We start from the raw sequence: 114025 nt of genomic DNA on the forward strand, positions 1-114025 counted from the left end.
ATACCCCTAAGTAATTGCGGAACACCGTCGACCGGGTGCTGAATCAGGTGGTTTTGCCAAACCCGATCGGAGGATGGGATGAGACGAATACTTGTGGCCATCGCCGGGGGTGTGCTGATCACCTCGTTCGCCGCGACGCCCGTCGTGGCGGCACCGCAACAGAGCCCGAAGTCCGTCTCCTACAACGAGAAACTCCGCTGCGACGAAGGCAGCCCGCTGTGCGCGGAACCGGTCGACTCGATCGGCCGGGACGGCTCCTACACCGGACACGACGAGCCGTCCACGGTATTCTATTCGAACAAAACGGGCGCCGGCACCAACGCGCAATATCAACTCACCATTCCCAAAGACCCCATCATTCCACCAAAACAGGACGGAACCGGCGGAACATTCAACTTCCAGAACCGGATCGCTTTCTGGTTCGGTATCGCACTGTGTGACAACCAGTCGGCACCCGAGTTCACGCACGCCCCTTGTGTCGCGGGCAGTGACCGGAACATCTCCGACAATCCCGACCCGACCAAGCCGGACTACGTCGGCCGGCACCCCGGCGGCGCGTTCATGGAGCTGCAGTTCTACCCGCCCGGCTGGGCGCCGTTCCAGAACGGGATCAGCTGCGACGCCCGGAAGTGGTGCGCGGCCATGGCGATCTTCAGCTTCAACCGGGACATGAACGCCGGCGTCGACAACAACGCCGCGTGTGTCGCCGCGGTCGGCCTCGAACCGGCGAACTTCGCGTTCATCACCAAGGACGGCAAGCCGCAGGCCCCGGCGGCGCCGCTGAGCCAGACCACCGCCAGCTTCACCCCGGACCCGGCCCACGACCTGTTCATGAACGCCGGCGACCGGATCGCGATCTCCATCCACGACACCCCGGCCGGCCTGGTCACCGCCCTGAACGACCACTCCACCGGCCAGTCCGGGTTCATGACGGCGAGCGTCGCCAACGGCTTCGCGCAAGTCAACTTCCAGCCGACCGCGACAACCTGCTCGCAGAGCCCGTACGCGTTCCACCCGATGTACGCCACGTCCAGCGAACACACCCGCGTTCCCTGGGCCGCGCACTCCTACAACGTGTCCTTCTCCGACGAGATCGGTCACTTCGAGTACTGCGCCAACATCGCCAACGGCACGTGCACCAGCGACCCCACCGACCCCGGCTCACCGGACGCGGACGACGTGGGCTGCCACACCCCGGCCGAGTCGCTGCGGATCAAGATCGGCGGCTGCACCGGCTCGGACGCCGACTTCGACGGCCCGTCCTACCTGGCCGACTGGCCGGGCTCGAACCCCAACCCGTTCCTGGACCGGCTGCTGCACCCGCGTTCGGTCGAGTTCACCAGCCCGACCTTCAACGGCGGCCGGAACTACGACAGGGTCGCCTTCGAGGCGGACATGCCGCGCATCGAAGCCGCGGACTTCGGCGGCAAGTGCGACCGGACGACCGGCACGAACTGCGTGAACCCACCCCCGGGCGCGGCCTTCTACCCGCTGTTCAGCATCCGTGACAACAACGACCTCCAGGGTGGCGGGAACGACGGCTGCGTCTGGCAGCTCGGCGGCACCCACATCCCCGGCACCACCAACACCTTCGGCGGCACGACCACCGCGGAGTTCGGCCCACTGCTGTTCCTCGACTACCCGGCAGCGGGCTTCAAACCGAACCACATCACCAACGACTTCCGCCGCGTGATCCCGAACCCCTGCCGCCGCTAGCCCCCGGAGGTAGGTAGGTCTTCAAGACCCCCATCCACAGGGTTGGCGGGTCTTGAAGACCTCACAACCCGGCTGGGTCAGGACTCGTTGAGGATCTTCTTCACCGCTGCCCTGGCCTTGCGGTCCATGTCCGCGATCGCGGCACGGCGCTCGGCCTTGGCCTCGTAGTCGGCGAGCCGGTCCCGCACCACGCGGGCCGGCGAGCCGACCGCGATCGCGTAGTCCGGGATGTCGCCGCGGACCACTGAGTGGGCGCCGAGCACGCAGCCGCGGCCGATGCGGGTGCCGCGCAGCACGGACACCTTGGTGCCGATCCACGTGTCCGGTCCGATCCGGACCGGTGCCTTCACGATGCCCTGGTCCTTGATGGGCACGTGGATGTCCTCGGTGACGTGGTCGAAGTCGCAGATGTACACCCAGTCGGCGACCAGCGAGGCGTCGCCGAACTCGATGTCCAGGTAGCAGTTCACCACGTTCATCCGGCCGAACACGGCCTTGTCGCCGATCCGCAGCGAGCCCTCGTGGCAGCGGATGGCGTTGCCGTCGCCGATGTGCACCCAGCGGCCGATCTCCAGCCGGCCGAAGCCGGGCCGGCAGTGGATCTCCACGTTCTTGCCGAGGAAGACCATGCCACGCAGGACGATGTGCGGGTGGGCCAGCCGGAACCTCAGCAGCCGCCAGTACCGGACCAGGTACCAGGGCGTGTACGCGCGGTTGCGCAGCACCCACCGCAGCGAGTCCACGGTCAGGAAGCGGGCCTGGTTGGGGTCCTTGCGGGCGCGCCACCAGCCGCGCGCCCGAGCCGCCACCGGCGAGCCCCACATCGAAGTCATGGACAGACCGTAAAGGATCGCGGCGGCCGGGATTTCGCGCGGCGACGTGTTCTTCCCAGCGGAGCCGCCAGACAGCCGCGTCTCTTTTTGTTGGCAGTCGGGTGAGAACAGTTGTGTTAGCCAGCGTTCACTTGGCAACCTGGGCAGGTGGACACAGGCCAGGACAGTTTTTGGGGGCGACTCGGCCCGGCCGAACGCAAGGCGATCGAGTCGCTCGCCACGCGTCGAGGCTACCGGCCGGGTGACTTTCTCTGCCACGAGGGCGACGAGACCAACCACGTGATCATCGTGCTGTCCGGCAGCGTTCGGGTGCTCAGCCACAGCATCGACGACCGGGCGGTGGTGATCGGCGTGCGCACGCCCGGGGACATCATCGGCGAGCAGGCGGCGCTGGACAACCGCCCGCGGTCGGCCACCCTGCAGGCAGTGGACGAGGTCGAAGTGATCACGTTGACCGGCAGCAGGTTCGCGAACCTGTGCCAGTCGCACGCGCGGCTGTCGTGGGCGTTGCTCGGGGTGTTCAGCGGGCGGCTGCGGGACATGGGGCGGCAGCGCACCGAGTACGGCGGCGGCAGCGCAAGCCGGCGGGTCTTCGCCCAGCTCGCGGAAATGGCGGTGCAGTCGCGGTCGGGTCACACCAACGGATCCGGGTCGGCCATCGAGATCCGGCACCGGTCGACCCAGCAGCAGCTCGCCGCCAACGCGGCCACTTCCCGCGAGTCCTACGCCCGCGCGCTGCGGGACTTGCGCGAGCGTGGCATCATCAGCACCGGCCGCGGCTGGATCCTCATCCACCGGCCTGACGAATTGCAGCGCCTCGCGCGCTAGATCGCCGCTTCTGTGTCACGTGACACAGACTCCGCGCGCCACCGAGAGTTTCATCATTCGTGACGAAACCCCAAGGAGGCGCCCCACATGGAACCTTTTGTCACCACACAGGATCCTCGTCGGTGGAATCGCGGCTTCTTCGCGGCTTGCATCGCCATCCCGTTCACGCTGATGCAGATCTGGGCGGTCACCGTCGTGCTCACCACGGCGAACATGGAAGGCGCCGCCGGGTTCGCGTTCCTGCTCGCGGTCGGGGGATCGGCCGTCGCCGTGCTGGACGGCTGGCGGTGGGCATGGCGGTTGGGACGCGACTCGGCGGATCAGGCGGCGATCACGGTCAGGTAGACGCACGGGACTGCCGGCCCGAGGGGGGCCGGCAGTCCCGCTACCCCCGGTCAGGAAGAACCTGCGCCGACGCTCGATCAGGCAAGCAGATCTTCGGCATTTTGTTGCGACTCACAACATAACGACAGGTTCGGGCGGGAGCTACCGCCGATCAGTTGGTTCGTTCCGCATCGCACAACAGCGCGGTCGGTGTGCTGCCGATCCGGGTGAGGACGACGGTGGCCGTCGCCGGACCGCGCAGCCTCAGTCTGGGCCTCAGTGTGTTGGGGTCCACGTCAAGGCCCCGGACCAGAATCTCCAGCTTGCCCACCCCGCGCCGGGCGAGCGCCTGCTTCAGGGCCTTTTCGGTGTAACGGCCGTGTTCGAGCACACGGAAGGCACGTATCCCCGGCGGTGGGGTGTCACCCGTCAGGTACGCGATCCGTGGATCGAGCTGGGCCAGGCCGTGTCTGGCCGCGTAGTGGCGGACCAGGCCGGCCCGTACGACCGCGCCGTCCGGATCTATCACCCACCCGGACGGCGCGGTCACCGGACAGTCGTCCGATTCGGCATCCGTGATCGTCCACCCGCCAGGAGTGGACGCCAGGACGCTGGCCCGCCGACGAACCCCGGGCGTGGCCAGCGTCCCGGTCCACAGGCACGCCTCCCGGACCTGCCCGGTCAGCGACACCAGCTCGATCTCGCCGGCCCACGGCACGTCCGCCGGGTCGATCCCGGGCGCGCACTTCACCGCCATGTCCCGGCCGGCGTAGACGTCCGCCAGCTCGTCCAGCGGCGGCATGAAGTCCCTGGGCTGCCAGCGCCGCCGGCCGCTGGCGTCCCGACGGGCCGGGTCCGCCAGAACCGCGGTGTTCCGGGTCACCGGCCGAAGCGCGTTCGCCCGGATGACGGGCAGCCCGGTGTTGTGCCGGGCCATGGCCACCCGGACCGAATCCAGGTCCGAGCCGACCGCGAGCCGGGCTGTGTACGACGTATACATCAGGTCGACGCCGACCGAGCACGTGACGTCGTGGACGTCCCGGCCGGCGAACCGGTCGGCCCGGTGCCGGGCCACCGCCGCCGGAGTCGCCTGTTGCAGACTGTCGTCGGTGAACAGCCACCGCTCCGGGTCGTCCACTTTGGACGCGGCTTTTCGGCGCAGCAGCACGGTTTCCAGCAACACAGGCGCGCGGTCACCGGCGAGGCGGCGAGCGGTGTCGACGTCGGCGAGGTAACTCGCGGACGTCAACGCCAACTCGTCGACGGCGGCCAACGCCTCGATCCCCGCCGGTGCGGTCAGGAAGGCGACGTCGGCCAGAGTGAAGCGATAGCTCAAGGTTTGGTGCCGGTGATCATCACGTTGTAGAACAGCTCGCGGGGCGCGACCTTGCGCAGCACGTTCTCGTCCACCCAGGACAGTCGCTGCCACGCCCGGTAGGCGAACATCCGCCAGCCCCAGGTCAGCTTCTCCTGGGGCACAGCGGCTTCGAACGTCCGGACCGGCCAGCCGAACAACGCGGCCGCCAACTCCTCGGTCTTCGCCGCCACCTCGGCGGCTCCGGCGTCGCGCGCCATCCGCTCCAGTTCGGTCGGGTCGAACGTGTGCAGGTCCACCACGGCCTCAAGAGCCGCCGCGCGCGACGACTCGTCCAATTCGGACTGTGGGCGACGCCACGACTGCAACGCCGGCAGTTTGGTGATGTTCGTGGTGAGCCACCAGACCGCGCGGCCGAGGCGGCGGGCGTAGTAGTCGCCGATCTTGGTCGGCTCACCGGCGAACACGAACCGGCCGCCGGGCTTGAGCACCCGCAGCACCTCACGGAACGCGGCCGGCAGGTCCGGGATGTGGTGCAGCACCGCGTGCCCGACGACCAGGTCGAAACTGTCGTCGTCGTACGGGATCCGCTCGGCGTCCGCGACCCGGCCGTCCACGTCCAGCCCGAGTCCCTCGGCGTTGCGCAGGGCCACCTCGACCATGCCGGGCGAGAGGTCCGTGACCGAGCCCTTCTTGATCACGCCGCCCTGCATCAGGTTCAGCAGGAAGAAACCCGTGCCACAGCCCAGTTCCATCGCGGTCTCGTACGGCCAGCCGGTCTCCCCGGCGATCGCCTTGAACCGGCCGGTGGCGTAGTCGATGCAGCGCTCGTCGTAGGAGATCGACCACTTCTCGTCGTACGTACCGGCTTCCCAGTCGTGGTACAGCACGTTGGCGAGCTTCGGGTCCTGCCAGGCCGCTTCGACCTCGTCGGCGGTCGCGTGCGGGTTCGGAGCCGGATCACTTGCCATTGAACACCGCTTTCCCAGGGCCGCTCTCGATGAAGGACGCCATCCCGGTGGCCCGGTCCTCGGTGGCGAACAGGCCGGCGAACAGCTGGGTCTCCAGCCGCAGCCCGGCCTTGAGGTCACCGTCCAGCCCGCCGTCGATCGCCGCCTTGGCGGCGGCCAGCGCGCGGGCGGCGCCGCCGGTGAACTGGCTCGCCCACTTGCGGGCGGCCTCGTACACGTCGTCCGGTGCGACGACCTCGTCCACCATGCCGATCGCCAACGCCTCTTCGGCGCCCACGAACCGTCCTGTGTAGACAACGTCCTTGGTGCGGCTCGGCCCGATCAGCCGGGTGAGGCGTTGCGTGCCGCCGGCGCCGGGGATGACACCGAGGAGGATCTCCGGCTGGCCGACCTTCACGTTGTCGCCGGCGATCCGCCGGTCGCAGCACAACGCCAGCTCGTAGCCGCCGCCGAGGGCGTACCCGGTGATCGCGGCGACCGTCGGCTTGGCCAGCTCGGCCACGACCGTCAGCGACCCGGACAGCTCGGGCGCGTAGTCGGCGATGTCCGCGTAGTCCATCTTCGCGAACTCCTTGATGTCCGCGCCGGCCGCGAACACCTTCGGCCCGCCGTAGACGATCACGGCCTTGACGTCGTCGCGTTCGCCCGCCTCCACCGCGGCCTCCCGCAGCTCGCGCTGCAACTGTCGGTTCAAGGCGTTCATCGGCGGCCGGTCCAGCCGGATGGTGCCGATCCCGTCCGCTACCTCAAGCCTGACGAACTCACCCACAGTTTGTCCTCCTCGTACCGGTCGGAACGGACGTTACTCTCCAGTAGCCCGACGGGCGAAGTAGCGGTCCCCGGACCGCTCCAACACCAGCTGCTGACCGAACGTCGCGGACAGGTTCTCGCTGGTCAGGACGTCCTCAAGGAGGCCCTGCGCGACCACTTCCCCGCCCTTGAGCAACATCAGGTGGGTGAACCCGGGCGGGATCTCCTCCACGTGGTGGGTGACCAGGACGGTGGCCGGCGCGTCCGGATCCATGGCCAGCTCGGTCAGCCGCGCCACCAGATCCTCCCGCCCACCGAGGTCCAACCCGGCCGCCGGCTCGTCCAGCAATAACAACTCGGGATCGGTCATCAACGCCCGCGCGATCAACACCCGCTTGCGCTCCCCCTCGGACAACGTCCCGAACAACCGGTCCGCGAACTGCCCCACCCCCAGCGCGGCAAGGAGTTCGTGGCCCCGGCCGGTGTCCAGCGACTCGTACTCCTCACGCCACCGGCCCATCACCGCATAGCCGGCACTGACCACAACGTCCAACACCTTCTCGTCCGGCGGCACCCGCGCCGCGGTCGCGGCCGAACAGAACCCGATCCTGGGCCGCAACTCGAACACATCGACCCGCCCCAGCGTCTCGCCAAGCAGCTGGACCGTCCCGTTCGACGGATGCAGCTCAGCGGCGGCCATCCGCAGCAAAGTGGTCTTCCCGGCGCCGTTCCCGCCGAGGATCACCCACCGCTCATCCAGCTCGACACCCCAGTTCACGCCGGTGAGCAGCTTGTTCCCGCCGCGGCGAACGCCGACGTCGGTCATGTGCACAACGAGGTCGTCGAAGTCAGTCGGCTCAGCCACGTGCCTCATTCTGTCGTCAGCCCCCGCGGCCACCCCCAACCGGGTGGTCGCTCTACGGAAGCAACGCCTGAACGTCGACCGTGAGTGCCACCGGAGCCGCCACCGAGAGGGTGTCGGCGGTCTCCACGACGAGCTTGTACACCTCGCCGACCAGCTCAAAGACACTGATCGTGACCGGGCGTTCGGGGTCCACGATCCAGTAGTTCTCGATACCTGCCCTGGCGTACTCGGTGAACTTGTGCATGCGATCGATCACCTGCGAGCCCGGTGACATGATCTCGATCGCCAACAGCACATCCTTCGCGGTGATGCGGGCTGGGTTGTCCTCTCCTGCCGCATCGGGAGCGATCAGAAGATCCGGCCTCCGAACAGTCGGCCGGCCTGACCCGAACAGAATGACCTCGTAGTCCTGCGTCAGGCACAGATCGCCGGGAAGCTGCGGGTCCAGTTGAAGAACCAGCCGTTTGGCGGCCTTCTGGTGATCCCATACCGGGCTAGGTGACACCTGCAACATCCCATCAACGAGCTCATGTCGCTCGTGGGTGTCCTCGGGGAGGGCATCCCACTCAGCGAGGGACAGCAGGTGATCACGCCCATACACCGCACTACTCATCTCGTGTGTACCTCCGGCTGGAACCTGACGCCCTTGATTGTCTCATGTCACTCGGCGCCCAGTCGGGCTCGCGAGTCTCGAATCGCATTACGCGAACAGCGCTTGAACATCCACGGTGAGTGGCACCTGCGCGGTGACCGACAGCGTGCCGGAGGTCTCGACGACGAGCTTGTACTCTCTGCCGACCAGCTCGAAGGCGCTGATCGTGGCCGGTTGTTCGAGGTCCACGATCCAGTAGTTCTCGATACCCGCCTCGGCGTACTCGGCGAGCTTGAGAACGCGGTCGATCCGCCGTGTGCCCGGCGCGGTGATCTCGATCGCCAGGACCACGTCCCGGGCAGCGAGGCGGACCGGCCTCTGCCTGAGCACGGCTTCCGGGATCACCGCGATGTCCGGGACCCGGACCGTCGCGGGGAAGTCTTCGAACACCACGATCTCCACCGCAGGCAGCGGAGTCAGCTCCGGCAAGAGCTGGTCATGCAGCTGAACGAGCAGTTCAGTCAGCACCCACTGATGGCCTGCAGGTGGATGCGGCGCGACCACCAACACGCCCTCGGCCAGTTCGAATCGACGGCTGTTGTCCTCGGGCAACGCCTCCCACTCGGCCAGGGTCAGCAGGTGATCGGGCCATGGCCCCTCGATACTCATCTCGTGTGTCTCCGGCTGGTCGGCAACTCTTCATCCAGCTATCGGCGCCAAGGGGCGCCAACTTAACAGCCGTGTTCCCGCCGCTACATCAGCCCTTAACGGCCACAGATTGTGGTCCGTTCGGTTGGGTTTGCGCATCGGGCCGGCCGGAGTGTCGGTGATCCTTGCGAAGATGGAGCGGTGCCTGCCTCACCTCGTGACTATCCGCTGATCCGCGCCGGTGGCCCGTTCCCGCTGGGCTCGTACCCCGAGTGGGGCGGCGTGCGGTTCGCGGTGGCGTCCGCCGTGGCCGACGCCGTCGAAGTCTGCCTGATCAGCGAGGACGGCACCGAGCGCCGGATCGAGCTGGCCGAGCACACGTTCGGCATCTGGCACGGGATCGTCCCGGGTGTCACGCCGGGCCAGCGGTACGGCTACCGGGTGCACGGGCCGTACGACCCGGCGCGCGGGGTGCGGTGCAACCCCGCGAAGCTGCTGGTCGACCCGTACGCGCGGCGGATCAGCGGGGACGTGACGAGCATCGCGGACACCCTCGACTACGTCGGCGACCTGATGGACGGCATTCCGTCGCGGGTGGACTCGTTGGGGAGCGTGCCGTTGTCGGTGGTGACGTCGCCGGGTGGCGCGGACACGGGCACGAAACCGGAAGTCCCGTTCGAGGAGACGGTGGTTTACGAGCTGCATGTGCGCGGCTTCACGAAGACGCATCCGGACGTGCCGGCCCGGCTGCGCGGCACGTACCTGGGGTTGGCGCATCCCGTGGTGGTCGAGCACCTGGTGCGGCTCGGGGTGACCGCGGTCGAGCTGCTGCCGATCCACACGATCAGCTCGGAGCCGGGGTTGCGCGACCGGGGTCGGCAGAACTACTGGGGCTATTCGACCCTCGGGTTCTTCGCGCCGCACGCCGGCTACGCCAGCGAGCCCGGCCGGGAGATCGAGGAGTTCCGCACGATGGTGGCGGCGCTGCACGCGGTCGGCATCGAGGTCATCCTGGACGTCGTCTACAACCACACCTGCGAGGGCGGCGCGGGCGGGCCGACGCTGTCGTTCCGCGGCCTGGACGCGCCGGCGTACTACGTGCTCGGTCCGAACGGGTACGACAACGACCTGACCGGCTGCGGCAACACGCTGAACGGCGGTTCGCCGACCGTGGTCCGGATGGTCACGGACTCGCTCCGGTACTTCGCCGGCGAGCTGGGGGTCGACGGGTTCCGGTTCGACCTGACGTCCGCGCTCGGCCGGCCGAACGGCGGTTCGTTCGACCCCAACTCCGCGCTGCTGACAGCCATCGTGTCCGACCCGGTGCTGGCGCGGTGCAAGCTGATCGCCGAGCCGTGGGACGCGACCGGCGAGGGCTACCGCGTCGGCGGCTTTGGTCCACAATGGACGGAATGGAACGGCCGCTACCGGGACACGGTCCGGGACTTCTGGCGGGGCGCGGTCGGCGTCCGGGACCTGGCGTACCGGCTGTCGGGGTCGTCGGACCTGTTCGCGATGAACCGGCGGCGGCCGTGGGCGTCGGTCAACTTCGTGACCGCGCACGACGGGTTCACGTTACGGGACCTGGTGTCGTACAACGACAAGCACAACAACGCCAACGGCGAGGAAGGCCGCGACGGCACGGACGACAACCGGTCGTGGAACTGCGGCGCCGAGGGCGAGACGGACGACAAGGAGATCCTCGACCTGCGGGCCCGGCAGGCGCGCAACCTGGTCGCCACCCTCCTGCTGTCCACCGGGACGCCGATGCTGGTCGCAGGCGACGAGCGGTGGCGCACCCAGGGCGGCAACAACAACGCGTACTGCGTCGACGACGAGACATCATGGCTGGACTGGGCGCAGGACGAGAACGCGTCGGACATGACCACCTTCGTGCGGCACGTGATCAGCTTGCGCACCAGGGCGCCCGCGTTGCGCCAGCCGCACTTCTTCGACGGCCGCCCGACCCGTTCGGGCGAACCCGACCTGGTGTGGTTCCGGCCGGACGGGTGCCCGATGTCCGACGAGAACTGGTTCGACGACAGCGCGCGGTCGCTCGGCATGTGGATCGACGGCTCGGAGTCGCTGTCCCGTACCCGCGACGGCGAACTGGTGTCCGACGACTCATGGCTGATGCTGCTGCACGCCGGTGCGGACCCGGCCGAGTTCACCCTGCCCGCGGAACGCTACGGCGACGACTACGAGCCGGTGCTGGACAGCAACTCCCCGGACGGCAAACCCACCGAGCCGGAGCCGCTCGAGCCCGGCGAGACCGTGCTGATGCCGGCCAGGTCACTACTGCTCCTGCGGGCTCGCCGCTGACCGGTTCCAGCAAGTGAGAGCGACTTTTCGCGGTCGCATGGCCATGTCACCATAAGGTGGTGACCCGGTCGCCGCTTCTCTGGCAGGACCGCACCCTTGACCAGGCGAAGGTCAAGTTGTGCGGGTGTATCGCCACGCGGCACGGGTAACCACACCTCTCCTGTGCCGCGTGTCCGGTCATCGACACCCGCACATCACCCAGGAGAGACCTGAAGATGACTGCGCCCGTCTCCGACGTCGAACTGCACCCGGCGATCACCGACCCGCTGCTGCCCGACCTGCTGTTCCCGTCCCGCCTGCTGTGGTCGCCGCGCGAACTGCGCGACCTGACGTCCACAGTGGCGTCCGAGTTGACCACGTCACTGCTCGGGGTGTTGGACTACACCTCACCGCAACGCTGGTGGGCCCGGCTGGCGTTGACCGAGGGCGTCGAACTGTGGCTGCTGTCCTGGCTGCCCGGCCAACGCACCGAACCACACGACCACGGCGGCGCCTCCGGTTCGTTCACCGTGCTCACCGGGACACTCGCCGAGTTCTACCGCTACCCCGGCGGTCCGATCCGCAGCCAGTCCCACTCGGTCGGCTCGGCCGTCGGCTTCGGCGCCGGCCGCGCCCACCAGGTGCTGAACCTGTCGAAGGGCAACGCGGCCAGCGTGCACGCCTACTCACCGCCCCTTGTGCCCACCCGCGAATATGGCAGCCTGGCGGAGATCCCGGCCGAGATCCCGCCACTGCCGGCCCACCGGTCCCTGGCGGACCTGCGAAAGGAACCCGTGGAGCCGTGAGCGCCATCGACACCGTACTGGCCGAAGCCCGAGCCGACCTTGACCGCGTCTCCCCCTCAGCCGACCTGCTGGACTCGCCGGACACCCTGATCGTCGACATCCGCCCGGCCCACAACCGCGAAGCCGACGGCGAGATCCCCGGCTCGGTCGTGATCGAGCGGATAGTCCTGGAGTGGCGCCTCGACCCAGCGGGCGACCACCGGATCCCCGGCTTCGACGAGAACACCCGTGTGGTCGTGATGTGCAACGAGGGCTACTCCTCCAGCCTGGCCGCCCGCGACCTGCGCGCCCTCGGCCTGCACCGGGCCACCGACCTGATCGGCGGCTTCCGCGGCTGGCGATCCGCCGGCCTCCCCACCCGCCCCGGCGCCTCAACACCGGTGACATAGCGCTCAATACCGCCCGCATGATGACCCAGAGTCGCCATTGGCTACGCTCGGCGCATGCGTGTGGGAGTCTACGTAGATGGCTACAACTTGTACTACGGAGGGCGAAAGCAGTGCGGTCGAGGCACAGCGGGCTGGCGATGGCTGGACTTGCGGGCATTGGCGACCGCGCTTGTAGCGGAGCAAGGGCACATCTGGCCAGGCGCCCAGGTCGACCGGGTCGTGTACTGCACGGCAAGGATCAACTCGACCTTCAACGCCGGCGGAGCTCTTGATCAGAACGTATATCTGGACGCACTGTGCGCGGCGAACAGTGTGGACCACATCGAGTTCGGCAACTACATCAGCAAGGTGATCGCCCGCCCGCTGGCGATTGCGAACCGGAGGAACAGGCCGGTGCTGACCACCCCGGCATGGCCGATAATCGTGCAACAGCAGGACGTGCCGATACCGGATGCGACATTCATCGCCTCTGTCGCCACATGGGAAGAAAAGGGCTCCGACGTCAACGTCGCTTCACATCTGCTTGTTGATGTAGTGTCTGGCGCAGTGGACGCAGCCCTGGTCATCAGCAATGACAGTGACCTGAAGATGCCAGTGCGTGAAGTCCGTGAACGAGTCCCCCTTGGCGTCGTCAATCCCGGCGGCGGCTACACGGCACGAGCCTTGTCGGGAGATTCCACCGATGGCGTCGGGCGCCACTGGTGGCGAGCGCTGCGCGCGGCTGACTTCCGCGCGCGCCAATTGCCTGATCCAGTCGAGAAGTACAGGAAGCCGTTCGACTGGTGAACGCGGCTGGGAAGTTGCGCGGACAGCCAGGTCCTGCCGTACTCGTGGGCCGGGTCTCGGCTCGCCCGTGTTCCGAGTTGCGGCGGCGGCCACCGGTCGACTAGAGTTCTTCTCACCCCCCCGGTCCACATGTGGGCCGGGTTTTTTCATGCCCATCCACGACTGCCGGGGCCGCGGTGATCACCGAGGGTCTTCGTTGGCTACGCTCTGGCAGTGCGTGACGGTGGGAGTCCTGAGCAGCTCATGCTGTTCGCCGACCTTCGGCGGGAGTGGACGGCCGGGGTGCGGGGCGGGATGCCGGCGTTGAGTCCGGCCGCGGAGGAGTTGTTCCACGAGTTGGGGCGGCTCGGGCAGGGGCTGGAGCGGGGTGAGCTTTCGCCGCCGCAGGCGAGTTTATGGGCCGTGTTGCTGCGTTATTAGGTTTTCCTGGGTTTCGACGGTGGGCATCATCTGGTCATGTGGATTCGGACCGCGCGTGGGGTGCGGCTGGCCGGTGAGCTTCACGGTGACGGGGATTCGGTCATTGTCATGGCGCACGGGTTCTGTTCGGACCGGCGTTCGCGGGGGCGTTTCGATCGGTTGGCCAAGGACTTCACGGGGCTGGGGTTCTCGGTTCTCACCTTCGACTTCAGTGGGTGTGGGGAAAGCGAACCGGATGTCGTCACGGTCGCGAACGAAGTCGAGGACCTGCGGGCCGTGATCGGCCATGTCAGGGCTCGGGGGTTTCGGCGGGTCGCGTTGCACGGGCACAGTTTGGGTGGGTCTGTTTGCCTTGCCGCTTATGACAAGGACATTCGGACCATGGTCCTGTCCGGGGCCGCCACAGGCCCGATGCGTTACACCTGGAGTGAGTATTACTCGGCGGAGCAACTGCGGGAGTTGGACGAAACCGGGTTCATGCGGGACGGCAAGCACCTGCTGAGCCGACAGACGTTAGAGGACTTCGAGGAACGGGACCAGGAACGGCTGCTGGGACCGGTTGAGTGCCCGTTGCTGCTCATTCACGGGGACGGCGACGAGGAGGAGCGGGAACTGCTCGACCGGTCGCGGCAGGCGACGCTGCCCGAAGGGTCACGGCTGGCGGTCGTCGCCGGTGCCGGCCACAGTTTCACCGGGTACATGGATGAGCTGAGCGCGCTGGCTTGTGCCTGGTACCAACGACATTTGCGGTGAGGTTGCGGGGGCGGCGGATCCTGCAGCCATGTGGATTCGTACGCCGAGGGGGCCAGGGTTGGCCGCTGAGCTGCGGAAGGCACGCGGCGAAGCGATCGTTGTCATGGCGCACGGGTTCTGCGACAACCGGCACTCGTTCGGGCGGTTCGACCAACTCGCCGACGGGTTCGCCGCGGCCGGGTACGACGTGCTCACGTTCGACTTCAGCGGATGCGGGCAGAGCGACCCGGATGTCATCACGGTCGCCAACGAGGTCGAAGACCTCACCGCCATCCTCGGTCACGTCCGGGAACTCGGCTACCGCCGGATCGGCCTGTACGGGCACAGTCTCGGCGGGACGATCAGCCTGAAGGCCTACGACGGCACCCCGGAGACGATCGTCCTCACCGGCACCCCGACCGACGCCATCAACTACGACTGGCGGGCGTACTACGGCGAGCGCCGCTACCAGCGACTGCAGGACGAGGGCGTGCTGCGGATCGGGCCGTGGACGCTGACCCACCAGTCACTGCGGGACTTCGAGGAGTTCGACCAGCACGCGCTCCTCAGCCAGGTGAAATGTCCGGTTCTGCTGGTGCACGGCGGTGACTGGGAGGAACGGTCACTGGCCCGGATTTCCCAAAAGGGCATGCCGTTGCTGCCCGCCGGATCACGCATGGAGATCCTCGAAGACGCAGCTCACAGCTTCAAGGACGACATTCCGCGGCTGCTGGCGACGGCCGTCAACTGGTACGCCGAACACATGCCGCTGCCCTGATGGACACCCCGGCGGACATGGGGCATCCGGCAACAGATACGTAACGTCTCTATCTCGTGCGGACTGTTTCACCGGCCCTCTGGTCGACCACTGCGGTGACCGTCACCGTGGTGGCCGTGGAGCGAGCCGACGTCCTGTCCGCCCTGATCGGACTCGTCGCCACCCTGGTCGTCCTGAAGGTCGGTGTGGTTGTCGGCGCGCTGGCGCTGAGGGTGCCGGTGCACAAGATCGTGGTCGGTATCGGACCGCGCCTGTTCGAGTTACGCAAGCTCGTGGTCCGGGTGCTGCCCGTGACACTCAACATCGAGGTCCTGCCGACACGGCCGCGGTACGTGGGCGCGGCGATCACGTCCGCCCTGTTCGGCTTGGCGGCGGTCGCCGTGATGGCCACGAGCAGCCAGGCCATGGCCGTCGGCGGCGCCGCGGCACTGGTGCAGGCACTCGTACGGTTCCCCCGGCCCAGGGCCGCGCAGCCTGGCGCGCTGGCCGTGTTCGACCTGGTCCAGGCCGGGAAGTTGGATGAGGCGGAACGGCTCGTCGGCCGCCTGAACGGCGAGAACCCGAGGCTCAGGACCTTGCGGGCGGCTCGCGTGCTCGTCCTGGAGGCTCGCGGCCGGTACAGCGAGGCCCTCACCCTCGCCATCGGAATGTCCGACGACGAAGACGACGCCGCGACGACCATGGCCGCGGTCGCCGGCCTCACCGGCGCCGCCGTCGAAGCCGGACAGCTGGAGGCGTCGCAGGGCCTGCCGGTCGCGGCCCGCGCCCTCAACGAAGCCATCGAACTCGGCAAACCCAGCCACATGATGGACGGTGTCCGGGCGTTGCTCGCACTGCTCGCCGGCGACCCGCAACTGGCCGTCCGGCTGGCCAGGTTGGCGTGCCAGAACAACGACGACTCGTTAGGACGCGCCGACGACCTGGCCACGCTCGCCCGCGCGTACATGGCGGCCGGGGACAACTCGGCGGCCCGCCGTGCGTTGGCGCAGGCGGAGCGACTCGTGCCGTGGTGGCCACGCGTCGCCCTCACCCGTCGCCGGCTCGACCTCGCCTAGTTGGCCAGAATCACCCGGCCCAGCTCAGCCGTGGACGCCAGCAGGTCGTGCTTGGGCAGTACCCGGACGGTGTAGCCGAGCGCGCCCGCGTGCGGCAACGCCAGCGAAGCCACATACGTGCCGTCGGTGTCAGGGGACATCGTCACCGTGACGACGTCCAGCAGGTCGTCGGTGTCGCCGACCCGGCCAACCACTGCCTGCACCTCGACGTCCGACGGTTGCAGACCGGCCAGCTCCACCGATGCCCTGGCCTGGACCTGCTCGCCGATCACCGGGGTCTTGCCGACCGGCAGCGTCAGCTCGCTGTCGGACACCCGCACGTGGTACCACGCGGCCTCCAGCCGGTTGCGGTACGCCGCGAGGTCCTTGGCCTGTTGGAAACCGTCCACCGAGGCCCGCGCGGCGGACGTCGCGGCCGGCGCGTAGTGCGACTCGACGTACTCACGGACCATCCGGGTGGCCTGCACCTTCGGACCCAGCGACGCCAGGGTGTGCCGGACCAGCTCCATCCAGCGGGTCGGGACGCCGTCGTCGCCGCGGTCGTAGTACGTCGGCGCGACCTGGGAGGCGATCAGGTCGTACAGCGCCGAGGCCTCCAGGTCGTCGCGGCGCACCGGGTCGTTCACGCCGTCGGCGGTCGGGATCGCCCAGCCGTTGCGGCCGTCGTACATCTCGTCCCACCAACCGTCCCGGATGGACAGGTTGAGGCCGCCGTTGAGCGCGGCCTTCATGCCGGACGTGCCGCAGGCCTCCAGCGGGCGCATCGGGTTGTTCAGCCAGACGTCACAGCCCCAGTAGAGGTACCGGGCCATGGACATGTCGTAGTCCGGCAGGAACACGATCCGCCCGCGCACCTCGGGGTCGTCGGCGAACCGGACGATCTGCTGGATCAGCGCCTTGCCGCCGTCGTCGGCCGGGTGCGATTTGCCGGCCACGACCAGCTGCACCGGCCGGTCCGGGTCGAGCAGCAGGGCCCTGAGGCGGTCCGGGTCGCGCAGCATCAACGTGAGCCGCTTGTACGTGGGCACCCGCCGGGCGAACCCGATCGTCAGCACGTCCGGGTCGAACACCGAGTCGGTCCACGACAGCTCCAAAGCGGACGCGCCACGCTGCAACCACGCGTCCCGCACCCGCCGCCGGACCTCACGGACCAGCCGGTCCCGCAGGCCGCAGCGCAGTTCCCAGAGCAGCGAGTCGGTCACCGGCTGGAAGCCGATCAGGCCGGCCTCGCTGTCCACTTCGGACTCGCCGAGCAGCTTGGAGATCTCCCGGGCCGCCCACGTCGGGCCGTGCACGCCGTTGGTGACCGACCGGATCGGCACCTCGTGGCTGTCGAACCCGGGCCACAGGCCGCCGAACATGGACCGGCTGACCTCGCCGTGCAGTTTGGACACGCCGTTGGCGCGTTGGGCCAGCCGCAGGCCCATGTGGGCCATGTTGAACATGCCGGCGTTCTGCTCGGCGCCCAGCGCGAGCACCCGCTGCACCTCCAGGCCGGGCAGCAGGGCGCCGGAGCCGAAGTAGTGGTGGACCAGGTCCACCGGGAAGCGGTCGATGCCGGCGGGCACGGGTGTGTGCGTGGTGAACACGGTCCCGGCGCGGACCGCGGACAGCGACTGGTCGAAGTCCAGGCCCTCGGCCGCCATCAGTTCACGCACCCGCTCCAGGCCCAGGAACCCGGCGTGGCCCTCGTTGGTGTGGAACACCTCGGGCTGCGGGTGGCCGGTCAGCTCGCAGTACGTCCGTACCGCGCGGACGCCGCCGATGCCGGCCAGGATCTCCTGGCGGATGCGGTGGTCCTGGTCGCCGCCGTACAGCCGGTCGGTGACGCTGCGCAGGTCCTCGTCGTTCTCGTCCACGTCCGAGTCGAGCAGCAGCAGCGGCACCCGGCCGACGTTGGCCTTCCAGATCCGGGCCCGCAGGATCCGGCCGCCCGGCATGGCCACGTGCACCAGCAGCGGCGCACCGGACGGCTCGGTCAACGGCTCCAACGGCAGGCCGCGCGGGTCGATCACCGGGTAGTGCTCGACCTGCCAGCCCTCGGCCGACAGCGACTGCCGGAAGTAGCCCGACCGGTACAGCAGGCCCACCCCGATCAGCGGAACCCCCAGGTCGGACGCTGCTTTCAGGTGGTCCCCGGCGAGTACGCCGAGGCCGCCGGAGTAGTTCGGCAGGGCCTCGGTGACCCCGAACTCCATCGAGAAGTACGCGATCGACTTCGGCAGCCGCGGCGCGGCCGGGTCACCGGCGGCGCGGTTGGCCAGCTCATCGGCCCGCCGCTGGTACCAGCGGTCGGTGGTGAGGTAGCGCTTGAGGTCGTCCGAGATGGCCCGGACCCTGGTCATGAAGTCCTCGTCGGCCGCGAGCAGGCGCAGTCGCTCCGCCGGGGCCTGCTCGAGCATGCGCAGCGGGTCCCCGCCCAGGTCCTCCCACGCCTGCGGGTCCACCATGGCGAACAGGTCCTGGGTCGGCGGATGCCAGGTCCAGCGCAGGTTGTTGGCCAGCGTGCCCAGGTCGGCGAGTGACTCCGGCAGGCCGGCGCGAACGGCGAATCGACGTACGGCTTTCACCCGAGGCACCTTACTTACCGGGATACGGAAGCTTCGAGCCCCCGGCCGACACTGGAAATTCATTGTCCCGATGCCCAGGTTGACGGATACAAACAACGGCATGAAGCACTCGAGTCCGCGGTTCGCCGCCATCGCCGAGCAGGGCACGATCCTGCGCGTGCAGGTCGGCTCCGGGCTGCACGGAACCGCGATCCAAGGCCAGGACGACCGCGACGAGATGGGGATCTGCGTCGAGCCCGCGGACTATGTGATCGGTCTCAGCCGCTTCGAGCAGTACATCTACCGGACGCAGCCGGAGGGTGTCCGATCCGGACCCGGCGACCTCGACCTGATCGTGTACTCGTTGCGGAAATGGCTTCGCCTTGCGCTGCAAGGGAACCCCACGGTTCTGCTGCCGCTGTTCGTGCCGGAGTCGGAGATCGTCACGATCAACGATCTCGGCCGGGAGCTGCGGGCCCGTCCGGAGCTGATCCTGTCCCGGGTGGCCGGCCGGCGGTTCATCGGCTACCTGCGGTCCCAGCGGGCCGGCATGCTCGGCGAGCGGCGGCACACCAACCGACCGGAGCTGATCGAGAAGTACGGCTTCGACGCCAAGTACGCGATGCACATGGTCCGGCTCGGCGTCCAGGGGGTCGAGCTGCTGGAGACCGGGAGGATCACGTTGCCGATCCCGGAGCCGTGGCTGGGCTGGCTGCGTGAGCTACGGCAGGGCCGGCACACCAAGGACGAGGCGCTGGCCGCCGCGGACGAGCTGGAGGCGAGGCTGGAGAAGCTGCTGACGTCGTCCCCGCTGCCTGAGCGACCGGACCACGACCGGGCGAACGCCTGGCTGGTCGAGACGTACCAGCAAGCCTGGGCGGCCAGTTGACGCGGCGGTAGCACCAACTGCAGGAACGGAATTAACGGCCCCGTTCTGTTTAAGATGCGCGGACACGGCAAACTAATGGGCAGACCCCGGAAACGAGGAGAGCCTGTGAGCGGTCGCCTGGGCATCGACGACGTCTCACCCACTGTCGACTGTGGCCGGTATCCGGTCAAAGCCGTTGTGGGCGAACATGTTCCGATCCAGGCGACGGTGTGGCGGGAAGGGCACGACAGTGTCGCCGCCACCGTCGCCTGGCGGGGCCCGACCGACCGCGCGGCGCGGCAGACCCGGATGGCGCCGCATCCGGTGGAGCCGGACATCTTCACCTCGGTGATCGTCCCGGACACCGACGGGTTGTGGACGTACCGGGTGGACGCCTGGAGCGACCCGTGGTCCACCTGGCGGCACGCCGTGGAGGTGAAGGCCGCCGCCGGGCAGTCGGCGCACGAACTGGCCAACGACCTGGAGAGTGGCGCCCGGCTGCTGGAACGCGTCTCCCGGCGGCCCAACCGCAACGGCGAAAAACGGTTGCTGGCCTCGGCCGCGGCCGCGTTGCGGGACACCGGCCGGCTGCTGCCCGCCCGCATCGGCGAGGCGCTGTCGGACACCGTGCACCACATCATGACCGAGCATCCCGTGCGGGAACTGGTCACCCGAGGCAAAACCGTCCGCGTGCTCGTCGACCGCAAGCGCGCGCTGTTCGGCTCGTGGTACGAGTTCTTCCCGAGGTCCACCGGTGGCGTCGACGAGTCGGGCAAGCCGGTGCACGGCACGTTCCACACCGCCACCAAGGAGCTGGACCGGGTCGCGTCGATGGGCTTCGACGTGGTCTACCTGCCGCCGATCCACCCGATCGGCCGGGTGAACCGCAAAGGCCCCAACAACAGCGTGGTCTCGGAGCCGGCGGACGTCGGCTCGGTGTGGGCGATCGGCTCGGCCGAGGGCGGCCACGACGCCATCCACCCGGACCTGGGCACCCTGGCCGACTTCAAGGACTTCGTCGCCCGTACCAACGAGCTGGGCATGGAAGTGGCCCTCGACCTGGCGTTGCAGTGCGCGCCGGACCACCCGTGGGTGACCGAGCACCCGGAGTGGTTCACCACCCGGCCGGACGGCACGGTCGCGTACGCGGAGAACCCGCCCAAGCGCTACCAGGACATCTACCCGCTGAACTTCGACAACGACCCGTCCGGGCTGTACGAGGAGGTGCTGCGGGTCGTCACGCACTGGATCGACCAGGGCGTCCGGATCTTCCGGGTGGACAACCCGCACACCAAGCCGCCGGACTTCTGGTACTGGCTGATCACCCAGGTCAAGGCCAGCCACCCGGACGTGCTGTTCCTGTCCGAGGCGTTCACCCGGCCGGCCCGGCTCTACGGCCTCGCCCGGCTCGGGTTCACCCAGTCGTACACGTACTTCACCTGGCGCACCGGCAAGCAGGAGCTGATCGACTTCGGCGTCCAGCAGGTCGAGCACTGCCACGAGGCGCGGCCGAACCTGTTCGTGAACACTCCGGACATCCTGCACGAGTCGTTGCAGCAGGGCGGGCCGGGCGTGTTCGCCCTGCGGGCCGCGCTGGCCGCCACGATGTCACCCACCTGGGGGGTCTACTCCGGTTACGAGCTGTACGAGCACCAGCCCGTGCGCCAGGGCAGCGAGGAGTACCTGGACTCGGAGAAGTACCAGCTGCGGCCCCGGGACTTCGACCTGGCGCTGGCCGAGGGCCGGTCGCTGGAGCCGTGGCTGCGCCGGCTCAACCAGATCCGGCGGGCCCACCCGGCCCTGCAGCAACTGCGCACCCTGCACTTCCACCACGTCGACAACGCCGGGATGCTGGCTTACTCCAAAGTGGACCCGGCCACCGGGGACGCGGTGATCGTCGTGGTCAACATCGACCCGTACGGCGCCGAGGAGGGCACGGTCTGGCTGGACCTGCCCGAGCTGGGCCTGCAGTGGCACGACCGGTTCACCGCGCACGACGAGGTCACCGGGGAGCGGTGGGACTGGGGCCAGGCCAACTTCGTCCGACTGGAACCGTGGCACGCGGTCGCGCACATCATCTCGGTGGAAAGGTAACGGACATATCGATCAACGCGCGGAACGCATGCCCCAAAGGGCAGCCGAAGATGCGTTATGGACAACACGGTACGACCGTGACCTGACCAGGGGTTGAGGCATTATCCTTTTCCCGTGGTCGCACCCGTACCCTTCACCGGCAACGTCCGGGACATGTGCAACGAGAACGGCTTCCAGTGGGAGTTCACCTGCAACCGGTGCAGCAATGGCTTCCAGTCGCCGTTCGAGCAGAACGTCTCCGCGCGCGGCAAAGGCGTCCTGCGGATGGCCGGCGAGTGGTTCGGCGGCGCGGTCGAGAAGTTCTCGTCCGGCGTGGAGGACTTCAACCGCTACGGCTGGATGGGCGGTGAGGGCAGCGCGACCAAGGACCGGCACTTCGCCAAGGCCGTCGAGGCGGTCTCGCCGCTGTTCCGGCAGTGCCGTGGCTGCGGCTCCTGGGTCTGCGGCCAGTTCTGCTGGAACAACGACGTCGGCCAGTGCCAGCAGTGTTCGCCGCTGGTCGCCGAGGAGATCGCGAAGGCCCAGTCCCAGGCGCAGCGCTGGCAGTTCCAGGACAAGGCCATGCAGCAGGACTGGACGTCCAACCAGAACATGGCCGAAGTGCCGAAGCTCCGCTGCGACCAGTGCGGCGCCAGCGTGCCGGGCGGCAAGTTCTGTGGGTCCTGCGGCGCGTCCCTGATCAAGGAGGTGCACTGCACCCAGTGCGGCACCAAGGCCTCCCCCGGTGCGATGTTCTGTTCGGGGTGCGGTCACCAGCTGTAGTGGCCCGCCTCGCCTCACTCAGTTCGCCCGTACAGCGGTTGACCGGTTAGAGTCCGCACACCGCCAGAGCATTCGCTGTTTCACGCAGCCGCGCTTTGGGGTACCACCAAAGTGTTGGACTCTAGCGAACGAGTGGTGCTGCCGTGGCAACGTTGCCGGATGATGATGCCCGACCTGACTCCGCACTGGGGTTGGCCGGGATACCGCATACCGGTGAGGCCGTACTGGCCGACGGGCACCTGGTCGAGCCGCAGGCCGAGGACTTCCTGTCCGCACGCCTGGCGCCCAGGGATCCCGACTGGTACAAGAGCGCGGTCTTCTACGAGGTGCTCGTGCGCGCCTTCACCGACTCCAACGGTGACGGCACGGGCGACCTCCGCGGCCTCGCGTCCAAGATGGACTATCTCAGCTGGCTCGGCGTCGACTGCCTGTGGCTGCCGCCGTTCTACGCGTCGCCGCTGCGCGACGGCGGGTACGACATCAGCGACTTCCGCGCGGTCCTGCCCGAGTTCGGCACCGTCGAGGACTTCGTGTACCTGCTCAACGAAGCCCACCGGCGCGGTATCCGGGTCATCACCGACCTCGTGCTCAACCACACCTCGGACGCCCACCCGTGGTTCCAGGCGTCCCGGCACGACCCCGACGGCCCGTACGGCGACTACTACGTGTGGAGCGACGACGACCTGAAGTACCCCGACGCCCGGATCATCTTCGTCGACACCGAGACGTCGAACTGGACGTACGACCCGGTGCGCGGCCAGTTCTACTGGCACCGGTTCTTCGCCCACCAGCCCGACCTGAACTACGAGAACCCCGAAGTCCAGGAGGCCATGCTTGAGGTCCTCCGGTTCTGGCTGGACCTGGGCATCGACGGCTTCCGGCTGGACGCGGTGCCGTACCTCTTCGAAGAAGAGGGCACCAACTGTGAGAACCTGCCGCGTACCCACGAGTTCCTGCGCCGCTGCCGCAAGGTCGTCGACGACGAGTATCCCGGCCGGGTGCTGCTGGCCGAGGCGAACCAGTGGCCGTCGGACGTGGTCGAGTACTTCGGTGACCCGGCCACCGGCGGCGACGAGTGCCACATGGCGTTCCACTTCCCGCTGATGCCGCGGATCTTCATGGCCGTCCGGCGCGAGTCGCGGTTCCCGATCTCGGAGATCCTGGTGCAGACGCCGAAGATCCCCGACGGCTGCCAATGGGGCATCTTCCTGCGCAACCACGACGAGCTGACCCTGGAAATGGTCACCGACGACGAGCGCGACTACATGTACACCGAGTACGCCAAAGACCCGCGGATGAAGGCGAACATCGGTATCCGCAGACGGCTCGCGCCCCTGTTGGACAACGACCGCAACCAGCTTGAGCTGTTCACCGCCCTGCTGCTGTCGTTGCCCGGCTCGCCTGTGCTGTATTACGGCGACGAGATCGGGATGGGCGACAACATCTGGCTCGGTGACCGGGACGCCGTGCGTACCCCGATGCAGTGGACACCGGACCGCAACGGCGGCTTCTCGCAATGCGATCCCGGGCGCATCTACTTGCCCGTGATCGCCGATCCCGTGTATGGATATCAGGGGATCAACGTAGAGTCGCAATTGAACAACACGTCGTCACTGCTGCACTGGACCCGCCGGATGATCGAGGTCCGCAAACAACACCACGCGTTCGGCGTCGGCGATTTCGACGAGTTGGGCTCGTCCAACCCGAGCGTGCTGGCCTACCTACGGCGATTCGGTTCGGACACCGTGCTGTGCGTGAACAACCTTTCGCGGTTCCCCCAGCCGGTCGAACTGGACCTTTCGGCGTACGAGGGGCGCCAGCCGGTGGAGCTGACCGGTGGCGTGCGGTTCCCGTTGATCGGCGAGCTGCCGTACCTGCTCACCCTGCCGGGGCACGGCTTCTACTGGTTCGAGATCATGGCGGTGGACGAGGGATGACGACTGAGCCGGTCCTGCGGATGCTGGCCGACGAACTGCCGTCCTGGCTGCCGAACCAACGGTGGTTCGGCGGCAAGGACCGGCCAGTGACCGAGGCCCGCCCGATCAGAGCGGTGGCCCTGCTGGCCGGCGACCCCGCGCTGCTGCACGTGCTCGTCGAGGTGGTGCAGGACGGCCGGAAGTCGCTGTACCAGCTGATGGTCGGCAGCCGCCACCGCCCGCCGGAGCACCTGGCCGGCGTCTGGGTGGACGACGACGGCCGGCACTGGTACGAGGCCACCACGGACCCGGACCTGATGGCGCACCTGCTCGACTCGATCACGTCCGGCCTGTCGGTCGGCCCGATCGGCTTCCACCACGAGTCCGATGTGTCCCTCGAACCGGGCCTGCGTGGCCGCGCGGTCACGTCGGAGCAGAGCAACACCTCGTTGATCTACGGCCAGCAGTACATCCTGAAGCTGTTCCGAAGGCTGTCCGCGGGCCCGAACCCGGACCTGCGGGTGCACCGGGCCCTGCACGCGGTCGGCTGCGAGCACATCGCGCAGCCGCTCGGCTGGATCTCCGACGACGAGGGCGACCGGCCCACCCTCGGCATGCTCCAGCAGTACATGGCGGACGCGGCCGACGGCTGGGCCATGGCGACCACGAGCGTCCGCGACCTGATGGCCGAGGCGGACCTGCACGCCGACGAAGTGGGCGGCGACTTCGCCGGCGAAGCCCACCGCCTGGGCGCGGCGGTCGCGACCGTCCACGCGGACCTGGCCCGAGCCCTGGACAGCCGCCCGGTCGAAGCCGGCGAGATCGACACCGCCGTCGACGCCATGCACCAACGCCTGGACACCGTCCTGTCGGCGGTCCCTTCGCTCGCGCCACAAGAAAAAGCCCTCCGGTCGGCGTTCGAGCGGGCCCGCGGCGCCGACGGCGGCGTACCGGTCCAGCACGTCCACGGAGACCTGCACCTGGGCCAAGTCCTGCGCACGGTCAACGGCTGGCTGCTGATCGACTTCGAAGGCGAGCCCGCGTCGCCCCCCAGCGAACGCAGCGCCCCCCGCTCACCCCTGCGCGACATCGCCGGAATGCTCCGCTCCTTCGACTACGCGGCCCACCAACTCCTTGTGGGACAACCAGAAGACCACCAACTCGAAGTCCGCGCGAAAGAATGGTCGACGCGCAACCGCGGCGCCTTCTGCGACGGCTACGCCGAAGTCTCCCCCAACGGAGACCCCCGAGACCACGAAGTCCTGCTCCGCGCCCTGGAACTGGACAAAGCGGTGTACGAGGTCTTCTACGAACACGCCAACCGCCCCGACTGGGTGCAGATCCCGCTCTCCTCCATCGCCCGAATCGCCTCGTAACCCGCCAGTTGGCCCTCGCCATTCCCCCAGCACAGTGCCACTCTGTGATCCCGTGTGCGCGAAAAGTCACGTAGCCGGGAACCAACCCCCGCACGCGCACATCCCACAACGGACATCCACCAGTGCGAGGGGACTGCGAGATGGACCAGGGATTCGAGATCGACCTCGAAGAAGCCGACAAAGCCGCAAGATACCCAGGCGGTTCACTCGCGCAAGCCGCCGAACTGCTACGCGCGCCACTCAGCAGTCTGATCATCAACGAGACCTTCGTCCAGCCCGGCAAACTCGACGAAGCCGACCGCCTGATGACGACATATCCAGCATGGTGCGCGGCCATCGGCCAACGACTTGAACAGGGCTGCGAAGTCCTGGACGCCAACGCCGCAGCACTCCGCGAGATCATCGCCCTCTACCGCCGCGTCGACGGACAAGGCTGAGGGGAGCTGTCATGGTCGACTGGAAAACAGACGAAGAGATTCTGGGCGCCGCGAACACCCTCAAAGACACGTTCGTGGCGATGCTGAACGACGAAGTTCCCGCTTCCGGATACCCCAGAGCGGAAGTCGACGGCCTCTGGCGCGACAAGGACATCTATATGACTGTCGACCCACAAAAGGTCTACGATGAGTACAACCGGGTCTTCAAGATCGCACTCAACGTTGGGGACAACTACGATGCCGTTGGTGAGCTTCGGCAAAGCGTTCGATACCTGAACAACTGGACAGGCGACGCCTCGGTCGCGTTCAAGAAGCAGATCGACGCGGTGGAAGAGTTCTGCCGCAACGTACGGGAGCGGATGCTGCACGGTCTCCTGGGGCTTGCGGCCACGTACGCGGTAGCAGTGCAGGGCAGAGCCACCTTCCACGCGTTGCTCATGGCTACGGACGCGGCCGGCCACAACGAGATGGACGACCAGAAAAAGGAAGACACCAAGCTCAAGTCGGCCCTGCTGTTCGACATGGTCGGCGGCATCATGGGCGGCTCTCCTGAGAAGCTTCTGCACTCGACCCTGGAAAGCGTGGTCGAGATGGGCAAGGACTTCGTGGATCGGGCCATCGAAGGCAACAGCGCACATGAGGTGATGGACAGCTACCGCCGGGCGGCGGACGCCCTCAACGACCAGTTCAGGCACTCGATCGACCACATCACGAAAGCGTTCTACGACCAGACCGTCGACGCCGACGGGCCTGCGGACATGGTGAAGCCACTGCCGCCGAAATGCGACATCCGGAGTCCCGATTTCCGTTACGAGAACTTCGAGAACACGGTGCACAATCCTGGCCCGATCGGACCGTCGGTCGAAGACGAGCGCAAGAAGTACGTGGCGGAGAAATCGCAGCAGAGTGAGATCGACAAACGAATGAATCCCGGCGGGAAACGAGAGATATGATGCGCCATATGCACGCGCAGCGAATCGCCGGCACGTTCGCCATCTTCGCGCTTGTCGTCGCCGGCTGCAGCGGCACCCCACAAGGCAGTCCGCCGACGTCCGCCGGTTCGGCCAGTTCCCGGACACCGCTGCCGAGCAGTGCGCCCTCGGTTCCGAAATCCTGGGATGCCAAACAATACCGGGACAAGCCGTGCACGTTGTTTACCGACCAGCAAGCCAGGGTTCTGGGGTATCTCAAACCCGGACATGCCTACTTCGGCCAGCCGGATGCGGCGACATGCACGCGGGACAGCGATGAGCACTTCGGCGACTTCACCATCAAGTACTACTTCGCGACCGACGTACTCGGGAAGATCTACCGGCGCGAAATCACCTGGCCCACCAACTCCACGCTGCAGATCACCGTTGTGGACCAACCCGGCGTGCGGACCGACTTCCCCGAAGATGTCGAGTGCCGCGTCGTCGTCGGGCTGACCGACACCCAGGGGTTCGAGGTTCGGGTCCTGAGCAAGAACTCTTGCGAGCGCGCGGTCAACGTGGCCGAGACGATCATGCACAACGTCATCAAGGGCTGAACGTGCCAGAAAACAAGAGATGCCGATGGGTCTCGGGCGTTGTCGCCGCGTTGGCCCTCGCTGCCGCTGGCTGTGGTGGCTCCTCCCAAGGACAGCCGCCGACCAGACTGCCCAGCATTGCCCCGCCGGTTCCGAAGTCTTGGGACGCCTCCAGGTACCGCGACAAACCGTGCTCGTTGTTCGCCGACGAGCAGGCCAAAGAACTGGGGTATCTCAAGCCCGGACGGGTCAACTCCGACGATCCCGATGTGGCGGAGTGCGTGCGGGACATCGGGGGCTCCCCCGACTCGTCCTTCACCGTCAAGTACTACTTCGCCACCGACCTGCTCGGCAAGATCTACCGTCGCGAGATCGCCTGGCCGGCGAACTCGGCGAGCCCGATCACCGTGGTGGGCCAGCCTGGCCTGCGGACCAACGACATCCCCGACGATGTGGCATGCAACGTTGTCGTCGGACTGGCCGGCACACAGGGCTTCGAGGTTCGGATGGCGGGCAGGAACTCGTGTGAACGCTCGTTCACTGTCGCTGAGACGATCATGCACAACATCATCGGTGGCTGAGCAGCTTGGTGGGTCCGATGTGGGTGGACCGATGTCGTTGCTGGCGCAGGGGATTGGCAGAGCCAGCTTGTTCTTGCATGCTGTCGCGGTGGACGTCGGCGCGGCCTTGGGGAGGCCGCGCCGACGGGTTGGTCAGTCGACGTAGACCGTGACGTTGACCGTGCTCGGCACCAGGCCGTTCTGGAAGTTGCGTTGGACTTGGGCTGCTTCGGCCGGGCTGGGCAGGTCGCTCTTGCACGATATCGGGGCGCTGTGGCCCGACATCAGGTCGGAGCACCGGCCGGTCCGGTTGTCCGGCAGGCCGAGGATGTGGCCGAACTCGTGGGTGGCGATCCGCGGCCGGTAGAAGCCCTCGTTCACGGCTTCACGTCCCATGTAGACGGTTCCGCTGCCGAGTGACCCCGGGTAGGTCCGGGGCCAGCCGTTGTCCGCGAAGATCCGGACGTTCACCGGGGTGTTCGCGCCGCGCTTGACCATCCGGACGTCGGTCACCGACTTGTTCCAGTTGGCGGCCGCGGTGTCCCAGTCGCCCGCGAACTCCTGGGCCTGGCTGGTGTCGTAGTACAGGGTCCTGATCTGGATGGCGTTCGCGGGGACGGCCATGCCGATGAACGGCAGCACCATCGCGATCGCCAGGATGAGCTTTCGCATACTGTTCTCCTCTTGCAGGGGAAAGGAGCGTTCACAGGGTCGCGCAGGCCTACCTAGGGTGACCAGGTCCATAAGTATGGTGAATGGGGCGGACCGCACCGGTGGCCGCGGCCGGAGTAGGCGCGATCTGCGTGGTGCTTTCTCCCCCACTAGGCTTACCCACGTGAATCCGCTCGATCCGGCTCCGCCGGCCGAGGACGTCCGTCGACTCGTCGCCGGTGAGCACCACGACCCGCACTCCCTGCTGGGGATGCACCCGCATCCGGCTGGCGCGGTCGTCCGCGCCTACCGCCCCGGCGCCACTTCCGTGACCGTTCTCGCCGGAGACGTCAAGCAGGACCTCGCGGAGGTCGAACCCGGCCTGTTCGCCGCGGTCCTGCCGCAGGCGCCGACCGAGTACCTGTTCGAGGTCGCGTACAACGACCGGGTCGAACTGGTCGACGACCCGTACCGGTGGCTGCCCACTCTGGGTGAGCTGGACCTGCACCTCATCGCGGAGGGACGGCACGAACGGGTCTGGACCGTTCTCGGCGCTCAGCTCCGCGGCTTCGACACCCCGGCCGGTGTGGTGGAGGGCACGTCGTTCGCGGTGTGGGCGCCGAACGCGGAGGGTGTTCGCGTCTGCGGCGAGTTCGACGGGTGGGACGGCCGGGCCAACCCGATGCGGTCGCTCGGTTCGTCCGGGATCTGGGAGCTGTTCATCCCCGGCCTGCCGCGCGGCACCCACTACAAGTTCCGGTTGCTGGGCAAGGACGGGCACTGGCACGAGAAGGCCGACCCGATGGCGTTCGCGGCCGAACCGCCGCCGGCCACCGCCTCCATTGTGTCCACTTCGGACTACCGGTGGAGCGACGACGAGTGGGTCGCCGAGCGGGAGGCCGCCCAGTGGTGGCGCCGGCCGATCAGCACGTACGAGGTCCATGTCGGCTCGTGGAAACAGGGCCTCGGGTACCGGGAACTGGCCGACGAACTCGCCGACTACGTCACCGACATGGGCTTCACGCACGTCGAACTGATGCCTGTCGCCCAGCACCCGTTCAGCGGGTCGTGGGGCTACCAGGTCACTTCGTACTACGCGCCGATGTCGCGGTACGGGTCGCCGGACGACTTCCGGTATTTCGTCGACACCATGCACCGCCGGGGCATCGGCGTGATCATGGACTGGGTGCCCGCGCACTTCCCGAAGGACTCGTGGGCGCTCGCCCGGTTCGACGGCCAGCCGCTCTACGAACACGCCGACCCGCGCCGCGGCGAACACCCCGACTGGGGAACGCTGGTGTTCGACTTCGGCCGCAACGAAGTCCGCAACTTCCTGGTGGCCAACGCGCTGTACTGGCTGGAGGAGTTCCACATCGACGGGCTACGAGTGGACGCCGTCGCCTCCATGCTGTACCTGGACTACTCCCGCAACGAAGGCGAATGGCTGCCGAACGTCCACGGCGGCCGGGAGAACCTGGACGCCGTCCGGTTCCTCCAGGAGCTGAACGCGACCGTCTACAAACGACACCCCGGCGCGATGATGATCGCCGAGGAGTCCACCGCCTGGCCCGGCGTCACCCGCCCCACCCACCTCGGCGGCCTCGGCTTCGGCTTCAAGTGGAACATGGGCTGGATGCACGACACCCTGTCCTACCTCGGCCACGATCCCGTGCATCGGACCTTCCACCACAACGAAATCACGTTCTCCCTGGTGTACGCGTGGAGCGAGAACTACGTGCTGCCCCTGTCACACGACGAGGTCGTGCACGGCAAGGGTTCACTGTGGACCCGGATGCCCGGCGACGACTGGAACAAAGCCGCCGGCGTACGCGCCTTGCTGGCGTTCATGTGGGCCCATCCAGGCAAACAGATGCTGTTCATGGGCGGCGAGTTCGGCCAGGTCGCGGAATGGTCCGAGAACCGCTCCCTGCACTGGGACCTACTCGCCGACCCCCTGCACAACGGCATCAAGTCCCTGGTCGCCGACCTCAACGAGGTGTACCGGGACACCCCGGCCCTGTACACCGGCGACACAGACCCCGAAGGCTTCTCCTGGATCGACGCCAACGACGCCAGCGGCAACGTCCTGAGCTTCCTGCGACACGAACCGGACGGCACCAACGTCGTGGCCTGCGTCGCCAACTTCGCCGGAATGCCCCACCACGACTACCGCATCGGCCTGCCACACGCCGGCCACTGGCGTGAGGTCGTCAACACCGACGCCACCTTCTACGGCGGCTCCGGCGTGGGCAACTTTGGCGACGTGACAGCCACCGAGAAATCCTGGCACGGCCGCCCAGCCTCAGCCCTGCTGCAACTGCCGCCGCAAGGTGTCATCTGGCTCGTCCCCGCCGGCTAGAGCTCCTCGGCGAGGCCGACGATGATGCCTTCGGGGCCACGGACGTAACAGAGCAGAAAGATGTTCTCGTACCGCTCCAGCTCCCCCACGAGTTCGGCGCCGTGGGTGCGCAGGCGGGCGATGGTGTCCTTGATGTCGTCGACCGCGAACATGACGCGACGAATGCCCAACGTGTTCGCCGGCGCCTCTTTCGGCTCGGGGGTGATGGCCTTCGGCTGGTGGAACTTCACCAGCTCCACCCGTCCGTGGCCGTCCGGGACCCGCAGCATGGCGACGTCCTGCCGGACGTCCTCAAGCCCGATGACCCGTTCCGCCCCGCGCCAGTCGAGTGGCCCCTTGCCCTCCAGCTCCATGCCCAGTTCGACGAAGAACGCGATGACCGCGTCCAGGTCCTCGACGACGATGAGGACGTTGTCCATCCGCTTGATCGTCATGCCGGACCTGCTTCGGACGCGCTGTCGTCGAGGACTTTCTGCAGGTAGGCGGCGGCATATGCCTGCCGGTAGGTGCCGTCCCGCAGGCCGGTCTCGGCGGCTTCGTCCTGGTCGATCATGCGCATGGTGCCGTCCGCGGTCTCGGCCGCGCCGAACTCACCGGTGTCCACGCCTGGGTAGGCGCCCGGTTTGTGGTAGATCGGCGGATCGGCCGGGAACAGGTCGCGCAGGCTGTCGTCGTGCCCGAAGACCTTCCAGGTGCCGTCCTTGACCAGGCTTTCCTCGGTGTACACCGGGTGTTTCCTGGGGTTGCCGCGCAGGGCCGGGTCAAGGCTGCCGTCCGCGGATGTCCCGTGGAACAGGCCGAGGGCGGTGCCGAAGGAGTTCCGGCCGAGCACGACCCCCAGCCGGTAGCCGCCGGCCGCGGCCGGAATTCCCACGATGTCGCCGATCTTCGGTTTCATGACGCGTTTTCCTGACACTTCCGCGGTGAGTTTCTGGACGTCCACGCCGGGGATGTCGGTCAGCGGGATCCGGCCGGACCGGATCAGACCGAGCACCCCGTCGGCGAACTGCTGCGGAGTCACCGGGCCGCCGATCCGTTCGGTCAGCGTGCCGAGCAGTTCCCGGACGTCTTCGAAGATGTGGTCGTTCAGTTCGGGAACACGGGACTTCTCGGCGTTCTGGTAGCTCCGGCCACCATTCAGGGTCGCCTTCAGCGGCAACGGTGTCGGCAGGTCCGTCGGCGCCGACCAGCCGACGAGCTCCAGGAACTCCGCCAGCGTCGGCCCGCCGCCGGTCTCGTCCGCGAAGTCGGTCGCGGCCTCGGCCAGCCCCGCGAGCACGTCCTCGTTCACTTCGGACATCCCAGCCCGCTCCGCTTTCGCTGCTCGTAGTCCTGGTACTCGTTCAGTTTCTCGTTGGCCAACGGGTTCTCCCTGTTGCCACGGTAGTTGTCGCCGTCCCGGCCGATGATCGTACCGTGCTGCTCGGCCACCCGCTGTTCCATCAGGCGCGACTCACCGTACGTTCGCGTTCCCGGAGTCACGGTCATCGTGTCGCCGTTGGCCGGGTTGAACCGGTTGCCGTTGGCCATGTGCCGGGCCTGGGTGCTCGCCGCGGTGGATCCCGGCCCGAACATGCCCGAGTAGTAGACCACCCCGTTGGCGTCGGCCAACGTGTAGTTCCGCCAGCCCGGCCGGTCCAGGTGCAGATACCGGTCCTTGCCGATCAGCCCCAACGGGTCCAGCATCACCTGCGGGTTCGGCACGTACTGGTACGGGTTCGGCGCGGCGTCCAGCCCCAGCGGGTCGGGGCTGATGTAGCGGCCGGTGTCCGGGTCGTAGTACCTGTGCTGGTTGTAGTCCAGGCCGGTCTCATGGTCGTGGTACTGGCCCGGGAACCGCAGCAGGCACTCGACACCCTGCGAAGCCTGCTGCACACGGCCCCATACGCTGGCTCGACGCCGCCAGTCCACCCGTCCGTCCGGGGTGACCAGTTCGGTCGGGGTGCCGGCCTGGTCGGTGACGATCGCGTGGAACTGCCGGTCGACCACCTGCTGCGGCGCGGTCGCGTAGTACGAACGCCGGTCCTGGCTGACCGGCGACCACGTACCCGGCTCGTAGTCCCACGTCGTCACGGTCGTCGCCGACGCGACTGTGTGCGCCTGTTCGACCAGAACCTCGCCGTCCCAGGTGAAACCGGTCTCATCGACAGGCACACCATCCTGGCCCAGCAGTTGCTTGGCGAACCGCCGGCCGAGCGCGTCGTAGCGGTAACGCCAACGTTGCCCCGCCGGCGTGACGACACCGGTCAGGCGGTTACGGACGTCGTACTGGTACTGCCACACCTGTCGTTGACCGGACAGGGTCTGCCGGACCGTCCGAACGAGACGCCCTTGCGTGTCGTAGTCGTAGTGCGTGTGCCCTGCTGACCGCACGAGGGTGCCGGTTGAGGCGATCGGTGCCGCCTCGCCACGGCTGTCCGCGGCGAAACTGAGGTTGCCCGACGGGTCGTACGCGTACTGCTCGCTCCAGTTCGCCGCGCGCACAGCGGTGACACGGCCAAGCGCGTCCAGCTCGAACCGGCGCGGCCCTTCGGCGTCGGTGACCGAGTCAGGAACGCCGTCACCGCGGTACGTCCAGCTACGCCCGGACCGGACCCGGCTTTCCTGCCCCTCCACGCCGACCAGTTGACGAGCGGTGAGCCGGCCGGAGCTGTCCCACGAACTCGTCAACGCCGTCGCCGGGCCGAGCCAGCGGTGGGTCTCCCGGCCGGCGGCGTCATGCCCGAACGTGATCCGCCGGCCGCCGGTGGTCAGCGCGCTGGGCCGGCCGACCCGGTCGTACTCCCACGTCGACGCGTGGCCGCCCGGAGTCGTCCGGGAGACGCGCCGACCGAGCAGGTCGTAGGCGTTGGTGAGGGTGCGCCCGTTCACGGTCTCGGTGAGCACCCGGCCGAACGGGTCACGGGTCAGCACCACCTCGCTGTCCGGGCTGGTCGCGTGGACCAACTGCCCGGCCAGGTCGTAGCGGAACGCGGTCACCTGACCGTCGGAGGTGCGCTGGTCGGTGATCCGGCCGAGCGGGTCACGGGTGATCGAGACCGTCTCGCCCGCGGCGTTGGTCATCTGGTTGAGCCAGCGGCCGGCGTCGTGCCCGTAGCTCATCGTCCGGCCGTTGAAGTCCCGTTCCGCCACCAGGTTGCCCGCCTGGTCGTAGCTGTACCGCCACGCCAGGCCCTGCGGGTTGGTGACCTGGGTCAGCCGCAGTTCGGTGTCGTGCGCGAACACGTGCCTGGTGCCGTCCGGGTCGGTGCGGCCGGCGACCAGGTGGAACGGGCCGACTTCGAACCTCGTGGTGAAGCCGCCCCGGTCGGTCAGCGCGAGCATGTCGCCGTTGCCGTTCCAGTGCCACATCTCGACTGTGCCGTCCGGATGTACGCGCCGAGCCGGCAAACCCGTTGGATTCCGCTCGGTGACGGTGACCGCGCCCAGTGGATCGGTGACCGAGACGGTCCGTCCCAGCGCGTCCAGCGTGTACGTCTCCGTGGCACCAGACGGATCGGTCACCGACAACGGAACACCAGCGGCGTCGCATGTGACCGTGGTGATGCCCCCCAGAGCGTCCACAAGGGACTGAACTTCGCCGTGCTCGCCGTACTGATAGCTCGTAACGGCGCCGACTGGGTCGGTCTGCACGAGCATGTTGCCGCGCTCGTCGTACACGTACTGCCACCGAGCGCCGTCAGGTCCGGTGACCTCCGTCGGCAACTGCATACTGTTGTACGCCACCGAGACGACTGTCCCATCAGGACGGTCGACCCGCACTGGGGCACCGTCCATGCCGAGCGTGTAACGAGTCGTGTTGCCGAGCGGGTCCGTACGCGACAGCAGGCGGTGGTAACGGTCGTACTCGGTGATCTCCGTGTTGCCGAGCGCGTCGACGACCTTGGTCAGGTGGTTGTGCTCGTCGTAGTGGTAGACGGTGATGTGGCCGAGGCTGTTGGTGACCTTGGTGGTCCTGTTGGTCAGGTCGTAGGTGAAATCGGCGGTCAGATAGCCCTGCTGTCCTTCACCGCGAACGACTCTTCCGTCGTCGCCGTAGATGTACGTGTAGCGGTAGTTGTCACGGTCGACCCAGGCGGTGACGCGGTCCACGTCGTCGTACTCGTAGCGGTACGGCAGTCCGGTGGAATTGACGATCTCGGTCAGCCGGCCGCGTTCGTCGTACCTGTACTCCACCAACGGAATGTCCGGATGCAGCCGCAGCGCGGCGACGCGAACTCCGTTCTCGGTGTCGACGGTGTCGACCTGGACGCGATAGCCACCGGAGTGCACGATCTCGACCGGCCGGCCGCTGGAGTCGTGGTGGTAGCCGATCCGGTTGCCGTTGCGGTCGGTCAGCGCGGTGATCGGCCGGATCCCGGTGGTGGCCGGACCGAAGTGCCGGGTCAGGCCGGTCGACGGGTCCTCGATCCGGTATGTGTCGGAGTCCTGGTCCCAGGTCAGCGGCCAGCGGGCGCCGGCGGCGGGCACGGTTTGCGCGCCCTGGCCGACCGGATGCTGGTAGTGCAACACCTGGGCGTCGTCACCGAAGTAGCGGACACCGGCGTCGTCCACCGCAAGCCTTTGGTCCACTGTGGACGACCAACCAGGACCGTACAGCCGGCCGCCCGGATAGGCCGAGGCGTAGGCACGGCCGAGGATCAACGGCAGGACACCGGGAAGCTCGACATCCGTGCCGTTGGTGATCATCTGGCCGGACACCGTGTCGACCGGGTCGCCGCCCATGCCGTCGCAGCCGCGGTTGCCTTCACAGCGCTGGCCGCCGTTGGTGCCGTCCTCCTCCGGGCGCGTTCCCGGGCGTTCGCCGTTGGGGGATGTGCTGCGGTCGCCGGCGCCGGGCGTGCCCTCACCGGTGAGGTCATCGTGCGAACCGGGAGTGGTTCCGTCGTGGGGACTGTCGTGCGGGGTCGTGGTGTGCGGCTCGTCGGCGGAGGACAGCCGGGTGCCTTCGCCGCCCTCGCCACGGAGCCGGCCGTGGATCTCCGACATCGCCTTCTTGACCGCGGCGAAGATCTCCTCCAGCTTGCTCATCAACGGGCGCAGCTTCTCGATGGAGTTGATCAACTTCTTGATGATGCCGGTGATCCGCTCCATCCAGTTGGCGACCTGGGCGCTCACCTGCGCGGCCACCAGCGGGGTCGCGATGCCGAGGCTGAAGACCTCCTCCAGGGCGTACTGGACGATGTCGCCGATCGCCTGCGTGACGATGTCGCGGACCAGCATCCGGACCGCGCCGGTCAGCACACCGACCATCTCCACCGCCGTGCCGATGGCGTTGGCGCACGTACCGGCCGAGGTGATGTGGTTGACCTTGTCGGTGACGTTGGCGCGGTAGGCGTCCGCGGCCTGGCCGGTCCAGTTCGCCGTGTCGTTGGTGACCGTGGTGTTCAGGTCCTGGGCGGCCTTCTTGACCGCGTCGCCCACGTTCTTCCAGGTCCGGGCGTAGGCGGCGATCTGGTCCGGGTCGCCGGCCAGCTGGTCCAGGGTCTGCTTCAGCGGGCGCACGTGCTCGATCAGCCAGTTCAGGCCGTACGAGATCAGGGTGCCGACCGGGTTCATCGCCATCGACAGCGCGTCCAGCCCGGTGCCGAACGCGCCGACGCCGCCCTCGACCCAACTGCCCGACGAGATGCCCTCGTACGTGGCCGTGGCGTCGTCGATCAGGTTGATCCCGGTATGCCAGGTGGTCGAGTCCTGTTTCGCGGCCACCAGTGGGTTGTTCGCCGGGGAATCGTTCACCGTAAGTCACCGCCGACGTTCGACAGGTTCTGTGCGTGGGTCTGGTCCACTGCCTGGTACTTCGCCGCGGTCTGGGTGACCCCGTCGGACACCGAGGACATCGCCCGCTGGGCCATGCCCAACGTGATCAGGCCCGGCGCGCTGACCGCCAGCACGATCGGCACGAACAACGGGCCGCAGATCATCCCGTACGCCTGCACCCCCAACGTGACCTGCTGGGCGGCCGACATCGCCTGGTCCAACGTGCTTGCCACCTGGCTGACCGCTTTCGCGTGCGTGGTCAGCTCATCCGGCCTGACACCGAACCCCTCGGGCATCGCTGTCCTCTTCTCACTCTTCGGTCAACAGTGGCCGTTCGTCCCAGTCCCCGGTGTCCGGTGTGGTCGGTTCGGCGTCGGGATCCTTGGGCGCGGGGAACTTCGCGCGGTAGTTGGCGACCACGGCGTCGATGGTCCGCTGGTCGTCGCCGATCGTCTCGGCCATGACCTCGCTCAGCCGCTCCGGCAACCGGGACTGCGCCCGGCGCAACGTCGTGAGCACCGCGTTGGCCACCTGCTCGCCTGTCATGTCCTTGACCGCGTCGGTGATCCGCAGGTCCGTCACGTTCCCGGCGGAGTCGATGGTCACCGTGACCACGTCGTCCTTGCCCTTCTCGGTGACCGAGACCTGCCCGGCTTTGGCCTGCATCGCCTGGTACCGCTCGGCCTTCGCCCGGGTCTCGGCGGCGAGCCGGTCCAAGCGCTCCTTGGCCTCGGCACCCGTGGTGAACAACGGCTCGCTCATCAGACACCCTTCACGCGCGTGTGGCCATGAGACGACGTAGTGAACCACGCCGTTCCCGGGACTCGCCGAATCAACCCGAATGGCGGCGGCACTTACTCCGTCACGACCAACCAGAATGTCCCTTGTGGACTAACCGCCGAGGGCGCAGGCCTTGAGGCCACCCACAACACCGTTGCGGTACTCCGAGACGCGCTCGAAGCCGGTCTGCGGCGCGTTGCCGTCCGCGTCCCTGGCCGCGTAGTCGTTCTGCAGCAGGACCTTCACGCCTTCGTCCAGGTCGCCAGGGGACAGCGTGAACGTGGGCTGGTCGGACTTGCGGTTGAGCAACTCCCCGCTGTACGCGCCGGCGACGCACAGCGCGGCCTTCTGGGCGTCCGGGCCGGTCAGCGGCTTGTTCATGGCGGCGAGCACGGACAGGCCGTAGCGGCTCGCCACGATCGTGCCGGTGGCCCAGTCGCCGATCTTCTGGTGCAGCTTGGCCAGTTCGCCGCGCGGCGCCACGTCGATCTCCCGCGCGTCCACACAGAACGCGGCCGGGCCCTGATCCCCCTTGCCGCAGGTGGGTGCCGAGTCGACCTGGGTGAACTTCGGCGGGGTGTACCGCGCGCCCACCTTGGTCTTCAGGAACGTGCCGATGTCGCCCGGGATGTCCTTGAGCACCTCGTCCATGGTCGAGTTGCCACCGGTGGCCTCGTCCTGGTCCGAGCCGAACGCGCGGGCGGTGAACTGCCGGTTGTCCACCGACATCGTCGAGCAGAACTTCGAGCCCTTGTCGAAGCCGTCCTGGAACGCCGAGACGCGGTCGAACGCGTCGCCGTGCGCGCCCTGGGCGTTCTTCGCCGTGCCCACCGGGTCACGGAACGCGACCATCGCCTCCAGGGCCGGATCCAGGGCCTCCCGGTCCACCAGCAGCCGGTCGGCCTTGCCGTCGGTGACCCACTTGACGAACGTGCCCGCGTAGCAGTCCGCCTGCGACTCCAACAGGATCGTCGGGTACTTCTGCGGGTTCTGGCGTTCGGCGGACGGCGTGATCCCGGCCCGGCGCTGTACCGCGTGGCCCATCTCGTGCGCGAGCACCAGCATCACGGCGGCTTCGCCGAAGTGGTCCTTCAGCACCGGCAGCAGCGCCACCCGGTCCCAGGCCATCGAGTCCGCGGTCGGACAGTAGAACGCGTTCCCCTCGATGTCCGCGGCCTGGTTGACGCACGGCGGCGCGGGCGCGCCCTGGTTGCTCGTGTCCACCGAGTAGTAGCCGCCCTTCAGGTCCTGCCAGGCCTGGCCGCCGAAGGTGGTCGGGAACGTCTCCCGCCAGTACTTCTCCACGTCCTTGATCACCGTCGCGGCCAGTTTGTCGATCTCACCGCCGTCGGTGTTGTTGATGAACGACGGGTCGACATCGCCACCCTGGTCGTGGTTGATCACGCCGCCCGCCGCGAGCGGCATGCCGGGGACCGCGGTCGTGCAGGCGGACGCCACCAGGGCGACCGCGGCGACCGCCAGGGCAACGCCAAAGGACCGAGACACTCGTCCAGTGTGCCTGTTCGCGTGTGTCGGCGGTGTCATCTCGATGCGCTTGACTGATATGACCGCCCAAAAGTGCAGGTCACATCGAGAAGCGGTCCAGTGCGCGGATTTTGTTCGTGGCGTCGAGCGCGGCCACCTTGTACGCCTCGGACAGCGTCGGGTAGTTGAACACGGCGTCGACCAGGTAGTCGACCGTGCCACCACATCCCATCACCGCCTGTCCGATATGCACCAGGTCCGTCGCGCCCGTCCCGAAAACGTGCACACCGAGCAGTTTCCGGTCCGTTGTGGACACCAGAAGCTTCAGCATGCCGTACGAGTCACCGGCGATCTGACCGCGAGCGAGCTCCCGGTAACGGGCAGTGCCGATCTCGTACGGCACCGCCGACGTGGTCAGCTCGGCCTCGGTCGCGCCGCAGTACGAGATCTCCGGAATCGTGTAGATGCCGATCGGCTGCAGCGAGCCCAGTTCGTGCACCGGCTCGCCGAACGCGTGGTACGCGGCCAACCGGCCCTGGTCCATCGAGGTCGCGGCGAGCGCCGGGAACCCGATCACGTCACCGACCGCGTAGATGTGCTCGACCGGCGTGCGGTAGTGCGGGTCCACGCTCAGCCGGCCGCGCCGGTCGGCGGTGAGACCCGCCTTGTCCAGGTCCAGGCTGCCGGTCATGCCCTGCCGGCCGGCCGAGTACATCACCGCCTCGGCCGGGATCCGCTTGCCGCTGGCCAGCGTGGTGACCGTGCCGGAGTCCTTCACCGCCACGTCCACGACCTTCTCGCCGAACCGGAACGTCACCGCCAGGTCGCGCAGGTGGAACTTGAGCGACTCGACCACCTCGGGGTCACAGAACTCCAGCATCCGCTCACGCTGCTCGACCACGGTCACCCGGCTGCCGAGCGCGGCGAACATCGACGCGTACTCGATCCCGATCACCCCGGCGCCGACCACCACGAGCGACCCGGGAATGGTGTCCAGCGCGAGGATCTCGTCCGAGTCGAGCACGCGGGCCTCGTCGAAGTCCACCTCGCTCGGCCGGGCCGGCGTGGTGCCGGTGGCGATCACGACGTAGTCCGCGCTGATCGTGGTCCGCGCCCGGCCCTCGACCGCGATCGTGTGCGGGTCGACGAACCGGCCGATCCCGTCCACCAGCTCGACGTGGTTGCGCAACAGCTGGGCCCGCACGACCTCGACCTCCCGGCCGATCACGTGCTGGGTGCGGGCCATCAGGTCGGCGATGGTGATGTCCTGCTTGACCCGGTAGCTGGCGCCGTACAGCTCCCGCTGGCTCATCCCGGTCAGGTACAGGACGGCTTCCCGCAGCGTCTTCGACGGGATGGTGCCCGTGTTGACGCACACCCCGCCCACCATGTCGTGCCGGTCCACCACGGCCACGTGTCTGCCCAGCTTGGCGGCTGCGATGGCGGCCTTCTGCCCGCCGGGCCCGGAGCCCAGAACGATCAGGTCGTAGTCGTGCTCGCTCACACACCACAGCCTGCCTCATGGGCCCCGGGTTTGGTGAACCGCGAAATGTCAACCGCAGGAAATGGTGGCGTTGGCCCAGTCCGCGTGGTCCGAGTCGATGCCGTTGCCGGCGTCGGTGACGACGAGCCGCAGTTCGTCCGCGCCGGAAACGTCACCCGTTATCTGTTTCGCCGCGCTCGCCCCGGTGAGCGTTCCGCTGTCGGCGACCTTGGTGGCGTCGGCGAAGACCTGGAACACCACCGAACCCTTGGTGGCCGCGACCTCGTCGTCGACGCCGACACTGGCCGAGAACGACGTGCACGCCTTGCCCAGGTAGAACGAGATGTCACTGGCCGCGTGCACCCCGAGACCCTGGGTGAAGGTGGTGCCGTTGACGGTCAACGGGTGGCCGTCGCCGGCCGGCTTCCCGCCGTTGCTGGTGTTCTTCTCCACCGGGCCCCAGCCGCTCACGGCCGAGTCCCAGCTCAGGTCGGACACCTGGTGGGTGCCGGCGGACGGCGCGGTCCGGACACCCTTGGCGACCCGGTAGACCACCGTCTCGTGCGCGGGCACGGACACGCTGATCGTCCCGGTCGTGGACCGGGTCGACTTCGACCACAGGTCCTTCAGGGTGTACGACGACGCCGACCCGATGCCGATCGCGGCCGCCGTGGTGCTGATGGTCTGGGCCGACGAGTTGTTGTTGAACAGCGCGACCGCGTAGTCCCCATTGGACAGCGGCTTCGAGATCACATACTTGTTGCCGGCGGCGGAGATCTGCTTGCCCTGGACACCCAGCGGGTCCTGGTCGACCGCGATGACGTCCTTGTTCACCAGGGTCGCGTAGTTCTCCGCGGAGACCTTCCGCAGGTCCGAGCCGATCAGCAGCGGCGCGGCCATGATCGACCACAGGCTGAAGTGCGACCGGTACTCGGCCGGGGTCATCCCGCCGTTGCCGACCTCCAGCATGTCCGGGTCGTTCCACGCGCCCGGTTTGGCGTACTGGGCCAACGGCAGGTTCTTGGTGAAGATCGACACCATCTTGGTGTACGAGTCGCTGATGTCCCCGGTGGTGCGCCACAGGTTGCCCACCGGCTGGGCCCACAGCCACGGCTGGTTCTGCCCCCACTCGGTGATCGAGTACACGAACGGACGGCCGGTGGCCGCGAGCGCGTCCCGCATCTTCTTGTAGCGCGTCTGGGCGTCCACACCCTGGTTGTTGCAGTTGTCATATTTCAGGTAGTCCACACCCCAGGACGCGAACCGGTTGGCGTCCTGCTGCTCGTGGTCCAGACCGCCGGGGAAGCCCGCCTTGTTGCAGGTGTGCGTACCCGCGCTGGTGTAGATCCCGAACTTCAGGCCCTTCGAGTGCACGTAGTCGGCCAGCGCCTTGATGCCGTTGGGGAACCGGGCCGGGTCCGGGTCCAGGTCGCCCTGCGCGTTGCGGCTGGTCTTGGCCCAGCAGTCGTCGATGTTGACGTACTGGTAGCCGGCGTCCTTCAGGCCCTTGGACACGAACTCCTCCGCGATGCTCTTGATCATGGACTCGTTGAACGTGGCCGTGCACTGGGTGGTGTTCCAGTTGTTGAAGCCCATCGGTGGCGTGCGGGCCAGACCGTTGTCCAGCGCCAGCGCGGGTTGGGCGAGGGCGAGCACCGAAGCGGCCACTGTGGACAGACCAGTGACGCCGGCGATGACTTTCTTGAGCATGTGCCGTCCCTACGACTCGAGGTCAGGTGCGGGGCGGCGACATTCGCACCGGAGTACGGCTAGAAAGTAAGCATCGCGCATGCGCCTGGTCAAGGGTTCCGGCCAGCGGAAAGCCCTGTTCGGCGGTTTGCCGTACGCCGGACGGAGGCGGCCAGTAGGGTGCTGGACGTTGGCTTTCCGGCACAGTTGGGGACACGGGAGAAATGCGACGCGAAGCTGGGCGGATGGCCATGGCCATCGCTGCCGTTCTGGTGATGCTGGTCGGCTGCGGCAAGGCCGTGACCGGAAGTGCCAAGGCCGAGGGCGAGATCGACGCCGGCACGGTCGCCGGCCTTCAGGTCACCGACGACTCCCAGGTGCCCTCGGGCCTGCGTCCGGACGCGCCGCCGCCGGGGCTCGCCGCCGACAACGCCGACAACGGGGAGATGGACCAGCTCGCCCTGGCCGCGGTGGCGGACCTGTACGAGTACTGGGGCAAGGAGATGCCCGCGGACTTCGACGGGCAGAAGTTCACCCCGCTGGCCAAGCTCACGTCGTACGACTCCAAGGGCAAAGGCCTGCAGCTGTGCCAGACGAGCACGGCCGGCCTGGTGAACGCGTTCTACTGCAGCCTGGACGACAGCATCTCGTGGGACCGCGGCGTGCTGCTGCCGGAACTGTCCAAGAAGTTCGGGAAGATGTCCGTGGTGACCGTGCTGGCGCACGAGACCGGGCACGCGGTCCAGTTCAAGCTCGGCCCGAAGAGCAACATCACCCAGGCCACCAAGACGATCGTCAAGGAGAACCAGGCGGACTGCTACGCGGGCGCGTTCTTCCGGTGGATCGCGGACGGCAAGTCGAAGCGGTTCCAGATCTCCACCGGCGAGGGCCTGAACCGGATCCTGGCGACCATGTTCTTCATCCGTGACCCGGTCGGCACGGACGCGAACAAGTCCGGCGCGCACGGCCTGGCGTGGGACCGCGAGTTCGGGTTCCAGGCCGGGTTCACCGACGGCCCGAAGCGCTGCGCCAAGATCGACCAGGCCGAGATCGACAGCCGGGTCAAGGAGCAGGACTACGCGGAGAACGACAAGCTCCGCGGCGACGTCCCGGTCGACGACAAGCACATCAAGGAGCTGCAGATCAGCCTGGACGCGGCCTTCAAGCAGAGCGGCAGCACCCCGCCGAAGATCGTGGACAACGGCTCGAAGTGCTCGTCCAGCAGGACGACCACCCCGGCGGCGTTCTGCCCGGGGGAGAACATCGTGGCCATCGACAGGGCCGCGCTGGCCAAACTGGGCACGCCGCCGAAACGCGGCCAGGGCCAGGAACCCGGCGCGGACGGCGTCGGCATCGGCGACTTCGCCGCGTTCGCCGAGATAGCGTCCCGTTACACACTGTCCGTGCAGAAGGCGAACAACCTCAAGCTGGACGACGAGAAAGCCGCCCTGCGCACGGCCTGCCTGGTCGGCGCCTGGGCGAACGTGGCCCAACAGCCGGGCCAGGGCGACAACGTCCTGCGAATGTCCCCGGGCGACCTGGACGAGGCAGTGGCCGAGATGCTGATGGGCAAGAGCCTGATCGCCGCGGACATCAACGGCAGCCCGGTGCGAGCCGGTTTCGCCCGAGTCGAAGCCTTCCGCCTCGGCTTCACCTCAGCCAAGGAATGCACCGCCCGCTTCACATAACCCCACCAACCCCTCGTGAGTACTTTTGCGAGCTATAGCTCGCAAAAGTACTCACGAGGGGTGAGCTGCTAAAAGAGGGCTGAGGCGAGGTTTCGGCGGGCTTTGGCGACTCGGGGGTCGTCCGCCGGGAACAGGCCGAACAGGTCCACCAGGTGTGAGCGGACTTTGTCGCGGTCGTCGCCCGCGGTTTGCCGCACTGACGCGATCAACCGGGCGAACGCCTGGTCGACCTGCTGCTGGGCGACTTCCACGTCGGCCGCGGCCAGTTGGGCGTCGACGTCCGAGGGGTTCGCGTCGGCCTTGGCGACCGCCGAGGGGTCCGCGGCTTCGGCGCGGGCGGTGAACTTCACCTGGGCCAGCGCCGCCTTGGCGTCCTCGTTGGCCGGCTCGGCCGCCAGGATCTGCTCGTACGCGGCCTCGGCGGCGGCGAAGTCACCCTGCTCGAACGCGTCCTCCGCGGCGACGAACCGGGGGTCGACCGGCTCCTCTTCGACGACCTCGGGCGGGGGCTCGGCGCCACCACCGGCCTCGGCCGCCCTGATGCCGGGCAGGCGTTCCCGCAGGGCGTCCAGCAGGGCCGTGATCCACTGGCGGATCTGCGGCTCGGGCTGGGCGCCGGTGAACGCGTCCACCGGCTGGCCGCCGCCGATCGCGACGACGGTCGGGATGGACTGCACGCCGAACAGCTGGGCGATCCGCGGGTTGGCGTCCACGTCCACCTTGGCGAGCAGCCACGCGCCGCCGCCCGCCTCGGCCAGGCGTTCCAGCACCGGGGACAGCTGCTTGCACGGACCGCACCAGTCCGCCCACAGGTCGACGACCACGGGCACCTGGAGGGAGCGTTCGACCACGTCCGCCTGGAAGGTCGCTTCGGTGACGTCGAACACGAACGCGCCGCTGGCTGCCGGTGGGGCACCCGCGGCGGCCGGCGCGGAGGCCGGTGCCTGCCGCTGTGCGTCCGCCCGTGCCTTCAGGGCGGACAGGTCGACGGCACCGGACAGCGCCGCGGACATCGCGGCGGTCTGACGGGGATCTGGCCTTGTCACGTATCCATCCTGGCACGAGCCAGAGCGGCCCGTACGTCCAGCGCCATGGGATTGGCGCGCATCGCGTCGTTCTGGTCGGCCAGCGACTGCACCAGGGGTGTGAGCAACTCGGCAAGACGGTCCGTCCGGTCCGGTCCCAGGCCGTCCCACGGAGTGGACGCGAGCGCGTCCGTGCGGTCCTCGACGTCGTTGCGCAGCGCGGTCCCGGCCTCGGTGATGCCGTCCGGGGACAGCAGTCCGCGCTCGGTGAGCCGGTCGGCGGCCGCCGTCCATTCCTCCTCTGACCAGCCGCGGGCCTGCCGCATGTACTCGGGCCGCAGCCCTCGCTCCGCGGCGAACAGCACCAGCGTCTCGATCGGGTCCAACGAGGCCGCGACCAGGGCGGCGACGTGCCCGTCCCCTCGGGACTCCCGGAGTACGGTCGCGGCCTGCCACAGCGCCATGGCCGGCGACGACGGCGACGGCAGGGCGGCGTTGGCGGCCCCGAGCGGCCGGCCCGCGATGGGCGCGTTCTTCGCGGCCGTCACCGCGAGGTCGGCGGCCTCGTCCAGGGTGTCGAGCGCGTCACCCAGCATCCGGCGCAGCGCCGCCTCCGCGCCCGCCAGGCGCGTGGCCAGGAACTGCTTGGGCGAGGCGACCTGCCAGGCGTCCGGGATCGCGCGGCGGACCATCCAGGGGTGGAAGTTGTAGAACGTCGAGATCACCAGCTCGGGCGGCACGGCCCCGAGCGGCGCGGCCCGCATGCCGAAGTACCCCATCCAGCCGCCCTTGCAGCCGAGGCTGTCGGTCGCCGCACGGGACTCCGGTGTGAAATACGTGACGTCGTGGTACGACTCCAGTAGTACCCACATCGTCCGGCTAGTCGTCAAGGTAGTGCTCCACTCGTTCGACCTTGGCGGTGATCTGTCCGGTGTGGCCGGGACGGATGTCGGCCTTGAGGACCAGGCTCACCCGCGGCGCGGACGCCTGCACGGCGTCGACGGCCCGTTTCACCACGTCCATCACCTCGTCCCACTCGCCTTCGACCTCGGTGAACATCGCCGAGGTCCGGTTCGGCAGGCCGGACGAACGGACCACGCGCACGGCCTCGGCGACGGCCTTGGCCACACTGTCGGATTCCCCGCCCAGCGGGCTGACACTGAACGCGATGAGCACAGGCATCTCCCTCCAAAGGATCCCAGCTCAATGTCTACCTACTGGTAGCTTCATGCGCCATGACGTCACGTCCGCTGCCGTTCGACCCGATCGCCCGCGCGGCCGAGTTGTGGGAGGAGCGCATCGGCCCGGCCGAGGCGATGGCGGCGGTCACCAGTGTGATGCGCGTGCAGCAGATCATCCAGTCGGCCGTGGACGGCGCGCTACGGCCGCACGGCCTCACTTTCGCCCGTTATGAGGCGCTTGTCCTGTTGTCGTTCTCCAAGCGGGGCAGCCTGCCGATGCGGGTGATGGGGGAACGCCTGCAGCTGCACCCCACGAGTGTGACCAACATCGTTGACCGGCTGGAAGCGGACGGCCTGGTCAAGCGCATCCCGCACCCGACCGACCGGCGTACCACGTTGACCGAGATCACCGAGGCCGGCCGGGAGCGCCGGGCGGCGGCGACCGAGGCGGTCACCGCGATCGACTTCGGCCTGCGCGGCCTGACCGGCCGGCAGACCAGGCAGCTCAGCGACCTGCTGGCGCGGGTCCGCAAGTCGGTCGGCGACTTCACCGACTGATCCGGCTGATCCGGCTGCTGGGAGCCGGGCTCAGCCCGACCCGGTCGAGCTTCTGCCAGGGCAGCCGGGCCCCGGCGACCGCCGTCATCACCGACTGGATCACCACCAGGTACATCAGCTGCCGGTAGACGAACTGCTGCAACGGCATGGCGAGCAGGGGCGCCAACGGTTCACCGTCCAACCGGAACGCGACCACCCCCGGGATCACCTGCAGCACCTGGAAGGCCACCCAGTAGCCCAGGGTGACGGACCAGTCCCCGGCGATCACACCGAACACCGCGGCGACGTCCACGAACGGCGCCATCAGCGGCAGCACCACCTGGAACAACACCAGGTACGGGATACCGCGCCGGCCGAGCCGCCCCGCCGCACCACGTCCCAGCACCGCCCGCCGGTGCTTCCACACCGCCTGCAGTGTTCCGTAGCACCAGCGATATCGCTGCTTCCAGAGCTGTCCCAGGGTCGCCGGCGCCTCGGTCCACACGCGCGCGTTCTGCTCGTACACCACGCGCCAGCCCGCTCGTTCGAGCGCCATCGTCAGGTCCGTGTCCTCCGCGAGGGTGTCCGTGGCGACGCCGCCGCGCCGCAGCAGTGCCGAACGACGGAACGCGCCCACCGCCCCCGGGACCGTGGGCATGCACTCCAGGACGTCGTACATGCGGCGGTCCAGGTTGAACCCGATCACGTACTCGATGTGCTGCCACTTGCCCAGCAGGCCGCCGCGGTTGCCGACCTTGGCGTTGCCGGACACGGCACCGACGGTGTGGTCGCCGAAGTGTCGGACGAGTTGGCCGACCGTGTCGGGTTCGATCAACGTGTCGCCGTCGACGAGCACGACGTATTCCGTGCGCGCCGCGGCCAGCCCTGTGTTCAGCGCCGCCGCCTTGCCCGCGTTGCGCTGGCGGATCACCCGTACCCGCCGCAGGCGTAGCCGTTCGATGATGTCCGCGGTCCCGTCGGTGGATCCGTCGTCCACGACGATCACCTGGACCGGGTGGTCGGACGCCAGCGCGGACCGCACGGTCGCCTCGATGCCCTCTTTCTCGTTGTAGGCCGGAATGATCACGGTGACCGGGTCGTTGACCGGTCGCGGCGCGCGGAACCGGCTGCGGCGCACGTGGATGGCGGTCGTGACAAGCGTGAGCACGGCGCGTAACGCGGCGAGCGCGGCGGAAACGACGAGCAGGACCCCCATCAGGGAGGCAAGTGCGTCGCCCGCCCAGACGGCCGCGATCAGCAGCCAGCCGCCCAGCTGGGGAACGGTCTCCGCGGGCTGGTTGGTCTGCGTGATGCCGGCGGTCTCGCCGACCGATCCGACGTGCCGGCCGCCGGACTGCAGCGCCGGGATCAGCTGGTCCAAGGCGGCGACCGTCTGGGCACGGTCACCGCCCGCGTCGTGCATGAGCAGGACCACGCCCTTGTCGTCGGGTGGCTTGGAGTTGCGCACGATCTGTTCGACACCGGGCCGCCGCCAGTCCTGTGAGTCCACATCGGACAGCACGATCAGCCGCCCGGCCGCGCCGATCGCCTGGTCCGCTGCCCAGGCCACGTCGTCGACGGACGCGGGAGTGGCCGAGTAGGGCGGCCGGAACAACGACGTCGTGACACCGGCCGCGCCGGCCAACGCGAGGTCCGTGCCGCGCAACTCCAGGTCGGTCGACGTGGCTCCCAGGTCGCGGACATCGCTGTGGGTGGTGGTGTGGTTGCCGATCTCGTGGCCGCCGGCGAGGATCGCACGCACCAGGCCCGGGTACTGGGCCGCGTGTGCGCCGGTCACGAAGAACGTCGCGTGTACGTGATGTTCGCCCAGGACAGCGAGGACCTTCGGGGTCCACTCGGGATCCGGGCCGTCGTCGAACGTCAACGCCACGGCCCGGTCCGGTGGCCGGGCCGAGTGCGGTGCCGGGCCACGGGCGTCGATCACGGAGCCGCCTGTCCGGATCTGCGGCGGAACCGTGTCGGCGGCACCCTCGACCGTGGTCTCGTCGGCGTGGAACTGCCCGATCACCAAGGCGTGCAGCGTGAACAACCCGGCGGCGCCGACGAGCAGCACACAGAGCAGCAACCAGTGAGCCCTGGGAACCGGACGCCTGGTCACTGTGGCGGACCGTTGCCGTGCGAGTGGGTCTCCGTGTGCTTGGTCAGTCCCGGCGGGGACGGGTTCGCGTTGGAGTTGGGCCGCTGGACGGTCGACGTCACCGAAGGCGGCTCGGCGGGAGTCACCACGACCCCTGTGCCCGGTGCGCCGCCGGACGGGACCTGTGCCTTTGTGGCCACCGAGGCGGACTGCCGCCGCGGATCACGGGTACCGGGCGGCGGGTTGCCACTCGTGTCCGGGCCGCCTTGAACCGGTTGTTGGGTGGGCGGATCGGGCAACGGCAGGAAGCCGGGATGCGGCACCGGCACACCCAGGGCAGCCGCGAACAGCACCAGCACGTAACAACCGACCAGTACGGACACTCCAACAGCGACACGGCGGACGATCCGGCGCCGCCTGCCGCTGGGGTCGACGAACACCGGCCGTGGCCGCGTCATCGGCTGCGTATCGCGTTCGGTCAGGGAAGTCCGCATTCCTGTGCTCTCTCGGGCGCGCACACCATACGCAAACCTTGCCGGTAAAGGGAACAGTGACTGTCCGTAATGAGTGGCACGGAAACATCGGATCATGGAACTCTCGTCGCCCATGGATATGGATCGGGCGCGAGCGCTGTACGAACAGGTTCAGTTCACCGAGGACGCGGACGCTCTCGCGCTCGCCGAGCAGGAGCTGGACTCCGCCGAGGCCGATGTCGCCCTGGCGCGCGGCCGGATCCTGCACACGAAGTTCCTGCGCGAACGCGTCGAGGATCCTCGCGAGTTCGAGCTGTTCACGCGCGCCGCCGAGCTGTACCGCGGTCTCGGCGACAGCCGGGCCGAGGCTGAGGCGCTGTTCTGGGTCGGCATCGTCCACCAGGTGGTCCGCGGTGATCACGATGCCGGGCTGCCGTACTTCGAAAGGTCCTATCACCTGGCGACTGCGGCCGGCGATAAAATGATCATGTCCTATGCCGTGCGGCATCTGGCTTTCGTGGCGCGGGCCGCAGGTCGGTCGGATGAAGCACGCGCCCAGTTCGAGGAGTCCCTGCGGTTGCGCCGCGAGATCGGTTTCCTGCCCGGCGTGGCGGCGGCGCTGCTGGCTCTTGGCGAGTGTGTCGGCGACACGTCGATGCTCAACGAGGCCGCCTCCGTGGCACGCGAGTGCGGGGCCACAGCCGTGCTCGGGTGGGTCGAGCAGACCCGAGCCGCCATGTCGTGATCGCCGGCTACCGGCCCGTCGGTGATCGGCGTGAGAGGGTGGGCCCGTGGAATTCCTGTATCGAGTCCTCGCCACCGCCGTCGCGGTCTGGGTGTCCACCCTCATCGTCGCCGGGATCGAACTGCTCCAGGGGACGTCGACGGCGGCCCGGATCGGCACGCTGATCGGTGTCGCCCTGCTCTTCGGCATCGTCAACGCCGTGCTGAAGCCGATCATCAAGGTCGCCGGCTGTGTGCTCTACCTGCTGACGTTCGGGCTGGTCGGCCTGGTGGTCAACGGCCTGCTGTTCATGTTCGTCGGCTGGATCGCGGGCAAGGCGGACCTGCCGTTCGAGGTCACCGGGTTCTGGCCGGGCTTCTTCGGCGCGATCGTGGTCGCGGTCGTCAGCTTCGTCCTCACCCTGCCGCTGCACGTCAAGAAACTGGTGCCGAAGGGCCGCCACTGACCCCGTCGGGGACCAGCGGCGGCCCCGTCGGTCAGCCCTCGTCCCAGCGGAACACCCGGGTCGCGATGAACCCGACGACCAGGGTGAACGCGAGCAGCACGGCACACGGCACCAGCAGGGCCTCCACGCCCTTGTTGCGCACGAGGAAGTCCTGCATGCCGTCGTTCATGTGCCGCAACGGGAAGATCTTCGACACCGTCTGCAGCCAGCCCGGCGCCCGGTCGATCGGGAAGAACGTGCCGCCGAGGAACGCCATCGGCAGGATCACGATCTGCGCGGCGCCGGTGGCCGCCTCCTCGGTCTTGGCGAACGCGCCGACCAGCAGGCCGATCGCGCAGAACGCCAGCATGCCGAGCAGGAAGACCGGAATGGACAGTGCCCATGTCCCGGACAGCTTCAGCCCGAACGCCGGCAGCGACGCGACCCCGATGAACAGGACCCCCTGGGCGATCGCGATGCCCAGGGTGACCGCGATCCGGGACGACAGGACCGTCATCGGGGACACCGGCGCGAGCCGCAACCGCAGCAGCACCTTCTTCTTGCGCCACGCCACGAACGACACGCCGGTGCCGAACACGCCCGCGGACGCGACCGCCCAGGACAGGATGCCCGGCGTGAGGTACTGGATCGCGGTCAGCGACGAGTCCTCGACCTGGTTGGCCGCCAGGATGTACTTCGGCGGCTGATTGGTGGCCCGGACGTTCATCTGGTCCACCACACCGTTGACCAGGCCCTGGATCAGCCCGGCGTTGGTCTGGTCGCTGGCGGCGAACCGGAGCTGGATGTCGTTGCCGTTCTCGGCGAGGATGGCAGGCAGGTCCCCGTTCTTGACCTTGTCCACGGCCGCGTCGAGCGTGTCGATCCTCTGCGGGTCGACCCCGCCGATCTGCTGCAGCGTCTGGATCACCGGGCCGTCGCCGACCACACCGATCTTGAGCTTGTTGCTGTCGCTGCCCTTGAACAGCAGGCCGAAGATGACCAGGAACATCAACGGCATCAGGAACACGAAGAACAGCGTCGCCTTGTCCCGGAAGAACCGTTTGCCCATCGCGGTGGACAGGCTCTTGAACGCGCTCACGCCCGGTACTCCCGTCCAGTCAGGTCAAGGAAGACGTCTTCAAGGGTGGCGGTACGGACCTGCAGCCCGTCCAGGTTGCCGTGCTCGGCCAGCGCGCTGAGCACCGGCGCCGGCTTGCGGGTGATGACAGTGAGGCTGCTGTCGTCCTCACTGACGTCGTCGACGCCGATGAAGCCCCGGATCTGCTCCAGCGACATCGAGCCGCGCTCCAGCATGATCCGCGTGGGCGCGTCCAGCCCACGGACCAGCGCGGCCGGCGTGTCCATGGCGAGGATCCGGCCGTGGTCCATGATGGCCACCCGGTCGCACAGGATCTCGGCCTCGTCCAGGTAGTGCGTGGTGTACACAATGGTCTTGCCGCGCTCCTGGATGGCCCGGAGCACGTCCCAGAGGTTGCGTCGCGCCTGCGGGTCGAGCGCCGCGGTCGGCTCGTCCAGGAAGACCACGTCCGGGTCGTGCGCGAGCGCGCACGCGATCGACAGCCGCTGGCGCTGACCGCCGGACAGCTTGTCCTCCCGGGTGTTCGCCTTGTCGGTCAGCCCGACGATCTCCAGCATCTCGTCCACGATCTTGGTGGACACCCCGTACAGCGAGGAGAACGTCTCCAACTGCTCGCGCGCGGTGAGCTTCTCGAAGAACGCGGACCCCTGCAGCTGCACCCCGATCCGGGGCAGCAGGCCGACGTTGCGCGGCCAGGGGTTCTCCCCCAGCAGCGTCACGCCGCCCGAGTCGGCCTCGCGCAGCCCCTCGATGATCTCCAGCGTCGTCGTCTTCCCCGCGCCGTTCGGCCCGAGAATGCCGAAGAACTCGCCTTCGGCCACGGTGAACGAAACTCCGTCCACCGCTTTGAGGTCGCCATAACTCTTCCGGATGTCGGAGACGACGATCGCATCTCCCCCAGACCTTGTCATGCCCGCAAGATAACCCGCCGGCCGCTGTGGACGGCGGCCGGCGGGTCATTCCGGTACAAATATCAGCCAGTTGGTTAGACCAATCGGCTGAGTACCCTAATTAATCCCTAATGGACTTCATCCCGCGGTGAGGGCGAACACGTGCAGGCTGCCGCCGCTGACCGACCCGGGCAGGGTGACGCTGCGAATCTGCTTGGTCGCGTCCAGTCCAATCGGCGCGGTGGCGAACACGTACGTCGTGATGCCTTGAGTGTTCCCGTTGACCGAGTTGCGGTACTGGGACGCGGCCGCGATCCGGTTGCCGAACGACGGCGTCTGGCCGCCACCGCCCAGCGTCCAGTCGGAGAACCCGACGGCGGCCTGCTGGGTCGTGCCGTCGGTGTAGGTGACCGTCAACGTCCCGGACGCGCTGCCGTTGGCCGCGCTGCCCAACAGTGCCAGCTTGGTGGCGCCGGCCGGGGCCGTGACGACGATGGTCTGTCCGGCTGCGACCACATTGTCCGGTTCACCCAGCCCGGTGATCGGCCAGGTGTGCGCCAGACCGTCCACTGTGATCGCCGCACCCGGCTTCACGCCCACGTTGGCCAACGCGTTCGCCGAGTAGCTGAAGCCGACGTTGTCGAAGTTCGCCACCGACATGGCGTTGTCCGGCGAGATCCCGATGTTGTTGAACGACGCCCGCAGGCTGCCCGGCGGGGCGACCAGGATCTGCAGCGTCGCGCTCCCCAACGACCCGCCGGGACCGCTGAACGTCACTGCCACCTGGTACGTGGCCTCCGGGGTGTCCGGTTCCGCGCGCAGCGCGATGGACCGGCCGGCTCGGCCACCCGGCGGGACGTCGATCGAGCCGCCGCCGGGGATCACCGCGATTCCCGGCGGCGGTGGCGCGGTCCACTGCACCTGGGCGCCGTCGCCGGAGAAGTCCTGCGCGCCGATCTCGACGAACCCGGAAGTGCCTGCGGGCAGCAGGATCCGGGCCGGGTTGACGTACCCGCGCTGCCCCACCTCGCCGTCCCGGAACGACGGCGGCGCGTCGCCTGCCCCGGTGCCCCAGGTGGCCGGCGTGGTGGACATGGCGAAGTCGACCGTGCCGCCTTTGTCCACAACGGACTCCGGCAGCCATGTCCTGGTGGACGGCCGGCCGTTGAAGGTCAGGCCGCCGACGTACTGGCCGGCGCCCGACGCGTTGATGGTGATGGTGGCGCCGGTCGGCCGGGTGACCACGACCTGGCTGAACGAAGGTCCATTGAGGACAAGCTCGGCCCGGCCCGGGATCATCGGGTACGCGCCTATCGCGGCCCACACGTACCACGCGGACATCTGGCCGAGGTCGTCGTTGCCGACCAGCCCGTCCTCGTGCGGGCTGTACAGCTCGTCCATGATCCGCCGCACGGTCGCCTGGGTCTTGGCGGGCGCGCCCGCGTAGTCGTACAGCCACGGCACATTGGCGTTCGGTTCGTTGCCCATGAACGCGTACGGCTGGTTCGGCCCGGCGTTGAGCTGGGTGAAGAACGTGTCCAGCCGGTTCACGACGGTCGCGTCACCACCCATCGCGTTGAACAGGCCACGCGGGTCGTACGGGACCATCCACGAGTACTGGGCGCCGTTGCCCTCCACATAACCGTCGCCCGAACCGGGGTTGAACGACTGCGTGAACGCGCCGTCCTTGGTGCGCGGCTGGAGGTAGTTGTTGGCCGGGTTGTACAGGTTCTGCCAGTTCTGGGCGCGTTTGGCGAACGTGCTCCAGGTCGCGCTGTCACCCAGCCTGCGGGCCAACTGCGAGATGGCGAAGTCCGCGCTCGCGTACTCCAGGGTGGTCGCGGCCGGCCCCCAGACTCCCGCCGCGCCCATCGGCACATAGCCAAGGTTCTGGTAGTCGGCCAGGCCAGGGCGTTCGACGTAGCCCTGAGTGGGCTGGGTCGCCCCACGCAGCATCAGCAGCAACGCCTTGCCCGCGTCGAAGTCCTTGGCGCCGAAGGCATACGCGGTCGACACGATGACGTGGTACGGATCGCCCACCATCACACCGGAGTACCCGTTGGCGACCGTCCAGCGGTCCCACGAGCCGCCCTGTTCGGCGTAGGCGATCATGGACCGCGCGATGTCGGACATCTCGTTCGGCGCGATCAACGCCAACAGTTGGGCCTCCGAACGATAGATGTCCCAGCCCGAGAAGTTCGTGTACATCGCGTGACCCTTGTCGGCCGTGTGTACACGACCGTCAAAGCCGGTATATCTACCGTCCACATCGGAGAACACGTTGGGTTGCAACAAGGAGTGGTACAGTGCGGTGTAGAAGGTGGTCTTCCGGTCGGTTGTGCCGCCGGTGACGCGGATCGCGTTCAACCGGCTGTTCCACGCTGCCCTGGCCGCGTCCTTGACCTGGTCGAACGTCTTGTCCCCGCTCTCCGCCGCCAAGTTGGCCGCCGCGCCGTCCATTGACACAAAGGACAGTCCAACTCGGACGTTCACGGTGTCGTTGTCGAACGAGTCGAACGTGACGAAGCCGCCAGAACCCGGCCCGGACACGGTGGTGTCCAGGGCTTTCGCGGACTTCCGCAGGTCGACCTTGGGCTGCGAGCCACCTCGTTCACTGGCCCGCCCAGGCGTCACCGCGCCGTTCTTCCACGTGCCGACCGACTCGAACGGCCGGTCGAACCGAGCGCTGAAGTACACCCGGTAACTGTTGGTCGCGCCACAGAACCGCCCACTGGTGGCCCACCCGGAGATGGTGTCCGTCCCGATCGTGACCTGGGCGTCGTCCGTGCCCGCGACCGAGCCGGACGTGTTGACCAACAACGTCGCCGGCGCACCCGCCGGGAACTGGAACCGGCCCATACCGGTGCGTTGGGTGACCGAAAGGTCGACCTTGGCGCCCGAGTCGAGACTCACCCCGTAGTAACCTGGCGTGACATTCTCGTTGGCGTGCTTGAACTTCGCGACGTACCTGCCCGGGTCGGTCGCGGGTGACGTGGTCACCTCGCCGACGAACGGCATGAACGGAATGTCCTCGTACGTCGAGCACCCGGCCCCGGACAGGTGTGTCAGGCTGAACCCCCGCAGCCTGTTGTCGTCATAGAAGTAACCGCCGTGCTGCGGGGTGACGGTGTCCGGGCTCCACTGGACCATGCCGAACGGCACGTCCGCACCGGGGAACGTGTTGCCGGCGCCACCCCCGGTGCCCTGGTCCGGACCACCCGGCCTGGTCCCCACATAAGGGTTCACGAACTGTGCGAGATCATCCACGGTCGACTGGGCGTTCGCCGGCACCGAGCCCACAGCAAGGCCCACCGCCAACACCGCAACCAACCATCGTCTGCGTGACATCTGCCTGATCGCCTCCCACGAAGGACTGACTGACAACCTTGTCGCTGTCAACCATTCGTGTCTGAAACATCGCGGAGAGTCAACAGTTAGTCAATCCCCAACGAAGCACAAGAGCGGCGGCGACACCGGACAGAGGTTCGGTTTTACATGGGGCACAGGGCCTTTAAGCTGGCTGCGGCGGCAGGCCCAAAGACGTCCCAGCGAAGGACCTGGGGGACTGAACCGGAGACCCCTTGGCCTGCCGGCGTAGTCGGCTTGCAGGCCCTGTGGGGGTCCCCATGTCAAACCGAACCGGGGGCGTAGACCAGACAGCCGTTGACACGCGCTTCACACGATGTGACACTCGCCGCACCATGACAACGTTGTCGGAAACAGGAGCCCGCAAGGTTCGCCGAGCGACCATGAGCGACGTCGCGCGGCTTGCCGGCGTGAGCATCAAGACCGTCTCCAGGGTGGTCAACGACGAGCCCGGTGTCCACCCGGACACGGCGGAGCGCGTGCTGGCCGCGATCGAACAGCTCGGCTTCCGCCGCAACCTCGGCGCCCGCAACCTGCGGCGCGGCATGTCCACCGGGACCATCGGCCTGGTTCTCGAAGATGTCGGGAACCCGTTCTATTCCGTGCTCACCCGTGCGGTGGAAGAGGTCGCGCGGCAGTTCGGCCGGCAGGTGCTGACCGGCTCGTCGGCCGAGGACCCGGCCCGGGAACGTGAGCTGGCGCTGGAGTTCTGCTCCCGCCGCGTGGACGGGTTGATCGTTGTTCCCGCCGGGATGCAGCACGGCTACCTCGTGCCTGAGATGCGCGCGGGCACGCCCGTCGTGTTCGTCGACCGGCCGGCCGGTGACGTGGTCGCCGACACCGTGCTCGTTGACAACCTTGGCGGGACCGCGGCCATGGTCGACCATCTCGCCGGGCACGGGCACAGCCGGATCGGTTTCCTCGGGGACGCGCCGGACATCTTCACCGCGAGCGAACGGCTACGCGGATTCCGGGAAGGCTGCGCGCGGGCCGGCATCCGTTACGACGAGTCGCTCGTCGTGATGGGCCCGCACGCCGAGCCCAACGTCACCACCGAGGTCACGCGGCTGCTCGCCGCGGGCGCGACCGCGTTGATCGCGGGCAACAACCGGATCACAGTCATGGTGCTGCGCGCGTTGAGCACGGTTCCGCAGCGGCCCGCGTTGGCCGGATTCGACGACTTCGAACTGGCGGACCTGCTCGACCCACCGGTGACCGTGCTCGCGTACGACATCGCCGGGATGGGGCGCGCCGCCGCCGAACTGCTCTTCGCCCGGATGGAGGGCGACACGTCACCGCCGCGCCGGATCGTGCTGCCGGCGCACATCATCGCTCGGGGATCAGGAGAGGTACGCCCTTGAACAGCCCAGACGCAGCCTTGGGCACGAGCCCGGTCTGGCTGCCGGCCAACCAGCCGCTCCAGTTCTACGCCGGCGGCAGCGGGATCGTCGCGCTGCGTGGGGCGGGGAACGCGCGGCTGGACCACGGACCGGAGGACTGGGTTGCGTCGACCACGACCAGGTTCGGCCAGCCCACCGACGGCCTGACCAGGCTGGACGACGGCCAGTGGCTGCGTGACGCGGTCCGGCTGCACCCGGAGAACTGGCTGGGCCGTTCGCACGCGACGTCGTTCGGGGCGGACCCGGCGGTGTTGGTGAAGCTCCTGGACGCCGGTCAGCGGCTGCCGGTGCACTGCCATCCGTCGAACGAGTTCGCCCGCGCGCACATGAACTCGCACTACGGGAAGACCGAGGCGTGGATCGTGGTGGGCACGCCGGCGGACGGCGGTCAGGTCCACATCGGATTCACCGGGGACGTGTCCGCGTCGACCGTGGCGGACTGGGTGGCCGAACAGGACACCGCGGCGATGCTGTCCGCGTTGAACCCGGTGACCGTCCGGGCGGGTGACACCGTGTTCGTGCCCGCCGGTCTGCCGCACGCGATCGGCGCCGGGGTGTTCATCGTCGAGCTGCAGCAGCCGACCGACCTGTCGGTGACGTTGGAGTGGAAGGACTTCCTGGACTCCGAGGCCGGCGGCCACCTCGGCTTCGGCTTCGACGTGGTGCTCGGCTGCGTCGACCGGTCCGGGTGGGACGCCGGCCGGCTGGCGTCCATCGTCCGGCACACCGAGGACGCCGGCCCGGTGACCGACCTGCTGGGTCCGGACGCGGCCGCTTTCTTTCGCGCGCAACGGATCCGTGGCGGCGCCGCACTGGATCCGTCGTTCTCGGTGCTGGTCGTGCTGGACGGCTCCGGGACGTTGTCCACTGGACAGAATTCGGTCCCGCTGAGAAAAGGTGACACATATGTGCTTCCGCACCGCGCCGGGGAGTCTATTGTGGACGGCGACGTGACCGCGATCCGTTGCCTGCCGCCGGAGGTTCCCCAGTGACACCAGTCCTACAGGCGAAGGACATCGTCAAGCACTACGGTACGGTCGAAGCCCTGCGCGGCGCCTCCTTCGAGGTCGGCGCGGGCGAGGTGGTGGCTCTGATCGGCGACAACGGCGCCGGCAAGTCCACCTTGGTGAAATGCCTGTCCGGCGCGGAGATCCCGGACTCGGGCACGATCCTGATCGAAGGCACGCCGGTCGCCCTGGACTCGCCGGTGGCCGCCCGCCGGCTCGGGATCGAGACGGTCTACCAGGACCTGGCGGTCGCGCCCGAACTGGACCCGGCCGCGAACCTGTTCCTGGGCAGGGAGATCCGCCGCAAGGGCCTGCTGGGTCGGCTGGGTGTGCTGGACAAGGCCGAGATGCGTCGGAAGGCGGCGGCGGAGTTCACCCGGCTCGGCGTGACGTTGCAGAGCATCGACGTCCCGATCAGCGCGCTGTCCGGTGGCCAGCGGCAGAGTGTGGCGGTGGCCCGGTCCGTGGTGTGGGCCAGCAAGGTGGTGTTCATGGACGAACCGACCGCCGCACTCGGTGTGGTGCAACGGGAGAAGGTCCTCGACGTGATCCGGCGGGTCCGGGACGAGGGTATGGCGGTCGTGCTGATCAGCCACAACATGCCCGAGGTGCTGTCGGTGTCGGACCGGGTGGAGGTGCTGCGGCTGGGCCGCCGGGTGGCCCGGTTCACCGCGGCCGAGGCCACCCTGGAGGACCTGGTCGGCGCCATGACCGGGGCCCTGACCCAGGAGAACGCCGCATGACAACCGTGGACACTGTTCCGGGCATCGAGCGCCGGAGCCTGGGGGCGCGGGTCGTCTCCGCGAACACGTTCTGGATCGCCTTGATGCTCCTGGCGCTCCTGGTCGTGTTCAGCGCGCTGGCGCCGAACTCGTTCCTCACGTTCTTCAACTTCCAGCGGCTGTTCGTCGAGACGTCGGTTCTGCTGGTGGTCGCGGTCGGGATGACGTTCGTGATCATCACCGGCGGGATCGACCTGTCCGTCGGCTCGGTGCTGATCTTCGCCGGGATGATCTCCGCCAAGACCATGGAGTGGCTGAGCCCGGGACAGGACGCCACCAACGCGGGCTGGGGAGTGATCCTCATCGGCCTGGTGGTCGCGGTGGCCGGCGGGTCGCTGTGGGGCCTGATCAACGGCCTGCTGATCGCGCGGGCGCACATCCCGCCGCTGATCGTCACGTTGGGGTCGTTGGGCGCCGCACTGGGTGTCGCGAGCCTGTTGAACGACGGCACCGACGTCCGCACGGTACCCACCCAACTTCAGGACACGCTGGGCTTCGGGACGTTGGAGGGCAACATCCCGAACCTGGTCGTGGTGGCCGCGGTGATCACCCTGATCTTCGGCCTCGTGCTGCACACAACGAGGTTCGGCCGGTACACGTTCGCGATCGGGTCCAACGCGGAGGCGGCGCGGCGGGCGGGCATCGGGGTGAGGGGGCACCTGACCACGGTGTACCTGCTCACCGGTTTCCTGGCCGGGATCGCCGGGTTCATGTCGTTGGCGTACTTCACGTCGACCACGATCTCCGGCCACACCACGGACAACCTCAACGCGATCGCCGCGGTCGTCCTGGGCGGGACAAGCCTGTTCGGCGGGGTCGGCACCATCCTGGGCACGGTGATCGGCGTGTTCATCCCGGCGGTGCTGCAAAAAGGTTTCAACATCATCGGCGTCCAGCAGTACTGGCAGCAGATCGCGGTCGGCGTGGTACTCGTCGCCGCGGTGTGGTTCGACCAGCAACGTAGACGTGCCCGGAACAAAAGGTAGTCGGAGGTAACAGTGTCAACGAGGACGCTCATGCTGGCCGGGGCCGTGGTGGCCGTGGGCGCGCTGCTCACCGCCTGCGGCGGGAAGATCGGCGAGAACACCACCCAGCAGCCATCCGGGTCATCCGGCGCGGCCCAGGGCGGTAACACCAACAAGGACCTGGAACTGGTCGTCGGCGTGAAGAACGAGCCGTTCTACATCTCGCTGCAGTGCGGCGCGGAAACGGCCGCGAAAGCCGCCGGCTACACCCTGACCACCCAGGCGCCGGACAAGTTCGACGCCACCATGCAAGCCCCCATCGTGACCGCGTTGGGTGCGAAGAAACCAGCCGCCCTGCTGATCGCGCCGACCGACGACAAGACGATGGCGCCCCAGATGAAGCAGATCAAGGACATGGGCGCCAAGATCATCGAGGTGGACACAGCCCTGCAGGACACCAGCGTCGCCGCCTCCTCGATCTCCTCCGACAACACCAAAGGTGGCGAACTGGCCGCCCAGACCATGGCCAAACTCACCAACGGCAAGTCCGGCTCAGTCCTGGTCCTCGACACCAAGGCCGGAACGTCCACAACGGCCGCCCGCGCCAAGGGCTTCGAGGACGAACTCAAGAAGTCGGCCCCGAACCTGAAGTCCGTCGGCATCCAGTTCACCGACAACGAGCCCGCCGTGGCCGCCCAGAAGGTCACCGCCGCGATCGCCAGCACCCCCGACCTGATCGGCGTCTTCGCCACCAACCTGAACTCCGGCGAGGGAGCCGCCACCGGCCTGCGCAGCGCCGGCAAGGTCGGCCAGGTCCAACTGGTCGGCTTCGACGCGAGCCCCTCCGAAGTGGAAGCCCTGAAGAGCGGCGCCTTCCAAGCCCTGATCGCCCAGGACCCGGCCACCATCGGCAAGACCGGAGTCGAGCAGGCGGTGAACGCGATCGAAGGAAAGTCGGTCCAGCGAAACATCGCCGCCCCCCTCGTCGCCCTGACCAAGGACGACATGCAGCAGAAAGCGGAGTTCTTCTACAAGACCAAGTGCTAGCAGCGAAAACACCGTCCAACCCGGCCGTGCTGTCCACTTCGGACAGCACGGCCGGTCTTTTTGGGTGGACAAGCTGGCCGGCCGGCGAAGATCGCGACGTCTGCTCAGGCACGGGCTCGGTGTGCGATTGTGCGCGAAGATGATCAGAGTTGATTGAAACTGTTGACTTACGTTCATCTTCGGTCAATCATGAGCCGACCCTGCACCCTTGGAGTACTCATGAAGGTCCTGCTTCGTTCGCGGTCCGCGCGGCTCGCCACTGCCGGCACGGCGGCGGTAGTGGTGGCGGCTGTGTTCGGCGTGGTCACGCCGTCGACAGCGGCTTCGCTCGCGTCCTACACCGTGACCGTCAACTCCACCGGCACCTATCCGCATCCCACCGACACCCCCGCCAGCACCTACATCGACAAAGACGGGACGTTCTACTTCCAGCAGTCGGCGTCCCTCTACGGCTCGACCGAGCCCCGCTACTGGGACTTCTTCTCCGGAAGCAACTTCGAGACGGCTACCCGCTCGTCGATCAGCGACGCGGTGAACCCACGCAACTCCTCCGACAGGAACAACAACACCACCTGGCGCTGCAACAACAGCCCCACGGGCGTCGAGTCGACCTACGCGCCGTCGGGTTCGCGTTACTCGCAGCGCAACTACTGCACGCTGATCGGTGTCTGGGTCGACCCGGACACCGGTGACTGGTACGGCCTGGTGCACAACGAGTTCACCCCGCAGCCCTTCGGCGATGGCCTGCACTACGACTCGATCGACTACGCCGTGTCCAAGGACCGGGGGCGCACGTGGACCATCCGCGACCACGCGATCACCTCGCCGTACAGCACCGCGCGCAACAGCTCCGCGTTCCCGAACCAGACCTACCGCTACGGCACTGGTGACCAGCGCCTGTTCGTTGACGTCGCGTCGGGCTACTTCTACGCCTTCTACGGCTCGCGCATCGTCGACAAGTCCGGTAGCTGGGTGGCGTTCTACGGCCACGTGGCGCGGTCGCCGATCTCGTCGAAGATGGCGAGGGGCTCATGGCAGAAGTGGTACGGCGGCTCGTGGTCGCAGCCCGGTGTCGGCGGGCGGGAGAGCACCATGGTCCCGACCAGCACCAACGCCAACGGGTACGTCTCGACCTCGTCGGAGTACAACCCGGCCAACACCGGTACCGCGAGTCAGCAGATCGCGGCGGGCAAGATGCCGCCGACGTCACCGCTGTTCGTCATGAACATCGCCTACGACGCCTACCTCGGTCTCTACATCGGTACCCCGCAGGCGGTCAACCAGTCCGGCAACGCGCCGCAGGAGATCTACGCGACCGCCGACCTGTCGACGCAGAGGTGGTTCAAGCTCGGTGACACCGGCGGTTACCACACCGCGTCGTGGTACCGCTGGTTCCTCGACACGGCCAGCAAGACCGGTTCCACGATCGTCGGCAAGAACTTCCGCATCTACTGCGCCTTCGGCTGCGCGAACAACGCCAGCGGCCAGTACATCAACACCGCCATCACCTCATCGACCCAAGCGTCCCTTATGGACACCGCCAGGTCGTACACGATCGGCGTGGGCGGCCGGGTCCTGTTCCAGGCCGGCAGCGGCACGACGGCGATATCCGGTGCGTCAACCGGGTCGAACGCGGAGAAGTGGACCTTCAGCCCCACCGGCGACGGCGCCTTCCGCATCGTCAACGTCGGCTCCGGCAACGCCCTCGGCGTCACCTCGACGGCCGACTCCGGCCGGGCCTGGGGCGCCAAACCCACGGTGCTGCCGGGTTCCAGTGTCGGACAGCAGTGGTGGATGATCCCTTCCGGCACTACGTATCGCCTGGTCAACCGCTACAGTGGCCTTGTGCTGGCGCTGTCGTCGGACACCGGCCGCCTGGTCGAGACCACCCCGGCCCGCACGTGGACCGACACCACCCGCAACATCATCGGCGGCAACCGCACCGCGGCCGAGCAGACCCTCACCCTCACCCCGGACAGCTAGACGATCGATCGCGTGAAGCTCGGGTGCCGGAGCCCGGCGGCTGACGTGGACGGAGGGTGTTCAAGATCGAGTCGTGAACAACGACATGAACACCCTCTCTCACGTGCTGATCGACAACCACGTGGCATCGCTACGCCAACCCCTTCTGCGCCTTCGTCACCCTCACCTGCTACAAGAAACTCCGCCAAGCAGCCACGCGAGACACGCTCTTAGCCGCACAGCTTCGCGAGGCTCAGCCACACCTCGGCCGCACGCTGTGCCGCCTCCGACGAAACAGCGCCGATCTCCTGCCGTCTGTCGATCACAGGGCGGCCACGCTGCTCGCGTTCTGTGTGCAACAGCCAAGGCCACCGCTCGCCAGGCGTGGCGACAAGCCACCACACTTCGCCCTCGGCCTCGGTCCGATACCGACCTCTGCCCAGCGCAACCCAGTTCACGGGTTCGCCTGCCGTGCGCGCCCGACTGCGGCACCGAGGTAGACCCGGAACTCACCCGCATCATCCGACACCATGTCGAGCGGGTTCACCACTGGCTGTCCATGTGCGTCACTCTCCTCACTCGGAATGTGACGCTACGGGCGGAAACGGATGAGCAAAGACAGATCAGGGGCTATCCGCATAGACGCGCATAGTCAGGCAACCGGCACCAACGAAGCCAGGTCACGGCGATAGCTGTCGGCCCATTCCGCCGCTTGCTGCTCGGCCGGCAAGGTATCCAGCCCAGCCGTGAGCAACTCGGCAGCACGCACTGGCCGGCCGAGGTACCGGTACACCCGGCCCTCCTCCAGCAGCCAGAAAGCGTCGTGCCGATAGTAGTGCCACGGTGGCGCGTCTGGCAGTTGCTCGACGGCGAGCAGCGCGAGATCGTTCGCCTCGTCCACTTTCCGATCCACCACGTCCTTGTCACCCAGAACGGCGTGGCCCCTGGCTTCCTGCAGGGCGTCGTACGCCAACTGTCCGGCATAGACACCTGTTTGCCGTTGCACTGCCTGGGAGAGACCGATGGTGGCGTTCACCTGACCGGTAAGCCACGCCAAGTGGCCCTTGAAGCTGAGCGCGGTGGCGACCATGTCGCGATCCACCGCCTCAGTCGCCAACTCGTACGCCCGACTGAACCATCGGTCCGCTTTCGGGTAGTGACCGGTGGCGGTACTGAGCCACCCAGCGAACTGGGCCCACTGGGCGCCGACCCGTACAGCGTGCGGGCGCAGGCCGCCGCGTGATTCCTGGACGAGACAGGCGACAAGCGCAAGTTGCGCGCGTACGGGCTCGATCATCATGCTTGCGCCGACTGTGTCTTCCAGCCGCCGTAGCCCGCCGAGAACGACTCCCAGGGACTCGACGGCCGGCAGGTCCAGGCGCCGTGCGTGGGCGGCGATGTAGTCGAGTCGGTCGGCATCGTCCGGGGTGAGCAGGCCAGCCGCCGGGCGGGTGAGGGCGATGAGCGCGCCGTCGGCATCAAGTACCGCGTCGACCCGGACGGCGAGTCGGGCGTCCGGTGCAAGCCGGCCGGTTTCGAGCCGTGAGATGGTGCTCTGGTTCACGAAGACACGCCGGGCCAGCGCCGGTTGACTGAGCCCGGCGCGCTTCCGGAGTCGACGCAGCGTGGCGCCGAAGGTCTCGGCCATGATCCTTCTCTGCAGAGAGGTACGGCGACCAGGCTACCCGACTGCCCGGCGTGGCACCCAAGTTGACGCGGGATGATGTCAGCGCCCAACAAAGGCAGCCCTGTGCACCTGTGAGGTTCGGTTTTACATGGGGCGCGGCGGGTATAAGCTGGCTGCGGCGGCAGGCCAAAAAGACACCCCGGTGAAGGACCTGTCGGGATGGACGAGAGAACCCTTGGCCTGCCGGCGTAGTCGGCTTGCACCCGCCGCGGGGGTCCCCATGTCAAACCGAACCGGAAGCAAGCCCGGAAAGCTCCCGAAGCAAATTGGCCCGAGCGTTCGAATCCCACAACGCACGGGCCTGAGCGGTCTGATAGAGATTCTCCCGCTCCAGCAAGGACTTCAAGACCCGCGAACGCCCCTGCCGCCACACCGAATCCGGGTACGCGGAATACTCCGCACGCACATTCCTTGTATACAAGTCATATACGTCCGGCGCCGCAGCGAGAATGGACAGGTCAGCGTCGAGCAGGATGTGCGCCAACGGGTCGTCGGACTCATGTGTGATCGTCGCAAGCACCAAGCCGGCCACCTGATCGATGTGTTTCACTCCGATACCCGTAGGCAGGAGGGCGGCCCGTACCCAGGAAGCGCTCGCCCGCTCGTCCGCGCCCGGTTCGGCATCGTAGATCACGTCGTGCGCGAGAATCGCCAGCCTCAACACGGGATCGTCCTCATCGGACAGTAGCCGCGCGTCCCGCAAGACAGCCTCGATATGTCCACCGTTGTGGTACTTCCGGTGAGGCTCGGCATACCGGCGGATCAAGTCGTCCGACGCCGATGTGGGCCGGCCGCCGAGTTCGGTCACCGCGTTGTCCCACTCGTCGCGCATGACCAGCAGGCTAGCGGTTCAGATACGCCAGCACAGCCAGGACGCGACGGTGACCACTGTCGCTCGGCGGCAGGTCGAGTTTGGCGAAGATGTTGCCGATGTGTTTGTGCACGGCACGTTCCGTGACCGTCAGGTGGGTCGCGATGTCGCTGTTCGCCCGTCCCTCGGCCATCAACGAAAGTACTTGGCGTTCCCGAGGTGTCAGGGAGCCGACCTGGTCGGTGCCTCGCCGCCTGCGCACGAGCAGCTGGGCCACGACCTCCGGGTCCATCACCGTGCCGCCCGCCGCGACGCGACGCAGGGCGTCCACGAACTCGTCCACCCGGCTGACCCGGTCCTTCAGCAGGTAGCCGACACCGCCGCGGCCGTCGGCGAGCAGCTCACCCGCGTACGTCTCCTCCACGTACTGCGACAGCACGAGCACAGGCAGCGAAGGGAACTCCGCCCGCGCCTCCAGGGCCGCGCGCAGGCCTTCGTCCCGGAATGACGGCGGCAGCCGGACGTCCACAATGGTCACGTCCGGCGTGTGTTCCCGGACCGCGGCGACGAACCCGGGCCCGTCGATCACCGTGGCCACCACCTCGATGCCGCTCGTCCGCAACAGCAGGTTCAACCCCTCGGACAACAGCACGTTGTCCTCGGCGATCACGACGCGCAAGGCAGCTCCACGGAGATGACAGTCGGCCCGCCGTTCGGGCTGTCCACCGTCAACGTACCGTCCAGCGCGGCCACCCGGCGCCGCATCCCGAGCACGCCCGTGCCGCGGGACTCGTCGATGCCGCCGAACCCGTTGTCCGCGACGATGATCACCAGGGCGTTGTCCCACGTCACCCGGACCGACGCCCGGGTCGCTTGGCTGTGCTTGGCGACGTTCGTCAGTGCCTCCGCCACCACGTAGTACGCGGCCGTCTCCACCGCCGCCGGGACGCGCCCGAGCTCGCCGACCTCCACCCCCACCGGCACCGGGCAGCGCGCGCCCAACGCGGCGAGCGCGTTGGCGAGGCCACGGTCGGCGAGGATCGGCGGGTACATCGTCCTGATCACGTCCCGCAGCTCGCCCATGGCCTGCTCGGCGCCCTCCCGCGCCTCCCGCACCAGCAGCCCGGCCGGGTCGTCCTGCGGCAGCGACTTCTCCGCCACCCCGAGCCGCATCGCGATCGACACGAGCCGGGCCTGGGTGCCGTCGTGCAGGTCGCGTTCGATCCGGCGCAGCTCCGCCTCGTGCGCGTTCACCGCGCCGGCCCGGGTCTCGGTCAGCTCCTCCACCCGCGCCTCCAGCTGCGACGGCGACAGCAGCACCTTGGAGATCAGCGCATGGGTCTTGGCCAGGAAGGGAATCGCGTACCAGGCAATGATCACGCTGAAGATCGCCAAGGGCGCGCCCAGCAGCAGAGCCATGCCGAAGTTGTTGACGTGCGAGCCCATGAACTGGATCGAGTCGCCGTCCCGCACGGTCCACCAGAACAGGGCGACGAACGTACCGACCGTGGCGAACACCAACAGCACCAGGCCGAGCATGGCCATGCCGAACCCGAGGAAGCAGTTCAGCACCAGCCAGATGATGTCCCGCCAGGTGTTGGAGTCGGTGGCCACCTGCACCAGCCGCCGGAAGATCGACCCCGTCGGCGGCCGGAACGCGGACGGCACCGGCTCGTCGAGCACCAGGCCGATCAGGGACCGGTGCAGGTCCGTCCACAGCCTGATGATCATGACCACGATCGGGATCAGCACGAACCCGAGGCCGGCGGCCACGATCGACATGGCCGACATCGGCAGTAAGAACAGCAAGAGCATCGAGACCGGCGTGAGCGCCCCCACCACCGCCAGGTACCCGAGGCTCTTCCCCCACTGTTTCAGCATGTCAACCAGTCTGCCGTTCGTCTCGGTCGGGCACAGTGCAGCGGGCTACACCAAATCCGGTTCGCCGAGGTGCGTCATCTGCGCGGCGATCCGCTCCGGGGTGGGACGCCGCATCTCCCCGGCGAGCTGACCGTCGGCGAGGAACACGACCGAGTCGGCGTACGACGCGGCCACCGGGTCGTGCGTCACCATCAGCACAGTCTGTCCCATGTCAGTCACCACGTGCCGGAGCAGCTCCAGCACCTGACGCGCGGTCCTCGTGTCCAACGCGCCGGTCGGTTCGTCCGCGAACACGGCGTCGGGCCGCGTGATCAGCGCGCGGGCGATGGCCACTCGCTGCTGCTGGCCACCGGACAGCTCGCTGGGCAGCCGGTTCATCCGGTCGGCCAGCCCGACGGACCGCACGACCTGGTCAAGCAGCCCACGGTCGACCCGCTTGCCGGCCAGCCGCAGCGGCAACGTGATGTTCTGCAGCACGGTCAGCGAGCTGAGCAGGTTGTACGCCTGGAAGACGAACCCGATGCGTTCCCGCCGCAGGACCGTCAGCTGCGTCTCCTTCATCTTCGACAGTTCGGCGTCGCCCAGCCACACCTGCCCGCTGGTCGGCTGGTCCAACCCGGCGGCGCAGTGCAGGAACGTGCTCTTGCCCGACCCGGACGGCCCCATGACCGCGGTGAACGTGCCGCGACGCAGCTCGATGCTGACGTTCCGCAGCGCGTGCACCTGCCCGTCGCCGGAGCCGTAGACCTTGGACACGCCGGCCAGTCGCAGCGCGGGCGTGACCACCGGCGCGAATGTCTGAGTGCTCATGACCAAGACGCTACGAACCGAGGGCAGGCGAGGACATGGGTCAGCCACCCGACCTGGAGGTGGGGCTAGCCCCACCACGGCGGACCGGCGACGAGGTGGTCCGCGGCCGTGTACGGGTCCAGGGAGCCGGCCGCGACCTGGGCGGCCAGGTGGTTCAACGCCTCATCGCCCGGTCCGTCGATCCTGGCGCGGACCGTTTCGAGCGCGATCGCCTCCACCTCGGCGCGGGCCCGACGGTGCCGGCGCTCCACCAACCGGTCGTGGGCGACCAGCCAGTCGTGGTGGGCGGCCAACGCCCCGACCACGTCCGCTATTCCGTCCATTGTGGACGCGACGGTCGACAGGATCGGCTGGCGCCACAGGGGTCCGGTGATTCCCTTGCGGGACATCGCGACCATGGTCTTCAGGTCGCGGACGGTGGCCTCGGCGCCGTCCCGGTCGGCCTTGTTCACCACGAACACGTCCGCGATCTCCAGTACACCGGCCTTGGCTGCCTGGATCCCGTCGCCCATCCCGGGCGCGAGCAGCACGACCGTGGTGTCGGCCAGCTTCACGACGTCCACTTCGGACTGTCCAACCCCGACTGTCTCGACCAGCACCACGTCGAACCCGGCCGCGTCCAACACCCGCAACGCCTGCGGGGCGGCCCACGACAGGCCGCCGAGGTGTCCCCGGGTGGCCATCGACCGGATGAACACCCCCGGGTCCGTGGCGTGCTCCCGCATCCGGATCCGGTCGCCCAGCAGCGCACCGCCGGAGAACGGCGACGACGGGTCGACCGCCAGGACGCCGACCTTTTTCCCGTCCGCCCGCAAGGACGTCAGCAGGGCCGATGTGGACGTCGACTTGCCGACGCCCGGCGGGCCGGTCAGGCCGATCACCCTGGCCCGTCCGGTGAACGGCGCCAGCGCCGCCGCGACCTCCCGCAACTGCGGATGCGCGTCCTCGACCAGCGATATCAGCCGACCGACCGCGCGCGGCTGTCCTTCCCGCGCGCGGTCGACCAGCTCGCTGACGTCGATCAGACGGCTACCGATCAAACGCGGATCACCAGCGCGTCACCCTGGCCGCCACCGCCGCACAGCGCCGCGGCGCCCACCCCGCCGCCGCGCCGCTTGAGCTCCAGCGCCAGGTGCAGCACGAGCCGGGCGCCGGACATGCCGATCGGGTGGCCGAGCGCGATCGCGCCGCCGTTCACGTTCACCTTGTCCGGCGAGATCCCCAGCTGCTCGGTGGACACGATGCCGACCGCGGCGAACGCCTCGTTGATCTCCACCAGGTCCAGGTCCTGCGGCGTGAGGTTCTCCTTGGCCAGCGCGGCTTTGATGGCGTTCGACGGCTGTTCGTGCAGCGAGGCGTCCGGCCCGGCGACCACGCCGTGCGCGCCGATCTCGGCGATCCAGGTCAGGCCGAGTTCCACCGCCTTCGCCTTGCTCATCACGACCACCGCGGCGGCGCCGTCGGAGATCGGCGACGCCGAGCCGGCCGTGATGGTCCCGTCACTGGAGAACGCCGGACGCAGCTTGCCCAGCGCCTCCACGTTCGTGTCGCCGCGGATGCCTTCGTCGTCGGCGATGACGAGCGGGTCGCCCTTCCGCTGCGGCACGGACACCGGGACGATCTCCTCGGCGAAGATCCCGTTCGTGGCCGCTGCCGCGGCGCGCTGGTGCGAGCGGACCGCGAACTCGTCCTGCTGCTGGCGGGTCAAGCTGTAGCGCGAGTTGTACTTCTCGGTCGACGCACCCATCGCGACCTGGTCGAACGCACAGAACAGACCGTCAAGGGCCATGTGGTCGACCATCGTGACGTCGCCGTACTTGAACCCGGACCGCGACTTCGGCAGCAGGTGCGGCGCCTGGGTCATCGACTCCTGGCCGCCGGCCACCACGATGTCGAACTCGCCTGCCCGGATCAGCTGGTCGGCCAGGGCGATACTGTCCAGGCCGGACAGGCACACCTTGTTGATGGTCAGCGCGGGCACGCTCATCGGGATGCCCGCGTGCACCGCGGCCTGCCGGGCCGGGATCTGCCCCGCGCCTGCGGTCAGCACCTGGCCCATGATCACGTACTGCACCTGCTCGGGGCGCACGCCCGCCCGGTCGAGCGCGCCCTTGATGGCGAACCCACCGAGTTGGGTGCCGGAGAAGTCCTTCAGGCCCCCGAGGAGCCGACCCATCGGGGTACGGGCTCCAGCGACGATGACGGAACCGGACACAGGCAGCCTCCAATGCAAGCGCTCGTTAACCCAAGACGATACCCAGCGGTAGGGACTGCACCGATTCCGACGAACGAGTTGTGTCGCGCACACCACAGTTCTGTTTACCGACCCCCTGCGGGGGCGCCCACCCCCACCGCCTCCTCGCGCGTGCGTTGCGCGACGTGCCTACCCTTGAGGGTATGTCTCAGGAATCAGGCGCACGGGTCGCAGCCGTCGTAACAGCCATCGACCACGTCGGCATCGCCGTCCCGGACCTCGACGAGGCGATCGAGTTCTACCAGGAGACGTACGGGCTCGTGGTCGCCGCGGTCGAGGTGAACGAGGAGCAGGGCGTCCGCGAGGCGATGCTCCGGGTCCCGGGCGACGACGGCACCGGTACCGCGATCCAGTTGCTCGCGCCGCTGACGCCGGACTCGACCATCGGCAGGTTCCTGGCCAAGAAGGGCCCAGGACTCCAGCAACTGGCGTATCGGGTGGCCGACATCGAAGAGACATCCGAGGCGCTGCGGGCGAAAGGCCTAAAGGTTGTCTTCGACGAACCTAAACACGGTACACAGAACAGTCGTACTCAGTTCGTCCACCCCAAGTCCACCGGCGGTGTCCTGGTCGAATTCGTGCAGCCCGCGGACTGAATCGGTTCCAGTGGCGCAGGTCTCACAATTGTGGTGATCTACGCTTTCCGGTGGTTAACCTCCGGGCATTCGCGACCTGGAGGCACGCCGTGGAAAAGATTCGTGACGCCATTCTTTCGGGCGAGTGGACAGCGGTCGGCGATCTGGATGTGCCGGACCACTACCGGGCGGTGACCGTGCACGCCGACGAAGTGGAGATGTTCGCCGGCCTGGAGACCCGCGACAAGGACCCGCGCAAGGCGCTGCACGTCGAGGACGTGGCAACGCCGGAGCTGGCCCCCGGCGAGGCGCTGGTCGCGGTGATGGCGTCGGCGATCAACTACAACACGGTGTGGACGTCCATCTTCGAGCCGCTGGACACGTTCGGATTCCTGCGCCGCTACGGCCGGACGTCCGACCTGGCCAAGCGGCACGACCTGCCGTACCACGTGGTCGGCTCCGACCTGGCCGGCGTGGTGCTGCGGACCGGGCCCGGCGTGCAGGCGTGGAAACCCGGCGACGCGGTGGTGGCGCACTGTCTTTCGGTCGAGCTGGAACACCCGGACGGCCACAACGACACGATGATGGACCCGGAACAGCGGATCTGGGGATTCGAGACGAACTTCGGCGGCCTGGCCGAGCTGGCACTGGTGAAATCCAACCAGCTGATGCCCAAACCGGCGCACCTGACCTGGGAGGAGGCGGCGTCCCCGGGTTTGGTGAACTCCACCGCCTACCGCCAGTTGGTGTCGACGAACGGCGCCGCCATGAAACAGGGCGACACGGTGTTGATCTGGGGTGCCTCGGGCGGCCTCGGCTCGTACGCGACCCAGTTCGCGCTCAACGGCGGCGCCACCCCGGTCTGTGTGGTCTCCAGCCCGCAGAAGGCGGAGATCTGCCGGCGGATGGGCGCTGAGCTGATCATCGACCGGGCGGCCGAGGACTACCGGTTCTGGTCGGACCCGGACACCCAGAACCCGCGTGAGTGGAAGCGGTTCGGCGCGCGGATCCGGGAGCTGACCGGCGGCGACGACCCGGACATCGTGTTCGAGCACCCGGGCCGGGAGACGTTCGGCGCCAGCGTGTTCGTGGCCCGGCGCGGCGGGACGATCGTCACCTGCGCGTCCACCTCGGGCTTCATGCACTCGTACGACAACCGCTACCTGTGGATGCACCTCAAGCGGATCGTCGGCTCGCACTTCGCCAACTACCGGGAGGCGTCCGAGGCGAACCGGTTGATAGCCAAGGGAAAGATCCACCCGACCCTGTCCAGGGTGTACCCGATGGACGAGACCGGCCAGGCCGCGTACGACGTGCACCGCAACGTGCACCAGGGCAAGGTCGGCGTGCTGTGCCTGGCGCCCACCGAGGGCCTCGGCGTCACGAACCCGCAGTTGCGCGCCAAGCACGTGGACGAGATCAACCGGTTCCGCGGCGTCTGACCGTCACTCCACCCACCACCACCCGTCGCCCAGGTAGACGGTCGGTTTCACGGGGTCGCCGAAGCCGTCCAGCTCCGCCGTCTCGTCGATGTCACCGGTGATGTGGGCGTATCCGATCGCGCCGTCCGGAATGCCGGCCCACTGGGACAGGAACCACACCGGCGTGCCGCGGTTGACGCCGATCCGCGACAGGCTGTCGACGGTCGACAGGTACTGGTACTCGGCGGGCAGTTTCGGGCCGTAGTAGCCCTGGGGCGCCGTGGCGGTCCAGGTCCGGTCGTCCGCCAGCCGGGCGACGGCCGCGAAGTCCGACCGGTGCAGGCGGTACCAGCTGACTTTGTAGACGTACTGCCAGTTGACCAACGCCACGACCACACCCACGACGACCGACGGGACCAGGAACGCGGCCACGCCACGCCACCGCGCCCGCCGCCAGATCAGCCTGCCCGCGATGGCGGTGGCACCCACCAGGACGACCCACGGAACGGCCGACAGCAAAGGACCGAAGTACACGGCGGCGATCCAGAACAGGGTCGTGGTGGCGATCCGCAGCTGGAAGTAGTGCAGTCCGGCCAGCACCAGCCAGCCGGTCACCAGGACCACCACCGCCGGCCACATCCTTGGTCGCTGTCGCGGTGTCGACTCGGGCACCGAACTGTCCGCGGGGTTCTGTTCCAACGTCACATCCACGTAGACGCCGCCCCGGTGCCACCGTTGGGTGCGAACGCGTGGAGGTCTGGTGGAGGTTCCGTGTGTGATATCTTTCCTTCATGGAACGAACGGAATCGGTTCGGGACGTCGCCCGCGCCACGTTCCGGCTGGTCACCGAGGCCCAACAGGGCATGAGCAGGTCGTTCGACGCCGCACGCGTCGGCGTTCTGCAGGTCGTCGCCGCGCGTGGCCCGGTCCGGCCGGGCGCGATCGGTGAGCAGCTCGACATGGCGCCGTCGTCGGTCACCCGGCACGTTCAGGCGTTGGAGGACGCGGGCCAGGTCTCGGTGGCGGCCGATCCGGCCGACGCCAGGACGTGCCTGATCACCACGACCCCGGCCGGGCTGACCGAACTGGACCGGCTGGAGGCCGCCGGTCTGGCCGTGTTCGCCGACGTTGTGGCCGACTGGAGCGAGGCGGACCTGCGCACACTTGTCCGGCTGATGCGGCGGCTCACCGACGACTGGGCGGCCCGCGGCCCGGCCGCGAAACGCGCCAACCAGCCGAAACGCGAGCCGCGTTGGCGGTTCCGCGGATGAAACTCCGGCTCTGTCTCCTCGGCCTCGCCGTCTTCCAGGTCGTCATCGCCGTACTGGTGTGGATCAACTTCGACGCGACCGTGGACGCCTTGGACGGAACCAAACTCGCGCCAAATCACAACGCGGCTGTCGGCGCCGCTCAGGGCGCGCTGGCCGTGCATCTTGTGCTTGCCGTGCTGAGCGTGGTGTTCGCACGGATCACGCCCGCAGGAAGGGCACGCGTGCGCGCGACGATCATGCTGGCGATCACGGCGGTCGGCGGTGTCGCGGCGATGGCGTTGCCGGCACAGACTTATCTGAGCCCGATCGGGGTCGCGCTGGCGTTGGCCGCGTTGGGCCTGCTGTGGATCAGGCCTGCCCGGCGCCCAGATTCAGTGCGTCCGCGATGAACGCCACCTCGCGGTCCATCGACGGCGCGTCCTCCTCGGCGTGCCTGGCCACGGAGTGGCGGTAGCTCACGGCGAGAGCGAACAGGCCGGCCGCGCTGTCCACGTCCGCCAGCGCGATGGCGCCGGCGCCGGCCGCGATGATCACGGACTTCACCTGGGTGACTATCGAGTGGTAGCGCGCCTGCAACGCCTCGCGGACCGCCCTGTGCGTGTCCGCCTCGCGCCACAGCAGGTGCGACAGGATCCGCGATTTGCTCAGCCGCGCGTCCAGTTCGGCGACCAACTTTCGGAGGCTGGCGCCCACGTCGCCAGGGACGACGACGTTCACGGGGTCGATGTGTTCGTCCGGCAGCCGCTGCACGAGCGCGGTCAGCAGGTCCGACTTGCGCCGGAAGTAGTAGTGCACAAGGCCTTTGGGCACGTGCGCGGCCTCGGCGATCTTGGACGTCGGGGTGGCGTCGAAACCCGTCTCGGCGAACAGCTTCTCGGCAGCGGTCAGGATCCGCTCCCGCGCGCCTGGGTCGTTCGACACTTTCAGTCCCCTCCGGCGGAGTGCGCCCGGGCCATCACATCAAGCCCAGGGCGCGCTCCGCAAGAGACTCAATGCTGTCCGGCCATGCCCTGGTGGGCGGTGTTGGCGGCGGGCAGGGCGACCGCGCCGGCGATGGCTGTCAGCGCGCCGATGATGAACGCGCTCCACATGGCGCCCTTCATGTCCGTGAAGCTCATCACCCACGGGGAGATGAACATCAGCACCCCGAGCACGATCTGCACGTACTCACCCAGTACGACCCCGGGCATGGCCAGCGAGAACAGGCCGTCCAGGGCGATCAGCGCGCCCAACACGATCATGGTCCAGGTGATGGTGTTCGTGGTCGTCAACCACAGCGGCGAGAGGACGGCCACCACGCCGAACAGCACCTCTGCCCAGTCCTGCCAACGCGTCCACGCCCTTGTGGTCGATGTGTCGCTCATGGCGATCACCTCCGAAAGGAGAAAGGTCCTACCTCTGCATAGTGCGCTTGGTTGGCTGGCCGGTCAAGACCTGTGATGTGGTATACGCCGCTGGCCAAGTCGGTGTGCGAGGTAGGTTGGGGCCATGGCTCTAGGTGACGAACGCGAGCTCGTGCCGCTCGGCGTCGGTTTCGACATCACCAAGCGCGGCTACAGCAAGATGCAGGTCGAGGAACACCTCGAACGCGTCGACGGTGAGTTGCGCCTGCTCGCGGCCGACCGGGACGCCGCGGTGTCCCAGGCCGCGGACCTGGCGCGCCAGCTGGAGATCGCCCGCTCGGAGATCGACGACATGCGCGGCCAGGTGGAACGCCTGTCACTGCCGCCGACGACCTTGGAAGGGCTGAGCGAGCGCCTGCAGCGGATGCTCCGGCTCGCCCAGGACGAGGCGACCGAGACCAAGGCCCGGGCCGAGGCCGAGGCCGGCCACATCCGCGCGAAGGCCGAGACGGACGCGAACGCGCTGCGGGCCCGTTACGAGGAGATGTTGCGCGGCCTGGACGTCCGGCGGGCCGAGATGGAGGCCGAGCACCGGGAAGTGATCGCCAAGGCCCGCGCGGACGCCACCGCTCTCACCACCGCCGCCGAGCAGGAACGGGCCCGCCTGGACGCCGAGTCCGAGCAGCGCCGGGCGCAGGTGGAGGAGGACTTCGAGATCGCGATGGCCTCCCGCCGCACCGAGTCGATGCGCGCGCTGGCCGAGCAGGAGGCCACGAGCAAGGCGGATGCCGAGCGTCGGGTCCGGGAGGCGACCGAGGAGGCCAACCGCCGCCGGCACGACGCCCTCACCGAGTCCAAGGCGCGACTGCAGGAGGCCAGCGAGGAGGCGCACCGGCGGGTCCGCGAGGCCACCGACGAGGCCAACCGCCGGATCAGCCACGCGGCTCAGCGCGTCGCCGCGTTGCGCCAGCTGCGGACCCGGGTGGCCAACCAGCTGCGCCAGGCCCGCAGCCTGATCCAGGACGCGGACGTGGTCCTGACGAACGCCACCCCGGTACTCGACCCGTTGCCGGAGGAGCGCACACCGCAGGACGAGGCCCCCACCAAGAAGGTCACTCCCCCCAAGGTCACCACGGTCTCGCAGACCGAGGCGGCCGGCGGCCCCCCCAAGGAGCCCTGGGAGCCGGCCGAGCCCGACGAGGCCGCCGAGACCATCGAGGTGCCGAAGCCCACCCCGAACCGGCGCCCCTGACCGGACACTCAGGACACCCACTACCTCGGTCTGGTTGTGTCGTTGTAGCTACGGCAGGGTAAGTTACCCGCAGTAGCTCGCCGAGGAGGGGTTCCTGATGGCTGCCTACCGCACCATTGTCGTCGGCACGGACGGCTCGGACTCGTCGTACCGAGCGGTGGACAAAGCCGCCGCGGTCGCCGCGGACAGCGACGCGACGCTAGTGATCGCGTGCGCCTACCAGCCGGCGAGCCAGCGCGAGGTCGAACACGCGCAGGACGAGCTTGGCAGTGATGTCGCGTACCAGGTCGTGGGTTCCGCGCCGGCCGAGGACACCGTACGGACCGCGTCGGAACGGGCGGCGCGGGCGGGCGCGACGAAGATCGACACCGTGATCGTCGTGGGCGACCCGGTGCCGACGTTGACGAACCTGGTCGGCGACCGGTCCGCCGACCTGCTCGTGGTCGGCAACCGGGGGCTGAACACGCTGGCCGGCCGGCTGCTCGGGTCGGTACCGGCCGAGGTGGCCCGCAAGTCCGGTGTCGACGTGCTCATCGTCCACACGACGTGAGCGAGTCCCTCCAGGCGCGGATCGAGCGGGTGCTGCTCGGCGGCCGGCGGAAGTACACCCGGGAGCAGGTCTCCGAGCTGGCCGGCATGCCGCGGGAACGGGCCACGGACCTGTGGCGCTCCCTGGGGTTCGCGAGCGTGGCCGACGACGAGGTGGTCTTCACCGACAACGACGTCCAGGCGCTGCGGCTGGTGAAGGAGCTGACCGAACTCGGGTTGTACGACGTCAGCGCGCAGAACTCGATCGCCAGGGTGCTCGGCCAGCACATCTCCCGGATCGCCGAGATGGAGATCTACGTGCTGCGCGAACTCGTCGCCGGGCAGCCCGAGCTGCTCGCCGACGAGCGCGGCTTCACCCGGTTCATCGACCAGCTCATCCCGGACCTGGAGCGGCTGCACAACTTCGCGTGGCGCCGGCAGCTCGCCGCGTACGCCGGCCGCGCGCTCGCCGCGCCCGACGAGGACCTGGACACCACCAACGAGGTCGTGGGCTTCGCGGACATGGTCGGCTACACCAGCCTGACCCGCCGGTCCAGCGAGACCGAGCTGGCGAACGTCCTGGAGGAGTTCGAGACCACGGTGACCAAGGCGGTCGCCGAGCACCACGGCCGGGTCGTGAAGATGCTCGGCGACGAGGTCCTGTTCGTCGCCGACGACCCACAGCAGGGCGCGGAGATCGCGCTGACCCTGGTGGAGCTCGCCGAGGCGGCGGAGGGCCTGCCGTCGCTGCGCGCCGGTCTGGCCTACGGACGGGTGTTGAGCCGGTTCGGCGACGTGTACGGGTCGACGGTCAACATAGCGAGCCGGCTCACCTCCATCTGCAACCCGGGCGCCGTGCTCGTCGACGCGGAACTGGCCGCCGCGTTGCAGGACGACCCGCACTACGCCATCCGGCACCGCCGACCGGTGTCGGTGCGCGGGTTCCACCGCCTCAAGCCGTCCGTGCTGCGGCGCGCTACCAACGGCGTGAAGTAGGCCCGCGTCGCAGCCGCGCGTCCCAACACGCCCGGTGCCAGTGCCGCCGGTCGTCGACCGTGCCGTCCGCCTGCCACGCCACGACATGCGGCACACCCGCCTGGATCTCGTGATCGCATCCGGGACACCGGTACACCTTCGTCGACCCGGTGACGGACCGGACATACCAGTCTCCGTCCGGCCCTGACTCGCCGCGCTGGTACCCGGCCGTACTGTGCGGACGCAACTCCTCGCGCTTGGCACGGTTTCGGCGGGGCACGACCATCACTATATTTGGCAGACGTGCCCACCTATGAGTTCAAGTGCCGCGACTGCAGTGACACCTTCGAGGTAAATCGCCCGATGAGCGAGTCCGGGGCGCCGGCGAGCTGCCCCTCGGGCCACAGCGACACGGTGAAGCTGCTGTCCATGGCCGGCCTGTCCGGCGGCGCGCCGGCGCCCACGGGAGGTTGCTGTGGCGGAGGATGCTGCCGCTGACCCGTTCGGGACGCTGCGCAAGGCACTGTGGATCGGCGGCGGCCAGTGGGCCGGGAAGTCCACTGTCGCCCGCATCCTGGCCATGCGCCACGGACTCACGGCGTACCACTACGACTACCACGACGCCCGCGGCCACAACGACCGCCGCATCGCCCGTCGAGTCCACACTGGACAGTCTGCGCCCGATCCCGAGGACGTCTGGGTGAACACCACCCCGGCGGACATGGCCGTGGCCACCCTTGGCGGCTTCCCCGAACGGTTCGAGTGGGCCCTGGACGACCTGCGTGCCCTGGTGTCACCCCATCCGATCATCGCCGAAGGCTGGGGCCTGCGTCCCGAACTCGTCGCACCGCTGGTCGCCGAACCCAGGCAGATGGTGGTCATGGTGCCCACGGAGGAGTTCCGGCAACGTCAACTGCGCGCGCTACCCCGTGCGGCCCGGACGACCCATCAGGTCAGCGACCCGGAACGCGCCCAGCGCAACAGGATCGCCCGCGACCGCCTGGTGGCCACGGACGCGGCCCGAGCCGCGCACCAGTACGGGATGCGCGTGATCGAAGTGGACGGATCCGTCGACGCCGAAGGCGTGGCCGACATTCTGTCCGCTCATTTCCAGCCGTACCTGCCTTGACAACTACGGACTTCCGACCTCAGCGCACCTTTTCCGGCATATGGTCCAATGCCTCCAGCACGTGCTCCGCGAGTTCGTGCGCGGCTTTGTCGCTCAGTTTCGAGTTCGTCTTCAGTGCGCCTTGGACCAGATTGACGCGTTGGTCGTAACGGGACACGTACTTGACCGTGGCGGTCATGGGATCTCCTTGCTGCCGTGTCCGAACTGGACGCGGACTTCAGCACACCACCCGGCTTGGTCGGCCGCTTGTGTGCGCCCAAGGCGGCGCCGGCTTGACCACCGGCACTCGACGTACCCTCGGTAGTACTGACTGTACGCCGTGAACCGACCGATCATGACCGGCGGAGTGTACTGTCGAATATGCCGAAGGTATTTCGCATGTGAGCGGCCGAGCCCGCATCGTTTTCGGCGACACCCACCGCAGGGTACGTCGATGACCTATGAGCGAAGCAGATTCGCCCGCGCCGCTGCCCTCGCCCGGTACGCCGAACAGGCACGACACCCCCAGGCGCGGCTTGCCGCCACCGATGACGACGTCCCAAGCTCCGCGGCGATGACCGCGCGGAACAGGTGGCTGCGGATCGGGTGCGCCTTCGACTACCGGGCCGAAATCGAGACGCCGACAGTGTTCCTGGTGCGGCCGAGCGACGGCGGCGACGTGCGCGCGGCCGGCGAACAGTGGTCGGCGCAGCCCGAAATGCCGATGCGCCGGTACCGCGACCTTTACGGCAACCAGTGCGTGCGGGTGGTGCTGCCGGCCGGCCGGTCAAGCCTGCGTTACCAGGCGTTCGCCGAGGTGCCGGACGTGGCCGACGAGGTACCCCTTGAGGCGGCCGAGGTGCGGCCGGACGAACTGCCGGACCGCCTGCTGCTCTACACCCTGCCGAGCAGGTACTGCCTGCCGGACGCGCTTGGCGACGAGGCGTGGTCCCGGTTCGGCTCGGCCGCCCCTGGCTACGGTCGCGTGCGGCAGATCTGTTCGTACGTGCATGACCACCTGACCTTCAGGTACGGCAGTTCCACCGCGATGTCCACCGCGGTGGACGTCAACGCTTCGGGGTTCGGCGTCTGCCGGGACTTCACCCATCTGGCGATCTCGTTCTGCCGGGCGTTGAACATCCCCGCCCGCTATGTGTTCGGGTACCTGCCCGACATGGACGTTCACCCGGATCCGGCGCCGATGGACTTCGCGGCCTGGATGGAGGTCTGGCTGGCCGGGCGCTGGTGGACCGTTGATCCCCGCAACAACAGCCACCGCAAGGGACGGGTGCCCGTCGGCCGCGGCCGGGACGCCGCCGACGTCGCGATGGCCACCACATTCGGCGGTCCGCACCTGGAGGCGATGCGGGTCATCGCGGAGGAATGCGACCGGCCAGGCTGACCGGGCAGGGTCACGAAAGCGTTTGCGGCTCTCGGCCGATAATCGCTTCGGCGACGTGTTTGCCCACTTCGCACTGGGGGCCGAAGAGTTTGGAGGCGTCGATGACGCCGATTCCCACGTTGCCGTCCGCGTATTTCAAGGACAGGACGCACGAGGTGTCGTCCGCCTGTTGGTAGAGGACTGGACGGCCGGCAACGGTGTAGGTGCCGTTGGGGTTCTTGACCGCCAGGCTCTGGGTTTTCCGGTAGTAGAGCTGGACGCCGACTTTCAGGCCCTGCTGGGCCAGTTGGTACGTCCAGCGGCAGGACTGGTCGAAGTCCGTGCTGATGTTGACGTCGCTCTTCGGCTCGGTCACGTTCGCGCCCTGGTTCTTGAACGGCAGGTCGTCGAACGTGAGCAGTTTGCAGAGCTTCTGTTCCATCGCGGGCGTGCCCGACGCGGGCGGCCCGTCCAGCGGGTTGGACGTGGGCGGACTCGCGGTCTCCGAGGTGCTGGTGTTGACCACCGCTTGTGGGTCGGCGGTCGCGACACCGCCGATCTTCTGGCCACAGGCCGCGGTCAGCACGCTGACCAGCGTCAGCCCGGCCGCCATCCACGTTCGTCGCACCGGGTCAAGGTACCGCTTCGCCCTATGTGTAGTCCCGGAACCCCTTTCCGGTCTTCCGGCCAAGGCGGCCCGCGGTGACAAGGTGTTCCATCAGCGGGGACGGCGCGAACCCGGGCTCGCGGAACTCGTTGTACAACGTGCGTTCGATCGCCAGGGAGACGTCCAGGCCGACCACGTCCAGCAGTTCGAAGGGACCCATCGGCAGGCCGCAGGCGGCTTTCATGGCGGTGTCGATGTCGTCGCCGGTCGCGTAGTGGCCGGCGACCATCTTCACCGCGTCGTTGAGGTACGGGAACAACAGCGCGTTGACGATGAAGCCCGCGCGGTCGCTGCAGTGCACGGGATGCTTCCCGACCTTGGCGCAGATGGCGTGCGCGGTGGCGACGACGTCCGCGTCGGTGGCGATCGTGTTCACCACTTCCACCAGCTTCATCACCGGGGCCGGGTTGAAGAAGTGCAGGCCGATCACGTCGCCGGGCCGGCTCGTGGCCGCCGCGCACTCGATCACCGGCAGGGACGACGTGGTGGTGGCGAGAACCGTGCCCGGCTTGCAGACCTCGTCCAGCGCGCCGAACACGGCCCGTTTCACGGCCAGGTCCTCGGCGACGGCCTCGATCACCAGGTCGCAGTCGGCCAGTTCCTCGAACTCGACCGCGGGGGTGATCCGGCCAAGCGTCTCGTCCCGGGCCGCTTCGGTGAGCCGGCCCTTGGCCACCGCCCGGTCCAGCGACTTGCGGACCTTGCCGACCGCGGCCGACGCCTTGTCCGTGCTACGGGCCCGCAGCACGACGTCGAAACCCTTCTTGGCGAACACCTCCACGATGCCGGTGGCCATCGTGCCGGTGCCGATCACCCCGACCCGCTGCACCTCCCTGGTCAACGCCTCCTCGGCCTTCCCTTGTGGCGTAAGCACGTCCGGCACGACAACCGGGGAACCAGGCTCCTGATAGGTGTAGAAGCCACGCCCGGTCTTCCGGCCCAGCATGCCCGCGGTGATCATCTGCTTGAGCAGGGGCGCGGGCGCGTGCAGCCGGTCCCGGGACTGTTTGTACATCGTGTCAAGGATTTCGGACGCGATGTCCAGTCCGATCAGGTCGAGCAACGCCAACGGCCCCATCGGATACCCACAGCCGTACTTCATCGCCGCGTCCAGGTCCTCGCGGGTGGCGTACCGCTGCTCGTACATGAGCACCGCGTGGTTGAGATAGCTGAACAGCAGGGAGTTCGCCAGGAACCCGGCGCGGTCGCCGATCACCAGCGGTGTCTTCCCGATCCGGCGCAGCAGGTTCTCGACGTCGGTGATGACATCCGGCTCGGTGACGACCGTCCGCACCACCTCCACCAACTTGAGCACCGGCGCGGGATTGAAGAAGTGCATCCCGATCACCCGCTCCGGCCGGCCGGTGTGCACCCCGATCTCGGTGACCGACAACGAGGACGTGTTGGTCGCCAACACGGTGTCCGGCGGCGTGATCCGGTCCACCTCGGCGAACACCCCGGCCTTCAGCTCCAGGTTCTCGGTGACCGCCTCCACCACCAGGTCGCAGTCCGCCAGGTCGGCGAGCCGAGCGGTGTACGTGATCCGGCCGAGCAACTGGTCGCGCTCCACCTCAGTCAACTTCCCACCGGCCACGGCCCGCTCAGTGGAGTGCTCGACGAGCGCCCGGCCCCGCTCCAGCGCGTCCAGGTCCACCTCCACACCCACAACGGCCACCCCGGCCCGCGCGAACACCTCGGCCACCCCGGCCCCCTGAATCCCCAGGCCGACCACACCAACTGTGCTGAACTCACGCGCCACTGGAACCTCCCGGCCGAGCTACCGTCGGGTAACCACGATGCCCGCCGAGCGCCATCCGTGCACGTGAAGTACACCTCAGTGACCCAGGTCACCGACCCTCGGATTCCTCGCAGCGCGTCTGATTCACTCGAATGTTCCGACCAGCGGCCCTGAATGGATGAGGAGAGCCCTGGTCAACGCTCATGGCGCAACCGCCTGATCTCCGCGGTGGTCGGACCGCTCTTGGCCGAGCGCGGTCTCCGGTGACCGGGCCTGACGCGCAGCCGTTTCCGCACCAAGACTAGGAGCAGGTACAAGGTCAACAGTGCCAGCGCGGCGAGCGCTCCCAGAATTGCTGGCAGGTACCAGCTCAGGAATGCGGTCACGACAGCCGCCGGCGCTGGTGTTCGCGTTCGGCATCAGCAAGCGCGGCGCGCAGGAGCTTGGACTCGTCTCGGTTGAGGCGTGCGACTTCACCAGGCGGCACCACCACCACGATGTCGTGGCCAGCGCCCAGGCGGACCTTGATGTCTCGTGGTCGATCCGCGGCATCGCGACAGCTGACCGATTGGGACCAGGTCGAACTCGACACGCCGCCTCCAGCTGGTTAAGACGTCTTGACCAGTTATGACTGTAAGTAGAGAGGCTCAACTGGTCAATACCAGTTGGGGTCACAACCCGATCGGATTAACAGCGAGTAGCCTCTGGTCAAGATGTCAACATGTCTTGACCAGCCGCAGGAGGAGGTCGCGTGGTCGATCGGACCAGTGGAGTGCCCGCCTATCGGCAGGTGGCCGACCAACTCGCGGCCCAGATCTCGACGGGCGAGCTGGCTCCGGGCGCGCCGCTTCCCTCCGAGCGCGAACTCGTCGATCTGTTCGGTATCTCTCGTCCGATGGTCCGCGAAGCGGTCAAGCTGTTGCGGATGCGCGGCCTCGTCGATGTCGAGCACGGTCGTGGCGCATTTGTGCGGACGCCAGGCCAGGTCGTTCGTCTGTCCCGGAATCGGCTTACGCGAGCTGCCCGCAGTCTGAACAAGGGTGCCTTCCTCGGTGACGCGGACGCCGCTGGATTCACGCCCAGTGTGTCAGTCCGGGTTCGAGTCGAGACTGCTGACGAACGCGTAGCGCGACTGTTGGAGATCGAGCCCGGCAATGAAGTCCTTGTACGCGACCGAGTGATGAGCGCGAACGGGTTGGTGGTCCAGCTGGCGGTCTCTCGTCTGCCACGCGATGTCACGCTCGGAACGGCCTTGGAGGAGATCGAGACAGGACCTGGCGGCGCTTACGCACGACTCGAGCAGGCCGGCCACGTCCTCGTCCACTTCGACGAGACCGTCTCGGCGCGCATGCCCAGTGTCGAAGAGCAGGCTCAACTCCAGTTGCCGGAAGCGATTCCGGTGATCGCGGTGACTCGCGTCGCGTACACGGCTGATCGTCCAGTCGAGATGAACGACATGGTGCTTGCCGCCAACAGGTACGAACTGCACTATCGGTTGCCTGCGGAATAGATCATGAGGTGACGGGCAGCTTGCTCCAGACCTCGCCGGCCACGATCCGGGCGGCGGCGCAGGCGGTGGCCGTGGTGCCGGGGGCTGTTCGGACGATGACCTGGGCGAGTTCGCGGCCGATTCCCGCCACTTCGGCCACGCACAGGGTCGGGCCGTTGATGTCTACGGTGTACACACCGCTGGTGCGGCCGGCGATGGTCTCGTGGTGGACGTTGGCGGCGGCGGAGGGGGCGCTCAGTACGTAACGCAGGGTGAGCGAGGGGACGGTCGCGGTGCCCCAGCGGCACTGGTGGTGAGCTGGGTAGGCCGTTGTTTCCGCCGCGGCCAGGCCGGGGATCTGGCCGAGGGTGGTCACCACCGCTTTGCAGGCGTCCAGGGGGCCGAAAGAGCTGGGTGGGTACGCGTGGTGCTCGATTTTCTTCGCCACGATGTTCTGGGCGATCGTGTGCGTGGCTTTTTCGGTTACCGAGCACAGCGAGGAGACAGTGGTGTTCGGGCTGTCCGCCGTGTCCGCGGACACGGCGAGGGTGATGTTGTCAATGAAGAAGATGTAGCGGGCGCAGCGGTCGGGGACCGGACTCGCTTCGAGGATCCGCAAGGGGCCGACCAGCTCGATCTGCCTGGCCGGCACGTCGTCGAGCGAACGCACCCGTTCCAGCAGGCCGAACCGGACCGCGACCTGGGCGTCTGACATCGGCAACCGCAGCCAGCAGTAGTCATAGGACTCCTGGGGCTGGGGTTGGGCCGTGCCGAACTGGTCGAGCGACGTCGGGTCCAGCAGGCTGCAACTGTCCACTGTGCCGGCGTCGCCGAGCAGTTCGGCCGCGCTGCCCGGCCCCGGCCGGGTGGCCGCCGGCGCGCCGGAGACCTGGCTGGTGCAGCCGGATAACAGGAGCAAGGCGGTAACGAACACAGCGGTACCTAACGCAGCACGGCATCGCCGCATCCCGCCCGCCCTCACTCGTCAAAGCCGCGGGCGACCAGCTCACCTACCCGCCGCAGCGCCTCCTCGGCGTCCGGACCGATGGCGGAGACCGTGACCCGGTCGCCGCCGCGCGCGCCCAAACCCATCAGGTCGAGCACACTGGCCGCGTTCGCCTGCCTCTCGCCGAATCGTACGGTGACCTTGGCGTCCAGCTCCGCGACGCTCCGGGCAAGCAGCGCGGCCGGCCGTGCGTGCAGGCCAACGGTGTTGGTCAGAATGAATTCCGTGCCGGGTCCGGTCGGCTCGGGCATCACGTCCGCGTCGGGTGACGACCCCGCCGAAGCCGCTGCGGCCAGCACCGCGTCGAGGTCCCCGCCGCCCTGCGCGGCCACAGCGGCCGCGACGGCTCCCTCCACAAACGGCGCGTCGACCACGGCACACCGGTTCGGGTCACCGAGCATCTCCACGGCCAGGTCAGCGGTCATCTTCGCGCTGCCCAGGTCGTACAGCAGGAGGACGCCGGCGCCCGACTCGGCCCGGTCCAGCGCGGTGGACACGGCGTCGAAGTCGGTGCCGAGCGTGCCGTCCGGCAACCCGCCGGCCGGCAGGATCCGCACGTCCGGCGCCATCTGCCCGGCCAGTTCGGCGAGGCCATCCGCCAGTTTGGAGCTGTGCGAAACGAGAACCAGACCGACGAGACTCACGATGCTGCGTCCGCGAACGCCCGCAGCAGCAACGCGGTCGAACGCGCGCCCGGATCCATGTGACCGGCGCTGCGCTCACCGAGGTACGACGCACGGCCTTTCCGCGCCACCAACGGAATCGTGTCCCGCGAGCCTTGATCCGCGGCGTCGGCCGCCGCCGAAAGCACCTCGGCGACAGAGCCTGAGGCAGCTTGAGCCGCCTCGACCGCCGGCGTCAGCGCGTCGACCATGGTCTTGTCCCCGACGGCCGCCTTGCCGCGCGCCACCACGCCGTCCAGCGCGGCCTGCAACGCGACCACAATGGACTCCGGGGTCAACTCCGGCGTCTGGCCGAGGGCTGACGACGCCCGCAGGAACGCCGTTCCGTAGAGCGGCCCGGCTGCCCCGCCGACGGTCGAGATCAACGTGCTGGCCACCAGCTTCAGCACCGCGGCCGGTGTCTCCCCTGGGTTGTCCAATTTGGACAGCACGGCGGTGAAGCCGCGCTTGAGGTTCTCGCCGTGGTCGCCGTCCCCGATCTCCCGGTCCAAAGTGACCAGTTCGTCCCGGTGCTCGTCGACGACCGCCACCACCGAACGCAGCGCCGACACGACCCCGTCGACAGTGCAGGACATCAGGCGCCCCACCGCAACGCCGCTGTACGCACAGGCGCGTCCCACCATCGCAGCATCTCGTCGTCCACCTTCAACACCGTCAGGCTCATCCCCTGCATCTCCAGACTGGTCACGTACGGCCCCACCAGGCGCCGCTCGACCACGATGCCACGCTCCTCCAGCAGCCGCTCGGCGATGCCGTGCGCGAGGTACAGCTCGACCAGCGGCGTGCCGCCCATCGAGTTGGTGAACAGCACCACCCGGTCGCCCGACCCGAACGGCAGGTCGTCCAGGATCGGCTCGAGCAGGGCCCGGACCAGCTGGTCGGCGGGCATGTGCGGGACGCGCCTGCGGCCGGGTTCGCCGTGGATGCCGATGCCGATCTCGATCTCGTCGTCACCGAGCACGAAACTGGGCTCACCGACGTGCGGGACCGTGCACGCGGTCAGCGCGACACCCATCGACCGCACCGACGAGATCACGCGCCGCGCCAACGCCTCGAGTTCGTCCAGCCGGTAGCCGCCCTCAGCGGCGCCGCCGAGGATCTTCTCCAGCAACACCGTCCCGCCGACACCCCGGCGGCCGGCGGTGTACAGCGAGTCCTTCACCGCCACGTCGTCGTCGATGACCACTGTCCGCACCGCGACGTCGGACATCTCGGCGAACTCCGCCGCTGTCTCGAAGTTCAGCACGTCACCGGTGTAGTTCTTGACGATCAGCAGCACACCCGCGCCGCCGTGCACGTGCTCGATCGCGGCCTGCACCTGGTCGGGTGTTGGCGAGGTGAACACCGCTCCCGGGCACGCGGCGTCGAGCATGCCGAGGCCGACGAACCCGCCGTGCATGGGCTCGTGCCCGGAGCCGCCGCCGGAGATCACCGCGACCTTGTCCGGCACAGGCGCGTCCGCGCGGTAGACGACGGCAGGTTCGGTGCGGACCTTGAGGATGTCGGCATGGGCCGCGGCCAGGCCACGCAGTGACTCCCCGACCACGGTCGACGGATCGTTGATGATCTTCTTCACGGCGACCTCCGGGCGTTGGGGCTCGTGCCTTCCTACCCGACCGCGCGTCCGCCGATCAAGCCGACACCTTGCCCGCGACGGCCACGGCCGCCGTCTTGGCCACCGCGCACACATCCTCGCCCGCGACGGGCTGGCTCCGCTCGAACGACACCTCGACGTTCTCGCCTTTGCCGCCGTTCAACTGCCGCTGCGCCCACCCGATGTCGCACTTGTTGTCGGAGATGCTGTCCTTCCACTGGGCCGCGCCCTTGACCTTGTCGGTCAGGTCCACTTTGACCGGTTTGCTGGACGAGTTCAGCGTGTACGGGTCGCTGGCGATGTCGTAGCTGACGGTGATCGTCACGCCGGACGAGCCGGGGGTGTACGAGCAGGACCTGATGCCGTAGGCGGACTTCACCGCGGCCTTGCCGAGGATGCCGGCGGCGGTCTTGTCGTCCAGGTCGGCACACGGGTCCCGGGTGACCAGGCTGCCGGGGGTGGCCGGGTACTTCGGCGGGTTGGTCGCCATCAGGTTGATCACGGCGTTGATCGCCTTGCCGGCCCAGTCGCAGGTGTCGCCGCTGTCGGCGGTGGCCGACACGGTGACGCCGCGGTCCGGGTCCCGGCCGGTGACCGCGCTCTCCGAGCAGCCCGACGACGTCCGGCTCTCGACGATGACCAGGCCGTTGATCTGCTTGTTGGTCTGTTTCGGCGCGTCGAACAGGCTCTCGCCGACCTTGACACCCAGTCCGATCTTGACCTTGCCGGTGGTGTCGGTGACGTACAGCGAGCATTCCGAGTAGCCGGTCCGCGACGCCGTGTCGTTGGACGCCTTGCCGACCGCGGCCACCACGTCCTTGTTCAGCAGGCCGCACGGTTCGATCTGACGCAGCGCGTCGTCCCCGAAACCGCCGCCGGCCTTGACCGTGGTGCGGTTCGAGACCGATTTGGACAGGTCGACCTGTCCGGCGCAGCCGGCCAGGGCGAACGCGCACATCAGGGCGGCAGCGGTGATGAGACGACGAGACACAGCGTGCACGGTAGCGACCCGCGCGCCGCCGCGTGCACCGAACTCCTCATTTCGCCTCGTCGGGCACTGTCACCGGACGGACCGCGGCCCAGATCGCGAAGAACGCGGCGAGGGCGAGCATGGCGATGCCGACCCACAGGTTGACGTTGAGCCCGCCGGTCTTCACGCGGTCCGCGTCGGTCTCGAACCCGATGCCCAGCACCAGCAGGACCACGCCGTAGATGCCGAACAGGATGGCGATGATCCAGCGAAGATCGAAAAGACGTCCCATGCTCCCTCACCAGAAGATGATGTTGAGTGCCAGGGTCAGCACCAGCGCGCCGGCCGCGAGCACGGCGGGCTTGCGGTACCAGCCGCCGTCCTGGCCGTCGGTCGAGTGGCGGCGGCTTTCCTTGGGGGTGAGCGACCACACCAGACCCTTGAGGTCCTCGTCCGGTTTCGGCCGGGTGGCCTTGGACACGATCACGCTCACCACGATGTCCACCACGAACGCCACGCCGGCGCCGACGAAGCTCGGGCCCTGGCTGTCCGGGTCGCCGAACCAGGTGACCGCGCCCGAGTTGGACAGGACGAACACGGTCAGCGCGGACAGCGTGCCCGCGACCAGGCCGGACCAGCCGGCCGCGGGGGTCATCCGCTTCCAGAACAGGCCGAGGATGAAGGTCGCGAACAGCGGCGCGTTGAAGAACGAGAACAGGGTCTGCAGGTACGTCATGATGTTCTCGTAGCCCGCGGCGATGAACGCGGTGCCGATCGCGACCACCACGCCCACGATCGTGATCAGCCGGCCGAACCGCAGGTAGTAGCCGTCCGGTTTGTCCTTCTTCACGTACGTCTGCCAGATGTCGTAGGTGAAGACGGTGTTGAAGGCACTCACGTTGGCGGCCATGCCGGCCATGAACGACGCGGCCAGGCCGGTGATCGCGACGCCGAGCATGCCGTTCGGCAACACGTCCCGGATGAGCAGCTTGATGGCGTCGTTGAACTGGACGCCAGTGGTGGCATGCGGGTCGGCCGCGAGAGCCTGCTTCGCGCTCGCCAGCTCGGGCGACAGGACCGCGGCGATCATGCCCGGGATCACGATCACCAGCGGCAGCAGCAACTTCGGGTACGCGCCGATCAGCGGGGTACGCCGAGCCGCGGACATGCTGCGCGCACTGAGTCCTCGTTGGACTTCGGCGAAGTTCGTCGTCCAGTACCCGAAGCTGAGCACGAACCCGAGACCGAACACGATGCCGAGCACGGACAGCGTGGCGTTGCCGATGCCGGTCAGGTTGCTGCCCGGCCACGAGTTCAGCTGCGCCCTGTCAGCGATCCGGTCGACCAGGCCCTGCCAGCCGCCGATCCGGTGCAGCCCGACGATGGTGAGCGGCACCAGCATGGCCATGATCACGAAGAACTGCAGCACCTCGTTGTAGATGGCCGCGGACAGCCCACCGAGCGTGGTGTACGCCAGCACCACGGCCGCCGAGACCACAATGGACACCCAGAGCGGCCAGCCGAGCAGCACGTTCACCACGGACCCGAGCGCGAACAGGTTGATCCCGGAGATCAGGACCTGGGCCAGCGCGAAGCTGATCCCGTTCACCAGGTGCGCCGCCGGCCCGAACCGCCGCCGCAGGAACTCCGGCACGCTGCGCACCTTGGAGCCGTAGTAGAACGGCATCATCACGATCCCGAGGAACACCATGGCCGGGATCGCGCCGATCCAGTAGTAGTGCACGGTCGGGATGCCGAACTGGGCGCCGTTGGCCGTCATCCCGAACACCTCGACCGCGCCGAGGTTCGCCGAGACGAACGCCAGCCCGGTCACCCACGCCGGCAGGGACCGCCCGGACAGGAAGAAGTCCAGGCTGCTGGACACCGACCGGCGCGCCAGCACACCGATCCCCAGCACGATCAGGAAGTAGACACCGAGCAGCACGTAGTCAACGGGCTGGGCGTCAAGTCGGAGGTTCGCGTCAGCCAACACCACCCGGCCAACCTAGTTCCTACGCTCGGTGTCCGCATGACGACACAGCGTTCACATGTCAGAACAACCTGAACTCGTCCGATTCCATGCCGCGCAGACCGTCGTAGTCCAGCACCACGCAGCGGATGCCGCGGTCCTCGGCCAGGGTCCTGGCCTGCGGTTTGATCTGCTGCGCCGCGAAGACGCCACGGACCGGGGCGAGCAGCGGATCCCGGTTGAGCAGCTCCAGGTACCGGGTGAGCTGTTCCACCCCGTCGATCTCGCCGCGGCGCTTGATCTCCACCGCGACCGAGGTCCCCTCGTTGTCCCGGCACATCAGGTCGACCGGGCCGATCGCGGTCGGGAACTCGCGGCGCACCAGGGTCCAGCCGTCGCCCAGGGTGACCACGTGTTCGGCGAGCAGTTCCTGCAGGTGGGCCTCGACGCCGTCCTTGATCAGGCCGGGGTCGACGCCGAGCTCGTGGCTGGCGTCGTGCTTGATGTCCTCGATGGTGATGATCAGCTTCTCGCCGGCCTTGTTCTGGACCGTCCAGACACCGGGTTCCTCAGTGAGCCAGCACGGTGGACTCATCCAGTTCAACGGCTTGTACGAACCGCCGTCCGAGTGCACCAGCACCGAACCGTCCGCTTTGACCATCAGCAACCGCAACGCCATGGGCAGATGCGCGGTGAGCCGTCCTACGTAGTCGACCTGGCAGCGAGCAATCACGAGACGCACCGGGGCAGGGTACGCCAGCGCGTGCACAGAGCGTGTGGCGCCGCCGCCGACGATTGCGCGCGGTATCCGAACGAGGAGAGCCCACGTGGGGCAAGCGGTACACCTGGTCCGATGGGCTCGCCGTCGAGGTTGCGGCGCCGGTGGCGTGCAAACCGGGTGAGTTCGCGCAGCCGGAGAACGTCAAACGGGCCGTGAAGTTCACGGTCACCGTGGTGAACGGCACCGCCAAGCCGTTCGACACGACCACGCTCACGTTCGCCGGGGACGCGCAGTTCGCGGGCACCAAGGCGGAGACCATCTACGACTCGTCCGGCGACTGCAAGGGGGTCGGCCTGGACACCGCGACGGTCCTGCCGGGCAAGACGTACTCGTACGCGGCGTCGTACTCCGTGCCGGCCGAGAAGGGTGAGATGCAGCTGACCTTCCAGCCCGAGTTCGACCACGACAAGGCGGTGTTCGTCGGGCCGGCCTGACACGATCTCCCTATGCAGACCATCGACAGCAGTCAGGTGTACCAGAACAGCTGGATGACCGTCCGCGAGGACCGGATCCGGCGGCAGGACGGCTCCCCGGGCATCTACGGCGTGGTGGACAAGCCGAACTACGCCCTGATCATCCCGTTGCACCACGACCGACTGCACATGGTCGAGCAGTTCCGTTACCCGCTGGGCCTGCGGCGCTGGGAGTTCCCGCAGGGCACCGCGCCGGACCGGGCCGAGGTCGACCCGCTCGACCTGGCCGCCCGCGAACTGCGGGAGGAGACCGGCCTGCGTGCCGGGCACATGCTGGACCTTGGCGTGCTGGACGTGGCGCCCGGCTTCTGCAGCCAGCGCGGGCACGTGTACCTGGCGACCGACCTGACCGAGGGCCCGCACGAGCGGGAGCACGAGGAGCAGGACATGCGGACCATGTGGGTGGACCGGGCGAAGTTCGAGACCATGGTGCACCGGCACGAGGTCACCGACTCCCAGTCCATCGCCGCGTACACCCTGCTGTTGTTGTTCGAACGCACATCTGGCCGAATCGCGACATAGGCTGTCCTGCTGGCGGCTGGCCGCCATCGGTTCGGCTGGTTAGCTTCGGCGGTATGCCGATGAACATGATCCACCGCAGGATCTGCAGCTCGGACAGTTGGGGCCGGGCGGTGCGGGAGTACATGATCCCGTGGACCTTGCGGGACGTGGACCTGGGCGCCGACTCGCTGGAGATCGGACCGGGATTCGGTGCCACCACCCGGGTTCTGGTCGGGATGGTGCCGAAACTGACCATTGTGGAGGTCGATCCGGCGTCCGCGCGCCGGCTCGACGCGCAGTTCCCGGACGTGACCGTGATCGAGGGCGACGGCGCGCACCTTCCGTTGCCGGACAACGCCTTCGACTCGGTCACGTGCTTCACGATGCTGCATCACGTGCCGTCGCCGGCCGAGCAGGACCGGTTGTTCGCCGAGACGTGCCGGGTGCTGCGGCCGGGCGGGGTGTTCGCCGGGATGGACAGCCGGGTCAGCCTCCGGTTCCGGGTGGTGCACCTGTTCGACACGATGGTCGTCGTGGACCCGAAGACGTTGCCGGACCGCTTGCGGGCGGCGGGTTTCACGGACATCGAGGTGACGCCAGCGGTCGGCCGGTTCAGGTTCCGCGCCCGCAAGCCTTAACGATCGTTAACCCGCCCGCCGACCACTTCGAGGTGCCGGTCGGTGGCCACGACGTCGAGCATGCGCCGGTCGTGGGTGACGAGCAGCAGCGTGCCGTTGTACGACGCCAGCGCGCTTTCCAGCTGCTCGATCGCGGGCAGGTCGAGATGGTTCGTGGGCTCGTCCAACACCAGCAGGTTCACACCTCTGGCCTGCAGCAGGGCCAACGCGGCCCGGGTGCGTTCCCCAGGGGACAGCGTTCGGGTCTGGCGCAGGACGTGCGCGGCCCTGAGCCCGAACTTGGCCAGCAAGGTGCGGACATCCGCGGGTGTCCAGTCCGGCACGGCCGCGTTGAAGCTGTCCAGCACGGTCGCCTCGCCGTCGAACAGGCCCCGCGCCTGGTCGACCTCGCCGACGACCACCCCCGGCCCCAACGATCCGGTGCCCTCGTCCAGCGGGACGCGGCCCAGCAGCGCGGCCAGCAGCGTGGACTTGCCCGCACCGTTCGCGCCGGTGATCGCGACCCGTTCGGCCCAGTCGATCCGCAGGTCGACCGGCCCAAGCGTGAACGGTCCCCGGCGAACGACGGCGCCGTTCAACGTCGCCACCACCGTGCCTGACCGCGGCGCGGCGGCGATCGTCATCTGGAGTTCCCACTCCTTGCGCGGTTCATCGACGACGTCAAGGCGTTCGATGAGCCTTTCGGTCTGCCGGACCTTGGCCGCCTGCTTCTCGCTCTGGTCGGCGCGGAACTTGCGACCGGTCTTGTCGTTGTCCGTGGCCTTGCGTCGCGCGTTCTTGACGCCCTTGTCCATCCACGCCCGTTGCGTCCGCGCGCGTGTCTGGAGATTCGCGACCGTGTCGGCGTATTCGTCGTACTGCTCACGCGCATGCCTGCGGGCGACCTCACGTTCGGCGAGATACGCCTCGTAGCCACCGCCGTAACCGCGGATCTGTTGCTGTGCCAGGTCGAGTTCGACGACCCTGGTGACGGTCCTGGCGAGGAACTCACGGTCGTGACTGACCACGACCGTGCCCGCGCGCAGCTCGGTGACGAACTTCTCCAGCCGCTCCAGGCCGTCCAGGTCGAGGTCGTTGGTGGGCTCGTCGAGCAGGAAGATGTCGTACCTGCTCAGCAGCAGCGACGCCATCCCCACCCGGGCCGCCTGCCCGCCGGACAGGGCCGTCATCAGCCGGTCCGGGTCCTCGACCGTCTCGTCGACACGTTCCGCCAGGTCGGCGCCGCCGAGGGCGAGCCACCGCTCCAGCCGGTCGGCGTACTCGTCCGCCAACTCCTGGCCGTCACCGAGCGCCGCCGCGGCCGTGTCCATCAACCGCTGCGCCTCGGTCACGCCGGTCCGCCTGCCCAGGAACTCCCGGACGGTCTCGCCGGGCCGCCGCTCCGGCTCCTGCGGCAGGTACCCGACCGTGGCCGAAGCCGGGCTCAGCCGCACCGTCCCCTGCTCGGCCGGCACCAGCCCGGCCAGCGTCCGCAGCAAGGTCGACTTGCCGGCGCCGTTCGCCCCGACCAGGCCCACCACGTCCCCGGGGGCGACGACCAGATCAAGCCCGCTGAACAGGACACGGTCCCCGTGCCCGGCAGCAAGGTCCTTCACAACCAGGGTCGCACTCATCGTCGGACATTGTGCCCCGAGCCACGTAGGTCAATCCGACCAGACCGGGTGGCGCTTCTCCAGGAACGCCGCCATTCCTTCGCGCGCCCCGGCCAGCTGGGACGCCGCGGCCATGACTTCGAGCGCGATCCCGTAGGCGTCCGCCTCGGGCCGGTCCAGCTGGGCGTACACGGTCTGCTTGCCGATCGCCTTGCTGGCCCGGCTGCCGCGCGTCGCCCTGGCCAGCAGGGCGTCCACCGCCTCGTCCAGCGTGTCGTCCGGGACGACCTGGTTCACCAGCCCCCAGTCCAGCGCGGTGTCCGCGGTGATCACGTCCCCGGTCAGGACCATCTCCATCAGGCGTTTGCGGCCGATGTTCCGCGCCACCGGGACGGCCGGGGTGTGACAGAACCAGCCGCCCTTGCCGCCCGGCAGGGCGAACCCGGCCGAGGCGGCCGCGACCGCGAGGTCACACGTGGCCACCAGCTGACACCCCGCCGCGGTGGCCAGGCCATGTACCCGGGCGACGACCACCTGCGGCACCGACTGGATGGTCCGCATCAGTTCCGTGCACAACTGGAGGAGCGAACGCACCCCCAAGAGGTCACGCGCGGCCACGTCCGCGAAGTCGTGGCCGGCGGAGAACACCGGACCGGCACCGGCCAGCACGATCCCGGTCGCGTCCGTCGCGCCGGTTCGCTGGAACGCGTCGAGCAGCTCGGCCAGGTGGTCCGCTGACAACGAGTTGCGCCGGGCGGCGCGGTTCATCGTGATCCGGACGACATCGCCCTCGGTCTTGACCAGGATGTGCTGGTAGTCGGTCATGCCTCGACGCTAGCCCGATGGGACAGGCCGGCCAAGACCGACAGCCGGCCCTTCGAAAGCTGAGCGACCTCAGGCCAGGCCGTGGGTCTCCCTGATCAGGTCGAGGATGCCGGACATGATCTCGGTCAGCTCGTAGTCCTTCGGGGTGAAGACCCGCGCGACCCCCTTGGCCAACAACACCTTCTCGTCCTCCGGCGGCACGATCCCGCCGACCACCACCGGGATGTCCGCCGCGCCCGCCGCTTCGAGCCCGGCCACCACCGCCGGCACCACTTCCAGGTGTGAGCCGGACAGCACGGACAGGCCGACCACGTGCACGCCTTCCTGCACGGCGGCCGCCACGATCTGGTCCGGGGTCAGCCGGATCCCCTGGTAGACGACCTCGAAACCGACGTCACGGGCCCGGACGGCGACCTGCTCGGCGCCGTTCGAGTGACCGTCAAGGCCGGGCTTGCCGACCAGCATCCGCAGGCGCTGGCCGAGTTCGGCGGACGTCGCCTGGACCCGGGACCGGACGCGCGCGAGTTCCTCGCCGTCGCCGACTGAAACCCCGGAAACCCCTGTGGGGGCACGGTATTCGCCGAACACCTCGCGCAGCGCGCCGGCCCATTCGCCGGTGGTCGCTCCAACGCGCGCACACGCCAGTGTCGCCGGCATCAGGTTGACGTCGGTCTTCGCCGCTTCCCGCAGGGTGTCCAGCGCGGTGTCCACAGCGGACTGGTCGCGGGCGGCGCGCCAGGACTGGATGGCGGTGACGGCGTGCTGTTCGACCGCCGGGTCGAGCCGTTCGATCGCTTGGGCGCCTTCGGCCTGCAGCGGGCTCGGTTCGGTGGTGTCGAACTTGTTGACGCCGACGATGGTCTCCTCGCCGGCTTCGATGCGCATCCGTCGGGCGGCCAGTGAACCGACGAGCTGGGTCTTCATGTAGCCGCTCTCGACCGCGGCCACCGCGCCGCCCATGGCCTGCACTCGGTCGATCTCGGCGCGCGCACCGCCCATGATCTCGTCGACCTTGGACTCGATCACCGGTGAGCCGTCGAAGATGTCCTCGTACTCCAACAGGTCCGTCTCGTACGCCAGCACCTGCTGCATCCGCAGCGCCCACTGCTGATCCCACGGGCGCGGCAGACCGAGCGCCTCGTTCCACGCCGGCAGTTGGATGGCACGCGCACGGGCGTTGCGGGACAACGAGACCGCGAGCATCTCCAACACGATCCGTTGCACGTTGTTCTCAGGCTGCGCTTCCGTCAGCCCCAAGGAGTTGACCTGCACGCCGTAGCGGAAACGGCGGTGCTTGGGGTTCTCCACGCCGTAGCGTTCCAGCGTGATCTCGTCCCACAGGGCCGCGAACGCGCGCATCTTGCACATCTCCTCGATGAACCGCACGCCCGCGTTCACGAAGAACGACATGCGCGCGACCACCGGGCCGAACTCCGACGCAGGCACCTGGCCCGAGTCGCGGACGGCGTCGAGCACCGCGATGGCCGTACAGAGCGAGTAGGCGACCTCCTGCACCGGGTTCGCGCCCACCTCCTGCAGGTGGTAGCTGCAGATGTTGATCGGGTTCCACTTGGGCACGTTCGTGACGGTCCACGCGACCATGTCCGTGATCAGCCGCAGCGACGGTCCCGGCGGGAACACGTACGTCCCGCGCGACAGGTACTCCTTGATGATGTCGTTCTGCGTCGTCCCCGTCAGCGACGCGACATCCGCGCCCTGCTCCTCGGCGACGGTCACGTACAGCGCGAGCAGCCACATGGCCGTCGCGTTGATCGTCATCGACGTGTTCGCCGTCGCGAGCGGGATGCCGTCGAACAGTTGCCGCATGTCGCCGATGTGGCTGACCGGCACCCCGACCTTGCCGACCTCGCCACGGGACAGCTCGTGGTCCGGGTCGTACCCGGTCTGGGTCGGCAGGTCGAACGCGACCGACAACCCCGTCTGCCCCTTCGCCAGGTTGCGCCGGTACAGGCTGTTCGACGCGGCGGCCGACGAGTGGCCGGCATAGGTCCGCATGACCCAGGGCCGGTCACGCTCACGGTCGGTCGGGTACGGCACAGGAACCTCCGTCAGCCGGGGATTCCCTGAGGGTACTGAGCGGTAATCCGGCCGTGAGGTGCGTCGAGTCACAGTATCGAGACAGGTCACCCGATCAGGTCACACTCGCCAGATCACTGGCGACCGGACGAGTTTGAAAGTAGTTTGAAACTATGACGACCAGTCCACCGGAGATCAACTTCTCCGAGCTGTCCAACAAGCCGGTCGAGGCGGTGCGCAAGCTGTCCGAGTCGCCCACGCGGTCGTTGGTCGTGCATCGCCGCGGCGAGGACGAGGACTTGATGCTCATCACGGCCAGTCGCGTCGCCGAGGAGCGCGAGGTCGTGTCCTTCACGACCAAGGTCTTCGCCATCCTGATGCAGACGGTTCCCGAAGCCCGTGGCTTGATGGCCACGGTGCTGCCCAAGGTGCTTCCGTGGGTGCGGTTTCTGTCCGAGGAAGGCCTGCGGACGTTCATCGTCGAACTGTTCGATGTTCTGGAGGCAGCCGAGTCGCTGGACAACCTCGCTCCGGTCATCCAGCTGATCACCGAATGGCAGCACACGGCCGAGGTCCTCGCGGATCCCGAACTGGTGGCCATCCTCCAGCAGGACAGCGAGGACTTAGATGAGATCCCGGAGCCCGGGAGCACCGAAGGCATGGGTTTCCAGGAGGGTGATCAGGTGCCGCCGCCGGCCGTCGGCGCCGAATGGGAGATTCGCTTCAAGACCGACGAAGCCGTCAACGGCTGGCAGGACCTGGAGAACCAGGCGGCGAGCAACTTGCGCGAGGCATGGGAGACCATGCGCAACGATCCAGGCCATGGTCCGGGCAAGCCGAACCACCGCCACCACCGCCTGCACAATGTGCTGTCAACAGGCGTTCGCGACCACCGGGGTCTGCCGCAGTGGCAGATCGAGGTCACCAGCAACGGCCGGATCTGGTACTTGCTGGACGAAGAACGACACACGGTATGGGTAACGCACGCCGGCATTGGTCACCCCAAGGCGACCGAGTAGCCGTCAGCGCTCCGGGGTGGCGGTGACTCGTTCGACTTGGGCGCCGAGGCGGTTGAGGTTCTCCACGAAGGACGGGTAGCCGCGGTCGATGTGGAACACGTCCCACACCTGGGTCACGCCGTCCGCGCAGAGCCCGGCCAGGACGAGGCCGGCGCCCGCTCGGATGTCCGACGCCCAGACCGGCGCGCTTGACAGGCGCTCGACGCCTCGGATGACCGCGTGGTGGCCGTCGGTTCGGGCGTCCGCGCCGAGCCGCATCATCTCCTCGATGAAGCGGAACCTGGCTTCGAACAGGTTCTCGGTGATCATGGCGGTGCCGTCGGAGACCGCGCAGAGGGCGATCGCGAAGGGCTGCAGGTCGGTGGCGAAACCGGGGTAGGGCAGGGTGACGAAGTCGACCGATTTGGGCCGTTCGTCCATCACCACCCGGAACTCCTGGTCGGCGGCGACCGTGACCGACGCGCCTGCCGTCTGGAGTTTGTCCAGCACCAGGTCGAGGTGGTGCGGGTCGACGCCGCGGACGGTGATGTCGCCGCATGTGGTCGCGGCGGCGAAGGCCCAGGTCGCGCCGACGATCCGGTCGCCGATCACGCGGTGCTCGGTCGGTTCGAGGGACGCCACGCCGTGGACGGTCAACGTGGACGTGCCGGCGCCGTCGATCTTGGCGCCCATCTGCTGGAGCATCGTGCACAGGTCGACGATCTCCGGCTCGCGGGCGGCGTTGTCGATCACCGTCGTGCCCTCGGCGAGGACGGCGGCCATCAGGATGTTCTCGGTCGCGCCCATGCTGGGGAAGTCGAGCCAGATCTGTGCTCCGCGCAGGTCCTCGGCGTGCGCGACCACCGAGCCGTGCTCGATTTCGCTGGTCGCGCCGAGCTGACGCAGGCCGCTCTGGTGCATGTCCAACGGCCGTGAGCCGATCGCGTCACCGCCAGGCAGGGCGACGACCGCGCGGCGGCAACGGCCGACAAGCGGGCCGAGCACGCAGACGGACGCGCGCAGCTTGCCCATGGACGCCGCGTCCGGCTGGTGGTTCAGCTCCGACGGCGTCGTGATGACGACGGTGCTGCCGTCGACCGTGACGTCACAGCCGATGCTGCGCAGCACGTCGGCCATGAACGGCACATCCAGGATCTGCGGGCAGTTGGTGATGGTGGTGGTGCCCTCCGCGAGGAGCGCGGCCGCCATCAGCTTCAGCACGCTGTTCTTGGCGCCGACCACATCGACCGCGCCGACCAGCCGCGCACCGCCGTGCACCCGGAAATGCTCAGACACGCACCCTCCTCGGACTCGGATAGGCGCCAATCGTACGGAGCGGTTCGAGCACGCCGATTTGGGTGTCTCAGCCCGATTCGCCGGCTCCCGCGGCCTCGACCCGCTGCCGCAGCCGGAGCATCGGTTTCTCCGCCAGGTCAACGAAGTGGTGCTTGGTCAGCTCGGCCGCGCGGGCGCTGTCGCCGGCCTCGATGGCCGCCGCGATGTCCCGGTGGTCGTCCAGGGCCCGTTGCCGGATCTCCGCGTCATAGGGCAGCGAGTCCGTCCCGAACGTGAGCTGGATCCGCAACTGCGAGTCAATGCTGACGTAGTAAGGGTTTCCGGTGGCCTCGGCGACCGCGGAGTGCAGGGCGTGGTCCGCGGCACGCATATGGTCGCGTTCCTCGGCTTTCGTGTACGCCTCGGCCGCCGCCCAGATCTTGCGGATGTGCTCGTCGGCGCGGCGTTCCGCGGCCAGCCCGGCGATGGCGGGCAGCAGCGTGCGCGTCAGGTCGAACAGCCACGTCAGGTGCTGCCATCGGGGCAGCAGCATGCTGCGGATGTGTGAGCCGGACTCCGGGCCCCAGGTGCTGTGCACGCGCACGCCGCCGCTGCGGCCGCGCGTGATGCTCACGTAGCCCAGCGACTCCAGTTGGTGCAGCGCGTCGCGCAGGGTGGTGCGGCTGACGTTGAGCCGGGAGGCGAACTCACGCTCCGGCGGTAGCTTCTGTCCGGGCAGCAGCGCGCCGAGCGCGATCGACGTGATCAATCGGTCCACCAGTTGCTCGGCCGCCGACTTGACCTTCATCGGGCCGGGTGCCGCCAGGTCCAGGCTCAGGTTCAACGACAGCCCATCGCTTGTCCGTGCTCTCAAGTCCACCGCTCCCCAACCACGCCGAACACGAACATAGCTCATCCACCGGGTTGACCTCGCCGGGTTGGGAGCGTACAAAACATATGGGCCAATCTTTGGTCCAATCAACAGGCTCCTCCCCCCTGCACAAGGAGTCGCGATGTTTCGTACCCGATTGATCCTGTTGTTGACATTCGCCCTGCTCGGCGCGCTTCCGTCGGTCGCGTCGGCGGGCACGTTGAACATCTCCATGCAAGCCCAGCAGCAGTCGAACTGGTGCTGGGCCGGCAGCGGCAACACCGTCGCCGCATGGTGGGGCCGCAGCTACTCCCAGAACCAGTTCTGCAACCTCGCGTTCGGCCGGTCGATGAACTCGTCGTGCCCGAACAACCAGGCCACGCTGGCCAACGACCAACAGGCGTTCGGCCAGATGGGCATCTCCCGGGGCAACTACATCTCCGGAACCCTGTACTGGCAGACCGTGGTCACCGAGGTGAACGCCAACCGGCCGATGATGACCCGGATCCAGTGGAGTTCCGGCGGCGGGCACATGCATGTGCTGTACGGCTACAACCCGGACAACGGGTTCGTCTACTGGGGTGACCCCTGGCCGGACAACTACCGCTACAACTGGGCCTCCTACAACTACTACGTCTCGAACAACTCGTTCAGCTGGACCCACTCCCTGTACCGGATCGGAGCCTGACGATGCGCAAGATCATCATCGTGGCTGCCCTTGCCGCTGCCGGTCTGGGGCTGGGCCTGCCCGCGAACGCCGACCAGGACCCGTCCGGGCCGGCGGCGCAGTTCCTCGGCGCGACGGCGTCCGTCACCACGGACGGCGTGCCGGTCTACTACCTGGCCGCGGACTTCGTGCGGTCCGGGCAGGGTCCGGTGGCCAACCTGCAGTACACGGCGAAGACAGCCAAGTCGGCTGACGGGCGCGTGGCGACCGTCTGGATGGCCGGCGGTCAGGTCGCCAACATCGCGTCCGGTGACGACGAGTCCCGGTACGCCAAGGCCGCCGGACCGGGCGCGACCGTGTTCCGCGAGCCGCAGGTCAACGCCTGGTACGCGTTGCGCGACAACAAAGTGTTGCCGCTCAACGAGTCCGCCCGCACCGCGGTCGGCACAGGTGTGAATGTCACGCAGTACCAGCGAATCGTGCACGCGAAGTACGCGGACAAGCTGCCCGGCTCCGACTACGCGAAGTCGGGTGCCGCGGGCGGATATGCACCGCGTGATTCGGACACGGATTCACCCGGATGGCTCATCGGCGGCGGCATGCTCGCCACCGTGCTCATCGCCGGCTGGGTGATGACAAGGCGCCGGTCACTGTCATAACCGAGTGACGGCCGGCTTGGCCGCCTTCGGGCGGCCAAGCCGGTCCGAGCGCAGCGAGGACGATCAAACACCGCCCGCACCCCATAAGCTACTGGCATGGCTGTACATCTCACTCGCATCTACACCCGCGTCGGCGACGACGGGACCACCGCGCTCGGTGACTTCTCGCGTGTGCGCAAGACCGACGAACGCCTCGCCGCGTACGCCGACGTGGACGAGGCGAACTCGTCGATCGGGGTCGCCATCGCCATGGGCGGGCTGTCCGAGGAGATCACAGGTGTGCTGCGCGCGGTACAGAACGACCTGTTCGACGTGGGCGGTGACCTGTGCAACCCGATCAAGCCGGACGACCGGGCGCTGCGGATCACCGAGTCCTATGTGGAGCGGCTGGAGGCGTGGTGCGACGAGTTCAACGGCAGGCTGACCACACTGACGTCGTTCATCCTGCCCGGCGGCACCCCGGGGGCGGCGCTGCTGCACGTGTCACGCACTGTCACCCGAAGGGCCGAACGGGCGACCTGGGCGTTGATCGAGACCGACGCCGAGCGCACCAACCCGCTCACCGCCAAATACCTCAACCGCCTGTCCGACCTGCTGTTCATTCTGTGCCGACTGGCGAATCCGGAGGGTGACGTGCTGTGGCAGCCGGGTGGTGATCGCTAGGGTTGCACACTGGCGGGCCGCACAGGGCTTAGAGTGTGTGGTCGCCACGGAGCAGCACCGAGCCCCGCCACCAGGAAGACCGGAGGTTGCCATGCCCACGGGTGAGCCCGCTGGCAGTGGCCCCACCGCGCGTCGAATGGTGCTGGGCAGCCAGTTGCGGCGGCTGCGTGAGGGCAAGGGCATCTCGCGGGAGGACGCCGGGTACGCCATCCGCGGCTCCGGTTCCAAGATCAGCCGGGTCGAGCTCGGCCGGGTCAGCTTCAAGGAGCGCGACGTCGCCGACCTGCTGACCCTGTACGGCATCACCGACGAGCAGGAGCGGGACCTGTTCCTCGCGTTGGTCCGCGAGTCCAACCAGCCCGGCTGGTGGCAGCGGTACAACGACCTGATGCCGCACTGGTTCCAGGACTTCGTCGGCCTGGAGGAGTCGGCGTCCCGGATCCAGACGTACGAGACGTCCTTCATCCCGGGCCTGCTGCAGACCGAGGCGTACGCCCGCGCGGTGATGGTCCGGGGCCGTCCGGACGCGCCGCCGGAGGAGATCGACCGCCGGGTGAACCTGCGGATGCAACGGCAACGCCTGCTGCAGTCACCGCAGGCGCCGCGGCTGTGGGCGGTGATCGAGGAGGCGTGCATCCACCGCCAGATCGGCGGCCGGAAGGTGCTGCGGGCCCAGTTGGAGCACCTGATGGACGTGACCCGGATGTCGAACGTGTCGCTCCAGATCGTGCCGTTCGAGCTGGGCGGCTCCCAGGCCGAGAACGCGTTCACCCTGCTGCGGTTCGCCGAGCCGGAGCTGCCGGACATCGTCTACCTCGAGCACATCTGCGGCGCGCTGTACCTCGACAAGGTGGACGAGGTCGAGGTCTACAGCAAGGCGGCGCACCGCCTGGTGGTCGAGGCGGAGACGCCGGACCAGACCCGCCGGACGATCGCGAAGTCGCTGCAGACCCTCTGAGACGGCCCGCGCACCCTGGGTAGTGGCCTGTTCACGGCGCCCGTTCACAGAGTCCGAATCGATACCTGTCCACGAATATGCCCAGGACAGTTGGACGGGATTCACTCACAAACCCGCCAAAAGGCGGCTTCACGTTCACCTAACGTGACATCCTCTCACCGACCGTGGAGAATTCTCCGGATCATCCCCAGTTTCAACTCATGTGTGAAATTCGTGCAGATGCACGTGCATGCGCTCGTGCAGTCGGCGTGCTACCTTTCTCTTGCACGAAGATCCAGACGTGCCGCCGCCAGGGCAATGTCGGGGATTGTCGGGGACAAGGTGGGAGCACTTCATGACCGCTGTACACAACGGGGTTTCCGCTGACTTGCTCGGCGGAGTGGACTGGCGACGCAGCCGCATGAGCGGCGCCGTCGGCAACTGCGTCGAAGTCGCGACGCTCGAAACAGGCGAGATCGCCGTGCGGAACTCGAGGTTTCCGAACGGCCCTGCGCTGATCTACACCAGGGCCGAGATGGCCGCCTTCCTCGCCGGCGCGAAGCTCGGTGAGTTCGACGACGTGCTGTTGTGAAACAGGTGGCGGCGACATGGACGAGTTCGAAGACCAGTTGCGGGAGTTGATGGCCCGCGGCTTCAGCTTCGCGCACCCGCGCGACGCCGCAGGCGAGGTCGCCGCGGTGGTGGGGGTACGGGTGCATCATGGTGTCGTCGACGTCGTACAGATCTACGGAGAGTACGACGCCGACGCCACCCGTATCCCAGGGGACGAATCGGACATCTTCTTTCCCTACAAGGTTTTCTGGCGATCCAGCGGCCGGTCGGCCGAAGTGGTCGCCGAACTGCTCGCCCTTCCGGACCCACAGCCCGGCGATGAGCCACTGGTCAAGGGGTGCTGGGTTCCGGCCCGTCCAGGCAGGTCGAAATGGCTGTCCGCGTCCGCGTGAGCCCCACTGTGCTGCCCAGGGATCACCGAAATGGTGGTCCCCGGGCGTTCATCCGCCTGTTGGGTGTGCGCTTCGCCGCGGGAGTGAACCGTTGGGGTCGCTCCCGCGGCAAGGCGGCGTCCACCCGTTGACAAGCCCCTAAGGTTTCAGCACGGACCAATCCGCTGTCCCGACCGGATCGAATTCCGGTGGACAGACGAGAAGGGGTGCTGATGCGGGAGCGAGCGCAACGGTCACGTGACTCGGGTGGACAGGGTCCTGCCGCCCTGGATGAACTCCTGCCGCGCGTGGCTCGTGGTGACGACGTGGCCTTCGAACAGCTCTACCGGCAACTGTCCGCCCCGGTTTTCGGCCTGGTCCAACGGGTTCTGCGCGATCCGGCCCAGTCGGAGGAGGTGGCGCAGGAGGTCTTCCTGGAGCTTTGGCGGTCCGCGACGCGCTACAGCCGGGACCGTGGGACCGTGTTGTCATGGGTCATGACCATCGCGCACCGCAAGGCGGTCGACCGGGTCCGGTCGGCACAGGCCAGCACCGAACGCGACACGCGGGCGGCACGTGCCGAGAGCATCCGGCCGTTCGACGAAGTCACCGAAGTGGTCACCGGCCGGTTGGAACGCGAACAGGTTCGGCGCTGCATGGGCAGTCTGACCGACCTGCAGCGTGAGTCGGTCATGCTCGCCTACTACCAGGGCTACACCTACCGGGAGGTCGCGCACCTGCTCGACTCACCACTCGGGACGGTCAAGACAAGACTGCGGGACGGCCTGATCCGCCTCCGTGACTGCATGGGGGTGACCGCGTGAGCAGCGGGCTGAACAACGACGTGCACACGCTGACCGGGGCGTACGTGCTGGACGCGCTGTCCGAAGTGGAGCGGCGGGCGTTCGAGGACCACATGGCCGGCTGCACGGCCTGCTCCCAGGAGGTCGCCGAGCTGCGGGAGACCACGGCACGCCTTGGCCTGGCCACGGCGACCACCCCGCCGCCGCACCTGTGGAACCGCGTGCGCACCGCCGCGACCCAGGTTCGGCAACTGCCGCCGCTGTCGTCGGATTCCGTGGTGTTGAAGTCGAATCGCTGGCCGACCCGGCTCGCCGTGTTCGCGGCGGCGGCCAGTCTCGTCGTCGCGGCGGGCCTCGGTGTGGGGTGGATCACGTCCAACGACCGGCTGGAGGACCAGCTCGCCCAGTCGCAGAACCAGCTGGACAAGCTGCAGTCCGTGCTGAGCGCCCCGGACGCGCAGGTGAGTACGGGCACGGTCGAAGGCGGCAACGTGACCGCGGTCATCTCCCGCAGCCGCAACGGAATGGTCGTCCTGGTGCACGGCCTGCCCGCGTTGCCCGCCAACCGCGTCTACCAGGCGTGGTTCACCAAGCCGAACGGAACCGTGGCCTCAGCGGGCATTCTGGCGACCTCTACCGGCTCGCTGACAGCCGACGACCTGGCTTCCGGCCAGGGCGCCAGCGGCCTGGCGTTCACGGTGGAACCGATGGGCGGCTCCAGCACACCGACAAAGCCCATCCTGGGACCGGTGACGATCAGGATTTAGGACGCGTAGGGGAGGCGCCGCCCGGGGGGCGCGGACTCCAGCCACGAGAGAAAACCGGTGAGGGCGTCCGGTGACATCGCGATCTCGACCTCGGTGTCCGGGCCGCCGAACGCCCGCTTCGACCGCGGCGGATCCAGTTCGGCCCGGCAGCGCAACACGATCGCGCCCGACGGGACGCCGTACAGCTCTTGCGGTTCAGGCTCGCGGCGGTCGCCGATCTCGAAGCCGTCCCGCTGGATGATCCGGTTGGGGCCGCTGCGCAGGCTCAGCGCGCGATACCAGGCGAACTCGTCGCCGTGATACCGCGCCACACCCAGATGCCAGCCACGCGGATTGTCCAGATGGGTGCGCAGCGCGACGTTGATGCCGCCGGCCCGGACCAGCCGGACCCGTCGGACGGCCAGCAGGAACAGCACGGCCACCCCGACGGCCAGGAGCGTTCCGGTCACCCAGAGGATCTCCACGGCCGCCCCCGCCTGTCTCGCGCTGTCAGACCGTCTGTCCGGCGGCACGAACGCGGGCCTCTGCTCTGGCCCTCGCGTCCGCGTCCTCGGCCGCGGCCACTTCGGCCCTGGCCTGCTCGACGTCGATCTCGTCGGCCAGTTCGGCGGACTCGGCGAGAATGCTCACGCCGTCGCCGGTGACCGACAGGAAACCGCCATGGACGGCCGCGACGACCGTCTCACCGTCCACCGTGCGGATCTTGACGACACCGCCTTCGACGAGCTGGCCCAGCAACGGCTCGTGGCCGGCCAGCACGCCGAGCTCGCCCTCAGTGGTCTGCGCGATCACCATGGTCGCGCGCCCCGACCAGAGGCGGCGCTCGACAGCGACGAGTTCAACGGAAATCTCGGCCACGTGTGTTTCTCCGTTCGTGTTCCGGTTCACCCAGTCTAGACGGCGTGTCCCGGTGACCTCGACGCCCCTCCCGGTGTGGATTGCTTAAGGGGTTCACCGAGGTGAACGAGGATCAACCAGAGTCACCACAGTGGACCCGGCGGACCGCGATGGAACTCGGTGTGGACGTTGCGTAGTCGCCGGGTTGGTTCCTGTGGGTGACCATATGGTCAGACATCCGACGTGTCGCGTGACTACGGGTAACAAAGTAGACGAATGCTGTTCCGATGACAGGGACGAAAGTCTTGTGTTCGCACGAAAGCGCCTGTCAGGGCTAGCTTTCCGGCAAGACCTGCTCTTACTGTGGTGGTGCTGGACACCGGCCCTTCTCCCACGGCGGCCGCCCTCGGCCGTCATCAATCCGAGGAGTCGCACATGATCGAAACTACCGAGCGCGAGGTCTGGACCACTCCGGACTTCGTCGAGTACGAAACGCCCATGGAGGTCACCGCGTACGCGGCCCGCATGGACTGACATCGGACAGGCGGGAACCGGACCGCGTCCGGTTCCCGCCGCCGCCCGTCACCCGACCCGAGGCGCCGCCACCCGCTGCACTGAAGAAGGGACGTCGAGTGTCCACTCAGAACTCCCCCATGGCCGCCGTAGAGTTCGTCGCGGCGCTGCGCGGCCTGTCCCCCAGGTACTGGGGAACCCACCCGTTCCACCGCCGCCTGCACGAGGGCGCGCTGTCGGAGTTCGAGCTGCGCACGTGGGCCGCGAACCGCTGGTACTACCAGTGCATGCTGCCGCAGAAGGATGCGGCGATCATCGGCAACTGCCCGGTGCCGCAGGTCCGCCGCGACTGGCTGCCCCGGATCGTGTACCACGACGGCACGGAGGAAGGGGACGGCGGCCGGGAGCGCTGGCTGAGGCTGTGCGAGGCCGTCGGACTCGACCGCGACGAGGTTCTCGACGAGCGGCACGTGGTGCCCGGCGTCCGGTTCGCGGTCGACGCGTACGTCACGTTCGCGCGCACCCGGCCGTGGGTCGAGGCGGTCGCGTCCGGCCTGACCGAGATGTTCTCCGGGCACCTGATGCGCCAACGAGTCGCGGACATGCTGGCGAACTACCCGTGGATCCGCCAGGCGGACCTGGCGTACTTCACCAACCGGATCGACGCCGTCGCCGGCGAAGGTCAGGCCACTGTGGACATCGTGGTCCGGTACAGCGACACCCGCGCCAAGCAGGAGGCCGCGATCGCCGCCCTGGCGTTCAAGTGCGACGTGCTGTGGTCCATGTTGGACGCGATCGAACGGGCTTCGGTGAAGGAATGATCGAGCCCTCGTCCCGTCCGCGCCTGCGCCGAGGCGTGCGGCTGACCTACGACCGGACCCGCGACACTGACGTCCTGCTGTTCCCCGAAGGGGTCCTCGTGCCCAACAAGACCGCCGCCGACGTGCTGCGGCTGTGCGACGGTGTGGCCACGGTCGCCGAGATCACGGCCGCGCTGGGCGAGAAGTACACCGGTGTCCGCGCGCGGGACGTCCAGGACATCCTGACCCGCCTGCACGAGCGGCGGGTGGCCGAGTGGACATGACCATTCCGCCGCCGCTGGGTTTGCTGGCCGAGTTGACTCACCGGTGCCCGCTGCACTGCCCGTACTGCTCCAACCCGATCGAACTGGTGACCCGCGCCAACGAGATGACCACCGAGCAGTGGATCTCGGTGCTCACCCAGGCCCGCGACCTCGGTGTGCTGCAGGTGCACATGTCCGGCGGCGAACCGCTGGCGCGGCACGACCTGCCGGCCCTGGTGGCGCACGCGTCCGATCTCGGGTGTTACGTCAACCTGGTGACCAGCGGCCTCGGCCTCACCGAGGAACGGCTGACCGACCTGGCCGGCCGTGGGCTCGCCCACGTCCAGCTGTCGGTGCAGGGCGCGGACGCGGCGATGGCGAACCGGATCGCCGGTGTGCGGGCGCACCACCACAAGCTGGCCGCGGCCGCGGTGGTCAAGCGGCTCGACCTGCCGTTGACCGTGAACGTGGTGCTGCACCGGGCCAACCACCATCAGGTCGGCGCCCTGATCGAGCTGGCCGAACAGATGGGCGCCGACCGGCTGGAGCTGGCGAACACCCAGTACTACGGCTGGGGACTGCGCAACCGGGACGCCCTGATGCCCACGGCCGACCAGCTCGCCGCGGCCGAGCCGGTGGTCCGTGCGGCCACGGAACGGCTGCGGGACAAGATGTTGATCGTGTACGTGGTGTCGGACTACTACTCCGAGTACCCGAAGCCGTGCATGTACGGCTGGGGTTCCCGGCAGCTGACCGTCGCGCCGAACGGGGACGTGCTGCCGTGCCCAGCCGCGTCCGCGATCGCCACGTTGAAGTTGGACAACGTGCTCTCCACGGCCCTCTCGGACATCTGGTACCGCTCCGAGTCCTTCAACGCGTACCGCGGCACCGACTGGATGCCTGAGCCGTGCCGCGGCTGCGCGCGCAAGGAGGTCGACTTCGGCGGCTGCCGCTGCCAGGCGTTCCTGCTGACCGGCGACGCCGCCGCGACCGACCCAGTGTGCACGAAGTCGCCAGCACGCGGGATCGTCGACCGGATCCTCGCCGAGACCACGCCTTCGGAGTTCGTGATGCGAGTGTCGCGATGAAGGTGGTGTTGCTGGGAACCGCGGCCGGCGGCGGCTTCCCACAGTGGAACTGCGCGTGCCGGATGTGCACCGCCGGTCTGCCGCCGCGAAGCCAGGACTGCGTCGCGGTCAGCGCTGACGGGACCGACTGGTATCTGGTGAACGCGTCACCGGACATCCGGTCGCAGATCCTGTCGACCAAGAGCCTCCGGGCAGGGCCGGGTCCACGCGACACCCCGGTGCGCGGGGTCTTGCTGACCGACGCCGAACTGGATCACACCCTCGGTCTCACCATGCTCCGTGAAGGCGCCGGCCTGCGGGTGTGGGCGCCGCCAGCGGTGCTGGACGGGCTACGGCCGTTGCGGGACATCGTGTCGCGGTACGGCTCGTGGACGTGGTCGGCGGACTTCGTGCTCGCGGGGTTGTCGGTCACCGCGTTCCCGGTCAGTGACAAGCGGCCGAAGTACGTCGAGTCCACAGCGGACGGTCCCTGGGTGGTCGCCTACCGGATCGCCGACCCGGCCGGCGGTGTGCTCGTGTACGCGCCGTGCCTGAAGACGTGGCCGGACGGGTTCGACGCGTTCGTCGCGGACGCCTCGTGCGTGATCCTCGACGGGACGTTCTACTCGGCGGACGAGATGTCCGGCTCGGTGGGCGGCGGCGGGCAGCGTGCGATGGGGCACGTCCCGATCGTCGAAAGCCTGCCGCGGATCGCCGCCCATCCAGACAAGCGGTGGATCTACACGCATCTCAACAACACCAACCCGGTGCTGGACCCGGCGTCCCCGGAGCACGAGGCGATGCTGGCCGGTGGCGCGTCGGCCCCGCCGGACGGCACCGAGATCGCACTCTGACCGGCGGGGTCGATCTTCCTCTGGCTCAGATGATCAGGACTATTCCGTGGGTGAGTGGGTTCTCCTGGGTTTTCGCGCCGGTCCAGCCGGATGAGAAGACGAGGGTGTCTCCGTCGAGCAGGGTCACCGCTACCGCGTTGCCGTGGGCGGTGATCCTCAGGGTGCCGGACGCCACTCGGTGGCCCGAGCCGTCGAACACGGTTGCTTGGCCGCGCAGGTCAAGGACGCCTGTGCGGGCACCGAAGGACGCTACGTTCGTACCGACCACTGTGTACCGGTTGCCTCCTGACTTGAAGGTCACCAGGTCGACTCCGGACGCGCCGGACAATGCCTTGAGGTACGCGACTGCCACGTTCACGTCTACTTTGGATCCCGGGTCGGCCGGGTAGGTGCCGGCTGAGCCGGTGGAGGTCAACGCGCCGGCGATGACCGCGACACGATTCTGCGGCTTGGCCGTTTCGACCGTTGCCACGGCGGTTCCTGTGTAGTTGCCGCCTACGGACACTGTTACATCGCCGGGGCCGTTGGGAAGCATGGCGGTGCAACTGCCTGTGGCGTCACCTGTACCGAGTGGATGCAGCGGGGACGAACACAATGGCTGTCCTGCCAGGGCGAACGTTACGTTGCCTGTCAGGATGTTGCCTGGTGTGGCGTCCGTGTTGTCCTGGACTGTAGCCCGCAACAGCACGGAATTGCCGAACACCAACGAGTCTCCTGTGTAGGTGGCCGTGGCGTCCTCCGGGATCACCTTCAGCACGAAGGATGCCGTTCGCACGCCGCCGGTGTCGTCAGTCACCGCGATGGACACCGGATAGTCGCCGGGTGGTGCGGACACCGTTCCCGAGAGGCTCCAGGTGCCGGCCGAGCCGGTCAACGAAAGCCCTGTGGGCAGGCCGGTGGCGACCGCGGTCAGTCCCGCCGCCGCTGTGTCCGGGTCCGTGGCTGTGATGGTTACCGGAGAGGCGTCGCTGTACTGGACCGTTGTGTTGCCGGACAGAGTCACGCGTGGGGTGGCGTGGACCGTGATGTCGGTGTCGTTCAGGTCGAAGAAGACGTTCCCGACCGCTTCCACCTTGATCCGCCCGTGTGTTGTGGCCACATCAGGCACGGTGACGGTCGCGGTGCCGTTGTTCGGCGTGCTTTCCGACAGCACGTACGGATACGTCAGGCCGCCGTCGGTGGAGAACGAGATCTTCACCGCGGACACCCCGACCGGGGCGTCGGCCGTCCCGGCGACGTCCCACGTCACTGTTTGCGTGGATCCGCCGGTGTAGGCCGAAGAAGTGCCCTGGGACGTCACCAGGAACGGCCCGGCTGACGGAGCGAGCGTCAGTGCTGTGTCCGCGCTGCCGATGCCTCCGCCTCCTGGTCGGCCGTCGCGGGCCGTAAGCCGGAAGTGCATGGTCCTGGACGCGTCGAAGCCGACCCAGTCCGGCGTGGGCAGGAACTCCGAGTAGCAGTCGAGCAGATCCGCGGGCACAGCCGCCGGGACCGGGGGTGCCGCCGGGCACGTGCCGGTCTTGGCGTTCGTGTTGTTCACGGCGATCTGTGGATAGTCCGGGAACACCCGCGTCGTGTCGCCGTTGATGGTGTTCTCGCCCGGTGAGTAGTACTTCAGGGTGTCCGTGGCGGACACGACCGCCGCCGTGCCGAACTGACGGAACAACGGGCCAGCGGTCTTGGTGTTGCTGACCAGGGCTGTGCCCGCCGCGGCGCCACGGTCGTTCTGCTCCCACAGGTACGTCAACGAGTCGCCGTCAGCGTCTGTGGCGCTGCCGGACAACGAGAATGGCGTACGAACAGGAATCGTGAAAGCGGACGGCACGGTCACCACGGGCGCGTGGTTCGTTGTGTCCGTGACCTGGTTACCGCCGTTGTCCTGCGCGCCGCCCTTGGCCGTCTCGCCAACGAAACCCGACGCGCCCGTGACCGCCAGCTCCAGCGAGGGGAACTTCGTGGCGCCGGAGAACGTCACCTGGAAACCGGTGTCGTCGAACGCCAGGTTGCCGAACCCGGCGACGGTGGCCGTCACCCCGGCGGGCCAGGTCGGCAGTGCCTCAAGGGCCGCCTTGATGCCGGCGGACGAGTAGTTGGTGCCACGGACGATCGGCGCTGTGGTCGCGCCACCGAAGCTCAACGTGACCGAGTCGGTGCCGTCGAACCCGGTCAGCGACACCGTCTGGACTTCGTTGATCGCCGGCCTGGCCGAGTTGATGTACGTGGTGATCTCGGTGTAGCTGCGCTGCGACCAGTACGGGTCGCTGTGTGGCTGCAGGTTGTCCTGCTGGCAGATGCCGGCGTACGCCATGATCGACGAGCCGCTGCCCGGCTCGACCGAGTTGGCGCCGTTGCGGTTCCCGCCGGAGCAGTTCACCTGCGTGCCGTTGAACGTGTGGTTGCCCGCGAACTGGTGGCCCATCTCGTGCGCCACATAGTCCACGGCATAGAAGTCACCCACCGGTGTCGGCAGACCCGTACAGCCCTGGGCCTTGTTGTTGCCGCCGACCACGCCGAGGCTCGCGATCCCGCCGCCGTTCACGCCGAGGCCGATGTGCCCGACGTCGTAGTTCGACGCGCCGATGAGCTGACCGAGCACAATCCTGTTGCGGCTCAACGTACTTCCGCTACACGACGCCAATTGGGCCGGCGTGTAGCACGGCGCGGCGCCACACGGGCCGTTCGCCCCGATCGCCTGCTCGGCGGTGTTCAAGTTGATCTTGTCCGTGCCGTTGATCAGCACCAGGCGGATGGCGGTCTCGTCCTCGTAGACCTGCGCGACCCGGTTCATCAACGTCACCTTGGCCGCCGTCACGTTCTCGGCGCCGAAGAAGGTGGCATACGACGGGTCCGTCACCAGAGCCACGCGGTACGTCCGCAGCTTCACCACGGGCCCCGCGGTCAACGGGGCGAGATCCTGGAGAAGCTCACCGACCTCCTCGTGCTCCACCAACGGCCCGGCAGAGGTCACGTCGTGACCGTAGTAGCTCGCGTACAGGCTCTGGTCGGCGTGGTAGTACGGGTCGACGAACCACTGGCCGCGTTGCGACCGGACGGAAGCGTGGAAACCCAGCGGGGTCAGGTCCGCCCGAACGGTCGCGGTCGGGTCGTCGACACCTCTGCCGGAGTAGGTCCTGATCTCGGGGTGCGCGGCGGCGAGCCCGGCTTCCATCACCGGGGCGTCGGCCAGCGTGAACCGCTGGAACGTGCCCTCCGGGGTGGGCAGGATCACCTGGGTGCTCGACGGCACCAGCTTGGCACTCATCACCGGACGGTCCAGGGTGAACCCGGCGAAGTGGTCGGTTCGGATGTCGGCCGGACGAGCCGAACGGGCCGCGACCGAAGGCCGGTCGACCCTGGTCCACGGATTGTCCGACTCGGCTGTACTCACGAACGGTATCAACGCGACAACAGTCACAGCGGCCGCCAGAGCGGCGATAGGTCTCATCGAAACTCCTTGGGAGGCAGGGAAACCCTCGCGAGTGGCCCGCCCGGAAGCGGACCACTCACGAGAGCGGGTGATGAGCCGTCAGATGATCAGGATCGAGCCGGGCGCGAGCCGGTCCTGCTGGGTGATCGCGCCGGTCCAGTCCGACGAGAACAACAGCTTGTCCCCGTCCAGCAGGGTGATGGCGACCGCGTTGCCCTGCGCGGTCAGTTGCAGGGTGCCCGAAGCCACCGTGTTCCCCGCCATGTCGACGATCGTCGCCCGGCCCCGGATGTCCAAAGTGGACCCCTTGGCGCCGAACGAGTCGAACCTGGTGTCCCGGATCTGG

Annotated in this window: 115 protein-coding genes (1 of these 115 only partly in view); 59 read left to right on the forward strand and 56 right to left on the reverse strand. The window is 68.1% G+C overall.

Annotated features, from left to right (window positions below):
- Nucleotides 1–78 precede the first annotated feature (78 nt).
- Nucleotides 79–1716 carry a hypothetical protein gene (locus EV192_RS29610; RefSeq protein ID WP_132121129.1) on the forward strand — a complete coding sequence of 546 codons (1638 nt, stop codon included), beginning with the start codon at nt 79–81 and terminating at the stop codon, nt 1714–1716.
- A gap of 77 nt (nt 1717–1793) precedes the next feature.
- Here the strand turns inward: EV192_RS29610 and EV192_RS29615 are convergent, their stop codons facing one another.
- A complete protein-coding gene (locus tag EV192_RS29615) occupies nt 1794–2549 on the reverse strand; it encodes an acyltransferase (protein WP_132121131.1) in 756 nt (251 codons plus the stop codon).
- Between the two features lie 147 nt (nt 2550–2696).
- On the opposite strand from EV192_RS29615, the gene EV192_RS29620 reads away from it, so the two are divergent.
- Together EV192_RS29620 and EV192_RS29625 are read left to right on the forward strand one after the other, a co-directional pair.
- Nucleotides 2697–3377 carry a Crp/Fnr family transcriptional regulator gene (locus tag EV192_RS29620; protein ID WP_132121133.1) on the forward strand — a complete coding sequence of 227 codons (681 nt, stop codon included), beginning with the start codon at nt 2697–2699 and terminating at the stop codon, nt 3375–3377.
- An 87-nt stretch (nt 3378–3464) separates the two neighbouring features.
- Nucleotides 3465–3722 carry a hypothetical protein gene (locus tag EV192_RS29625; protein WP_132121135.1) on the forward strand — a complete coding sequence of 86 codons (258 nt, stop codon included), beginning with the start codon at nt 3465–3467 and terminating at the stop codon, nt 3720–3722.
- A 151-nt stretch (nt 3723–3873) separates the two neighbouring features.
- Here the strand turns inward: EV192_RS29625 and EV192_RS29630 are convergent, their stop codons facing one another.
- From EV192_RS29630 to EV192_RS29655, 6 genes are all read right to left on the reverse strand, one after another.
- A complete protein-coding gene (locus tag EV192_RS29630) occupies nt 3874–5037 on the reverse strand; it encodes a THUMP-like domain-containing protein (RefSeq protein ID WP_132121137.1) in 1164 nt (387 codons plus the stop codon).
- The gene (locus EV192_RS29635) at nt 5034–5987 is read right to left on the reverse strand and encodes a class I SAM-dependent methyltransferase (RefSeq protein ID WP_132121139.1); all 954 of its coding nucleotides are present in this window, start codon (nt 5985–5987) and stop codon (nt 5034–5036) included. Before EV192_RS29635 ends, EV192_RS29630 begins: the two co-directional genes overlap by 4 nt.
- Nucleotides 5977–6756 (reverse strand): enoyl-CoA hydratase/isomerase family protein, encoded by a 780-nt coding sequence (locus EV192_RS29640; protein ID WP_132121141.1) that lies wholly within the window; start codon nt 6754–6756, stop codon nt 5977–5979. The genes EV192_RS29635 and EV192_RS29640 overlap by 11 nt, the downstream gene beginning before the upstream one ends.
- Nucleotides 6757–6789: 33 nt before the next feature.
- Nucleotides 6790–7611, reverse strand: a complete 822-nt coding sequence (locus tag EV192_RS29645) for an ABC transporter ATP-binding protein (protein ID WP_132121143.1) — start codon at nt 7609–7611, stop codon at nt 6790–6792.
- 43 nt (nt 7612–7654) lie between these two features.
- Nucleotides 7655–8215 carry a Uma2 family endonuclease gene (locus tag EV192_RS29650; RefSeq protein WP_132121145.1) on the reverse strand — a complete coding sequence of 187 codons (561 nt, stop codon included), beginning with the start codon at nt 8213–8215 and terminating at the stop codon, nt 7655–7657.
- An 87-nt stretch (nt 8216–8302) separates the two neighbouring features.
- Nucleotides 8303–8863, reverse strand: a complete 561-nt coding sequence (locus tag EV192_RS29655) for a Uma2 family endonuclease (protein ID WP_132121147.1) — start codon at nt 8861–8863, stop codon at nt 8303–8305.
- Between the two features lie 180 nt (nt 8864–9043).
- Between EV192_RS29655 and glgX the strand changes: the two genes are divergently transcribed.
- The 8 genes from glgX to EV192_RS29695 all read left to right on the forward strand — a co-directional run bounded on the left by glgX (nt 9044) and on the right by EV192_RS29695 (nt 16109).
- On the forward strand, nt 9044–11164 hold the full coding sequence (gene glgX, locus EV192_RS29660; protein ID WP_132121149.1) for a glycogen debranching protein GlgX: 2121 nt from the start codon (nt 9044–9046) through the stop codon (nt 11162–11164).
- A gap of 215 nt (nt 11165–11379) precedes the next feature.
- On the forward strand, nt 11380–11949 hold the full coding sequence (locus EV192_RS29665) for a cysteine dioxygenase (RefSeq protein WP_132121150.1): 570 nt from the start codon (nt 11380–11382) through the stop codon (nt 11947–11949).
- Nucleotides 11946–12338, forward strand: coding sequence for a rhodanese-like domain-containing protein (locus tag EV192_RS29670; protein WP_132121152.1), 393 nt, complete (start codon nt 11946–11948; stop codon nt 12336–12338). The genes EV192_RS29665 and EV192_RS29670 overlap by 4 nt, the downstream gene beginning before the upstream one ends.
- Nucleotides 12339–12392: 54 nt before the next feature.
- Nucleotides 12393–13124: an NYN domain-containing protein gene (locus EV192_RS29675; RefSeq protein ID WP_132121154.1), complete on the forward strand. Its 732-nt coding sequence runs from the start codon at nt 12393–12395 to the stop codon at nt 13122–13124.
- 213 nt (nt 13125–13337) lie between these two features.
- The gene (locus EV192_RS29680; RefSeq protein ID WP_132121156.1) at nt 13338–13544 is read left to right on the forward strand and encodes a hypothetical protein; all 207 of its coding nucleotides are present in this window, start codon (nt 13338–13340) and stop codon (nt 13542–13544) included.
- Between the two features lie 36 nt (nt 13545–13580).
- Nucleotides 13581–14297, forward strand: a complete 717-nt coding sequence (locus EV192_RS29685) for an alpha/beta hydrolase family protein (protein ID WP_132121158.1) — start codon at nt 13581–13583, stop codon at nt 14295–14297.
- 28 nt (nt 14298–14325) lie between these two features.
- Entirely contained in the window at nt 14326–15054 is a 729-nt protein-coding gene (locus tag EV192_RS29690) for an alpha/beta hydrolase family protein (RefSeq protein ID WP_132121160.1), read from the forward strand.
- A gap of 56 nt (nt 15055–15110) precedes the next feature.
- On the forward strand, nt 15111–16109 hold the full coding sequence (locus EV192_RS29695) for a tetratricopeptide repeat protein (protein WP_132121162.1): 999 nt from the start codon (nt 15111–15113) through the stop codon (nt 16107–16109).
- On the opposite strand, the gene glgP is transcribed toward EV192_RS29695, so the two are convergent.
- A complete protein-coding gene (gene glgP / locus EV192_RS29700) occupies nt 16106–18679 on the reverse strand; it encodes an alpha-glucan family phosphorylase (protein WP_132121164.1) in 2574 nt (857 codons plus the stop codon). The two genes, EV192_RS29695 and glgP, sit on opposite strands and share 4 nt — an antisense overlap.
- A gap of 100 nt (nt 18680–18779) precedes the next feature.
- Here glgP and EV192_RS29705 point away from each other — a divergent pair, with 100 nt between their 5' ends.
- From EV192_RS29705 to EV192_RS29745, 9 genes are all read left to right on the forward strand, one after another.
- Nucleotides 18780–19547: a nucleotidyltransferase domain-containing protein gene (locus EV192_RS29705; protein WP_132121166.1), complete on the forward strand. Its 768-nt coding sequence runs from the start codon at nt 18780–18782 to the stop codon at nt 19545–19547.
- A gap of 105 nt (nt 19548–19652) precedes the next feature.
- Nucleotides 19653–21620 carry an alpha-1,4-glucan--maltose-1-phosphate maltosyltransferase gene (locus EV192_RS29710; protein WP_132121168.1) on the forward strand — a complete coding sequence of 656 codons (1968 nt, stop codon included), beginning with the start codon at nt 19653–19655 and terminating at the stop codon, nt 21618–21620.
- Nucleotides 21621–21734: 114 nt separating this feature from the next.
- Complete coding sequence (locus EV192_RS29715) at nt 21735–22382, forward strand: double zinc ribbon domain-containing protein (protein ID WP_132121170.1); 648 nt, start codon at nt 21735–21737, stop codon at nt 22380–22382.
- A gap of 143 nt (nt 22383–22525) precedes the next feature.
- Nucleotides 22526–24319 (forward strand): maltose alpha-D-glucosyltransferase, encoded by a 1794-nt coding sequence (gene treS, locus EV192_RS29720; protein ID WP_424923397.1) that lies wholly within the window; start codon nt 22526–22528, stop codon nt 24317–24319.
- Nucleotides 24316–25674 carry a maltokinase N-terminal cap-like domain-containing protein gene (locus tag EV192_RS29725; RefSeq protein WP_132121172.1) on the forward strand — a complete coding sequence of 453 codons (1359 nt, stop codon included), beginning with the start codon at nt 24316–24318 and terminating at the stop codon, nt 25672–25674. Before treS ends, EV192_RS29725 begins: the two co-directional genes overlap by 4 nt.
- Before the next feature lie 140 nt (nt 25675–25814).
- On the forward strand, nt 25815–26111 hold the full coding sequence (locus tag EV192_RS29730) for a hypothetical protein (RefSeq protein ID WP_132121174.1): 297 nt from the start codon (nt 25815–25817) through the stop codon (nt 26109–26111).
- A gap of 11 nt (nt 26112–26122) precedes the next feature.
- Nucleotides 26123–27064 carry a hypothetical protein gene (locus EV192_RS29735; RefSeq protein WP_132121176.1) on the forward strand — a complete coding sequence of 314 codons (942 nt, stop codon included), beginning with the start codon at nt 26123–26125 and terminating at the stop codon, nt 27062–27064.
- An 8-nt stretch (nt 27065–27072) separates the two neighbouring features.
- On the forward strand, nt 27073–27639 hold the full coding sequence (locus tag EV192_RS29740) for a DUF3558 domain-containing protein (RefSeq protein WP_165960665.1): 567 nt from the start codon (nt 27073–27075) through the stop codon (nt 27637–27639).
- A gap of 2 nt (nt 27640–27641) precedes the next feature.
- Complete coding sequence (locus EV192_RS29745; RefSeq protein ID WP_165960666.1) at nt 27642–28199, forward strand: DUF3558 family protein; 558 nt, start codon at nt 27642–27644, stop codon at nt 28197–28199.
- 132 nt (nt 28200–28331) lie between these two features.
- Here EV192_RS29745 and EV192_RS29750 read toward each other — a convergent pair whose 3' ends face one another.
- Nucleotides 28332–28850, reverse strand: a complete 519-nt coding sequence (locus EV192_RS29750) for a snapalysin family zinc-dependent metalloprotease (RefSeq protein WP_132121183.1) — start codon at nt 28848–28850, stop codon at nt 28332–28334.
- A 163-nt stretch (nt 28851–29013) separates the two neighbouring features.
- Between EV192_RS29750 and glgB the strand changes: the two genes are divergently transcribed.
- A complete protein-coding gene (glgB, locus tag EV192_RS29755; RefSeq protein ID WP_243727135.1) occupies nt 29014–31188 on the forward strand; it encodes a 1,4-alpha-glucan branching protein GlgB in 2175 nt (724 codons plus the stop codon).
- On the opposite strand, the gene EV192_RS29760 is transcribed toward glgB, so the two are convergent.
- The 8 genes from EV192_RS29760 to EV192_RS29795 all read right to left on the reverse strand — a co-directional run bounded on the left by EV192_RS29760 (nt 31185) and on the right by EV192_RS29795 (nt 42406).
- Nucleotides 31185–31622 carry a VOC family protein gene (locus EV192_RS29760; protein WP_132121187.1) on the reverse strand — a complete coding sequence of 146 codons (438 nt, stop codon included), beginning with the start codon at nt 31620–31622 and terminating at the stop codon, nt 31185–31187. The genes glgB and EV192_RS29760 overlap by 4 nt on opposite strands.
- Nucleotides 31619–32488 carry a hypothetical protein gene (locus EV192_RS29765; RefSeq protein WP_132121189.1) on the reverse strand — a complete coding sequence of 290 codons (870 nt, stop codon included), beginning with the start codon at nt 32486–32488 and terminating at the stop codon, nt 31619–31621. Before EV192_RS29765 ends, EV192_RS29760 begins: the two co-directional genes overlap by 4 nt.
- Complete coding sequence (locus EV192_RS29770; protein ID WP_132121191.1) at nt 32476–36927, reverse strand: RHS repeat-associated core domain-containing protein; 4452 nt, start codon at nt 36925–36927, stop codon at nt 32476–32478. The genes EV192_RS29765 and EV192_RS29770 overlap by 13 nt, the downstream gene beginning before the upstream one ends.
- The gene (locus tag EV192_RS29775) at nt 36924–37244 is read right to left on the reverse strand and encodes a type VII secretion target (protein WP_132121193.1); all 321 of its coding nucleotides are present in this window, start codon (nt 37242–37244) and stop codon (nt 36924–36926) included. Before EV192_RS29775 ends, EV192_RS29770 begins: the two co-directional genes overlap by 4 nt.
- A 13-nt stretch (nt 37245–37257) precedes the next feature.
- Nucleotides 37258–37710 carry a YbaB/EbfC family nucleoid-associated protein gene (locus EV192_RS29780; RefSeq protein WP_132121195.1) on the reverse strand — a complete coding sequence of 151 codons (453 nt, stop codon included), beginning with the start codon at nt 37708–37710 and terminating at the stop codon, nt 37258–37260.
- Between the two features lie 129 nt (nt 37711–37839).
- A complete protein-coding gene (locus EV192_RS29785; protein WP_243727136.1) occupies nt 37840–39234 on the reverse strand; it encodes a neutral zinc metallopeptidase in 1395 nt (464 codons plus the stop codon).
- Between the two features lie 79 nt (nt 39235–39313).
- Nucleotides 39314–40717 (reverse strand): Si-specific NAD(P)(+) transhydrogenase, encoded by a 1404-nt coding sequence (gene sthA / locus EV192_RS29790; RefSeq protein WP_165960667.1) that lies wholly within the window; start codon nt 40715–40717, stop codon nt 39314–39316.
- 48 nt (nt 40718–40765) lie between these two features.
- Nucleotides 40766–42406 (reverse strand): NPCBM/NEW2 domain-containing protein, encoded by a 1641-nt coding sequence (locus EV192_RS29795; protein ID WP_132121201.1) that lies wholly within the window; start codon nt 42404–42406, stop codon nt 40766–40768.
- A 203-nt stretch (nt 42407–42609) separates the two neighbouring features.
- Between EV192_RS29795 and EV192_RS29800 the strand changes: the two genes are divergently transcribed.
- Nucleotides 42610–44073, forward strand: coding sequence for a neutral zinc metallopeptidase (locus tag EV192_RS29800; RefSeq protein WP_132121203.1), 1464 nt, complete (start codon nt 42610–42612; stop codon nt 44071–44073).
- A 68-nt stretch (nt 44074–44141) separates the two neighbouring features.
- Here the strand turns inward: EV192_RS29800 and EV192_RS29805 are convergent, their stop codons facing one another.
- Genes EV192_RS29805 through EV192_RS29815 form a run of 3 tightly spaced genes read right to left on the reverse strand, consistent with a single transcriptional unit; the run spans nt 44142 to nt 46274 of the window.
- Complete coding sequence (locus EV192_RS29805) at nt 44142–45086, reverse strand: tetratricopeptide repeat protein (RefSeq protein WP_132121528.1); 945 nt, start codon at nt 45084–45086, stop codon at nt 44142–44144.
- A gap of 29 nt (nt 45087–45115) precedes the next feature.
- Entirely contained in the window at nt 45116–45988 is an 873-nt protein-coding gene (locus EV192_RS29810) for an SCO6745 family protein (protein ID WP_243727137.1), read from the reverse strand.
- Nucleotides 45978–46274 carry an MTH1187 family thiamine-binding protein gene (locus tag EV192_RS29815; RefSeq protein ID WP_132121533.1) on the reverse strand — a complete coding sequence of 99 codons (297 nt, stop codon included), beginning with the start codon at nt 46272–46274 and terminating at the stop codon, nt 45978–45980. The genes EV192_RS29810 and EV192_RS29815 overlap by 11 nt, the downstream gene beginning before the upstream one ends.
- 59 nt (nt 46275–46333) lie before the next feature.
- Between EV192_RS29815 and EV192_RS29820 the strand changes: the two genes are divergently transcribed.
- Nucleotides 46334–46837 carry a MarR family winged helix-turn-helix transcriptional regulator gene (locus EV192_RS29820; RefSeq protein WP_132121205.1) on the forward strand — a complete coding sequence of 168 codons (504 nt, stop codon included), beginning with the start codon at nt 46334–46336 and terminating at the stop codon, nt 46835–46837.
- On the opposite strand, the gene EV192_RS29825 is transcribed toward EV192_RS29820, so the two are convergent.
- Together EV192_RS29825 and EV192_RS29830 are read right to left on the reverse strand one after the other, a co-directional pair.
- Complete coding sequence (locus EV192_RS29825; RefSeq protein ID WP_132121207.1) at nt 46827–48935, reverse strand: bifunctional polysaccharide deacetylase/glycosyltransferase family 2 protein; 2109 nt, start codon at nt 48933–48935, stop codon at nt 46827–46829. The genes EV192_RS29820 and EV192_RS29825 overlap by 11 nt on opposite strands.
- Complete coding sequence (locus EV192_RS29830) at nt 48932–49408, reverse strand: hypothetical protein (protein ID WP_132121209.1); 477 nt, start codon at nt 49406–49408, stop codon at nt 48932–48934. Before EV192_RS29830 ends, EV192_RS29825 begins: the two co-directional genes overlap by 4 nt.
- Before the next feature lie 94 nt (nt 49409–49502).
- On the opposite strand from EV192_RS29830, the gene EV192_RS29835 reads away from it, so the two are divergent.
- Together EV192_RS29835 and EV192_RS29840 are read left to right on the forward strand one after the other, a co-directional pair.
- Complete coding sequence (locus EV192_RS29835; RefSeq protein WP_132121211.1) at nt 49503–50132, forward strand: tetratricopeptide repeat protein; 630 nt, start codon at nt 49503–49505, stop codon at nt 50130–50132.
- A gap of 46 nt (nt 50133–50178) precedes the next feature.
- On the forward strand, nt 50179–50577 hold the full coding sequence (locus EV192_RS29840) for a phage holin family protein (RefSeq protein WP_132121213.1): 399 nt from the start codon (nt 50179–50181) through the stop codon (nt 50575–50577).
- Between the two features lie 31 nt (nt 50578–50608).
- On the opposite strand, the gene EV192_RS29845 is transcribed toward EV192_RS29840, so the two are convergent.
- From EV192_RS29845 to EV192_RS29855, 3 genes are all read right to left on the reverse strand, one after another.
- Nucleotides 50609–51655: an ABC transporter permease gene (locus tag EV192_RS29845; RefSeq protein ID WP_243727138.1), complete on the reverse strand. Its 1047-nt coding sequence runs from the start codon at nt 51653–51655 to the stop codon at nt 50609–50611.
- The gene (locus EV192_RS29850) at nt 51652–52566 is read right to left on the reverse strand and encodes an ABC transporter ATP-binding protein (RefSeq protein ID WP_132121215.1); all 915 of its coding nucleotides are present in this window, start codon (nt 52564–52566) and stop codon (nt 51652–51654) included. The genes EV192_RS29845 and EV192_RS29850 overlap by 4 nt, the downstream gene beginning before the upstream one ends.
- Before the next feature lie 117 nt (nt 52567–52683).
- Complete coding sequence (locus tag EV192_RS29855; RefSeq protein ID WP_132121217.1) at nt 52684–55893, reverse strand: GH92 family glycosyl hydrolase; 3210 nt, start codon at nt 55891–55893, stop codon at nt 52684–52686.
- A gap of 401 nt (nt 55894–56294) precedes the next feature.
- Between EV192_RS29855 and EV192_RS29860 the strand changes: the two genes are divergently transcribed.
- The 6 genes from EV192_RS29860 (at nt 56295) to EV192_RS29885 (ending at nt 63095) form a co-directional block, all read left to right on the forward strand.
- On the forward strand, nt 56295–57272 hold the full coding sequence (locus tag EV192_RS29860; RefSeq protein WP_132121219.1) for a LacI family DNA-binding transcriptional regulator: 978 nt from the start codon (nt 56295–56297) through the stop codon (nt 57270–57272).
- Complete coding sequence (locus EV192_RS29865; protein ID WP_243727140.1) at nt 57269–58303, forward strand: class I mannose-6-phosphate isomerase; 1035 nt, start codon at nt 57269–57271, stop codon at nt 58301–58303. Before EV192_RS29860 ends, EV192_RS29865 begins: the two co-directional genes overlap by 4 nt.
- Nucleotides 58300–59061 (forward strand): ATP-binding cassette domain-containing protein, encoded by a 762-nt coding sequence (locus tag EV192_RS29870; protein ID WP_132121221.1) that lies wholly within the window; start codon nt 58300–58302, stop codon nt 59059–59061. Before EV192_RS29865 ends, EV192_RS29870 begins: the two co-directional genes overlap by 4 nt.
- On the forward strand, nt 59058–60086 hold the full coding sequence (locus EV192_RS29875; RefSeq protein WP_132121223.1) for an ABC transporter permease: 1029 nt from the start codon (nt 59058–59060) through the stop codon (nt 60084–60086). The genes EV192_RS29870 and EV192_RS29875 overlap by 4 nt, the downstream gene beginning before the upstream one ends.
- A 30-nt stretch (nt 60087–60116) precedes the next feature.
- Nucleotides 60117–61112 carry an ABC transporter substrate-binding protein gene (locus EV192_RS29880; RefSeq protein ID WP_132121539.1) on the forward strand — a complete coding sequence of 332 codons (996 nt, stop codon included), beginning with the start codon at nt 60117–60119 and terminating at the stop codon, nt 61110–61112.
- Between the two features lie 219 nt (nt 61113–61331).
- Entirely contained in the window at nt 61332–63095 is a 1764-nt protein-coding gene (locus EV192_RS29885; protein ID WP_132121225.1) for an RICIN domain-containing protein, read from the forward strand.
- Between the two features lie 631 nt (nt 63096–63726).
- Here EV192_RS29885 and EV192_RS29890 read toward each other — a convergent pair.
- The 7 genes from EV192_RS29890 to EV192_RS29920 all read right to left on the reverse strand — a co-directional run bounded on the left by EV192_RS29890 (nt 63727) and on the right by EV192_RS29920 (nt 70478).
- The gene (locus tag EV192_RS29890) at nt 63727–64737 is read right to left on the reverse strand and encodes a helix-turn-helix transcriptional regulator (protein ID WP_481729739.1); all 1011 of its coding nucleotides are present in this window, start codon (nt 64735–64737) and stop codon (nt 63727–63729) included.
- A gap of 247 nt (nt 64738–64984) precedes the next feature.
- Nucleotides 64985–65593, reverse strand: coding sequence for an HD domain-containing protein (locus EV192_RS29895; RefSeq protein ID WP_132121229.1), 609 nt, complete (start codon nt 65591–65593; stop codon nt 64985–64987).
- Nucleotides 65594–65603: 10 nt separating this feature from the next.
- Entirely contained in the window at nt 65604–66251 is a 648-nt protein-coding gene (locus EV192_RS29900; RefSeq protein WP_132121231.1) for a response regulator, read from the reverse strand.
- Nucleotides 66239–67453 (reverse strand): sensor histidine kinase, encoded by a 1215-nt coding sequence (locus tag EV192_RS29905; RefSeq protein ID WP_132121233.1) that lies wholly within the window; start codon nt 67451–67453, stop codon nt 66239–66241. Before EV192_RS29905 ends, EV192_RS29900 begins: the two co-directional genes overlap by 13 nt.
- A 45-nt stretch (nt 67454–67498) precedes the next feature.
- Nucleotides 67499–68263, reverse strand: a complete 765-nt coding sequence (locus EV192_RS29910; protein WP_132121235.1) for an ABC transporter ATP-binding protein — start codon at nt 68261–68263, stop codon at nt 67499–67501.
- Between the two features lie 65 nt (nt 68264–68328).
- The gene (gene meaB, locus EV192_RS29915) at nt 68329–69303 is read right to left on the reverse strand and encodes a methylmalonyl Co-A mutase-associated GTPase MeaB (protein ID WP_243727141.1); all 975 of its coding nucleotides are present in this window, start codon (nt 69301–69303) and stop codon (nt 68329–68331) included.
- Nucleotides 69300–70478: an acetyl-CoA C-acetyltransferase gene (locus EV192_RS29920; protein WP_132121237.1), complete on the reverse strand. Its 1179-nt coding sequence runs from the start codon at nt 70476–70478 to the stop codon at nt 69300–69302. The genes meaB and EV192_RS29920 overlap by 4 nt, the downstream gene beginning before the upstream one ends.
- A 182-nt stretch (nt 70479–70660) precedes the next feature.
- On the opposite strand from EV192_RS29920, the gene mce reads away from it, so the two are divergent.
- Complete coding sequence (gene mce, locus EV192_RS29925) at nt 70661–71113, forward strand: methylmalonyl-CoA epimerase (RefSeq protein ID WP_132121239.1); 453 nt, start codon at nt 70661–70663, stop codon at nt 71111–71113.
- Between the two features lie 89 nt (nt 71114–71202).
- A complete protein-coding gene (ccrA, locus tag EV192_RS29930) occupies nt 71203–72534 on the forward strand; it encodes a crotonyl-CoA carboxylase/reductase (protein ID WP_132121241.1) in 1332 nt (443 codons plus the stop codon).
- Nucleotides 72535–72537: 3 nt separating this feature from the next.
- Here ccrA and EV192_RS29935 read toward each other — a convergent pair whose 3' ends face one another.
- Nucleotides 72538–73224, reverse strand: coding sequence for a hypothetical protein (locus tag EV192_RS29935; RefSeq protein ID WP_132121243.1), 687 nt, complete (start codon nt 73222–73224; stop codon nt 72538–72540).
- An 80-nt stretch (nt 73225–73304) separates the two neighbouring features.
- Between EV192_RS29935 and EV192_RS29940 the strand changes: the two genes are divergently transcribed.
- Nucleotides 73305–73784: a MarR family winged helix-turn-helix transcriptional regulator gene (locus EV192_RS29940; RefSeq protein ID WP_132121245.1), complete on the forward strand. Its 480-nt coding sequence runs from the start codon at nt 73305–73307 to the stop codon at nt 73782–73784.
- On the forward strand, nt 73781–74173 hold the full coding sequence (locus EV192_RS29945) for a hypothetical protein (protein ID WP_132121247.1): 393 nt from the start codon (nt 73781–73783) through the stop codon (nt 74171–74173). The genes EV192_RS29940 and EV192_RS29945 overlap by 4 nt, the downstream gene beginning before the upstream one ends.
- Here EV192_RS29945 and EV192_RS29950 read toward each other — a convergent pair.
- Both EV192_RS29950 and EV192_RS29955 read right to left on the reverse strand, forming a co-directional pair.
- Nucleotides 74133–74705 carry a TetR/AcrR family transcriptional regulator gene (locus EV192_RS29950; protein WP_132121249.1) on the reverse strand — a complete coding sequence of 191 codons (573 nt, stop codon included), beginning with the start codon at nt 74703–74705 and terminating at the stop codon, nt 74133–74135. The two genes, EV192_RS29945 and EV192_RS29950, sit on opposite strands and share 41 nt — an antisense overlap.
- A 68-nt stretch (nt 74706–74773) precedes the next feature.
- A complete protein-coding gene (locus EV192_RS29955) occupies nt 74774–75148 on the reverse strand; it encodes an SPW repeat protein (protein ID WP_132121251.1) in 375 nt (124 codons plus the stop codon).
- Between the two features lie 124 nt (nt 75149–75272).
- On the opposite strand from EV192_RS29955, the gene EV192_RS29960 reads away from it, so the two are divergent.
- From EV192_RS29960 to EV192_RS29970, 3 genes are all read left to right on the forward strand, one after another.
- Nucleotides 75273–76379, forward strand: a complete 1107-nt coding sequence (locus EV192_RS29960; RefSeq protein WP_243727142.1) for a coiled-coil domain-containing protein — start codon at nt 75273–75275, stop codon at nt 76377–76379.
- A 97-nt stretch (nt 76380–76476) separates the two neighbouring features.
- Complete coding sequence (locus tag EV192_RS29965; protein ID WP_132121253.1) at nt 76477–76929, forward strand: universal stress protein; 453 nt, start codon at nt 76477–76479, stop codon at nt 76927–76929.
- Nucleotides 76926–77903, forward strand: a complete 978-nt coding sequence (locus EV192_RS29970; RefSeq protein WP_132121255.1) for an adenylate/guanylate cyclase domain-containing protein — start codon at nt 76926–76928, stop codon at nt 77901–77903. The genes EV192_RS29965 and EV192_RS29970 overlap by 4 nt, the downstream gene beginning before the upstream one ends.
- On the opposite strand, the gene EV192_RS29975 is transcribed toward EV192_RS29970, so the two are convergent.
- Nucleotides 77884–78162: a hypothetical protein gene (locus tag EV192_RS29975; protein WP_165960668.1), complete on the reverse strand. Its 279-nt coding sequence runs from the start codon at nt 78160–78162 to the stop codon at nt 77884–77886. The two genes, EV192_RS29970 and EV192_RS29975, sit on opposite strands and share 20 nt — an antisense overlap.
- Before the next feature lie 23 nt (nt 78163–78185).
- On the opposite strand from EV192_RS29975, the gene EV192_RS29980 reads away from it, so the two are divergent.
- Nucleotides 78186–78380 (forward strand): FmdB family zinc ribbon protein, encoded by a 195-nt coding sequence (locus tag EV192_RS29980; RefSeq protein WP_132121259.1) that lies wholly within the window; start codon nt 78186–78188, stop codon nt 78378–78380.
- The gene (locus EV192_RS29985) at nt 78358–79011 is read left to right on the forward strand and encodes a hypothetical protein (RefSeq protein ID WP_132121261.1); all 654 of its coding nucleotides are present in this window, start codon (nt 78358–78360) and stop codon (nt 79009–79011) included. The genes EV192_RS29980 and EV192_RS29985 overlap by 23 nt, the downstream gene beginning before the upstream one ends.
- Nucleotides 79012–79030: 19 nt before the next feature.
- Here EV192_RS29985 and EV192_RS54115 read toward each other — a convergent pair whose 3' ends face one another.
- Nucleotides 79031–79189, reverse strand: a complete 159-nt coding sequence (locus EV192_RS54115; RefSeq protein WP_165960669.1) for a DUF6307 family protein — start codon at nt 79187–79189, stop codon at nt 79031–79033.
- A gap of 255 nt (nt 79190–79444) precedes the next feature.
- On the opposite strand from EV192_RS54115, the gene EV192_RS29990 reads away from it, so the two are divergent.
- Complete coding sequence (locus EV192_RS29990) at nt 79445–80392, forward strand: transglutaminase-like domain-containing protein (protein ID WP_207926272.1); 948 nt, start codon at nt 79445–79447, stop codon at nt 80390–80392.
- A 10-nt stretch (nt 80393–80402) separates the two neighbouring features.
- Here EV192_RS29990 and EV192_RS29995 read toward each other — a convergent pair whose 3' ends face one another.
- Together EV192_RS29995 and EV192_RS30000 are read right to left on the reverse strand one after the other, a co-directional pair.
- Entirely contained in the window at nt 80403–80999 is a 597-nt protein-coding gene (locus tag EV192_RS29995; RefSeq protein WP_132121263.1) for a DUF3558 family protein, read from the reverse strand.
- Between the two features lie 22 nt (nt 81000–81021).
- Complete coding sequence (locus tag EV192_RS30000) at nt 81022–82797, reverse strand: 3-hydroxyacyl-CoA dehydrogenase family protein (protein ID WP_132121265.1); 1776 nt, start codon at nt 82795–82797, stop codon at nt 81022–81024.
- 730 nt (nt 82798–83527) lie between these two features.
- On the opposite strand from EV192_RS30000, the gene EV192_RS30010 reads away from it, so the two are divergent.
- Nucleotides 83528–84286, forward strand: coding sequence for a GntR family transcriptional regulator (locus EV192_RS30010; protein ID WP_132121269.1), 759 nt, complete (start codon nt 83528–83530; stop codon nt 84284–84286).
- A 1-nt stretch (nt 84287) separates the two neighbouring features.
- Here EV192_RS30010 and EV192_RS30015 read toward each other — a convergent pair whose 3' ends face one another.
- The 8 genes from EV192_RS30015 to nucS are packed head-to-tail and all read right to left on the reverse strand — an operon-like array spanning nt 84288 to nt 91229.
- Nucleotides 84288–85199 carry a hypothetical protein gene (locus tag EV192_RS30015; protein ID WP_132121271.1) on the reverse strand — a complete coding sequence of 304 codons (912 nt, stop codon included), beginning with the start codon at nt 85197–85199 and terminating at the stop codon, nt 84288–84290.
- A gap of 44 nt (nt 85200–85243) precedes the next feature.
- Nucleotides 85244–85915, reverse strand: coding sequence for a dihydroxyacetone kinase phosphoryl donor subunit DhaM (gene dhaM, locus EV192_RS30020; protein WP_243727143.1), 672 nt, complete (start codon nt 85913–85915; stop codon nt 85244–85246).
- Nucleotides 85912–86529 carry a dihydroxyacetone kinase subunit DhaL gene (gene dhaL, locus EV192_RS30025; protein WP_132121273.1) on the reverse strand — a complete coding sequence of 206 codons (618 nt, stop codon included), beginning with the start codon at nt 86527–86529 and terminating at the stop codon, nt 85912–85914. The genes dhaM and dhaL overlap by 4 nt, the downstream gene beginning before the upstream one ends.
- Nucleotides 86529–87530 (reverse strand): dihydroxyacetone kinase subunit DhaK, encoded by a 1002-nt coding sequence (gene dhaK / locus EV192_RS30030; RefSeq protein WP_132121275.1) that lies wholly within the window; start codon nt 87528–87530, stop codon nt 86529–86531. The genes dhaL and dhaK overlap by 1 nt, the downstream gene beginning before the upstream one ends.
- Nucleotides 87531–87585: 55 nt before the next feature.
- On the reverse strand, nt 87586–88539 hold the full coding sequence (locus EV192_RS30035) for a hypothetical protein (RefSeq protein ID WP_132121277.1): 954 nt from the start codon (nt 88537–88539) through the stop codon (nt 87586–87588).
- 46 nt (nt 88540–88585) lie between these two features.
- A complete protein-coding gene (locus tag EV192_RS30040) occupies nt 88586–88810 on the reverse strand; it encodes a hypothetical protein (RefSeq protein WP_132121279.1) in 225 nt (74 codons plus the stop codon).
- Nucleotides 88811–88816: 6 nt separating this feature from the next.
- Entirely contained in the window at nt 88817–90514 is a 1698-nt protein-coding gene (locus tag EV192_RS30045; RefSeq protein ID WP_243727144.1) for a sodium:solute symporter family protein, read from the reverse strand.
- Nucleotides 90515–90569: 55 nt separating this feature from the next.
- Nucleotides 90570–91229: an endonuclease NucS gene (gene nucS / locus EV192_RS30050; protein WP_132121281.1), complete on the reverse strand. Its 660-nt coding sequence runs from the start codon at nt 91227–91229 to the stop codon at nt 90570–90572.
- 140 nt (nt 91230–91369) lie between these two features.
- Here nucS and EV192_RS30055 point away from each other — a divergent pair, with 140 nt between their 5' ends.
- Genes EV192_RS30055 through EV192_RS30065 form a run of 3 tightly spaced genes read left to right on the forward strand, consistent with a single transcriptional unit; the run spans nt 91370 to nt 92880 of the window.
- Nucleotides 91370–91702 carry a DUF4352 domain-containing protein gene (locus EV192_RS30055; RefSeq protein ID WP_132121283.1) on the forward strand — a complete coding sequence of 111 codons (333 nt, stop codon included), beginning with the start codon at nt 91370–91372 and terminating at the stop codon, nt 91700–91702.
- A 12-nt stretch (nt 91703–91714) separates the two neighbouring features.
- The gene (locus tag EV192_RS30060; protein WP_132121285.1) at nt 91715–92263 is read left to right on the forward strand and encodes an NUDIX domain-containing protein; all 549 of its coding nucleotides are present in this window, start codon (nt 91715–91717) and stop codon (nt 92261–92263) included.
- Nucleotides 92264–92316: 53 nt separating this feature from the next.
- Entirely contained in the window at nt 92317–92880 is a 564-nt protein-coding gene (locus tag EV192_RS30065) for a class I SAM-dependent methyltransferase (protein WP_132121287.1), read from the forward strand.
- Here EV192_RS30065 and EV192_RS30070 read toward each other — a convergent pair.
- The 3 genes from EV192_RS30070 to EV192_RS30080 form a co-directional block, all read right to left on the reverse strand.
- On the reverse strand, nt 92877–94493 hold the full coding sequence (locus EV192_RS30070) for an ABC-F family ATP-binding cassette domain-containing protein (protein ID WP_132121289.1): 1617 nt from the start codon (nt 94491–94493) through the stop codon (nt 92877–92879). The genes EV192_RS30065 and EV192_RS30070 overlap by 4 nt on opposite strands.
- Nucleotides 94494–94523: 30 nt before the next feature.
- A complete protein-coding gene (locus EV192_RS30075) occupies nt 94524–95297 on the reverse strand; it encodes an enoyl-CoA hydratase-related protein (protein WP_132121291.1) in 774 nt (257 codons plus the stop codon).
- A 69-nt stretch (nt 95298–95366) separates the two neighbouring features.
- Nucleotides 95367–97355: a protein meaA gene (locus EV192_RS30080; RefSeq protein WP_132121293.1), complete on the reverse strand. Its 1989-nt coding sequence runs from the start codon at nt 97353–97355 to the stop codon at nt 95367–95369.
- 152 nt (nt 97356–97507) lie between these two features.
- Here EV192_RS30080 and EV192_RS56080 point away from each other — a divergent pair, with 152 nt between their 5' ends.
- The gene (locus EV192_RS56080; RefSeq protein WP_243727145.1) at nt 97508–98353 is read left to right on the forward strand and encodes a hypothetical protein; all 846 of its coding nucleotides are present in this window, start codon (nt 97508–97510) and stop codon (nt 98351–98353) included.
- 3 nt (nt 98354–98356) lie between these two features.
- Here the strand turns inward: EV192_RS56080 and murA are convergent, their stop codons facing one another.
- Both murA and EV192_RS30100 read right to left on the reverse strand, forming a co-directional pair.
- Nucleotides 98357–99628, reverse strand: coding sequence for a UDP-N-acetylglucosamine 1-carboxyvinyltransferase (gene murA / locus EV192_RS30095; protein ID WP_132121295.1), 1272 nt, complete (start codon nt 99626–99628; stop codon nt 98357–98359).
- Nucleotides 99629–99695: 67 nt separating this feature from the next.
- Nucleotides 99696–100481: a FadR/GntR family transcriptional regulator gene (locus tag EV192_RS30100; protein WP_165960670.1), complete on the reverse strand. Its 786-nt coding sequence runs from the start codon at nt 100479–100481 to the stop codon at nt 99696–99698.
- 139 nt (nt 100482–100620) lie between these two features.
- On the opposite strand from EV192_RS30100, the gene EV192_RS30105 reads away from it, so the two are divergent.
- From EV192_RS30105 to EV192_RS30140, 8 genes are all read left to right on the forward strand, one after another.
- Nucleotides 100621–101166: a papain-like cysteine protease family protein gene (locus tag EV192_RS30105; RefSeq protein ID WP_132121299.1), complete on the forward strand. Its 546-nt coding sequence runs from the start codon at nt 100621–100623 to the stop codon at nt 101164–101166.
- Between the two features lie 2 nt (nt 101167–101168).
- Complete coding sequence (locus EV192_RS30110) at nt 101169–101804, forward strand: hypothetical protein (protein WP_132121301.1); 636 nt, start codon at nt 101169–101171, stop codon at nt 101802–101804.
- A 96-nt stretch (nt 101805–101900) separates the two neighbouring features.
- Complete coding sequence (locus EV192_RS30115; protein WP_132121303.1) at nt 101901–102467, forward strand: cob(I)yrinic acid a,c-diamide adenosyltransferase; 567 nt, start codon at nt 101901–101903, stop codon at nt 102465–102467.
- Nucleotides 102468–102558: 91 nt separating this feature from the next.
- Nucleotides 102559–103425, forward strand: coding sequence for a helix-turn-helix domain-containing protein (locus EV192_RS30120; RefSeq protein ID WP_243727146.1), 867 nt, complete (start codon nt 102559–102561; stop codon nt 103423–103425).
- A gap of 334 nt (nt 103426–103759) precedes the next feature.
- Nucleotides 103760–103996, forward strand: coding sequence for a DUF397 domain-containing protein (locus EV192_RS30125; RefSeq protein WP_132121305.1), 237 nt, complete (start codon nt 103760–103762; stop codon nt 103994–103996).
- 16 nt (nt 103997–104012) lie between these two features.
- Nucleotides 104013–104369, forward strand: a complete 357-nt coding sequence (locus EV192_RS30130) for a hypothetical protein (protein WP_132121307.1) — start codon at nt 104013–104015, stop codon at nt 104367–104369.
- Nucleotides 104370–104581: 212 nt separating this feature from the next.
- Complete coding sequence (sigK, locus tag EV192_RS30135) at nt 104582–105172, forward strand: ECF RNA polymerase sigma factor SigK (protein ID WP_132121309.1); 591 nt, start codon at nt 104582–104584, stop codon at nt 105170–105172.
- Nucleotides 105169–105918: an anti-sigma factor gene (locus EV192_RS30140; RefSeq protein ID WP_132121311.1), complete on the forward strand. Its 750-nt coding sequence runs from the start codon at nt 105169–105171 to the stop codon at nt 105916–105918. Before sigK ends, EV192_RS30140 begins: the two co-directional genes overlap by 4 nt.
- Here the strand turns inward: EV192_RS30140 and EV192_RS30145 are convergent.
- Nucleotides 105915–106382, reverse strand: a complete 468-nt coding sequence (locus EV192_RS30145; protein WP_132121313.1) for a DUF2550 domain-containing protein — start codon at nt 106380–106382, stop codon at nt 105915–105917. The genes EV192_RS30140 and EV192_RS30145 overlap by 4 nt on opposite strands.
- A gap of 25 nt (nt 106383–106407) precedes the next feature.
- Nucleotides 106408–106776, reverse strand: a complete 369-nt coding sequence (locus tag EV192_RS30150) for a F0F1 ATP synthase subunit epsilon (RefSeq protein ID WP_132121315.1) — start codon at nt 106774–106776, stop codon at nt 106408–106410.
- A gap of 414 nt (nt 106777–107190) precedes the next feature.
- Here EV192_RS30150 and pqqA point away from each other — a divergent pair, with 414 nt between their 5' ends.
- The 5 genes from pqqA (at nt 107191) to pqqB (ending at nt 110252) form a co-directional block, all read left to right on the forward strand.
- Nucleotides 107191–107289, forward strand: coding sequence for a pyrroloquinoline quinone precursor peptide PqqA (pqqA, locus tag EV192_RS30155; RefSeq protein ID WP_132121317.1), 99 nt, complete (start codon nt 107191–107193; stop codon nt 107287–107289).
- A 119-nt stretch (nt 107290–107408) separates the two neighbouring features.
- Nucleotides 107409–108089 (forward strand): pyrroloquinoline-quinone synthase PqqC, encoded by a 681-nt coding sequence (gene pqqC, locus EV192_RS30160; protein WP_132121319.1) that lies wholly within the window; start codon nt 107409–107411, stop codon nt 108087–108089.
- Nucleotides 108086–108352, forward strand: coding sequence for a pyrroloquinoline quinone biosynthesis peptide chaperone PqqD (gene pqqD, locus EV192_RS30165; protein ID WP_132121321.1), 267 nt, complete (start codon nt 108086–108088; stop codon nt 108350–108352). The genes pqqC and pqqD overlap by 4 nt, the downstream gene beginning before the upstream one ends.
- Nucleotides 108349–109419: a pyrroloquinoline quinone biosynthesis protein PqqE gene (gene pqqE / locus EV192_RS30170; RefSeq protein WP_132121323.1), complete on the forward strand. Its 1071-nt coding sequence runs from the start codon at nt 108349–108351 to the stop codon at nt 109417–109419. The genes pqqD and pqqE overlap by 4 nt, the downstream gene beginning before the upstream one ends.
- Entirely contained in the window at nt 109416–110252 is an 837-nt protein-coding gene (gene pqqB, locus EV192_RS30175) for a pyrroloquinoline quinone biosynthesis protein PqqB (protein ID WP_132121325.1), read from the forward strand. The genes pqqE and pqqB overlap by 4 nt, the downstream gene beginning before the upstream one ends.
- Before the next feature lie 25 nt (nt 110253–110277).
- Here pqqB and EV192_RS30180 read toward each other — a convergent pair whose 3' ends face one another.
- Both EV192_RS30180 and EV192_RS30185 read right to left on the reverse strand, forming a co-directional pair.
- Nucleotides 110278–113697, reverse strand: coding sequence for a reprolysin-like metallopeptidase (locus EV192_RS30180; protein ID WP_132121327.1), 3420 nt, complete (start codon nt 113695–113697; stop codon nt 110278–110280).
- An 81-nt stretch (nt 113698–113778) separates the two neighbouring features.
- Nucleotides 113779–114025, reverse strand: the 3' portion of a protein-coding gene (locus tag EV192_RS30185) for a reprolysin-like metallopeptidase (protein ID WP_207926273.1). The gene runs 3233 nt beyond the window's last position; 247 of the gene's 3480 nt are visible here — the last part of the coding sequence; its start codon lies off the right edge, out of view; the stop codon is at nt 113779–113781.

This window comes from Actinocrispum wychmicini (assembly GCF_004345645.1).
In the GTDB taxonomy this organism is placed as follows: Bacteria; Actinomycetota; Actinomycetes; order Mycobacteriales; family Pseudonocardiaceae; genus Kibdelosporangium; species Kibdelosporangium wychmicini.

Coding starts and splice junctions, on each gene's coding strand:
- EV192_RS29610 (WP_132121129.1), top strand. CDS start 79: ATGAGACGAATACTTGTGGCCATCGCCGGGGGTGTGCTGATCACCTCG.
- EV192_RS29615 (WP_132121131.1), bottom strand. CDS start 2,549: ATGACTTCGATGTGGGGCTCGCCGGTGGCGGCTCGGGCGCGCGGCTGG.
- EV192_RS29625 (WP_132121135.1), top strand. CDS start 3,465: ATGGAACCTTTTGTCACCACACAGGATCCTCGTCGGTGGAATCGCGGC.
- EV192_RS29635 (WP_132121139.1), bottom strand. CDS start 5,987: ATGGCAAGTGATCCGGCTCCGAACCCGCACGCGACCGCCGACGAGGTC.
- EV192_RS29645 (WP_132121143.1), bottom strand. CDS start 7,611: ATGAGGCACGTGGCTGAGCCGACTGACTTCGACGACCTCGTTGTGCAC.
- EV192_RS29650 (WP_132121145.1), bottom strand. CDS start 8,215: ATGAGTAGTGCGGTGTATGGGCGTGATCACCTGCTGTCCCTCGCTGAG.
- EV192_RS29655 (WP_132121147.1), bottom strand. CDS start 8,863: ATGAGTATCGAGGGGCCATGGCCCGATCACCTGCTGACCCTGGCCGAG.
- EV192_RS29665 (WP_132121150.1), top strand. CDS start 11,380: ATGACTGCGCCCGTCTCCGACGTCGAACTGCACCCGGCGATCACCGAC.
- EV192_RS29675 (WP_132121154.1), top strand. CDS start 12,393: ATGCGTGTGGGAGTCTACGTAGATGGCTACAACTTGTACTACGGAGGG.
- EV192_RS29685 (WP_132121158.1), top strand. CDS start 13,581: ATGTGGATTCGGACCGCGCGTGGGGTGCGGCTGGCCGGTGAGCTTCAC.
- EV192_RS29690 (WP_132121160.1), top strand. CDS start 14,326: ATGTGGATTCGTACGCCGAGGGGGCCAGGGTTGGCCGCTGAGCTGCGG.
- EV192_RS29705 (WP_132121166.1), top strand. CDS start 18,780: ATGAAGCACTCGAGTCCGCGGTTCGCCGCCATCGCCGAGCAGGGCACG.
- EV192_RS29725 (WP_132121172.1), top strand. CDS start 24,316: ATGACGACTGAGCCGGTCCTGCGGATGCTGGCCGACGAACTGCCGTCC.
- EV192_RS29730 (WP_132121174.1), top strand. CDS start 25,815: ATGGACCAGGGATTCGAGATCGACCTCGAAGAAGCCGACAAAGCCGCA.
- EV192_RS29735 (WP_132121176.1), top strand. CDS start 26,123: ATGGTCGACTGGAAAACAGACGAAGAGATTCTGGGCGCCGCGAACACC.
- EV192_RS29740 (WP_165960665.1), top strand. CDS start 27,073: ATGCACGCGCAGCGAATCGCCGGCACGTTCGCCATCTTCGCGCTTGTC.
- EV192_RS29750 (WP_132121183.1), bottom strand. CDS start 28,850: ATGCGAAAGCTCATCCTGGCGATCGCGATGGTGCTGCCGTTCATCGGC.
- EV192_RS29760 (WP_132121187.1), bottom strand. CDS start 31,622: ATGACGATCAAGCGGATGGACAACGTCCTCATCGTCGTCGAGGACCTG.
- EV192_RS29765 (WP_132121189.1), bottom strand. CDS start 32,488: ATGTCCGAAGTGAACGAGGACGTGCTCGCGGGGCTGGCCGAGGCCGCG.
- EV192_RS29775 (WP_132121193.1), bottom strand. CDS start 37,244: ATGCCCGAGGGGTTCGGTGTCAGGCCGGATGAGCTGACCACGCACGCG.
- EV192_RS29780 (WP_132121195.1), bottom strand. CDS start 37,710: ATGAGCGAGCCGTTGTTCACCACGGGTGCCGAGGCCAAGGAGCGCTTG.
- EV192_RS29795 (WP_132121201.1), bottom strand. CDS start 42,406: ATGCTCAAGAAAGTCATCGCCGGCGTCACTGGTCTGTCCACAGTGGCC.
- EV192_RS29800 (WP_132121203.1), top strand. CDS start 42,610: ATGCGACGCGAAGCTGGGCGGATGGCCATGGCCATCGCTGCCGTTCTG.
- EV192_RS29805 (WP_132121528.1), bottom strand. CDS start 45,086: ATGTCCGCGGCGCTGTCCGGTGCCGTCGACCTGTCCGCCCTGAAGGCA.
- EV192_RS29820 (WP_132121205.1), top strand. CDS start 46,334: ATGACGTCACGTCCGCTGCCGTTCGACCCGATCGCCCGCGCGGCCGAG.
- EV192_RS29830 (WP_132121209.1), bottom strand. CDS start 49,408: ATGCGGACTTCCCTGACCGAACGCGATACGCAGCCGATGACGCGGCCA.
- EV192_RS29835 (WP_132121211.1), top strand. CDS start 49,503: ATGGAACTCTCGTCGCCCATGGATATGGATCGGGCGCGAGCGCTGTAC.
- EV192_RS29850 (WP_132121215.1), bottom strand. CDS start 52,566: ATGACAAGGTCTGGGGGAGATGCGATCGTCGTCTCCGACATCCGGAAG.
- EV192_RS29855 (WP_132121217.1), bottom strand. CDS start 55,893: ATGTCACGCAGACGATGGTTGGTTGCGGTGTTGGCGGTGGGCCTTGCT.
- EV192_RS29860 (WP_132121219.1), top strand. CDS start 56,295: ATGAGCGACGTCGCGCGGCTTGCCGGCGTGAGCATCAAGACCGTCTCC.
- EV192_RS29875 (WP_132121223.1), top strand. CDS start 59,058: ATGACAACCGTGGACACTGTTCCGGGCATCGAGCGCCGGAGCCTGGGG.
- EV192_RS29880 (WP_132121539.1), top strand. CDS start 60,117: ATGCTGGCCGGGGCCGTGGTGGCCGTGGGCGCGCTGCTCACCGCCTGC.
- EV192_RS29885 (WP_132121225.1), top strand. CDS start 61,332: ATGAAGGTCCTGCTTCGTTCGCGGTCCGCGCGGCTCGCCACTGCCGGC.
- EV192_RS29895 (WP_132121229.1), bottom strand. CDS start 65,593: ATGCGCGACGAGTGGGACAACGCGGTGACCGAACTCGGCGGCCGGCCC.
- EV192_RS29905 (WP_132121233.1), bottom strand. CDS start 67,453: ATGCTGAAACAGTGGGGGAAGAGCCTCGGGTACCTGGCGGTGGTGGGG.
- EV192_RS29910 (WP_132121235.1), bottom strand. CDS start 68,263: ATGAGCACTCAGACATTCGCGCCGGTGGTCACGCCCGCGCTGCGACTG.
- mce (WP_132121239.1), top strand. CDS start 70,661: ATGTCTCAGGAATCAGGCGCACGGGTCGCAGCCGTCGTAACAGCCATC.
- EV192_RS29940 (WP_132121245.1), top strand. CDS start 73,305: ATGGAACGAACGGAATCGGTTCGGGACGTCGCCCGCGCCACGTTCCGG.
- EV192_RS29945 (WP_132121247.1), top strand. CDS start 73,781: ATGAAACTCCGGCTCTGTCTCCTCGGCCTCGCCGTCTTCCAGGTCGTC.
- EV192_RS29955 (WP_132121251.1), bottom strand. CDS start 75,148: ATGAGCGACACATCGACCACAAGGGCGTGGACGCGTTGGCAGGACTGG.
- EV192_RS29960 (WP_243727142.1), top strand. CDS start 75,273: ATGGCTCTAGGTGACGAACGCGAGCTCGTGCCGCTCGGCGTCGGTTTC.
- EV192_RS29965 (WP_132121253.1), top strand. CDS start 76,477: ATGGCTGCCTACCGCACCATTGTCGTCGGCACGGACGGCTCGGACTCG.
- EV192_RS54115 (WP_165960669.1), bottom strand. CDS start 79,189: ATGACCGCCACGGTCAAGTACGTGTCCCGTTACGACCAACGCGTCAAT.
- EV192_RS29990 (WP_207926272.1), top strand. CDS start 79,445: ATGACCTATGAGCGAAGCAGATTCGCCCGCGCCGCTGCCCTCGCCCGG.
- dhaL (WP_132121273.1), bottom strand. CDS start 86,529: ATGTCCTGCACTGTCGACGGGGTCGTGTCGGCGCTGCGTTCGGTGGTG.
- EV192_RS30040 (WP_132121279.1), bottom strand. CDS start 88,810: ATGGGACGTCTTTTCGATCTTCGCTGGATCATCGCCATCCTGTTCGGC.
- EV192_RS30060 (WP_132121285.1), top strand. CDS start 91,715: ATGCAGACCATCGACAGCAGTCAGGTGTACCAGAACAGCTGGATGACC.
- EV192_RS30065 (WP_132121287.1), top strand. CDS start 92,317: ATGCCGATGAACATGATCCACCGCAGGATCTGCAGCTCGGACAGTTGG.
- EV192_RS30070 (WP_132121289.1), bottom strand. CDS start 94,493: ATGAGTGCGACCCTGGTTGTGAAGGACCTTGCTGCCGGGCACGGGGAC.
- EV192_RS30075 (WP_132121291.1), bottom strand. CDS start 95,297: ATGACCGACTACCAGCACATCCTGGTCAAGACCGAGGGCGATGTCGTC.
- EV192_RS56080 (WP_243727145.1), top strand. CDS start 97,508: ATGACGACCAGTCCACCGGAGATCAACTTCTCCGAGCTGTCCAACAAG.
- EV192_RS30105 (WP_132121299.1), top strand. CDS start 100,621: ATGTTTCGTACCCGATTGATCCTGTTGTTGACATTCGCCCTGCTCGGC.
- EV192_RS30110 (WP_132121301.1), top strand. CDS start 101,169: ATGCGCAAGATCATCATCGTGGCTGCCCTTGCCGCTGCCGGTCTGGGG.
- EV192_RS30115 (WP_132121303.1), top strand. CDS start 101,901: ATGGCTGTACATCTCACTCGCATCTACACCCGCGTCGGCGACGACGGG.
- EV192_RS30120 (WP_243727146.1), top strand. CDS start 102,559: ATGCCCACGGGTGAGCCCGCTGGCAGTGGCCCCACCGCGCGTCGAATG.
- EV192_RS30125 (WP_132121305.1), top strand. CDS start 103,760: ATGACCGCTGTACACAACGGGGTTTCCGCTGACTTGCTCGGCGGAGTG.
- EV192_RS30130 (WP_132121307.1), top strand. CDS start 104,013: ATGGACGAGTTCGAAGACCAGTTGCGGGAGTTGATGGCCCGCGGCTTC.
- sigK (WP_132121309.1), top strand. CDS start 104,582: ATGCGGGAGCGAGCGCAACGGTCACGTGACTCGGGTGGACAGGGTCCT.
- pqqA (WP_132121317.1), top strand. CDS start 107,191: ATGATCGAAACTACCGAGCGCGAGGTCTGGACCACTCCGGACTTCGTC.
- pqqC (WP_132121319.1), top strand. CDS start 107,409: ATGGCCGCCGTAGAGTTCGTCGCGGCGCTGCGCGGCCTGTCCCCCAGG.
- pqqD (WP_132121321.1), top strand. CDS start 108,086: ATGATCGAGCCCTCGTCCCGTCCGCGCCTGCGCCGAGGCGTGCGGCTG.
- pqqE (WP_132121323.1), top strand. CDS start 108,349: ATGACCATTCCGCCGCCGCTGGGTTTGCTGGCCGAGTTGACTCACCGG.
- pqqB (WP_132121325.1), top strand. CDS start 109,416: ATGAAGGTGGTGTTGCTGGGAACCGCGGCCGGCGGCGGCTTCCCACAG.
- EV192_RS30180 (WP_132121327.1), bottom strand. CDS start 113,697: ATGAGACCTATCGCCGCTCTGGCGGCCGCTGTGACTGTTGTCGCGTTG.